Below are 115,343 nucleotides of genomic sequence, written 5' to 3'. Positions count from 1 at the left end.
TGGCCGCAAGGTAGGCAGTCCTTTTACGGACCTTGCCATCAAGATCATGGAGGAAAAGGCCTATGTGAAGCGGGACTATATGGCAAACTATAACGGACGCAGCAAGAACAAGAATTTTGTTTCGTCCACGTTTTTTATCAAGCATGAAGGAAAGGTCATTGGGCTTTTGTGCATCAACCGCAATATGGACGCTATGACAGAGCTTGACCTTGTCCTGCAAAAATTAAAGAAGGCCTATAATCTTGAGGGAGCCCTCGATGATACGGATGAATCCATGGATACGCCCGTCGGGGATATCCTGCCCCGCATGGTAGCAAGTGAAATGAGGGCCGTAGGGGTGCCGCCGGAACGGATGACGCGGGAGGAAAAAGGAACGGTCATCCGCAATCTCATGAACGCCGGTATCCACCAGATGAAGGGCGCTGTCGTCGAGATTGCCCGTCAGCTTCATTTGTCCGAACCGACAGTGTACCGCTATATCAAGCGGGAAAAGGGGGAGGACAAGTAAGGGCTTCTCCAAAAAAAACTGACCCATCCAGGATTTTTCTCCTAGACAGGCCAGTTTTTCTTTTTTTTAGAGGACCAACGTTGGAGCGGCGTAGACACGGGCCAGAAGATCCTGGTTCAGGGCGTAGAGGCTCTTGGGGTCGCTGCCGAAGAGCTTCATCTTTTTAATGATGTCATCGACGTTCTTTTCTTCTTCTCCTTGTTCTTTGACGAACCAGTTGAAGAACTGCATGGTCCGGTAATCATCTTCTTCATGGGCGGCCCCATAAATCTTATTGATGGATTTTGTGATAAATTGTTCGTGCTCAAGAGCGGCTGTGAGCGGACTCATGAGATTCTTATATTTTCCTTCCGGTTTATTGATGGTGCCAAATTCGACATGGACATTGTTGTTTTGCAGGTACGTTCTCATGAGCATGGCATGATCGCGCTCTTCCTGGGCCTGGATTTCAAACCAGTGGGCAAAGCCATCAAGACCCTGATCCGTGTAGAAATTGGCAAAGTCAAGGTAGAGGTAGGCGGAGTAAAATTCCAGGGTTACCTGTTCATTGATGAGTTTTGCAGTTTTCTTGTCAAGCATGCATATCGTCTCCCTTGTAAATGATTTCGCCCCTATTATAGCACGGGAAACGGGTAATGGCGCGGTTTGTCATTGACACGATGGAAAATGCTGGGTATAGTAAGGGTGTCAAGCACAATATTGTACCGCCGGGTACGCCGCCCTGTTCCAGTAGGCCTTGAAGGGATAGGGGGCGTACCCTTTTCCTCATTTTATTTGACGCATCAATTACGCTGATTCGATGCATGTCTAGTTTTGTTAGGTAAGGAGGAATTCCTGATGGACGAATTCATTTATAAAGCCCCTTATGAAGAAGAGGGCAAGCGGATCCTTGAAGTCAATATCCTGCCTGAAACGTACTGCAGCTTTAATTGCATTTATTGTCCCATTGACCGGAAAGAAGATCGGCATCAGACGGATGAAATCCAGGATTTGGGGGACGTAACAAAAGCGCTTGATGATTTGGGGCGCCGCATGGAGGAAGAGCGGATCGAGGAAGTCTTCCTGAATGGTCATGGGGAGAGCTTGCTTCATCAGGCCTTGCCCCGTATCATTGACTTCATTCATCAAAAAGGAGCTGCCGTGCGGCTTCTTTCAAATGGCTACCTCTTGCATCGGCCCGAGTACCAGGCTCTTGCCAATCGTTGTGAGGCCGTTATCGGCGAACTCAAGAATGCTGCGGATGCCAGTTTCCAAAAAAGTCAGCGGCCCCTTTCCGGTTATACCTTGGAGCAATATACTGCCAATATGAAAGCCTTCCGGGCGCAGTATCACGGCCGCTTCATCTTTGAAGTGACCATCGTAAAAGGCTATAATGACGATGAAAAAAGCGTGGCTTTTTTGGAACGCGTCGTAAAGGAGCTCCATCCCGACAACCTTGCCGTCATCCCCATTGATGAGCCCTTCCAAAAGGTCCTGGGTGTGGGGGAAGACCGATTGGAGGCAATCCGAAAAAGATTGGAAAAGGCGAGGGGATAAAACACAACGCTGGCTCCAAACCGTCCCTTCTTTGAAGGGGGCCGAATCCATTTACCCTGTGAACCATGTTTTTCGGCTTTTTGCTGGCACTTCAGTGGATATTTTCTGGTTTCAATTCCCCGCCTTACCCAAGGCGGATCGATGCTGCGCATCGAGTACTAAGGCAAAAGACTGAACATAGATCATTCCAGCTGCTATCGTGATTTCTACATTTCAAAAGCCCCCGTCTTATAATAAAAGCGAAGGGCCCAAAACCGAACCTACGTCTACGTCGGTTTTGGGCTTAACTTGCCGTTTTTTTCTTGCGGCCCTTTGCCTTAGTGTTTTCCCCTTGGAGACGGCGAAAGCCGTTCCGCCTGACCAAGCTGGCTTGGTGGGTAGTTGGATGAGGAGGGGCGGTTTGGCGCCGTGCGTTCCGGTCTTTTTCTCCGATTGTTTTTTGTAAAGTCGGTTCAGATGGATCCAGTTGCGAGGAGCCCCCGCTTCCCCATCAAATCAGGCCGATTTTGCCCTGAATTCACAGCATACACGAATCGCTATATCCGCGTGAACAAGATGCGTCGGCAACGACTCTTTTCAATTGTCGCCTTTTTTGGTAAAATGGGCGGGACTACTTTGCTACGAGACCAAAAAGGAGAGACCCATGAGTATACTTGATGTTGCCCATCTGTCCCACAGCTATGGCGGCCGGGAGATTTTTGAGGATGTTTCCTTCCGCCTTGAAAAGGGGGAGCACGTGGCCCTTGTCGGTGCCAACGGTGAGGGCAAGTCGACGTTTATGTCAATCATTACGGGAAAACTGTCCCCTGATGATGGCAAGATCACCTGGGCGCGGCGTACGAAGGTTGGATACATGGACCAGCACGCGGCCCTTGAGGCGGGAAAGACCATCCGCGAAACGCTGCGCACGGCCTTTCAGGATCTTGTCGATGAGGAAAAGGAAATGCTTGCCGCTTACGATAAGATGGCGTCGGCTTCACCGGACGAGCTGGAGCGCCTCATGGCGGATACGGCCGAAATCCAGGAACGGTTGGAGGCGGCTGATTACTACAACCTTGATACAAAAATCGAGGAAGTCGCGGCGGGCCTTGGACTGCGCGATATTGGCCTTGATCATAAGGTCGATGAGCTTTCGGGCGGTCAGCGCACGAAGGTGCTTCTTACAAAGCTCCTCCTTCAACATCCTGACATCCTGCTTCTTGACGAACCGACCAATTATCTGGATGCGGAACATATTGAGTGGCTTACGCGCTACCTGCAAAACTATGAGAATGCCTTTATTGTCATTTCCCATGATGTGCCATTTCTTAACGCCGTAACGAACGTCATTTGGCATGTCGATAACCTGGGTCTCACACGTTATACGGCAAACTATGAAAAATTTGAGGAAATGGTGGCCATCAAACGGCGCCAGTTGGATGCCGCTTATGAACGGCAGCAGGCAGAAATCAAAAAAGAACAGGACTTCATTGCCCGTAATAAGGCCCGTGTCGCGACGCGGGGGATGGCCAATAGCCGAATGAAGAAACTGGCCAAGATGGAAGTCCTTACAAAACGTGCCGAAAAACCCAAACCCCATTTCCAGTTCAAGGAAGACCGGGCGCCTTCTCGTTTTGTCCTTGTAGGCACAAACCTTGTCCTAGGGTATCACGATCCCCTGACAAAACAGGTGGACCTCAAGATCGAGCGGGGCGAAAAGATTGCCATCCGTGGGACGAACGGCCTTGGGAAATCGACCCTGTTAAAGACCTTGCTTGGCATGATTCCGCCCATTGCAGGAACCGTGGAACGAGGGGAATTTGTTTCCGTCGGCTATTTTGAGCAGGAAAGCGCAAAGGGCAACCAGAACACGGCCCTTGAGGAACTGTGGCAGGAATACCCGGGCATGGCCAATGCCGAAGTCCGTGCCGCCCTTGCCGCCTGCGGCCTCACCAATGATCATATTACGACCAAGATGACGGCCCTTTCGGGCGGTGAAGCGGCCAAGGTGCGGCTCTGCAAGATCATGCAGCAGCCGGCCAATCTGCTCGTCCTTGACGAACCGACAAATCACCTTGATGTGGAGGCCAAGGAAGAACTAAAGCGTGCCCTCAAGGACTATAAGGGAACCTTGATCCTTGTTTCCCACGAACCGGATTTTTATGAAGACTGGATTGACGAGGTCTGGAATATTGAAGGATGGTCGACAAAGATTGTCTAAATTGTATATAATGTAATACAAAGCAACGTGAGGCTGTGGAGTGTGAATGTGAATGCACCGCTCACTGCTCCGCAAAAATGGCAGCATGCCGTATTTTAGAGGGGAGTCAATATGCTTACACTGGATGAACTGTACAAAAAAATGCTCGCTCGTGCTGTGGAAGGAAAGGACGTTACGGACATCAAGGATGCCGATCCCAAGATGATCGAATGCCTGGCCCATCCGGAAGAAACCAGTCTTGTTTGGCGCGCCAAGGACTGCACTTGCTCTGAAGAGGAACAAGGCAGCTGCGCCCAGGTCTGCCACTGGGATGCCCTGCATCCAGGCAAGGACGGGATTTCCATTGATAATGATAAATGCGTAGGCTGTCAGGCCTGCGTCGACGCATGTAAACTGGACGCCTTAAAGACCAAGAAAGATATCATCCCCGTTGTGGAAGAACTCAAGAAAGCGGAAACACCGATTTACGCTCTTGTAGCGCCGGCTTTTTCCGGTCAGTTTGGTTCCAAGGTCACGGCTGGCCGCCTGCGCACGGCCTTAAAGATGTTGGGCTTTTCGGGGATGCTCGAAGTGGCTGTCTTTGCCGATATCCTGACGCTCAAGGAAGCACTGGAATTTAACAAGAACGTCAATAAAGAAGGGGACTTCCAGCTGACGAGCTGCTGCTGCCCTATGTGGATTGCCATGATCCGCCGTCTTTATCATGAACTGATGCCCAATGTACCGGGCTCCGTTTCTCCTATGATTGCTGGCGGCCGTACAGTCAAAGTGCTGCACCCCAATGCCAAGACGGTCTTTATTGGGCCCTGCATGGCTAAAAAAGCCGAAATCAAGGAGCCGGACCTTAAGGGGGCCATCGACTATGTCCTCACTTACGAGGAATTGCGGGACCTATTTACGACGACTGATATTGACCTTGAGCACTTGGAAGAAGATAATGTACCACACGCGTCTAGAGCGGGCATTCGGTATGCCTATGCTGGCGGTGTGGCAGAGGCTGTTGCCGCAACGGTAAAACGCCTTGATCCAAACCGCAAGATTGAAGTCAAAGTGCGCCGCGCCGACAGTGTGCCTGACTGTAAGGCCATGATCGATTCAATCCTGAAAGGGAACCGAGAAGGCAACTTCTTTGAAGGTATGGGCTGCCGCGGCGGCTGCGTCGGCGGACCGAAGGCCCTTGTTCCCAAGGAACAGGGAAAACTGAATGTTATGGCCTACAGCGATGAATCAACGTACAAAACGCCGGCCGAAAACCCCTATGTGATTGAACTCTTAAAACAGCTCGGTTTTGAAACAGTTGAAGAATTCCTCACAAAAAGCGACCTTTACGACCGTAAATTTGACTGAAATAAAAAAAGTTCCCTTTGGGCTGATGAGGCTCAAAGGGAACTTTTTTGTTTTCGTCAGAAGAACGATCCAGTATGCCGGGGCCCGTCAGCCAAACTTGCGGACGCGGAGCTTGATGCCGCAGGAGGCCGCGACCTTGCGGCTTTTTTCAATATCCTCGGGCGAAAGGACATCAACAACGGTCATGCGCGTATCGGGAATGCTCTTTTTGCAGGCTTTGGCAAAGTCCAGCATGGCCTTATAAGCACCGGTGAGGGTGGGCTTTGTTACACGGTTATATTCCTTTTCATCCGGTGCGTTGAGGCTGATGGAAACGGAATCAAGCAGCCCTGCCAGTTCTGGTACGATGTCGCGGCCGTTTTCTAGGCTGCCAAGACCGTTCGTATTGAGACGAAGGTTGAGCCCTGGATGGAGGCGGCGTACATAACGAGCCGTTTGTTCCAATAGGGGAAGGGCACAGGTCGGCTCTCCGTAGCCGCAGAAAACAAGTTCCTGAAAACCGGTAAAATCAAAGGCGTCAATGGCTTTTTTGACCTGGTTCCAGGTAGGGTTTACTTTGTGCCACAAGGTGGGCGCATCACCAATGCCGTCATGCTGGAAGCGGATACAAAAGGTACAGCGGCAGTTGCACTTGTTTGTGAGGTTGGCGTAGACACCGTCCTTATACGTGTAGAGAATTTGAGCCATGATGGGTCACACTCCTTTCCAAAGGAAGAAATAGGGCTGTCCTAACGCCGCTTTTATCAAGAAGGCTGGCTATGAACCCATAAAATAGGAGGCTGCCGCCAGATTGAAGGGCGCTCCCTATGATGGAGGTCAAAAGAGCGGTTTTGCTGCCAAAAATGAGCCCTTCTGCCAGATAATAGCCTATGGTGGAAATGATCCAGGAAAGAAAAGGGGCAATCTTGTTGCGGCGGCAAAGAAGCGTTGGGGCCTTTGACGTAAAGGGCAGGGTAATGAGCATTTTGATGATGATCGTTGCCGGTGCCCACATAGGAGCCGTCAATAGGTCCGCCAGGCCGCCGCCAATGGCGCCGGCAAGAAGAGCATAGGGCTGAGGCAGGAGGGACGCGGCCACATAGATGATTGCATCGCCAAAATGGAGATAGCCGCCATTTGGACCAACAGGGATGTGGCAGATATAGGCCGTAAAAAGACAAATAAGGGCGGCAAAGATTCCAGTCAGGGTAAGGAGCCGGAGCCGCGTTTCACGCATGGGCTGAATCATGACCATCCTCCTTTGAGGAACGTAAGAGAGGGAGAAAAGGCTCGTAATCAATGCCGGCGTTACCGGGGGTATGCTCTTTTTGTGCAGCAGTAATGCCTTTTGCAATGAACTGGCCTGCTTTATTGACGCTGGGGACGAGACCCTCTTTGTGCAGGCGTGCCGCAAGGAGTACGGCCGCGAAAAGATCGCCCGTTCCTGAATAGGAGCCGCCTAGATGAGGGAATATCACGGGGTGGCTGCTGCCTTTGGAAATGATAAGGTTGCAGATTTCCTTTCCGCTTTTTTCACCCTTTAGGGGAATGCCTGTAATGACAAGGTCTGTCTGGGAAAAGGCGGCAGCTTTTTGAGTAAGAATGGCGAAAAGGGCATCTTTATCTTCTTTTTCTCGGTTCATGATGGCATCCATTTCTGTACCTGTAAGAAGGCAGAACTCTGTAAGATTCGGCGTGAGGAAATCGGCCTTTTCCGCAAGGCTCCGCATGGCTTCGATGGAAGCGTCCGTAAAACCCTTATAGACGCGTCCTTGATCCCCTAGGACTGGGTCGCAGAGATAGGTCACGCCTGGATGGTGAAACGTGTCAACAAATTCAGCTGTCTGATAGGCTGCTTCAGGGGACGCAAGATAGCCTGAGAGAATCCCGGCAAAAGTGATCCCGAGCGCGTTCCAGTGGCGCCGATAGGCTTCCATGTGGGATGCCAAGGAAACCGAATGATATCCTTCATAGCCCGTTTGGGCTGTAAGTACGGCTGTGGGCAGGGGACAGGCTTCTATACCCATGGCGGCAAGAACGGCAATGTCCGCCGTAAGGGAGCAGCGACCCAGGCCGGAAAGATCGTTGATGACAGCTGCCCGCAGGTGCATGAAATCGTCTCCTTTTTGTTGTGTTTTGGGATGGCCCCGTAAGTCTGGGGTCTGTCATTGTTTTCTGTTATAACACAGGAAAAGAACCCTGAAAAGGAACGATTCGAAGAAAAATGAAGGCAAACCGTGAACCTATGGGCTAAGCGTAACATCTTTCTCGGTAGGGGATACATCATCCAGGCAAAATAACGGGAAGCTCCTTATTGTTAAGATTATGTTGTCCAGATACTGCTTATCAAAATAAAGGAAGGTCTCCCATGGAATAGAGTGATCTGTCATCAAAATAATAAGGGAGCTAAGAACGAAAGTGAGATGAATAAGACCTTCTGGGCCGTCCTCCTCAAGGCAGCAGGACCTCTTGCAGAGAACAGAGGGTTTTGCCGCCTTCGCGGCGATTTAAATAGAAATGGGGTTCCTCGTTTTTGCAATACAACTTCTTCCCTTTTAGCACCGCTGATTCCCGTTTGCGGGTTGCTGTACTTGGCGGTAACTTCCTGTGGCAGGACGTTCACTTCATCGGATTGCGCCATGCCTGGACACAAAAAAAGACCATCGCGGCGCGATGGTCTTGCTTTTTCAATTGGTGCCGAAGGCCGGACTCGAACCGGCACGCTTTGAGGGCGCTTGATTTTGAGTCAAGTGCGTCTGCCAATTCCGCCACTTCGGCACGGGTTTGGTGCAACGAAGATATTCTAGCATTGAAGCATCATTTTGTCAACGGATTTCCCCGTTTTGGTGTGCTGCAGTCAGAACGTAAATTCATAGGACGCGTCAATACGGACTGGCCCGCCGATGGTGATGCCTGTCAGTTTTCCGTCTTTCATGGCTGCCTTGATGGAAATGGGGCCGCCCGGTTCCTTGAGGATGAGGGCAAGCGATTTTTGATGACGCAGGCCTAGCGCTGCCGCCGCTGCCGCACTGCCGCTGCCGCAGCTGCGCTCCCAGTAGAGGGTCCCTGTTGCGGTCACAAACACAGCGGGAATCATGCGGGCCGACTTTTCTTCTACAAGGATGAGCCCATATGCATCGGGAAGCGGCCCAGTACTCACCTTGTTTTTAAGGGCAAGCCAGTAGTCCATAGGGGACAGGGCATCAAGTTCTTCCGTAAAATAGACATAGTGATCGATACCGGGAAGAACGACATGGATGAGGGAGACTTCTTTTTCGCCAACCCTCATTGCTTCTTCTGTTATGGATAGGGGCAGCGGCAGGTCAATTTCCGCGTCATAGGTGGGGGGAGTGCTGCCAAGCTTTTTGACGCGGGCTTCCATGGGGGCTTTTGCGCCGGAACAGGTTACTTCAAAGACCCCTTCTTCGCCATGGATGTGGGCCCAATAGGCGGCTGCGGAGCGGGAGGCATTGCCGCAGAATTCCCCGCCCATCATTTCAACGCGGACGGAGCGGCCGCTTCCTGATAGGCAGCCTGCCTGTTCGGCGTCAGGATCTGCTGAAAGCAAAGCATCATTGAGTTCCCGCCGATCATCCACAGGAACAGGAGAGAGCACGAAAAGCGTGATGTTGCCGCTGGGATCAAGTTTTACCACATTGAGGTTCATCATAAGCACTCCTTTATTGAAAAAAATCATAAGCTCCATGAATCATGATAAAACTATTATAACCTATTATTCTGATAATTTGGAAAAATTCTTTTACGATTTTAGAAAAAAGGAAATTTCATATAATGAACCGCAAAAATTTACAAGGACGGCACATTTATATGGTACAATAAAGATTACGACACAATAGAAAGGAAGAGAAAAGATTCGCATGAAAACAAAGAAATTCCTGGAAACCCTTCTTGCGGGCTTGACTTGTCTTTCATTCTGGTCCGGGACCGGAGAGGCGGCCGATGCACGCTGGGATGACGGGGTTCCCCGCTATACAGAGGCAAAGGTCATCATCCACGAGGATGGGCCTAACCTTCTTTTTTCGGATAGTCCGGAAATGGTTCAAAAATGCGGTGTCATGTACCGCGATACGGTCAAGGGCAAGTTCCGTCTTTTTTTCCACCATGTCAATGATACGGACAGCAGCAAGCGGCTTGCCATCGTCCTGCGCCGAACCGGGATTCGTCCGGCCCTCGTGCAGCTGGGAAGAAATGGCATTTCAGATCCTAACCGTGACTGGCTGGAAGCTGGAAAAGAGGCCCAGATCCGCTACTATGGCAAGCAAAAGGAAACAGATCCCTTGAGGATAAGCCGGATGACTGACTTGCTTGGGCTCCAAAAACCGACCATCATCCGTCCCCAGGAACTAGTGACGGGCATTGTCAACCTAGAGTCGGACCGGCCTGTAGAAGTTTCCGTCATGATGATTCCTGTAAAGACCGATCTGGGTCTTGCCCTTGACGCATATGGCATCCTGCCTCCTGATGAAGGGGATCATGTCCTGCGCGGGACCTTCCCTGCGTCCGATGTCCATGTTCGGCTTCAAGAGGCGTACCCATCGAATAAACTGGAAACCTGGGGCATCAAACTTGCTGACGACGTCCTCAATCCCTATGTGCGGGGAACAGACGCGACAACGGGTAAAAAGGTTGTCAATTATGGCAATTATGGGGTCATGTATGATGTCATCCTTCCGACCAAAGGAAAGCGGGACACGGTCCTGCGCTTTAATCCATATGGCGGACCTTATGCCGGCGCGGGCCTTCTTTCCATGAATGGCGAAGAGGCTAAGGAAATAAAGATTCCTGGACATGGACTGGCCTTTGGCTGGTCCCATGACGGTGAGACCATGGTTCTTGGAACCATTCCGGAAAACGGGGAGGCGACCTTGCATTTTTCACCGCCTGGATCTTCCAATCTGCCAATTCGCCTTTTTCTTTCTCCTAAATCCTAAGCCCTGATGAAAGTGCAAATGACGCTGAGATGGGCATTCATCATGATTACATTCCTTTTTAAAAATAATTCTTAAAAAGTTGTTGCTATTGTTTAGGATACGTGGTATACTCTAGTTGTTACCGAGAGAGGGTAATAAAAAAATACGGTATAAGGAGAGATCATCATGAAAGAATTAAAAGGTACGCAAACGGAAAAAAATCTTCAGGCTGCTTTTGCTGGTGAATCCCAGGCTTACAATAAGTATGGATATTATGCAAGTGTGGCTAAGAAAGAAGGCTACGAAAAGGTCGCTGCAAACTTCCTGGAAACCTCCAAGAACGAAAAAGAACATGCAAAGATCTGGTTCAAGGCCCTTCATGGCGGTTCCATTCCTGATACGGTAACGAACCTCAAAGATGCTGCTGCTGGCGAAAACTATGAATGGACCGATATGTATAAGGAATTTGCTGAAACGGCAGATAAGGAAGGTTTCCCTGAACTGGCCTTCAAATTCCGCGCTGTCGGTGCCATTGAAAAGCATCATGAAGAACGCTATAAGGCCCTCCTCCAAAAGGTAGAAGACGGCACCATGTTCAAACGCAGCGAAAAGACCGTTTGGATCTGCTCCAACTGCGGTCATATCGTAGAAGCCGAAGAAGCGCCTCAGGTTTGCCCGGTCTGCGCTCATCCGAGATCCTTCTTCATGGTTAACTGCGACTGCTTCTGATTCATCGGACTGGATGCAGGTGCACTAACTGGCGGAAGATTCCCTGTTCTTTCCTTCAGGAGAGGGCAGGGAATCTTTTTTATCCTTATGTTAACTTAAAGACAAATTGGGTTGACAGTGGGTGGATAGGTCCCTATAATGAACCTATCCGATATAAGGTTCAAGCGGACGCCCCATAGGGCAAACCCTTCCTTTCCCTCTAAACCAGGAGTCTTGAAGATGCATCCTTCGAGGCTTCTGGTTTTTTATGCATTTGTTGTTTGGACAACGGTTCTTTTTGCATGCGGGACGTATACTGGATCCATCAAGCGGAGGTCCCTTCTTGTCACGATGATGAAGGCCGCAGGTGACAATTCGCAGCATGATAAAGGAGTGTGTCTTATGGCAAAGAAAATTACAGATACGGTGACTTGGGTTGGGAAGGTTGACTGGGAACTGAATGAATTCCATGGTCATGAGTATTCGACGGAAAAGGGGTCCAGTTATAATGCTTATCTCATTAGGGATAAAAAAACAGTGCTCATGGATACGGTTTGGAAACCTTATGACGATGAGTTTGTAGAAAACCTAAAAAAGGAAATTGATCTTCACCAGATTGACTATATCGTCATGAACCATAATGAGAACGATCACAGCGGTGCCCTGCCGGCCCTGATGGCAGAAATTCCGGATACGCCGATTTACTGCACGAAGAAGGGAGAAGCCATCCTGCGCGGTCTTTATCATAAGGACTGGAATTTTGTCAATGTAAAGACGGGGGATACCTTGGATCTTGGGACCCATCAGCTGATTTTCATTGAAGCTCCCATGCTGCATTGGCCTGATACGATGTTCACTTATATGACGGGTGAGAATATCCTCTTTTCCAATGATGGTTTTGGCCAGCATTTTGCAAGTGAAGATCTTTTTAATGATCAAGCCGATCAGGCTGCCCTTTATGGTGAGGCCATGAAGTATTATGCTAATATCCTCAACCTTTACAGTCCCATGGTGACAAGAAAGATTGACGAGATTCTTGCCATGAATGTTCCTGTTTCCATGATTTGCCCAAGTCACGGCGTGATTTGGCGGAAAGACCCGCTATCCATCGTAAAGGCGTATCAGAAATGGGCCCAGGCTTATCAGGAAAATCAGGTGACCATCCTTTACGATACCATGTGGAACGCGACGCGGCGCATGGCAGAAAAGATTGCGGAAGGCATCAAAAAGGCTGATCCGACGATTGTAGTCAAACTCTTCAATACAGCCGTTGACGATAAGAATGATATGATAACGGAAGTCTTTAAATCAAAGGCCATCCTTGTTGGTTCACCAACAATCAATTATGGCTTCCTTTCTTCTATTGGAAGCATGATGGAAATGATCCGGGGCCTGAAGTTCAAAAATAAGAAAGCAGCTGCCTTCGGCAGTTACGGCTGGAGCGGCGATTCAGTGAAACAGATTTCGGAGCTTCTTGATTTAGCCGGGTTCACGGTTGTGAATGAAGGACTTAAGATGCTGTGGATGCCTGATGAAAAAGGCCTTGAAACCTGTGAACAATTTGGTGAGGATTTTGTAAAGAGCTTGAACGCATAAATCATCTATAGGCATTGATAAAAGGAAATCATGTCTGCCGCGTTAAAAAATAAGAAGCCTTGAAGCAGCGATAACCTTCAAGGCTTCTTGTTTTTTAGATCAAGGATGTTTCGAACGGTCTCATTTTTTAAGAACAAAGGAAGCAGCAGATTTCCTAAAATCGTGACGCTGATGATTTCTCCGAGGGCCACGTACCCCATGGTAGGAAGAAGGGGCAGGTCCGCCATGTAGTTGAGCTCAAACCCGATGAGAAGGCCGTTGGAAAAAACGGGCATCAAACTTGCCAGGAAGGCGGATCTGCAAAAGCGCATGAAATAAAGTCCCAGGAAGGTGGCCGAGGTGCCAATCAGCATATCCGTAATGCCGAAAGGACTTCCTACATTGGAAATAAGGCAGCCCAAAGTCAGGCCCGGAATAAGGCCTTTATCATAAAAGGCAAGGAGTGTCATGAATTCTGAGACCCGCACCTGGACCGCACCGTAGCTTACAGGTGCCAATCCCAAGGTCAGGGCTGCGTAGAGGGCTGCCACCATGGCTCCGCGATAGGCTTTCAAGCGGGTTTCCATCATGATAGGGCCTTTGCTTTCATTTCCAGGTAGTGGCGGGAATAATAGGGCCCGAGCTGGGACTCCCTATGATCATAGCCATAGGCCCGCTTTGAAATGGAAAGGATGGGCGGAGCCTGGATCCTTTTGGCAACGGAGAGGCCGCAAAAAAGGTTCCACCACCGTTCGAGATCGCTGATAAAGGAGGCCGCATCGGGAAAGAGCTTATGGGATAGGCCTTCTTCACAGCCGATGCGAGCATCCAGGGTGCTATCCAGATACCAAGCAAGGAACTCTTCCGGTGCCTGCTTTCCCCAGCTTTCGACGAAGGCGCGGAAAAGATAATCGTGGTAGGGATAGTGAAGGGGATCGCCGCCCGTACCGACGGTCTGTTTCTGAGAAAGTTCAGCACTCGGTTTGATCGTAAAGACTTCATCAGGAATAACATCCTTGTGGTAGACCTGTTCATTGAGATAGCGCCCCAGGGCATAGACTTGGTGCTTCCATAGGTCGCCAATGAGAGCCATGACACCGGCAATGTCTCCATAAAAGGTGGCATAGCCAACGGTCATTTCCGACTTATTGGAGTTGCAGGAAAAGCCGCCGCCCCAAAGGGAAGCCATGCCGGCAATAACGCGGGCTCCACGGTCACGGGCTTGGATATTTTCAAGGGCAAAGGACGATACGGAAAGGGTTTCGTCTTTTCCCGTGCCATAATCATGGATGGTTGCGGATTGCAACTGCTTTTCCGTGAGGGATACGGATTCTTCAATGGGAATCACGGCATAGTGGGTACCCAGGGCTTCTGCCATCTTTTGGGCAAGGCCCTTGGTGAGGCTCGAATTAAAGCGTGATGGCAGGTTGAGGAGAAGCACATTTTCCGGGCCCAGGATGTGCACATAAAAAGCAGCCGTTACCGCTGAATCAATCCCGCCTGAAAGACCGATGGTCATCTTACGGATGCCTAGCTGGTCCAGGAACTTTGAAGCTCCATAATAGAGGGAATGGTAGATTTCCTCGATTTCCGTCATCTTTGGATGGACCGTTCCGGTTGAGGAAAGGGCTCCTGTTTCGGTATCAAAACTGCCGGTAAGGAAGGCCTCCTCAAAGGAAGGCGCATCGCAGAGCACATTTCCTTCCTTTGTATAAAAGGTGCTGCAGCCGTCAAAGGTGAAGATGTTCTTCCCGTTATTCTGGATGCCTACGCTGTTGCAGTAAAGAAGCGGCAGACCGCAGTCCCTTGCTTGTTTTTTAAAGAGCTCCCCGCGTTTGCGGTTTTTCTGTAGGGTAAAGGGCGAACAGGAAATATTGATAAGAAGCTGTGCCCCGTTTTTAGTCAGGATCTGTGGAACATTGAAATCATAGTTTTCGGTCCAGCCGTCCTCGCAAATAAAGACACCGAGCTTCACTTCTTTCCCCCTGATGGTCACAGATACAGGCTGGATGAGGTCTTCCAGGGTTTTCCCCGGAAGATGGGGCAGGAGTTTTGCCAAGCTGTGGAAATACCGGCTGTCATCAAATTCCCGGTAGTCAGGCAGGGCCGTTTTGCTGATAAAAGCCTGAGACAGGCCACCCTTTTTGAGTTTTCCATCTTGGGCAATGAAGGCGGCATTATATTTGCGGGGCCGGCCATCTTCATTCACAGCCCTTTCATCAAGGGCAATATTGCCGAAAATGACGCAGATATCCTGCGTGGCTGCAATGAGATCCTTCCCGTAATCGCGGCAGTCACGCAAAAAAGCGCGCTGCTCCCAAAGGTCACCTAAGAGGTAGCCTGGAATCAGCTGTTCAGGAAAGATGAGAATATCGATGCTGGCACGCTTTGCTTCTTCAATGGTTTCGAGGGCCCGGCGCAGATTGATCTCGGGACGTCCGGGGCGCACTTCCACCTGTGCGCATGCAATCTTGATTTCCATAATGCGTCAACTCCTATCGGGGGACAGCCGCAACAGGTCGGCTGGGCTTTTTTCGTCCACTGTCTCCCTTCATGTTCCTTCCCATTATAGCAAAGGAAGGTCCCTGTTAAAAGCAAAAAAGCGGGGACGATGCCATCCTTTATGAATGAGGCCCTCAGATGGCCCTGGGCGTTCTTTGGAGCAGGAGCGGAAAAAAATGACTGTTACTCATCAGACACGATGCTTGCGCATCGAATTTGACTATGCTATGATACGAATACGAAAGCAGAAGTGGAGGGGACTATGTTATACGTAAGTACAAGAGGTAAAACAGATATGGTGAGCTCTGCCCACGCTATTTCCAGTGGGCTGGCCAAAGACGGCGGTCTTTTTGTGCCCCGGGATTTTCCTCCTGTGGCCCTTGCTGAGATCGATGCCATGAAGGGTAAGCCTTATGGCGACCGTGCCGTACAGATCCTTTCCCGGTACCTGACGGATTTTTCGGAGGAGGAACTTCGGGAATGTGTTTCAGCTGCTTACAGCAAAGAAAAGTTTGGCGGTTTTGCAGCGCCGCTTCATCTTCTCAAAAAGGATACTGATATTCTGGAACTATGGCATGGTCCAACGAGTGCCTTTAAGGATATGGCACTCCAGATCCTGCCTCATTTCCTTACGAGAGCCGTCCGCAAGACGGGCGAACAAAAAAAGAGCGTGATTCTCGTTGCGACAAGCGGCGATACGGGAAAAGCGGCTATGGCCGGATTCAGTGATGTGCCGGATACAGAAGTCATCGTCTTTTATCCCCATGGCGGGGTCAGCGATGCCCAGCGCCTGCAGATGACGACGCAGCGGGGGAATAATGTCCATGCTGTTGCGGTTGAAGGCAATTTTGATGATGCCCAGACTGGGGTCAAATTGCTTTTTGGCAAAGCGGAGCTTGCAGCTGAGCTGAAGGAGCAAGGCTGCGCTTTTTCTTCTGCAAATTCCATCAACTGGGGCCGCTTGGTGCCGCAGATCGTCTATTATTTCAGCGCCTATGCCGATGCTGTGGAAAAGGGACGTATCCAAAATGGTACGGAAATCGTCTTTTCTGTTCCCACGGGCAACTTCGGTGATATTCTTGCCGGCTACTATGCCAAGCTCATGGGCCTGCCAGTGAAGAAGTTCATCTGCGCGTCAAACAGCAACAATGTCCTGACCGATTTCATCAACACGGGGACCTATGACCGGAACCGCGAGTTTCATCGAACCATTTCCCCGTCCATGGACATCCTTGTTTCAAGTAACTTGGAACGGCTCCTTTATGAAAAGACCGAGCATAACTCTGAGAAAATCAACGAGTGGATGGATGCCCTCCAGGAAAAAGGCACCTATTCCATTGGACGTGATATCCAGGATGCCGTTGTCAGTGACTTCTTTGGGGCTTGGATCGATGAAATCGAAACCCAGGAAACAATTAGTGATGTCTTCAATAACTATGGCTATGTCCTTGATCCCCATTCAGCTGTTGCCTATAAGGCCCTGCAGAAGTATCGCCTCATGACCAGCGACGAGACGTACGGCATTGTCCTTTCAACGGCCAGCCCGTTCAAGTTCAGCGATGTGGTCCTGCGGGCCCTTTATCCTGATGACTATGAAGGCAAGGTCCTGACGGCTTTTGAGGCCATGGATGAGCTGAGCCAAAAGGCTCGAATCGACATTCCGCAGGGCCTCAAGGAACTGCGCGGCCTGCCGGAACGGGAAAGCGATATCGTGGCCCCGGGCGAAATGGAAAAGGAAGTCAAGAAGATTCTTGCCATTGACTAAGATAAGAACGATAAGAGACTGTGAAAAATGAACCATCATTTTTCGCAGTCTTTTTTGCCTGTTACAAAGTGCAGCTAAGTAGGGTGGGGCCGCCTCTTATTTTTTACTCGGAAGCACAAATCATCCCAATTCGATAGAGTTAGGGACCTTCTTTGCTTGGAAAAAGAGTCTTTTGAGAGCCAGGAAGGCATGGCGATTCGTAAGAAGTCCCGTACCACAATCCAAATTGTGAAGACGCCTGAAACAATCCCGCTGTCGGTCGGGCCGCTCCTAGGACTTTACGGATTGCAGAAGCCCCTGTTTCGCCTACGTCCATAAAGGAATTAAATAGTGGAGGCAAGAATTTGTGGGAAATTGGTATGTATTTTGCGCCGAGCCTGATACTGCCCCTATCTGTCCACACTGAATAGACAAATAATTCTAACAATGGATAGGCGATAATGACTATTAATTTGTAAATTTTGTAGCATTTTTACGAGGATTTTATGGTTTTGAGGCTTATTTTTTTAGCTGAAGTATGATATCATAGTGTCCATAGATTTTAAACATATGATGAAGGGGTATCAAATGGAAGTCACTCAAATTACGCAAATCAGACGGAAAGTCCTGACCATGCTCTCGAAGATGGCCTATGATGGGAATCTGCCAGACCATGTCTACGACATCCTCCAGATCGTCCAAGAGGATTCGCCGCGTCTGCGCTGCTGCGTTCACAAGGAACGGGCCGTTTTGAAGGAACGCATCAACGTAGCCTTAGGTCTTGATACGGACCTGAATATCATTGAAGCTGCCAAAAAGGCCGTTTCGGAACCGGTTGACCGCACGCAGCATGTCATTGCCGTCCTGCCGGAAGGCTGCTCGGCCTGCCCGGTGAATAAGTACATGATTACGGATGTCTGCCGCCGGTGTCTGACCCATCGCTGCATGAATGGCTGCCCGAAAAAGGCCATTTCCGTATATCAGGGCCGTGCCCATATTGATTATGATGTATGTGTTGAATGCGGCAACTGCAAACGGGCCTGCCCTTATGGCGCTGTCGTTGAAATCTCCCGTCCCTGTGAAAATGCCTGCAAGGTCCACGCCCTTCATATGGGGGCTGACAAAAAGGCGGAAATCGATAAAAATGTCTGTGTGGAATGCGGTGCCTGCCGTGGGGCTTGCCCCTTCGGCGCCATCGAGGAACGGAGCCACATTGTACAGCTTATCCAGGACCTCAAGGCTGAAAATCGCAGCGTCTATGCGCTTTTGGCGCCCTCTTTTGTCGGTCAGTTCGGGCTCAAGGTCTCTCCCGGTCAGATCAAAAAAGCCTGCCGCATGCTGGGCTTTACGCAAGTCAAGGAAGTTGCCGTTGGGGCAGATATGACGGTCATTTCAGAAGCTGAGGAATACGTGGAAAAGGTGGAGCACGGCGACCAGAAACTCTTGACAAGTTCCTGCTGCCCTGCTTTTGTGGCAACGGTCAAGCGTCATGCTCCGGCCCTTGCTGACTGCATCTCCGATACGGTTTCCCCGATGGTGGCCCGCAGCAAGGCTGTAAAACACAATGATCCTGGTGCCATCACGGTCTTTGTCGGTCCCTGCATTGCAAAGAAAGTCGAAGCCCGCGAGCATCCGGATGAAATCGATTATTCCCTGACTTTTGAGGAATTAAAGTGCATGATGGACAGCCAAGGAATCAACCCGGCTGAACTGGAAGCCGAGGACTTCCAGCCTGATTCTTCCGCTGATGGATGCAGCTTCCCTCAGGAAGCCGGCGTCAGTAAGGCCGTGAACGACTATACGGAAAAATTCCATGACATCACGGTAAACAGCCACTATTGCAATGGTCTGGAAGAATGTCTCAAAGCACTCAAGGATTACCAGGATGGCAAGCTTGACATCAAATATCTAGAAGGTATGGCCTGTGTCAAGGGCTGTCTCAATGGTCCGGGATCACTCACGGAACCGGGGCTTACGCGTGTTCTTCTCAAACGCTTTGCTGACACAACGAAGGTCAAATGTGCCGGCGACAACGATTTTGCCCAGAACGAAGTCAAGCATGTTGACATGGAACGCGTCTATTTGCGCAAATAAGCGCTTTGTGATAGAATAGGCGGGTAGTACACAGTTTTGTTGGGAGGAATTCAGTATGTCCGGACACTCCAAGTGGGCCAATATAAAGTTCAAAAAAGGAAAGGCCGACGCCTTGCGCGGCAAGATCAACACGAAAATCGGCCGTGAAATCACCATTGCTGTCAAGATGGGCGGCTCCGATCCAACGGGCAATATGCGCTTGAAGCTGGCCCTTTCCAAGGCCAAAGCCAATAACATCCCGAAAGAAAACATCAAGCGCGCCATCGCCAAAGGCGAAGGGACGACAGAAGGATCGAACTACGAAGAGATTACCTATGAAGGATACGGTCCTGCCGGCGTTGCCATTATGATCAGCGCTCTGACGGATAACCGCAATCGTACAGCTGCCGATGTGCGTCATGTCTTTTCCAAGGGCGGCAATATGGGTGAATCTGGTTGTGTAAGCTGGATGTTCAAGAACAAAGGCCTTTTCACCATCGAAAAGGAAGGCGCTCCGGCTGAGGACGAAGTGATGGAAATTGCGCTCGAAGCGGGTGCCGAGGACATGGAAACCAACGATGATACCTATGTCATTACGACCGCTCCGGAAGATTATGATGCTGTGGAACAGGCCCTTGCTGACCACAATATCAACGTTGCCATGAGCGAACTGTCCTTGATTCCTGACAATACCATTGCCGTTACCGGTGAGGATGCAGAAAAAGTACAGAAAATGATCGACAGCTTTGATGAACTCGACGATGTGCAGGATGTGTACACCAACGCAGATCTGCCTGACGAGGAATAAGCTTGGATTTGGGCCGGCCGTCTGGGACTACCAGGGCCGGCTTGTTTGTTATATAAGGAAATGGATTGTGATCAAGGAGGCCCCATGTTAGCACTCGGAATCGATCCGGGGACCGCGATCTGCGGTTACGGTCTGGTGAAATTGGAACGAAGCCGGCTCATTCCCATCCATTACGGATCCATCCTGACCGATAAGGATATGCTGCCGGAAAAACGGCTCCAGATCATCTATGAAGCCTTGACCGGCCTCATCAAGGAGTATAAGCCGGATTTCATGAGCGTAGAAAAGCTCTTTTTTAACCGCAATGTCACAACGGCCATTGCAGTTGGACAGGCCCGCGGCGTCATCGTCCTGTCAGCGGCCATGGCCGATCTGCCGGTTTATGAATATACACCGATCCAGATCAAACAGGCCATTACGGGCACGGGCCGGGCCGATAAGAAACAGGTGACCTATATGGTCATGAAGCTGCTCCACTTAACGGAAGAACCGAAACCGGATGATACAGCAGATGCCCTTGCGATTGCCATTACAGGCCTTAATTTTGTCCGCGAAAAAGATCTTATGGAGAAACTCAAATGATTGGATTTATCAAAGGACGCGTCGATACGATTGGAAGCAATTATGCATTCGTTGAAACCCAAGGTGTCGGCTACCGCATCTACATGAACACATCGGATTTGGGACGCATGGTCCTTGATGATAAGGTCAAGGTCTATACGTACCTTGCCGTCCGGGAAGATGCCCTGACCCTTTACGGCTTTCTTTCCCAGGAGGCCTATGGTCTTTTTACAAAGCTCATTACGGTAAGCGGCATTGGCCCGAAGGTGGCACAAGGAATCCTTTCCGCGTCAAAGGTGGACGATTTCCTGCTTGCCATCAAGAATCGGGATGTGAAATTCCTGACCAAGCTTCCAGGCATTGGAAAAAAGACGGCAGAACGCATGCTCTTAGAGCTAAAGGACCTGACGGGACCAGAAGGCCCGCTGCCCGAATCAAATGGAGGCTTCCTCGCTCCAGAAGGCCCAGCTTCTGCCCTGACGGAAACCATGGAGGCGCTTGCTTCCTTAGGGTACACCCAAAATGAAATCTCAGGCGTCATGAACCGCATCAAGGTGACGGCGGACATGTCAGCGGAGGACCTGCTCAAAAAGGCCCTCCAGGTCATGGCAAGGAGGGGATAAGCTGTGGAAGAAGATCAGCGCATCATTGCCGGCGGTGAGCAGGTTCAGGATGGCTGGCAGTACAGTCTCCGGCCGCGCAGGCTCCAGGAATATATTGGTCAGGAAAAGGTCAAAGAGAATATGACCGTCTTCATTCAGGCTGCCCTCAAACGCCGGGAAGCCTTGGATCATGTCCTGCTTTATGGACCGCCTGGCCTTGGCAAGACGACCCTTGCCAACATCATCGCAAACGAATTGGGCGTCAATATCCGGATTACCAGCGGACCTGCCTTGGAACGGCAGGGGGACCTAGCCGCTATTTTGACCAATCTGGACGAAAGCGAAGTGCTTTTTATCGATGAAATCCACCGCCTGCCCAAGACCGTGGAAGAAATTCTTTATTCGGCTATGGAAGACTACGCCCTTGATATCATCATCGGCAAGGGCCCTGCTGCCCGCAGTGTGCGCCTTGACCTGCCGCGCTTTACTCTCATTGGGGCGACAACGCGTATGGGAAGCGTGGCAGCTCCGCTGCGGGACCGCTTTGGTGTCATCTGCCATCTGGAATTTTACACGGCCGAGGAACTCCAGATCATTGTGGAACGGGCAGCGGAAATCCTGAACGTCAAGATTGACCATGAAGGAGCTTATGAAATCGGACGGCGCAGCAGGGGTACGCCCCGTGTAGCCAATCGCCTCCTGAAACGGGTCCGGGATTTTGCCGAAGTGGCCGGGGCGGACACGATTACCAAGGAAATCTGCAGGAAGACCATGGAGCGACTTGAAATCGACGACTTGGGCCTTGACCGCAGTGACCGGCGCCTGCTTACGAAGCTTGTCAAGGATTTTGGCGGCCGTCCTGTCGGTGTCGATACCCTGGCTGCTTCGTTAAATGAGGAATCAGAGACGTTAGAAGATGTCTACGAGCCTTACCTCATGCAGCTGGGCATGCTCCAGCGGACCCCTAAAGGCCGTCAGGCAACAGCGGCGGCATATCGTTATCTTGGAATTGCCTATCCGGAAGGAAGATGACCATGAATATCCTGCTTCATGCCTGCTGCGGTCCCTGTTCCTGCTATCCAACAAAGGAACTGACGGCTGAAGGGCATACCTTTACGATGTATTACTTCAATCCCAATATACACCCTTACAAAGAATTCAAGCGGCGCCTCAATACGCTTCGTGAATTTTGTGAGGCCCGTCATTATCCCCTCGTAGCGGATAAGAGCTATCCTCTGGAAGATACGCTTCGGGGCATGCTCAGTGAACCGACTGTGCGCTGTGCTTACTGCTATCGCGTGCGTCTTGAAATGGCCGCCCGCTACGCCAAGGAACATGGCTTCGATGCGTTTTCCACGACTCTTCTCGTAAGCCCTTACCAAAAGCATGACCTCATCCGCAGAACCGCCGAAGAAGCGGCTGCGCGGTTTGAGATTCCCTTCTATTATGAAGATTTTCGTACGGGGTATGAAGAAGGCGTTGAAATCAGTCTCGACCTTGATCTTTACCGTCAGCCGTATTGTGGCTGCATCTTTAGCGAACGGGATCGCTATGAGATTCGCAAGCGGAAGAAAAACATTCCCGAAATCATGGCAAAGGACGCGGGGCGATGAAGATGAAAAAGATCCTGACAGCTTTTTTCCTTGCCGTTATGCTGCTTTTTTCCCTAAGTGCCTCGGCCGCTTCCCTAGGTCCTAAGATCCGGGTTGGCCTGGTCGTGGACCAGTATTCGGCAGAACTGAGTTCTGCTGGAAAAATAACGGTCATTGATGGACGGGGAAAGAAGGTAACCCTGTCACCAGGGCGGCATTTCATCTCCGTCAAGGGCGGACGTTTTTATGCCGATAAGAAAAAGCTTTCTGGCGGCAATCTTTCTTTTGTGGCCCAAAATGCCAGTCAGCCCGTCCTTGTGAACCGGAAGAAATACCGCGGGGCCTTGACGGCGGTCATGACCCGTGAAAAAAAGCGCCTTACCATTGTCAACACGCTTCCCGTGGAGGAATATCTTTATGGGGTGGTGGCTAAGGAAGTCATTCCTTTGTGGCCTGATGAAGCCATCAAGGCCCAGGCCGTTGCTGCCCGCAGCTTTGCTCTCTACCATTTGGATCATCCCCAGTATGAAGGGTTTGATATCAAGGCGACGGACCAAGGACAGGTCTATGGCGGTATCGAAGCTGAGCATCCCAATACGACAAAACTCGTCAAGGCAACGCGCGGCGTGACGGCTGTTTATGACGGGGAGCCCATCCAAGCCTTTTTCCACAGTACGAGCGGCGGTTATACAGAAGCGGCCGTAAATGTCTGGGGAAAGGATATCCCTTATCTTCAGGCCGTCAAGGATGATGACAAGGATTCTCCCAACTACAGCTGGACCAAGAGCTTTACGGAGGCTCAGCTCGAACGGACGCTGAAACAGGGCGGCTATGACATTGGCAAGCTGCAGGGCATCCGTCTCCTGCCACTGGGAAAAGCGCCCATGAAGTGGTCCAGTGATCGCGGTACCAGCGGCCGGGTCAAACGGATGACCTTCAAGGGCAGCCGCCGTGACGTAACCCTCACGGGCAGCCAGGTGAGATCTTTATTGGGCCTTAACAGCACTCTTTTTGAGGTAACCATCGGAACGGATGAACCTGACTCCATCGATGTGTCCATCAAGAATGCCTATGGTTATGAAGTGGGCCGCAAGAAGATCCCCATCGACAAGAAGACTCGCCAAGGCATGGGAACGAAGGTTGGGGACCTGCGCTTATTTGCCGGGGTCAAGGACGAAAAGGTCTTTTTTGTCGGCGGCGGTTGGGGACACGGTGTGGGACTCAGCCAGTGGGGCGCCCGCGGTATGGCCCTTGAAAAGAGTGCCCGTCGGAAAAAGGATTATTATAAGACCATTCTCCGGCACTATTATCGGGGCATTTCCCTTGAAGAACGTTACTGAGCCTTACGGCCATGGATGAACCAACGCAAAAAAGCGTCTTCTTTTTGCCTATCATTTTTGACCGTCCAGCCCATTCCTGATACAATGGAGGCTGGACGGAACTATTTTCTGCCTGATTGATGAATCAAACAAACGGGGAGGCCCAGGGCCGAGCCATGAAGGAGTTAATATGGAAGTTACTGATTTTGATTATGATCTGCCCAAGGAGCTCATTGCGCAAACACCGATTGAACCAAGGGATGCTTCACGTCTGCTTGTCATGGATAAAAAGACAGGTGCATTGGAACACCGTCATTTTTATAACCTTCCTGAATACCTAAGACCGGGTGATGTCCTTGTCTTCAATGATACCCGCGTTATGCCGGCGCGTCTGCACGGGACAAAGACGACAGGCGCCCATGTTGAAGTCTTTTTGCTTACGCGAAAAAACAATACGGATTGGGAAGTCCTTGTGAAACCAGGGAAAAAACTCCAGGAAGGGGCGGAAATCATCTTCAGTGATGAACTTTCCTGCACCATCCTTGAAAAAACGGATTTTGGGGGCCGTGTTGCCCGTTTTCGCTTTGACGGTGTTTTTGAGGAAATCCTGGACCGCTTGGGAGAAACACCGCTGCCGCCATATATCCATGAAAAACTCAAGGATAAGGAACGCTACCAGACCGTGTATAACCGGGAGCTTGGAAGCGCCGCGGCGCCGACGGCGGGCCTTCACTTTACTAAGGAATTGATGCAAAAAATCAAGGAGATGGGCGTTGAAGAAGTTTTTGTGACCTTGAATGTTGGCCTTGGAACATTCCGCCCTGTCAGTGAGGAACGCATTGAGGACCATGAAATGCATAGTGAGTTCTATACGGTTTCCCCTGAAGCAGCCGCTGCCTTGAACCGGGCCAAGAAAGAGGGCCGGCGCATCATTGCCGTCGGCACGACGAGTGTCCGCACCTTGGAATCGGCGGGAGCAAGCGGCACCATGGTGCCCGGCGGCAACTGGACCAAGATTTTTATCTATCCGGGCTTTAAGTTCCATTTCGTCGATGCCCTTGTCACCAATTTCCACCTTCCCCAGAGTACGCTCATCATGCTGGTTTCGGCTCTTTCGAGTCGGGAGAACATCCTTCATGCCTATGGGGAAGCGGTGAAGGAAAAATATCGTTTCTTCAGTTTTGGCGACGCCATGTTCATCAAAGATTGATAAAGGAGTCTTTATGCACGCTGTTTACTTCGAACTCATCAAGGAAGATCCCCGGAGCGGTGCCCGCTTGGGCAAGCTTCATACGCCTCACGGTACCTTTGATACCCCGATGTTCATGCCCGTTGGGACCCAGGCAACAGTCAAGACGCTTACGCCGGAAGAACTTTACGACATGAAAAGCCAAGTCATCCTGTCCAATACCTACCACCTGTTCCTGCGGCCTGGGACGGAGCTTATCCGTAAGGCCGGCGGCATCCACCGCTTCATGAACTATGAACGAGGCATGCTGACGGACAGCGGCGGCTTCCAGGTCTTTAGCCTTGGTGCCATCCGTAAGATTACGGAAGACGGGGTGACCTTCCGTTCCCATATTGATGGATCCAAGCAGTTCCTGAGTCCGGAAGTGGCCATGAAGGCCCAGGAAGACATCGGGGCCGACATCATCATGGCCTTTGATGAATGTATTCCTTATCCGGCTGATTTTGACTATGCCAAAAAGTCGACGGAGCGAACGACACGCTGGGCAAAGCGCTGTCTTGCCGCAAAGACGCGGGATGACCAAGGCCTGTTTGGCATCGTTCAAGGCGGTATGTACCCAGAACTGCGCAAGTACAGTGCCGAAGCCTTGTCAGAACTTGACTTTGCCGGCATGGCTATTGGCGGTCTCAGTGTCGGCGAGCCCCACGAGCTGATGTATGACATCTTGGGCAAGACGACACAGTACCTGCCGAAAAACAAGGCCCGTTATTTGATGGGCGTTGGCACGCCGGACTGCCTCGTGGAAGGGGTGAACCTAGGCGTCGATATGTTTGACTGTGTCTATCCGACGCGGGTCGCGCGCAATGGAACGGCTATGGTCCGGTCGGGGCGGCTCGTCCTCAAAAATCTTGAATTCAGGGAGGACTTCCGACCTATTGAAGAAGGCTGTGACTGCTATACCTGCCGTCACTTCTCAAGAGCCTACATCCGGCACCTTTTTAAATCGGAAGAACTTCTTGCCATGCGCCTTTTATCTATACATAATCTGCGTTTTCTGTTAAAATTTGCAGAGGACATGCGCAGTGCCATTGCTAATGATACGTTCCCTGAATTTAGGGCGGCGTTCTTAGACCAATACCAAAGAACCAGTAGGAGGTAAGTAAAAGATGGAAAACGTTGTACAAATGGCTTGGCCTTTTATCCTTATGGGTGTGATTTTCTATTTCATGATCTACCGCCCGCAGAAGCGTGATCAGAAAAAGCGCGCCAATATGCTCGATTCCCTGAAAGTGGGCACGCGGATTGTCACCATTGGCGGCATCTTTGGCGAAATTGCCAAAATCAAGGATGACCGCATCCGCATCAAGGTCGCGGAAGACGTTGAAATCTGGATTCGCCGCGCTGCTGTCGGGACCGTTATCACTACGGAACTGCAGAAGGCTGCAAAAGAAGAAAAATCAGAAGCAAAAGCAGAAGAAAAAGTAGAAGAAACCAAAGCAGACGCTGCTGAAGAGGCGAAGGAAACGGCTGCTTCCGAGGCTTCCAAATAAGATGGATAAGCGCACAGTCCGTAAGGAAGTCGAAGAAAGACGCGCCAGGCTCAATCAGCGCGAACTGAATAAGTTCAATAAAGAAATCAACAGCCACATTTCTGTGAGCCGCTTATTTCTAGAAGGAAAGGTCATTATGGGGTATCTTGCCATGGCAGGAAAGGAAGTTTCCGTCGACCAGGCGATGCAGACAGCCCTTAATATGGGAAAGACAGTCTGTGTCCCCCAGATCTTGGACCTTGATGGCCATATGCAGGCTGTTCGCCTTGTAACCTTAAAGAAACTGGCAAAGGATATGTATGGCATCCGTACTCCGCAGGAGCCGGTCGAGGTCATCAGCCCTGAGGATATTGACCTTATCCTTGTTCCTGGTGCGGCCTTTACGGAACACGGCGACCGCTTGGGAAAGGGCAAAGGATTCTATGATCGTTTCCTGCCCCGCTGCACGAAAGGGGTTGCCATGGGTGTTGCCAATGAGGTCCAGGTCCTTCCAGAACTGCCGACTCAGGCCCATGACTTCAAAATCCGCTATCTTGTGACGGAAAAAGCACTTAGGGTGTGTAAATAAGCCTCATAACAGGGGAGGGACCGCGCTCAACCGGAGCCATGAAAGGGCCTTGTGCCTTTTTGTGGGTCCCTTGTCTTTTTTCTTGGATGCCAGGCATCCGCAAAAATTTGCAATCCATCAAGGAGGAACTTTATCTTGCAGCAGAAAAATCGGATCAAGCTGATTGTGTCAGTGTTGGCCATTATCATCTGCTTTGCGCTCCTAGTCAAGCCTTTGGCGCTTTCTGTCAAACAGGGCCTTGACCTTCAGGGAGGGACCCATGTTGTCCTTCAAGCCGAAGATACACCGGAAGCCAAAGTTGATGATGATGCCATGAACCGTTCCATCAGCATCATTGAGCGCCGTGTCAACGAACTCGGCCTCACGGAACCGGTCATCCAGCGTCAGGGCCGGGACCGGATCATTGTTGAGCTCCCGGGCGTCAAGGACCCGGAACAGGCCATTGCCATGCTTGGCAAAACGGCTATGCTTGAATTCAAGGACATGGAAGGCAATACGGTCCTGACTGGTAAGGACCTGAAAGATTCCAAGGCAAGTGCCGATCAGTCGGGCCGTCCTGTCGTTACCCTTCAGTTCAATGAGGAAGGAGCCAAGAAGTTTGCCGAACTGACCGCAAAGAATGTAGGCAACCAGATTGCCATCCTGCTGGATGGCAAGGTCCTGACAGCGCCTCGTGTCAGTGAACCGATTACGGGCGGAAATGCCCAGATTACGGGTTCCCAAAATGCCCAGGAAGCTGAACATCTGGCTATCTTGCTCCGCAGTGGATCCCTTCCCATCAAGCTCGAAGTGGTGGAAAACCGCACCGTCGGTCCGACCTTGGGCCAGGATTCCAAGGATAAGAGCGTCAAGGCATTTGCCATTGGGGTTGCTGGCGTCTTTATCTTCATGCTGCTCTTTTACCGCCTGTCTGGGTTCATTGCTGACGTTGTGCTGCTTCTTTATACGCTCCTCGTCCTTGCCGTCATGAAAGGCCTCAATGCCACCCTGACCCTTCCGGGAATCGCGGGGATCATTCTTTCCATTGGGATGGCGGTCGATGCCAACGTCCTTATCTTTGAACGCTTCAAGGAAGAACTGAAAGCGGGCAAGACCTTGCGCGCAGCCGTAAATGCCGGTTTTTCCCGTGCCTTTGTAACCATTATGGACTCCAATGTGACGACCATCATGGCCGCTGCCGTGCTGTTCTATCTTGGCACAGGCCCCATCCGTGGATTTGCCGTGACGTTGGCCTTAGGTGTCCTCATCAGTATGTTTACGGCCATTACGGTTACGAAGTTCATCTTGAACGCCTTGGTTGGCAGCCAATTTACGAAGAATCCTTTCTTCTATGGAGCCAGCCTTCCGAAAAAAGATAAGGAGGTGGAAAAATGAAGCACTTTTCCATTGTGAAAAAAGCGAAGGTCTTCTTTTCCATTTCCCTGATCTTCCTTTTGGTGGGCGTTGTGTCCATGCTCACAAGGGGCTTCAATCTCGGTATTGATTTCACGGGCGGCAGCATCATTGATGTGAAGTTCGAGAACCCTGTAACCGTAAGTGAGGTCCGTGATGTCCTTTCAGACCATAAGCTGGGCAGCAGTATCATCCAGTTGGGCAGTATGGATGGACAGCAAACCGAAGAAAGCCAGTCCGTCCTCATCCGTACGGGCATCATCAGTGATGACCAGCGCGTTGAGACCATGACGGACATGACTAATCGGCTGGGACCCAATGAGGTCCTGCGTGTGGAAAACGTCGGGGCCACGGTAGGCCGCGACCTTGTAAAATCGGCTATGGGCGCCGTTGCTCTCAGCTGGGTGCTCATGATCATCTACATCACGATCCGCTTTGAGCATAACTTTGCCTTTGCCGCCATTATCGCCCTTATCATCGACGTCATGGTCACGCTCAGTTGGTTCTCCCTTCTGCAGCTTGAAATGGATTCGTCCTTTGTGGCGGCGCTCCTTACGGTGGTTGGCTACTCCATTAACGGAACGATTGTTATTTTTGACCGGATCCGGGAAAACCTCCATACTCACCGCCGCAGCGAAAGCTTGGGGGATATGGTGGATAATTCAATCTGGCAGACGATGAACCGTTCCATCTATACGTCGGCGACGACCCTTTTTGCCGTCATTGCCATCTTCCTGTTTGGTGGGGAGACGATTCGGAACTTTTCTTTTGCTATGCTTGTTGGCTTTAGCAGTGGGTTCTATACGTCGACCTTCCTGGCTGGTCCCTTGTGGATCAAGCTGCGCAGCCGCGGCACTCACAAATAAATGAATCATAAAGCAGGGTATCGTTTCGTTTTTGGGGACGGTATCCTGTTTTCTTTTGAAAAGGCTCCTTTGAAGGGGAGGAGAAGGGACGTTTTGTCCATAGGGAATCCAGCAAGACCCTGTAAAAATTTTTTTCAAAAAAAGAAAAAAAGTACTTGCATAAAATGACCTCATGCTGTATTATATACGAGTAGTCACTTTTCAGTGACTGACGTGGTCCGCTAGCTCAGCTGGTAGAGCACCTGACTCTTAATCAGGGTGTCCAGAGTTCGATCCTCTGGCGGATCACCATTTTTTTTGGCCGGATGGTCAAGCGGTTAAGACACCGCCCTTTCACGGCGGTATCGGGGGTTCGATTCCCCCTCCGGTCACCAACTTTGATGGGCGCTTAGCTCAGCTGGGAGAGCGTCTGCCTTACAAGCAGAATGTCAGCAGTTCGATCCTGTTAGCGCCCACCAACTCCCGAGAATAAGACCTTTGGATGATTCCAGAGGTCTTTTTTGCTGCTTAAAAAAGGAATTTCCCGTATGTTGTAGAATATAGAGGTAAACGCCTCTGATAAAAGGAGGGATTCCTTATGTTTATGACGTTTCTTCTAATCGGCGTCGTCTTGCTCATGGTAGAAGCTGCAATTCCCGGATTTGGGATTTTTGGCGTGACCGGTCTTTTCTCCCTCTTGGCCGCTCTCTTTCTCTATCTTGGCGGTGGGGGACAGGCGCTTTTCATTGTCGGTGCCCTGCTTTTTTTGACCCTTGTCCTAGGCTATTGGTTCTTTCACAAAGGCCCGCACAGCCGCATTGGCCGCCGCATTACCTTAGGACTGCGCTTTACCGCCGATAAAGGCTATGAAGCCACTGAACGCCTACCCCAGATGGTGGGACAGACGGGAACGGCGGAAACGCCCCTGCGCCCATCCGGACGCGTCGCAATCCACGGGGAGCCTTATGATGCCATGACCCGCGGGGAATTCTATGAGGCCGGCACACCGGTCAAAGTCATTGCCGTCAGTTCACGGCAGCTCGTTGTTGAAAAGGAGGTCCCATGATTGCTTTATTGAGCAGTTCCTTCGTTGTCCTGATTCTTTTTGTCCTCATTGTCCTCTTTCTGCACTTTGTGCCCCTTGGTCTTTGGGTGTCCGCTCTTGCCGCCGGGGTCAACGTGGGAATCTTTACCCTTGTTGGGATGCGGCTGCGCCGTGTTGTGCCCTCAAAGATTGTCCTGCCCCTGGTGAAGGCCAATAAAGCCGGTCTTGATGTCAATGTGGATCAACTTGAAGCCCATTATCTTGCCGGTGGGGACGTGGACCGCGTTGTTGATGCCCTCATTGCAGCGGAACGGGCTGCCATCCCCCTTACCTTTGAACGGGCTGCCGCCATTGACCTAGCTGGACGCGACGTCCTGGAAGCCGTGCAGATGAGCGTCAATCCGAAAGTCATTGAAACCCCGTTGATTTCAGCCGTAGCCAAAAATGGGATTGAACTTAAGGTTCGGGCCCGTGTTACGGTTCGTGCCAATATTGACCGCCTTGTTGGCGGTGCCGGGGAATCGACCATCATTGCCCGAGTCGGAGAAGGCATTGTCACCACGGTAGGTTCCTCGGAAGAGCATACGGACGTCCTCGAAAACCCGGATCATATTTCCCGCACGGTCCTTAGCAAGGGACTTGATGCTGGCTCAGCTTTTGAAATCCTTTCCATTGATATTGCCGATGTTGATGTGGGACGCAATATTGGTGCCCAGCTCATGACAGACCAGGCCGAAGCCGATAAGAACATTGCCCAGGCAAAAGCGGAAGAACGGAGGGCTATGGCTGTGGCCAAGGAACAGGAAATGCGTGCCTATACGCAGGAAATGAAGGCCAAGGTCGTCGAAGCCCAGGCTGAAGTTCCGGCTGCCCTGGCGTCCGCCCTGCGTGAAGGACACCTGGGTGTCATGGACTATTACCGCATGAAGAACATCAATGCCGATACGGCCATGAGGGAGCAGATTGCAGGCGGTGAGCCCCTGCAGGGAGTGGATCATCCAAGTGAAGAGTAAGGAGGCCGCCGCATGGATCATTTCATTTTCTTTATCTTCCTCGCTTTTATCGTTTTTTCCAATGCACACCTCATTGCGCGAAAAAAGCGTCCTGTCCTCAAGGAAAAGCGGCCTCTGCGGATAAGGTCAAAAAAGCGGCCGCATGAAGCCCCCGTTCCTTGTGATGGAGCGGCGGCAGTCCTTGCGGAAAGTAAGGACCGCGGTCCCCTCAAAGAAAGCCTTGAGGAGCTAAAACCCAGCGTTCAGTTAGTCCCGAACCAGGAGGACCTGAGAGAAGCTCAAAAAGCCGTCCAGACAGCGCATAGGCGCCACAGCCGGCAGCAGAAACTGCGGGAAGGCATTCTATGGAGTGTCATTTTAGAGAAAAAATGGTAGAATAGATAGGACCTTTGCTTTTGCTGACGGGACTGCGGCACTGCTGCAGCCCCGTTTTCCTGTCACTTTGATGGGGCCCTGCCCCTTTCTTGAAAGGAACGTACCTATGAAAGACGTGATATTCTTTGATCTTGACGGAACCCTCACGAAATCGGAGGAGGGAATCATCCGCTGCGTCCAATATGCGCTCAGGGAACTAGGCATGCCGGTACCTGCGAAAAAGGACCTTTTTTATTTCATCGGACCGCCCCTTGTCGATTCTTTCCTGACCCTTCCTGGGTTTACCGAAGCCATGGCCCTTGAGGCGACAGCCCTGTACCGGAAACGCTACACTGCAATTGGCATCTTTGAAAATGAACTGTACCCAGGCATTACGGACCTATTGGAGGCGCTTGATGAGGCGGGGTTCCTGCTTGCTACGGCATCGGCCAAACCGGAAGTTTTTGTGCGTCACATTACCGATCATTTTGGCCTTACGCCTTATTTTCGGGAAATTGGCGGTGCTTCCTTCGATGCCTCCCGACGAACCAAAAGTGCAGTCATCGCAGAGGTCCTGAACCGGCTTGGCCTTCAAAAGACAAAGGAACGCGTCCTCATGGTGGGGGATACGGCCTATGATGTTGAAGGTGCCCGCAAGATAGGCATCGACTGTGTAGGGGTAACCTACGGCTACGGAAAGGAAACGGAGCTTGCCGCTGCTCATCCTCTTGGGCTTGCTGCTACGGTAGAGGCCCTCAAGGACGGTCTTTTGACCCATGCCTTTGGCTGATGACGGCAGGCTCCTGATTTGACCTTGCTTCCCACTTTTTCTATAATAAGGGGAATCATCATCCTAAAAGGAAGTGTCACTTTGGAAAATCTTGAAATCCCATCAGGGATCCTTGCCCTGATCCTTGTTCTTTTTATCTTTTTTTCGGCGTTTTTTTCAGCGGCGGAAACCGCGCTGACCGGAAGCAACAAACTGCGGCTCAAGAATATCGCCCGCACGGGTGATAAACGGGCGAGCATCGTGATGAAACTCCTTGACAGTTTTGACCGGACGCTCACGACCATCCTGATTGGCAATAATGTCGTCAACATTGCTGCGGCCTCCTTGGCTGCTGCCGTCTCAACAGCCTATATGGGAGCTTCGGGCCTTGCCCTTGCTACGGTGCTGACGACAGTCATCATCCTGATCTTTGGAGAAATCATTCCTAAAGACCTCGCTAAGGATCAACCTGAAAAATATGCCATGAAATCGGCGCGGCTCCTTTCCGTCCTCGTCCTCCTATTTATTCCCTTTACCTTTTTGTTCCGTATCGTCAAAAAGGCCATGGGACGCTATGCTTCCAAGATGCCCCCTCGTTCTGCTACGGAAGAGGAACTCATGCTCATGGTTGATGAAGTGGAAACAGGGGGCTTCATCAAGAAAGCGGACAGCCTGCGCATCAAGTCAGCCATTGAATTCAGTGATATCCGTGTTCGGGAGATCATGACGCCTCGTGTCGACATTGAAGCCATCGATATTTCTGAGGGGAACAAAGCGGCCCTTGCCATTTTTTCAACAAAAGGATTCTCCCGTCTTCCCGTTTTTAAGGACGACTACAGTGAAATCATCGGGGCCGTCCATGCCCGTGATTTTTACGCGTCCTATCTCAAAGATCCCGATTTTGACCTCAAGACCATCCTGAAGCCTGTGGTTTTTGTCCATACTTCGACAAAAATTGGCCTTGTCATTCAAAACTTGCAGAAGGCCAAGGTGGAAATGGCTATTGTTGTCGATAGTTATGGGACCATTGACGGCCTTGTGACAACCGAGGACATTGTTGAAGAATTGGTCGGTGAGATTTGGGATGAACATGACCGCATGACTTCATCTTTCCGCAAGATTGCCCAACATACGTATCTTGTTAACTGCGATTCCAATGGACAAAACGCGAACCTCTTTGATCTTTTCCGCTACCTGGACCTTGATAATGCTGTCTATGGCCTGGAAAATAATTCCATCAGCGGATGGGTCATTGAGCGTCTGGGCGAAATTCCCGAAAAAGGGGCTTCCTTTGACGAAAAGAATCTCCATGTAACGGTGACGAAGACGGATGCCCACCGCGTGAAGGAAATTGTTGTTGAAGTGCGTCCCATAAAAAATGAAGAAGATAGCTGAACCGTACCTGATCCAACTGATATGTTGGGCTTGCTTCTTCTAAAAAAGCTTTTTCAAAACCTTCCGTTACGTTGGGCGGAGGGTCTTTTTTGCCTCCCAAAAGGTCTTGGAATCATGTTTCTGACGCCTAGAACAGAGCTTTTTTCCTGACGGAGTCACAGCGCTGCTAAAATATTTTTCCCGTTTCAGGAAGGACATTGTGTTATAATAGAATGGCTATGGTATCTTCAAAACTTGTTTTTTCACGCCGAAGGACCCTTGCCCTTGAAATCGACCGGGACGGTCAGCTCATCGTGCGGGCCCCTTACGGGACGCCAAAAATATATATTGATCGTTTTGTAGCGGAAAAAAAGGAATGGATTGAGACGCACGCCGCGAGGATGCGCCGCCGCCGCGCCCGCTACGGAGCCCTTACTCTGAGGGAAGGGGAGACCCTTCCTATCTTGGGAAGGAACGTGACGCTTCGCATGACGGAAGAAAATGGCATTTCCTTCAAGGAAACAAGCGGGGAACTCTTTTTTCCTGTGACTGCGGCAAAGGTGGACCTGCAGCGCTATTTGTGCGGGCTTTTAAAGGAGTTTTTACAGCGCCTTGTCAGCCGTTACGCTGCCCTTATGCAGCTTCCCGCACCGCCCTTTTCTTTATCCAAGGCACGGACACGGTGGGGTTCATGCAGCAGCCGGGGACATCTGCGCTTTAATTGGCATCTTGTTTTTTGCACGCCGTCAGCGGTGGAGTATGTGGTTGTCCATGAATTGTGTCATCTTTTTTCCATGCATCATGACCGCGTCTTTTGGTCTTACGTAGAAAGCTATCTTCCTGACCGAAAAGTACGGGAAGGATGGCTCAAACAAAACCAGGGGGTTATGGAAATCTTATGAGTATCAACAAGCGGATTCTTTTGTGTCTTTTACTCCTGCTTCTTGTGGGTGGGGTATCCTTTCATCTCATTCATCAGAGCCCTAAATATATTGCCCAGAAAAAGGAAATTGAAAAACAGGAATCCCAACTTGTCCATGATAAGGATACAAAGCTGCCTTATACTTTTCTTAATAATGTCATTGCCCAGTCGGGGGCAACGAGCTCTGTCTATTATAAATCCCTCGATACGGGAGAGGTCTTCTATAACTTTTCGGGAAAGATGCCAGCTGGAGGACTCATCCGGCCTTACGTTGCAGCGGCGCTCCTGGATGCGGTGAAAGAAGGCAATCTGTCCCTTGATGAGACGGTCACCGTGTCAGCCAAGGCACTACGCGAAAAGAGCCCGGCTCTTTCCAAAATCAAGCCGGGGAGTAAGGTTTCCGTCCGCATCCTTTTGGAAGACATGATGCTCGATCAGGATGAAACCGCTCTTTATGAACTCGTGCGCCTTATCGGATGGGATGAAATCAATGCGTACCTTCTTAAAAAAGGGTATGCAGACACCATTTTGGGGAGCCCCGATCTTGTAAAAACGGAAGAAACGGCTGAGGACAAGGAAAAAAGTGAAACCATTTCCTATACCTCTGTCAATGATATGGTCACGCTCCTAACAAGGCTCTATGAAGGAACCTGTGTTTCCAAGGAACTGGATGCCTATCTGTTGGGACTCATGGAAAAACAGAATGATCGGCAGCTTTTAGGTGCCCTGCTTCCGAAGAAACTGCGCCTTGCCCAGGTCTCAACCAGTGAGGGCCGCGTCCAAAACGCAGGGGGCATCATTTATGCCAAGGAAAAATACATCCTTGTCATCATGACGGATAAAGCCCTTCGCAAGGATGAAACCATGAAGACCATCAATCAGATTTCTTCCATTATTTTCAATACGGTCAATGACAAAGAGGTGTTCAAGAAATGAAAAGAGATGTAGCGATCATTGGCGGCGGTCCTGCGGCAATTTATGCCGCTTATGAATTTGCCCTGAAATACCCCGATATAAAAGTGGTGATCCTTGAAGAAGGGCATGCCATTGATTTCCGCAACTGTCCCATCATTGCAGGAAAGACCGAACAGTGTGTCCGCTGCACGCCCTGCAGCATTATGCGCGGCTTTGGCGGGGCCGGCGCCTTTTCTGACGGCAAATATAACTTTACGACGGAATTTGGCGGCTGGCTGAGTGATTACCTGCCGAAAAAGACCGTCATGGAACTCATTGATTATGTCGATGAAATCAACTGCCGCCACGGCGCGCCGGGGGAAGTCTTTTCCACAAAGAACTGTCGCATTGGGAAAAAAGCGCTGGGCTATGACCTGCATCTGCTCAACGCGAAGGTCCGTCATTTGGGGACCGATAACAACCGCCTCCTGATGGGAAGCATCTACCGTTTCCTTTTGGCTCATGGCATTGAAATCAGCTGCGATACCCAGGTGGCCCATATTGAAAAAAAAGAGGATGGCTATCGCCTCCTCATCAAAGGGCAGGAAGAACCGGTGGACTGCACTTACCTCATTGGTGCTCCGGGCCGCGCCGGTGCCGAATGGTTCAGCAAGGAATGTGAACAGTTGGGACTTGACCTGACAAACAACCAAGTTGATGTCGGTGTCCGTGTCGAAGTGCCGGCTCAGGTCTTTGAAGATATCACAAATGAAGTCTATGAAGCCAAACTCGTATATACAACCAAGCAGTATGGCGACAGGGTCCGCACTTTCTGCATGAATCCCAATGGGTATGTCGTTGCAGAAAATACGGATGGAATCGTTACGGTCAACGGGCACTCCTTCAGTGATCCGGCCCGCAACAGCGGCAATACAAACTTTGCCCTTCTTGTGAGCAACAAGTTCACGGAACCTTTCAAGGAACCGCACCGCTACGGAAAACACATCGCTTCCCTGTCAAATATGCTGGGCGGCGGCGTCCTTGTCCAGCGCTTCGGGGATTTGGTCAAGGGCCGCCGAACCAATGCCCATCGTCTCAGCAAGAGTTTTCTTCGACCGACCTTGAACGCCGTGCCCGGCGATTTGAGCCTTGTCCTGCCAAAGCGGCATTTGGACAACATCATTGAAATGATTTACGCGCTCGATAAGGTTGCCCCAGGAACGGCCAATGATGATACGCTTCTTTACGGTGTAGAGGTCAAGTTTTATAGTTCCCGTCTGGAACTTGATGGCAACCTGGAAACCCAGCTGCCCAATTTCTTTGCCATCGGCGACGGCGCGGGCATTACTCGCGGCCTTTCCCAGGCGAGTGCATCCGGTGTCTACGCCGCCCGCGTGATTGGTGAGCGCGCAGCGCGGAAAGGATAAACCGTCATGCGAGCCATCCTCGACCAGCCGCTGTTTTTGGCGTATCTTGCTGTCATCAATGTGGCGGCCTTCTTCATCTACGCCTATGATAAGTACTGTGCCATCCATAATAAATGGCGCGTTCCCGAAAAGGTCCTGCTCCTTCTTGTCGTCTTTGGCGGCGGAATGGGGGCCTTTGGCGGGATGAAACGCTTTCGGCACAAGACGCAGCATATAAAGTTCCGCTTTGGTGTCCCTCTCATCATGTTGCTCCAAGTGGCGGGACTCATCTATCTGAAATAAGGAAAGTCCCGTACTTTTCTGCATCATCCGTTTGAGCTAGGGAAGGTGCTGCGCGATTTTGCGGCATCTTCCTGTTTTTTATTGATAAGGAGTCCCTTATGGATCAATTTGTCCATCTCCATACCCATACGCAGTTCAGCCTCCTTGATGGGGCCTGCCGGATTCCGGATCTTGTCAGTTATGCCAAGGAGCTGGGAATGCCGGCCCTTGCCATTACCGATCATGGTGTCATGTATGGTGCCATCGAATTCTATCAGGAATGCGTCAAGCAGGGAATCAAGCCCATTATTGGCTGCGAAGTCTATATTACAAGCGGTTCCCACACCGTAAAGAATATGGAGGCCCGCGGCAAGCTCTATCATCTGATCCTTCTTGCTGAGAATCGGACAGGGTACCAAAACCTCATGAAGCTTGTTTCCATTGGGCAGGTTGAAGGCTTTTACTATAAGCCGCGCATTGATAAACAGGACCTGCGCAAATATCATGAAGGCCTTATCTGCCTCAGTGCCTGTGTGGCCGGAGAAGTGGCCCGCCACATCGTGCGGGGCGAAAAGGAAACGGCGGAAAAGGTCATGCTTGAGTACCTTGACATCTTTGGAAGGGACCATTATTATCTCGAAATCCAAAATCATGGTCTGCCCGAGGAAAAGGCTGTGGCCGACGAACTCCATCACCTGGCCCGCAAATATAACGTGAAGCTTGTTGCTACAAATGACCTCCATTATGTCCATCAGGACGATGCCAAGGGTCAGGATATCCTCCTGTGTATCCAGACCAATGCCCGCTATCTTGACCCGCAGCGCATGCGCTTTAATAACGACTCCTATTATCTAAAGAGCCGAAGCGAAATGGAAGCTCTTTTCCCTGATGAGGCAGAGGCTCTTGACAATACTCTTGAAATCGCGGACCGCTGTGATCTCACCCTTGAATTTGGGCATCTTCTCCTTCCTGAATTCCCACTTCCCGAAGGGGAGACGAGTATGGATGCGTATCTGAAAAAGCTCTGCGTCAAAGGATTTCAAGAGCGCTATCCCAAGGATGATGGATCGGCTCAAAAGCGGATGGACTATGAACTTGGTATCATCCGTCAGATGGGCTATTCAGGTTACTTCCTTATTGTCTGGGACTTCATCAATTACTGCAGGACCCATGATATACCCGTTGGTCCGGGCCGTGGCAGTGCCGCCGGAAGCATTGTTGCGTACCTTACAGGCATTACGGACATCGATCCCTTGAAATATAACCTCATCTTTGAACGTTTTCTTAATCCGGAACGCGTGAGCATGCCGGATATTGATACGGATATCTGTTATGTGAAGCGCCATTTGGTGGTGGACTATCTGGCCCGTAAATACGGAGAAAGCCACGTGGCCCAGATTGTCACCTTTGGGACCCTGGCGGCCAAGGCGGCAATCAAGGATGTAGGCCGTTCGATGGAAGTTCCCTTGAACGTTGTCGGGCAGGTCAATAAACTTATTCCCAACACACCGGGGACAACCCTTAAAAGTGCCCTTGAAGGAAGCCGGGATCTCCAGCAGCTCGTCCAGAACGATCCCAGCATTGCCCAGCTCATGGACTTTGCCGGCCGTGTCGAAGGCATGCCGCGTCATACGTCGACCCATGCGGCCGGGGTTGTCATTACGCCGGGAGAACTGACCAATTATGTCCCGCTCCAGATTACCTCGACAAGCGATGATGACCATGAATATATCTGTACCCAGTATGACAAGGACTGTTCCGAGGCCTTAGGCCTTCTTAAAATGGACCTTTTGGGGCTCCGGACCCTCACTGTCATTGATGATACGGTGAAGATGATCGAAAAGAATCAGGGCATCAAGCTTGATATCCACCATATTGACCTCGAAGATCCCAAAACTTGTCAGATGCTCTGCGCAGGTGATACGGCGGCCGTCTTTCAGATGGAATCAGACGGGATGACCCGACTGATGAAGGAACTGGGACCGGAATCCATGGCCGATCTCATCCCTCTTGTGGCCCTTTATCGACCGGGTCCCTTAGGAAGCGGTATGGCGGAGGACTTCATTGCCGGCCGTCATGGAAAGCGCACGGCTAGGGTCCTGCATCCCCTTATGGAACCCATTGTAGCCGATACGTACGGCGTCATCCTTTATCAGGAACAGGTCATGCAGATTGTCTCCGTGCTCGGCGGTTTCAGCTTGGGCGAAGCCGATATCCTGCGCCGTGCCATGGGAAAAAAGAAGGCAAAGCTCCTTGACAGCATGAAGGAAAAATTCCTTGCCGGCGCGGCAAGGGAGCACCAGATCAGCCGTCAGCTGGGGGAAGAAATCTTTGCCCTGCTGCAGCACTTTGCTGGTTATGGCTTCAACAAATCCCATTCTGCTGCCTATGCCCTTGTGGCCTACCAGACAGCGTATCTTAAAGCCAATTATCCGGTGGAATATATGGCGGCCTTCCTTAACAGCGTGATCACGGTGGCGGAAAAAGTCAGCTGGTATATCAGTGTCTGCCGCGATATGGGCATCAAGGTCCTGCCGCCTGACATCAATTCCAGTGAAGCCGCTTTTTCCGTTGATGGCGATAATGTGCGCTTTGGCCTTGGCGCCATCAAGAGCGTCGGGGAAACGGCTGTAGCCGTTATCCTCAAGGAACGGGAAAGCCATGGGCCTTTCAAGGACTTTTTTGACTTCGCCAGCCGGGTAGACCTGACCAAGGTCAACAAGCGGGTCGTGGAAAACCTCATCAAGAGCGGTTCCATGGATACCTTTGGTTACCGTCGCCGGCAGCTTCTTGCCATCATGGACCGGGCGCTTGACGCGGCGGCCCAGGACCAGCATGACCGCATGACAGGGCAGCTTTCCCTGTTTGGCGGCGATACGCGGCAGAGCGCGGCGGCCATTCCCATCCCGGACCTGCCGGAAATCCCTAAGGACGAAGTCCTGCGTCTTGAAAAGGAACTCATCGGATTTTACGTCACGGGCCATCCCTTGGACGCGTTCCGCAAGGTCCTTTCGTCCATGACCGGTATTGCCCGTTGCACGGAGGAACACTATCATGACGGCGAACGCGTGACCGTTGGCGGCCTCATTACAGGTGTCCGCATCCGCTCAACGAAAAAGGGGGAGCGCATGGCGACCTTTATGCTGGAAGATTTGACTGGCAGCATCGGCGTCATTGCCTTTCCCCGTACGTATGGGGAGTGCCGCAGCCAGATTGAGGAAGATCAGCCTGTCGCCATTACAGGCATGCTGAAATTTGACGAAGAGACACCGCGCCTATTTGCCAATCGCATTGAACCTTTGCGGGAGCGTGAAAAGGAAATTCACCTTTTCATTGGCAAAGGGCGCAACACGCCCGATGTCCAAGCCCAGCTGGGCGCCATTTTCAGCGCCTTTCATGGGAAAAATCCTGTCTATCTTCATGTGGAAGAGACCCGGCAAGTGATCCGTACGCGGCCCCAGTTCTGGGTGGACGGGAAGGCACCGGGATTTACCGACGCCATCAAAAGGGTCCTAGGGGAGGATGGCCTCCGCTGAGTCATGACTTTTCATTATGGTCCCTGCGATTTTGACAGGGACCATTTTTATCCTTCTCTGGAATCTCCCGTTTCTGTTAGCGGAAGAGGTTCAATGGAAGGACCCTCTTCGGCCAATCAGGAATAGGGGGGGCTTTTCTTATAGGACAAAAGAAGAGGAAGAGGGAGAAAAATGAGTCTCCATGCCTCTTTTTCATTTCTTTCCTGTCGTTTAGAAGGAATACTTCATAAGTTAAATGTTATGTGTAACTTCAATGAGTTCAGTAAAATCAGAGCTTTTCTCTTTGCCGATTCTCACAAGATTGGGCAAAATAACCAAGATGTGCGTTACAAGTGGACAATGAATGCGGATATAAAACGTAAATTTTCTCAATTTTGTAAAGAAAATAAAAATAAAGACCATTCCTCCGCTCATAAGAGCCTTCTAACTTGCATGACGCTGGTCTCCGTGTTACAATAAAGCGGTATGGATTGAATATTTCAAGTTTTTAGGAGGTCGCTTTGTAATGAACATCTTTGTATGTGTTAAACAGGTACCGGATACCGCCGAAATGAAAATCGACCCGGTTACCAACAACCTCGTCAGAGACGGTGTCACCAATATCATGAACCCGTATGACCAGTATGCTTTGGAAACGGCTCTGGAAATCAAAGATTCCATGGGTGCCAAGGTTACGGTCATCACCATGGGACCGCCCCATGCTGAATCCGTCCTGAAGGATTGCCTTGCTGTCGGTGCTGATGAAGCTATCCTCGTCAGTGACAGAGCTTTCGGCGGCGCTGATACGCTTGCTACGAGTGCTGCCCTGGCTGAAACCATCAGACATCTTGGGATTCCTGATCTCATTATGTGCGGCCGTCAGGCTATTGATGGTGATACGGCACAGGTTGGTCCTGAAATTGCTGAACATCTGGATCTGCCGCAGGTTACGGCTGCCCTGAAAGTTCAGGTCAAAGATGATAAAGTCGTTGTTGACCGCGACAACGAAAATACGTCCATGACCCTGGCTATGAAGATGCCTTGCGTCGTTACGGTTATGCGCAGCCCTGAACTTCGTTTTGCCAGCATCAAAGGCAAGATGAAAGCCAGAAAGACCCAGGTTCCTGTTTACAGCGCTGACGATCTCCAAATCGACCACAGCATCATCGGTAAAGCCGGCTCCCCGACTCAGGTCATGAAGAGCTTCACTCCGAAAGTTACGCAGGTCCATGGCGAAATCTTCAACGATGAAGATCCTGCAATTGCTGTCGATAAGCTGGTCAACAAGCTGATCGCTGACAAGATTATTACGAAGTGAGGTAGGGATAACAATGGCTAAGAAAACCGGTAACGAAAAAGATTTATGGGTTTATTGCGAACATTACGAAGGTAAACCCGTTCATGTCGTATACGAACTGCTCGGCGAAGTTAGAAAAATGGCCGATAAGTGCCATCAGCGTGTTGGGGCTGTCCTCCTGATTGATGATCCGAAAGACATCCCTCAAGACCTGATCGCTCATGGCGCTGACGTTGTTTACGTTGTCCGTGATCCAAAGTTTGCTCATTATTCCACGGAACTTTACACCAACGCTTTCGCAGAATTGATTACTGAATATCGTCCTAACGCCATCCTTATCGGCGCTACGAATGATGGCCGTGACCTTGGTCCTCGCGTGGCTGCCCGTGAACGTACCGGTCTGTGTGCAGACTGCACCATTCTGGACGTCGAAGAAGACGGACTTGTTGAATGGACCCGTCCGGCTGCTGGCGGTAACATCATGGCCACGATCCTCTGCAAAGAAGACCGTCCTCAGATGGGGACCTGCCGTCCGAAGACCTTCAAGGCTCCGGAAGCTGATCCTTCCCATAAAGGTGAAGTTGTTGAATATACCCTGAAACATCAGATTGAAGACCGCGTTGAAGTCCTGAGAAGAGATCCGGTCGTCACCGAAGGTGAAATGGCCATCGATGATGCTCCGTTCGTCTGCTCCGGCGGCCGCGGCATGAAAGCCAAAGAAAATTTTGCCCTCCTGCAGGATCTGGCCCATGTGCTCGGCGGTGCAGTTGGCGGTTCCCGTGCTGCTGTCGATGAAGGTTTCATCGAACATCCTCGCCAAGTTGGCCAGTCTGGTAAGACCGTTACGCCGAAGATTTACTTCGCCTGCGGTATTTCCGGTTCTGTTCAGCACAAAGCAGGTATGAGTAAATCTGATACCATCGTCTGCATCAACAAGGATCCGGATGCTCCGATGTTTGAAATCTCCCGCTATGGTATCGTTGGCGATGCCCTGAAAGTCCTGCCTCTGCTCACCCAGAAGATCAAGGAATTCAAGGAATCCTAATTAGCGGCACTCCTATGAAGTTTCGTAAAGCCCGAGCCTTTTTGGCCCGGGCTTCTTGCGTTTTCTCTCGAAAAAAGAAGGTCAAGAGATTGCCCTTTTCTGGTCAAAGGGATTTGCCCCGCTACTTTCTTTGTAGTACAATGAAATGAGCCGGTTTCAGGAAATGTCACTTGCTGGATGGCTAAGGAGAAGGTCCTCATTCTTTACCTGGATTGGTTCCGTACCGATCCTGTTCTGGATGGAAAGTTCCCCTTCCTTGCGAGGGCAATCCATGCGCACCGCGGCTTGTGGGCTATACGATCTATTTCCTGGGATGACGGCTTTTTTACAGGGATGGATGAATACAACACCAAAGACTCTCCCCGGTGGGAAGAAAGGTCAAGATAAAGGAGTTCTTACCATGAAAAAAACGAAGATTATTTGTACTTTGGGTCCGGCAACGGACAGAAAAGAGATCCTTGTCAAGATGATTGAAAGCGGCATGGATTTGGCTCGTTTCAACTTTTCCCATGGATCCCATGAGGAATGTGCCAAACGATTGGCCCTTTTGAAGGAAGCCATTGCCGAAACAGGCCGTGTCATCGGTTTTATCGGCGATACAAAGGGACCGGAAATGCGCCTGGGCCTGTTTAAGGGGGACAAGGTGACACTGAAGGACGGGGACGCCTTTACACTGACTGCAGAAGCCTGCGAGGGCACAGCGGAAAAAGCCCATGTAAACTACAGCGGTCTTCCCCAAGAGGTGAAAAAAGGTGATACGATCCTTCTGAATGATGGGAAACTGACCCTTCGGGTAGAATCAACGACGGATACTGAAATCCATACAACGGTCACCAACGGCGGGGAGATTTCTTCCCGTAAGCGTGTCGCTGTGCCAGGGGCTATCTTGAAGCTGCCCTTTATGTCGGAAGCAGACGTGTCCGATATTACCTTTGCGGCAAATGCGGGAATGGATTATATTGCAGCCTCCTTTGTACGCAGCGCCGATGATGCCATGCAGATCCGGCGCCTTCTGGAGAGCCTCGGCTCCAATATGGGCATCATTGCCAAGATTGAAAACCAGGAAGGCGTCGATAACATCGATGAAATCCTGAAAGTTGTCGACGGTGTCATGGTCGCCCGTGGTGATTTGGGTGTCGAGATTCCTATGGAAGATGTTCCTGTTGTCCAAAAGCAGATCATCGCAAAATGCAATGCAGCTGGCAAACCTGCCGTCACGGCAACCCAAATGCTTGAGAGCATGATCACAAATTACCATGCCACGCGTGCTGAGGCAAGTGATGTGGCAAATGCCATCTATGACGGGACCGATGCCATCATGCTGAGCGGTGAAACCGCTTCCGGTGCCTATCCTGTCGAAGCCGTGGAAACCATGAGCCGGATTGCCAAACGGACGGAAGCTTCCCTTGACTATGTGAATGTCTTTAAACATAAAGGCATTGGGGCACAGGTCCAGATGACGGACGCTATTTCCCATGCCACGGTGCAGATTGCTCAGGAACTTGATGCCAACGTGATCCTGTCCATTACGGAATCTGGATACACGGCCCGCATGGTTGCCAAATATCGTCCCCACGCCATGGTAGTCGGTGTTTCCCCGAAAGAAGAGAGCCTGCGCCGCATGGCGCTTTATTGGGGCGTCGTTCCCCTTAAAGGCCTCAATAAACCCAATACGGATGCCCTCATTGACCTTGCCGTCAACGAAGCCAGAAATGCAGGTCTTGTCCGGAAAGGGGATTCGGTCATTGTCACGGCTGGTAAGAACGTGGGGAAAGTAGGAAGTACGAACCTTATTCAGGTTGTCAATGTCGGTGAAATTGTCGTCAAAGGGCAGGGCATTGGCCGTAAATCCGTTACGGGCGAAGTGGTCCGCGTGGAGCATCTCAGTGATGTCGATAAAATAAAAGAGGGTTCCATTCTTGTCTGTTCCGCCCTTGAAAACGAAATGGGCGCCAAAGCGGCCCAATCAGCGGGCATCATTGCTGAAGAAGGGGGCTTTACCTCGCCGGCGGCCATTGTGGGCATCAATTTCGGAATCCCTGTGATTGTTGGGGCCGCTGGAGCCATGAAGGAATTGGAAGATGGCGATGTGGTGACCCTTGACGTGGAGTCCGGTACGGTCTATGCCGGGAAAATCAACGTCAAATAAAAAGCGCATTGATGGATTAAAAAAACTTTACAAACAGCGTCACGGAGGCTTTTTTCCGTGGCGCTGTTTTGGTTATTCTTAAAAATACTAAGGCCCTTTCGTGAATTTAAAAAGAAGGCAATGGCCGCTTTTCCCGTTTTCTTGGAATCCAATCTGCTACAATAGAATTAAAATGGAGGAAGGTGAAGAATGTGGAAGGCTTTTGGCAGATGCTCTCCATCCAGATGTTGCTTTTTGTCTATATGGCCATTGGCTATGGACTGCGTAAAGGGAAAATCCTCAAAGCGGAGGCGCGGGATGCTTTTACGGAATTTGTCATCCTTGTTACCCTGCCGTGCATGATCTTTGAGTCCTTCCAGATTACCTTGACAGTTGAAACGCTGCAAAAAGGGCTCCTGAGCCTTTTTGTCGCCTCTTCTGTGGAAGTCCTTTCACTCATAATCAGCAACGTAGCCTTTCGGTTCTGTAAAAAAGATGAAATTCCTATCATGCGCTACGGGACGCTGGTCAGTAACTCCGGTTTTGCCGGTCTGCCGGTTATTGAAAATGGGTATGGGCTGGATGGTCTTTTTTATGCCAGCCTCTACATCATCCCTACAAGGATCCTCATGTGGAGTGCGGGCATCAGCCTTTTTACGACGGCACCGCGCTGGGAGCGTATAAAGAGGGTCCTATTCAACCCGGGCATCATTGCCGTAGAACTGGGGCTCCTGCGGATGCTCTTTGAACCCGACCTGCCGCTGGTTGCCGTGAGTGCAATCCACGCCTTGGGTGAATGCACGACGCCCCTTGCCATGATCATTGTGGGGATGATTTTGGCAGAGATTCCATTAAAGAACTTCCTATCGGGCAAGGCTTTGCTTCTATCCGCTATCCGTCAGCTTTTCATGCCGTTGGTGCTCCTTCTTAGCCTTCGCGGCCTTCACATCGATCCCCTTCTGACGGCGGTCGCAACCATCCTTACGGGAATGCCTATCGGGTCTACGACGGCCATCCTTGCTGCAAAATATGGGGCCAATGCGGAATTTGCTTCTGCCTGTGTCTTTACGTCAACCGTGACAAGTCTCGTGACGGTGCCCTTTTTGGCTCTTTTCCTCTAAAAAAGAACTCCCAACAAATCCATGATTGGAAGTTGCTGGGAGATTTTTTATGCCTTATTGGGTAAACGTGCCAGAAGGTTTCTTTTAAGGGGCGGGACGACGCGTTGCAAAAGACCGGCCGCAACATAGGAGACCGTGACAAGGAGCACGTAAAAGACGGGCATGGGGAATCTGTCAAAGGGAACGATGGCTCGATCGATCCAGTAGCTTAATTGGTCGAGAAAGAAGGGATGGATGAGGTAGATATAAAAGGAACGATCCGATATTTTTTCCAATAAAGGCAGTTTTCCTTCAGGATAGCGGTCCAGAATGGCACTGGCAAAGAGGATGAAGATGACTGTATAGGTCAGGCCCGGTGTGGAAAGCTGCTGCAGTGCATTCGTCGTATCCTCAAGGGGCATGTGATGGATGAGGATCCAGCGGTAGAAGATCAGCGTGTTGCAGCTTGCAGATAGCACAAAAGCCGCGCCCAAGACTTTTTTCCATTTTCTGATGAAGGTAAGGAAGGCCTCATAATGACGGGCAATGACGCCGCCCATCATAAAGACAAAGAGATAGAAGAAGGGAAAATAGTTCAGCCTGTATTGGAGCAGGTCATACAGAAGGGGCGTATCGACAACCCATTGGGGATAGGCCCAGAAGTGGGCACTGACCCGGTATAAGAAAAGCTCTAAGATAAACAGGATGGATAGGCTCAGATAAAGGCCCATGGCTTCCATCTTTTTCATGAGGCTTCTCCATAGGGGAAAGAGCAGATAGAACCACATGAGGATGACGAGAAAATAGATGTGATAATTTCCCAGTCCAAAAAAGAGGGTGAAAAGCACGTATTTGGGATGCCACATGGCAAGGTTTCGGGCCATGAGACTTGCGACACCCATATAAAAGAGGCTCGTCACTACATAGGGAATCCCGATGCTCTTGAATCTTTTCTTGATAAAGGACCTATACTCCAAGGGCTTTTCCAAGGGATGGGAATAAAAAAGTCCGTAGCCGGAGATAAAAAAGAAGGTGGGCACGCTGTAGCGGCTCAGCACTTCACACAAAAGGTAGAGCCAGTTCCATGGTGTACCGGACTGCATGACAAGGTCACCGACGTGGATGGCAACGACGCCCAGCATGGAAAGGGCGCGCAAATGGTCAAAGATAATGTTTCGTTTTTTCATAAAAGAGCTCCTCTAAACGGTGTTTCCTTAACTTATCAATTATAATATACCCAAAGGGAAAAGGCCATCGAAAAAATCAACTGGTCAGATGGACCTTGCCTTGCTACAATGAAAATAAGAAAGGAGGGATCCCTATGAACCATCATACGATGCAGGCTTTTGCGCGGGGGAGCCTTTTTTTGGCTTTCGCTCTTATGGTGCAGCAGCTGCGTATTTTGCTGCCTTTGCCGCCTTTTGTGATGACGCTCATCATCGGGAGCCTTGTCAATTTGTCCCTGGTCCTTGCGGGGCGCTTTACGGCGCCTGCCGTAATCTGGGCCATGAGTGCGGCCCTGCCTGCAGTGGCCTTTATGCAAGGTCATCTGGCCCTTCCCTTCATGATTCCTGTGGTCTTTTTCTCAAACGCGGCTTACGCTTTTTTCTGTAAAGAAGCGCAGCGTGCGCGCCTTCGTATCTTGATTGCCCCGCTTTTCAAGGCATCCTGTATGACAGCGGGGCTTTTTGCCGTGAGCTCCCTCTTTCAGGTCGGCCCTCAACTCGTCTGGCGGTTTCTTCTGTTCTATGGGAGCATGCAATGGGCGACCTCCTTTTTAGGCTGCCTCTTTTTCGAACTTGTGGCTCGGCGTCTTGCTGGAAAAGAAAGTGTATGAAATGGTACAATCATATGGCTTTTTGGAAAGGCCCGTTATATAATAGATTGATACGCTTTTAGATTTGCTGTGGGGGAGAACAAAATGCAAATTATCGTTGTCGGCTGCGGTAAGGTGGGACGAAATATCGTTACGCAGCTTATCAAGGAAAACAATAATGTGACCGTCATTGATACCAATGCGGACCTCATCCACCATATTTCGACCAACTACGACGTCATGGGTATCATAGGCAACGGCTCAAGTTTCAACGTCTTGCGGCAGGCCGATCTTAAGCATGCGGATATGCTTATTGCCGTGACGGAAAGCGATGAAGTCAATCTTTTGACCTGCGTCATTGCCAAACTCAATAATAGCGGCTGTCACACCATTGCCCGTGTGCGGAGCCCGCATTATTCGGAGGAAAGCCATTTCCTGCAAAAGGGCCTGAATCTTTCCATGACCATCAATCCGGAACTGGAAGCTGCCAAGGAAATGACGCGGCTCCTTAATTTTCCTACGGCAATTGATATCTTCAGCTTTGCCAAGGACCGAATCGATATGCTGCGCTTCCGCGTTCCCCAGCGGTCCATGCTCATTGGGATTTCCTTAAAGCAGTTGGCGCAGCTGACGACAAATAATCTGCTTATCTGCATCATTGAACGCAATAGTGAAATCATTGTTCCTAACGGGGATACAGTCATCATGAGCGGCGACATCCTGACCATCATGGCTATGCCCAGCGATGTCGAGGAATTTTTCCGCAAAATCGGTGTCAAGACAAACAAAGCGGAAAACGTCATGATTGTCGGCGGCGGAGCTACAAGCTATTATTTGGCCAAGCTTCTTTCCAGCCGCAATATCCACGTGACCATCATCGAAAAGGATATGAAACGCTGCGAAGAGCTTGTGGATGCCTTGCCCGATGTAACTGTCGATTGTGGGGATGGAACGGACCGCCAACTGCTTGATGAGGAACATCTGGAAAATATGGACGGCTTTGTGGCCTGCACGGGCATCGATGAAGTTAACGCCATCCTTTCCCTTTACGTCATGAACCGTGTGAAGAAAAAGGTTGTCACAAAGCTGAATCATGTCGATTTTGGGGAACTTTTGGATAACCTTCATCTGGACAGCGTCATCAATCCGAAGGAGATTACGGCCCAAAAGATTGTGCAGTATGTCCGGGCTGCCGGCAACAGCATGGAGTCCAATGTGGAAACCCTTTATCGCCTTATGAATGGGCGCGTCGAAGCCATGGAATTTTTCATTGATAAGGATTCCTTGGTGACCGGGCAGAAGCTCGTCGATATGAAAATCAAGGACGGTGTCATCATTGCTGGAATCCTGCGCGGCGGCAGGCTGATTATCCCAGGCGGTCAGGATGAATTCCGGATTGGGGATACGGTCATTGTCGTAACAACCCATATCGGGTTCCACGATATTTATAATATTTTAAAATAATGGGGTGAGGCCATGAATTATGCTGTGATTGGAAGGATCCTTTCCTGGGTCCTTCGTACGGAAGGCCTCTTAATGCTGCTTCCCTGCCTCATTGCCCTCATTTATGGGGAGTGGCAGGGCCTGGTCTATCTTGCCCTGGGAGTCGGGGCCATAGCGGCAGGCTGGCTCCTTTCCCGCAAAAAGATTGCCAATCCCGCCATCTATCAGCGCGAAGGCTTTGTGTCCGTTGGGCTTTCTTGGGTTGTCCTTTCCCTTTATGGAGCAATTCCCTTTGTCATTACCGGTGAGATTCCGGTTTTTCTTGATGCCCTTTTTGAGATTGTGTCAGGGTTTACGACGACAGGTTCTTCCATATTGGCCAATGTGGAGGCGCTCTCTCATACAAGCCTGTTTTGGCGGAGCTTTTCCCACTGGATTGGCGGGATGGGCGTCTTGGTCTTCATTCTCATGATGATCCCCTCAGGCAGCGGTGGTACGCAGATCAATCTCATGAAAGCGGAAAGCCCCGGTCCTGATGTATCAAAGTTCGTGCCCCGTGTAAAGAACACGGCCATCGTCCTTTACCGTATCTATCTTGGTATGACCCTTCTCATGATTGCCATCTTGGCTTTTTCTGGGATGAACTGGTTCCATAACCTGTGCATTACTTTTGGCACGGCGGGAACGGGGGGCTTCGGGGTCCTCAACAGCAGCTGCGCTGAGTATACGCCCTTTCAGCAGTGGATCATCACCATTTTTATGATTGCCTTTGGCGTCAATTTCAGTTTCTATTACTTGCTTCTGACAAAGAATTTCTATGAAGCCTTCCATCTGGAAGAAGTGGGGGCGTATCTTGCCATCATCCTTTGTGCCGGCCTTGCCATTACCTGGCAGATCGAACCGCGGTATGGCAATTTTGAGGAAGCCCTGCGCGTGGCCTATTTTCAAGTCGGCAGCATCATTACGACGACAGGGTTTTCAACGGTGGACTTTGACCTATGGCCAAGCTTTTCCAAAACCATCCTTGTCATGCTCATGATCATCGGAGCCTGTGCCGGATCAACAGGGGGCGGCGTCAAAGTCAGCCGCGTTGTCCTTGTCATGAAGAGTATCAAGCAGGAACTGCGCCAAATCATTCATCCCCATGGTGTACAGTGTGTCCGGATGGACAAGAAGACCGTGGACCGCAAGGTCCTCAGTTCCCTTTATGTCTATTTGACGAGTTATTTCTTTGTCTTTGGTCTTTCCGTGCTTGCCATCAGTCTCGAAAACTTTAGTTTTACGACCAACTTTACGGCTGTTGCGGCCACCCTCAACAATATCGGACCGGGACTTGCAGAAGTGGGTCCGAGCCGTAACTTTGGCGTATATGGAGACTTTTCCAAGTTGGTCCTGATCTTTGATATGCTCGCTGGCCGTTTGGAACTGCTCCCCATGCTGCTGCTTTTTTACCCACGGACTTGGTCCAGCAAATGCTAAGGAGCCTCATATGACAAATGAAGTGGAATACTGGACGGAGCGTCTTATAAAAGAAGTTGTCCTGCTGGGTCACCCTGCTGAATTTGGACGTCTGCTTGCTGCAAATTTGGGCTCTGAAAAAAGCATCCGCCGTTTGGCCCTTTATGTCGCGCACAATCAGCCGGCTTCGGCTGAGGACATTGCTGATGAAATGCTTGCCATCTGCGATGAACGAGACGCATGGCGCCGTAAAAAGGAAGCTGAATATTACAGCCAAAAAGTGAACGCGTGGTATAATCGAGACCGCAAAAAAGACCAGGACTGAGGGCCTGGTCTTTTTTCGGCTGTATGACGGAGCGCCCTACCTGTGGTATAATGAGCTGATAACAAAGAAAGGATGAAGCAAATGGATACTTGGCAGCAAGTCAGCATCAGTGTAACCCGTGAAGCCGTCGAAGCAACAGCCAATCTTTTTTGTGAAGCCGGCGCCCGTAACGGAGTTGAAATAGACGATCCCCTGCTCCTCAAGGAGCTCAAGGAACATACAACGTGGGAACTGTGTGACCTTCCCATGCCGGAAGAAACGGAGATTGTGACCGTTTCTGCCTATTATCTTGAAGATGAAGAACTGTCCGGACGCCTTTCCACCATTAAGGAAGGCTTGTCAGAGATAGAAAAGAGAATTGGCAGCTTCCAGATAGGTCAGCTCCGCTTCCGTAAGGTGAGTGAAAAAGATTGGGCCAATGAATGGAAGCAGTATTTCCATACGACGAAGATCGGCAGTCAGATTGTCATCAAACCCGATTGGGAAAGCTATACCCCGACGGCGGAAGAAAAAGTCATCGAACTTGATCCCGGTATGGCCTTTGGTACGGGAACGCATGCTACAACGCGGATGTGTATCGAACGCCTTGAGGAACTGGTCACGCCCAATATCGATGTGTATGACGTCGGTACAGGAAGCGGGATCCTTGCCATGACGGCCGCGCTTATGGGCGCCCGTTCCATTCATGCCATTGATATTGACGGCAAGGCTGTGGAAGTGGCCAAGGAAAATATTGCCAAAAATCACCTTTCCAACCGGATTACGGTCAAAAAGGGCAATCTCCTCGATGATGCCGATGAAAAGGCCGATCTCATTGTGGCAAACATTATTGCTGACATCATCATCACGCTCCTTCCCGATGCATTCAAAAAGCTCCGTCAAGGCGGGCTCTTCCTCGCCTCGGGCGTCATCAAGGAGCGCCTTTGCGATGTGGAAAAAGCGGCTCGGCAACATGGTTTTACTGTCCTTGATGTTAAAAACCGTGCTGGTTGGACCGCAATCACCATGAGAAAGGATGCCTGACGTGTACCGTTTCTTTTTAGGCAAACCCTTTGCCGATACCCTGGAAGTGACAGGCCAGGATGCCCATCACATGGGCCATGTCCTGCGCATGAAAGTAGGGGACGAGGTTCAAATCGTAAGCCTTGACCAGATTGCCGCCGTTATGAAAATTACGGCCTTTTCCAAAGATGCCGTCACCCTTGAAACAGTACGGATCCTTGAAGAAAACCACGAACCGACAGTGAGGGTCACCCTCTATCAGGGGCTTCCCAAGCAGGATAAGATGGAATGGATCATCCAAAAAGCCATTGAACTGGGTATTTCGGAGATCCAACCTGTCAGTATGGCTCATTGTGTCGTTCGCCTTGATGAGGGGAAAACTGCCAAAAAGCTGGAGCGCTGGCAAAAGATTGCTGAGGCAGCGGCCAAGCAAAGCAAGCGGGATATCGTCCCTGTTATCAAGGCCCCTCTGCCGGTAGCGCTCGCCCTGACTTCCTGTGAAGCGGACCTAAAGCTCATGGCCTACGAAGTCGAGGAAGAAGGCAGCCTGCGCAGGACTCTTCAGAAGACTCCTGATGCAAAATCTATTGCTCTTCTCATTGGGCCTGAAGGCGGTATTTCAGGGGATGAATTTGATCTTGCTGCTGCCCATGACTGGCAGTCTGTCAGCCTTGGACCACGCATCCTGCGCACGGAAACCGCGGCTCTTGCGGCCCTTGCGGCTATCCAATACGAAACCGGAAACCTGGGAGGTTAAGTGTGAAGCACAGCATCAGTTTTTATACTCTGGGCTGCAAAGTGAACCAGTCCGATACGGCTTCCATGGAAAAACTTTTCCGTGAAGCTGGCTATGAAATCGTTCCTTTTGGAGAAGCCAGTGATATTTGTCTCATCAATACCTGCGTCGTCACCAATATGGGGCAGGGGAAATCCCGGCGCATGATCCGCCGTACCATCAAACGTGATCCCAAACCGCTCATAGTCGTTACAGGGTGTTATCCCCAGACGGCGCCGGAAGAGGTTGCGGCCCTTGAGGGCGTGGACCTGCTTGTCGGCAACCGTGACCGGGCCCGCATCGTTGAGCTTGTGGAAGAGCGCCTCGGTGAGCGGGACGCGGCGCCCGTCAATGACGTCCTTGACCTGCCTGTAGGCAGTGAATTTGAAGATCTTGCGGCTTCTGTCGATGACAGCCGTGACCGGGCCTTCCTAAAGATTCAGGAAGGCTGTGATCAGTACTGCTCGTACTGCATCATCCCCTATGCAAGAGGTCATCTGCGTTCCCGACCGCTATCAAGTATCCGCCGCGAAGTGGAGCACCTTACAGAAGAAGGGTATAAGGAAGTCGTTCTCCTTGGTATCCATCTTGGCTGTTATGGTAAGGAGACGGCAAATGGCAATCGCCTCTTTGATGCCGTTAAAGCCGCTCTTTCTGTACCGGCCCTGTGCCGTCTGCGCTTAGGCTCCTTGGAATCGGTGGAAGTCCAGCCGGAGCTCCTTCGGCTCATGCAGGAAGATCCGCGTTTTTGCTGCCATCTTCATTTGCCTCTTCAATCTGGCTGCGATAAGATACTAAAGGCGATGAACCGGCCTTATGACACAGCCCGCTTCAAGGAGCTCATTGATAGGATCCGTGCAGCTGTTCCGGATGTAGCCATTACAACGGATATCATAGTCGGATTCCCGGGGGAGACGGAAGCTGACTTTGCCCAAACCCTGACCTTTGCTGAGGCCTGCGGCTTTGCCAATATCCATATCTTTCCTTATTCCAAACGCAAGGGAACGCCGGCAGCAGAACGGAAGGACCAGCTTTCCAATAAGGAAAAGGAAGACAGGGTCCATCGTTTGGAGGCAGTGGACCGCAAAGGAAATGAAATCTTCCGAAAGACCCTCATTGGGCGCCAGTACCCCGTCTTGTGGGAACAAATAGGCAGGAAAGGGCTTTGGGAAGGTCTCACACCCAATTATGTCCGGGTCTACCTTAAGTCCGAAGAAGACCTTACGGGAACCCTTACGACCGTTGCCGTAACCGGCCTTTTTGATGATGGCGTCCTTGCCGAACCCTGCTGACAGTCAGTGATGAAGGGGACGCACTCAAGCGTCGCCCGTCAAGAGAAAGAGGTGTTTTTTATGAGTGATTGTGTATTTTGTAAAATTGTTTCCGGTGAGATTCCAAGCCCCCGCGTCTATGAAGATGATGAAGTCATTGCCATCAATGACCTTAGTCCCATAGCACCAATCCATGTCCTCATCATTCCCAAGAAACACACGGAAAATATCGTTACGGCGCCGGTGGAACTGGTGGCTCATGTAAAGAAAATCCTGCCGGAAGTAACAAAAAAACTTGGAATTGCTGAAAAAGGCTTCCGTCTCATTGTCAATACAGGCGCCGAAGGCGGCCAAACAGTTCCTCATTTGCACTTCCATATCCTGGGCGGTAAAGAACTAGGTTGGCCGAAGCTCTAAAATCGTTGACAGGTACCCCTCTTTTACGGTATAATAACCGAGTGTTAATGTTAAATTACACTTCCCGAAAGAGATCGTGGAGGGAGGGATATAGATGACTGAGATCAGAGTTGGCAAAACTGAATCCATTGACAGTGCGCTTCGTCGTTTTAAGCGTGCGACTCAGAAGGCCGGCGTCCTCTCCGAAGTGAGAAAACGCGAACACTATGAGAAGCCCAGCGTAAAACGCAAAAAGAAGTCTGAAGCTGCCAGAAAACGCAAATCCAGATAATTCGTTTGGGGGCTTTAGTGATGTCTTTACGAGAACTCTTGCAGACGGATATGAAGACCGCCATGAAAGAACGGGAAAGCGGTAAGGAACGCCTTTCCGTCCTGCGTATGGTCTGGGCTGCTGTCCGGAACAAAGAGATTGATGAAAAGACCGAACTTACGGATGATGCCGTCATGGCCGTCTTGATGAAAGAAGTCAAGCAGCGCGAAGACACCATCAAGGAAATCAAGGATGCCAATCGTCCTGACCTTGTCGCTAAGAACGAAGAGGAAATCGAGATTCTTAAGAAGTATCTCCCCGAACCGCTCAGTGATGAGGAACTGAAAAAAGTGATTCAAGATGTCATTGCCACAACCGGCGCCAAGTCCATGAAGGACATGGGAAAGGTCATGGGCCGGGTACTTGCCCAGACCCAAGGCCGCGCAGCTGGTTCGCGCGTCAGTGCCCTCGTCAAGGAATTGCTCAAATAGTAAAAAACTCCGAATAGGTGAGCCTATTCGGAGTTTTTTGTTTTTCACCAGCCATTGGGAAAGTCCTCAAAATCATCGTAAGATTAGACAGGGAGAGCTTTTGTTTGTTCCCCATCTTCTTTTTTATTCTTTTTAACTTCCTAAGGGGATGTAGTGATGGTCATTCCGGCAGAAAATAAAAATCTTCCAACCAATGACCAGAGAGGAGAAAAATTCATAAAATTATGCTATAACTTGGTTCCTCACGCATTTTTGGGGGATGCCAAATCATACGTAGGTAAAGACAGGTACCGAATCAAGGTAAAAAAGTATCTGTCGTTCTTGTACCCATACGCATTTCGTTTGGCAACCGTGATTTTGTTGTTGCATCCTTCCAATCGGCCTGTGTTAATAGGGCATTTGGCGGGGGTTGCCAGACCGTCGATTCGCTTTTCCTTCAGCTTGGCGAATGGTGTCCCAATGGATGCCCGCTATCTTCTGCACGCCGGCAATCGTAAGGCCCTGGGAAAGCAGTGATTTAATCTACACAGCGGCCCGTTTGGTGATTCTCGTTCCAGGACATCTGTACGGATTGAGTTCCGTAATCGTTTCCTGACAGCAAGGGCACAGGAAGCGGTACCCCTCGAAAAGGACAGTGCGCCTGGCATTTGGCTGCATAGGCACCGTCCTTAGGCGGGTTCGGTACGTGCCATAGACATGCATCGGCTCTCCGCAGCAAGGGCAGAGGAAGTCGGTATGATGTTTCTGGCCGGTGACCACCCATGCCGTGGAATCATCCAAAGGATCTTCAGGGAAGAAAACAAGGTAATTGGGGTCTTGACAAAAAAGGTCTGCTTGAATAATGTACTAAATAGAGGATATCTCAATTCTCCTTTATTTTGGTTTGGTCACCTTATATTTTGGAGAATTTGATGTCCTTTTTCAATATCCATCTGTCTATGACTCCACAAATTTCCGTGAAGAACCTTGATAATATATGGTTATTTATGTATAATACAAATAAAGTGAAAATTATTTCTATTTAAAAGGAGTAAAAAATGAGATTGACAAAAATATTACTGCCTCTTTTTGTCGGATTTATCATTACAGCCCAAGGCTTTGCAGCTGAGCTCACTTCCATGCATAAAATTTTACCTGAATATCGTGAAAAAGCTGCAACCTTCCTCTTTCATATGGAAAATGAAGCAGATGTAGAAGCTTTTATGAAAGCTCCTGTTCAGTCCTTCCCCAATATAACTCCTGAAGTAATACATGCGGACAATGTTGAATTACGTATTTATCGTCCTAAAAATACAGAAAGCGGTACCGCCCTGCCTGTTATTTACTATTCTCACGGTGGTGGATATTTGTTGCGTGGCGCTTATAACAATATGCCTAAATACCAAATGATGGCTGACCGAATGAATGTTGCAGTAGTAACACCAAAATACAGAACTTCAATGGAAGCTTCGTTCCCTGCAGCACTTGAGGATGCGTACAAAGGCTTAAAATTTGTTAAGACTAGCGGTGCTAACTACGGCTTGAACACTGATAAAATTATAATCATGGGCGATAGTGCCGGTGGTGGATTAACGGCTGCTTTAGCTCTCTACAACCGCGATCACGATAATCTAAAGCTCAACGGACAAATTTTGATTTATCCTATGTTGGATAGCCGTACTGGCAGTAAGGATGACATTTATAATGCTCCGTACACAGGCCAAGTTTGCTGGGATCGCGAAACTAACGCGTTTGCATGGAAAAAATTGGCCGGTTACAAAAAGATTCCTAAAAAAATGCGTCAATATTATTCTCCTGCCTTTGCTAAAAACTTAAAAGACTTACCGCCAGCCATGATTTATGTTGGCGATTTAGATCTTTTTGTAAATGAAGACATCAGCTATGGCAATAAATTAATTTCTCAGGGGATTGATACGGAAATGCACGTAATCCCGGGCGTTTACCATGGTTTCGATGCAGCGGTTCCAAATGCTAAAGCAACTATTGATTTCTGGAATACTGTTGCTTACAAAGTTGATTGTTTTATGAACAGATAAATATAAATTAATGAAATTTTGGTTGGTATCTGCATGGGTGTTAAGGCATGCGTCAAAAATTATGGTCATTTTACTGGAGGGTATGAAGAAAAGTCTGTAAATAAGGTCTTCTATGATATATAGTAGCGTATGCTAATTGTATACGCTAATCTTACGGAATTAATCGATTTGGATACATAATAGACAGCTCGCCTCTGACCTTGCCCCAGTTTCTAATAGCCATAGTCCATTTCTTAGTGGCTTCAAACGTTGCAAGATATAACGTTTTTAGCAATGCCTGCGCACTCGGGAAAACGCTTCTCTGGCAATTCAAGCGGCGGTAGGATGAATTCAAACTCTCTATCGCATTCATGGTATAAAAGACCGTACGAACCTCTGTTGAAAATTTAAAAATTGGTGAGATGACATCCCAGTTGTCAAACCATCGCTTCATGGACGCCGGATAATAGGGCGTCCATTTTTTCGGTTCTTTGTCAAATTTTGGGGTGCTAAAGTGTCTATGCTCTCCTGAAGAGGACATGCACGAAAGATAGTGCGTGTCCTTTTTCGTTGCGTGTGTTAATGTACAAGATCCTATGACGAAAGCGCTCAAAATTGCGCAGACCAAATGAGATCCGTTTTACCACCTTGATTTTATTGTTGCAGCCTTCAGTAAAGCCGTTGGTGGTTCGTGCCGGAAGAATGACCATTATCCGCTTGGCTTCAGAGTCAGTGATGATGACCTGATACTTCTGACCCGCGGCATTTCCTTTAAATTCATCGATGGAAAGCACGCGGGGAAGGTGACTGGGACGAGGAATATGGACTTCATTAAAGACACGAATGACCTGGCTGGTGCTGACATGGCATCGTCTGGCCACTTCTTGGAAAGAAAGGTGTTGACGCAGCTCCTGGAGCATGACTTGTTGAAGCGAGGAAGAGGGTTGGAAATACGGAGAGGCAAAGGGGCCCTTCTCGTTAACTGTGTGACCACAGCTGCATCTATAGCGCCTCTGGCGATACAGGAGATGCAACTTTTTATGGAGAAGTGGGAAATGTTTAATGAGGCGCGTATAGCAGCCCTTTATGCGTCTTGTGGCGGCCTTACAATGAGGGCAGATGTGTTCTTGAGGCGGCAGCTGAACCGCTAAAACCAAGGCTGATTCCGTTTCCTTTAAATTTTGAATCCATTCCTCTTTAATTCCTGTTAATTTTTCGATATAATCTGGAGAAGGCATATGGATTCAACTCACTTTCTTTATTGTTTGATCACTTTATTGTAAGGGATTTGAGTGCATATGCCTTTTTTTTATTGAAAAAAAGTAGGCGCTGAGAGGACACGCATCTGGACGGTCACTTTAGCGCCCCAAAATAAATTATAGAACCAGATTAGACAGAGAGAGCTTTTGTTTGTTCCCAATCTTCTTTTTTATCCTTTTTAACTTCCTAAGGGGATGTAGTGCTGGTCATTCCGGTAGAAAATAAAAATCTTCCAACCAATGACCGGAGAGGAGAAAAATCCATAAATTTATGCTATAATTTTGCTATATTTTTGAATATTATAAAGGAGATGCGAATGATACTTCCAAAAAAAATAAAAAGACTCAGAACACGCTGTTTTCTGACACAGGAAGACTTTGCCAGAAAATTAGGCGTGGCATTTTCTACTGTAAATCGTTGGGAACAGGGTAAATCCAAACCAAACCTTGCTGCGATGAAGAATATAAAGGCCTTTTGCGAGGAAAACGATATCCCATATGCGGATATTGAAGACGCATGGCTAAACTATAAAGTTGGAGGAAAAAACAATGGTTGATACCAAGAAAGAACAGGAACGTGACGAACTCCACCGTGCCATATGGGCAATCGCAGATGAACTGCGTGGTGCTGTCGATGGTTGGGACTTTAAGAACTATGTCCTTGGCACAATGTTCTATCGCTATATATCAGAGAATCTGACAAGCTATATTAATAAGGGAGAAATCGAAGCCGGAAATACAGACTTTGATTTTGCTAAGCTGTCAGATGAAGATGCTGAAGTAGCAAGAGAAGGACTTGTAGAAGAAAAAGGATTCTTTATACTTCCGAGCGAACTCTTCGCTAATATAAAGAAGAAAAGTAATGCAGATATGGAATGGGCAAAAGCTCATTTGAATGAAAAGCTTGAGGCTGTATTCCGCCATATCGAGGAATCCTCACAAGGCAGTGAGGCAGAAAGTGACTTTGCCGGACTGTTTGCTGATTTTGATGTAAACAGCAATAAGCTCGGTTCTACTGTCGCTAAGAGAAATGAGAAACTCGTAAAGCTATTAAATGGTGTGGCTGATATGAACCTCGGTTCTGTACAAGACCATGATATCGATGCCTTTGGTGATGCCTATGAGTATCTGATGACCATGTATGCTTCTAATGCAGGTAAGTCCGGTGGTGAGTTCTTTACTCCTGCAGATGTGTCAGAACTTCTTACTCGCCTTGGCACTGTAGGTAAAAAAGAAGTCAATAAGGTATACGATCCAGCCTGTGGCAGCGGAAGTTTGCTCTTAAAATCTCTGAAAATTCTTGGTAAGGAAGGTGTGCGTAATGGTTTCTATGGACAGGAAATCAATATCACAACCTATAACCTTTGCCGTATCAATATGTTCCTGCACGATGTGGGATTCGATAAATTTGATGTTGCCTGTGAAGATACCTTGACATCTCCGCAGCACTGGGATGATGAGCCATTCGAACTGATTGTTTCAAATCCTCCGTATTCCATCAAATGGGCGGGCTCTGATGATGCAACGCTTATCAATGATCCGAGATTTGCTCCGGCAGGTGTCCTTGCACCAAAGAGCAAGGCTGACCTTGCCTTTATCATGCACAGCCTTTCTTGGCTTGCCAGTAATGGTACTGCTGCAATCGTATGCTTTCCTGGCATTATGTACCGTGGCGGAGCAGAAAAGAAAATCCGTCAGTATTTGGTGGATAACAACTTCATTGACTGTATTATTCAGCTTCCAAGCAATCTGTTCTTCGGAACCTCTATTGCCACCTGCATTATGGTAATGAAAAAGAATAAGACAGATAACCGTACTCTCTTCATCGATGCAAGCAATGAGTGTGTGAAGGTAACCAATAACAATAAGCTGACTCCTGAGAATATCGATAGAATCGTTGATATTTTTACAAAGCGTGAGGAAGTGGAACACATTGCTCACCTCGCTTCTTATGATGAAGTCAAAGAAAATGATTTCAACCTTTCTGTATCAACTTATGTTGAGGCTGAGGATACCAGAGAGAAAATCGATATTGTAAAGCTGAATGCAGAGATTAAAGAAATCGTATCTCGTGAGCAGGTTCTTCGTGATGAAATCGATAAGATCATCGCAGAAATCGAGGTGCGGTAAATGAGCAGATTAGATGAATTGATTCAGGAATTATGTCCTGATGGAGTTGAATACAAAACACTTGGAGAACTCGGAAAATTTTATGGAGGTATTACAGGAAAATCTAAAGATGATTTTACTGATGGAAATGCAAAATTCATTACATATAAAAATGTGTATTCTAATCCCGCACTGGATATAGATGTTGATGATAAAGTCAAAATTGGTGATGACGAAAATCAACGAACCTTAGAATATGGCGATATTATATTCACAGGATCTTCTGAAACACCAGATGAGTGCGGAATTTCATCTGTTCTTACACAACAGACTGATGAAAAATTATATTTGAATAGTTTTTGCTTTGTCTTTAGATTTGATGACACCTCAATAATGCTTCCCGATTTTTCAAAGCATTTATTTCGTTCAAGTGAACTAAGATACCAAATTGGTAAAACCGCAAACGGTGTTACGAGATTTAATGTATCAAAGAAACAGATGAGGCAAGTGAAGCTCCCTGTACCTCCGTTGGAGGTACAACGTGAAATAGTCCGTATATTGGACTCTTTCACGTTACTTACAGCCGAGCTTACAGCCGAGCTTACAGCTCGGAAGAGACAGTATGAATTTTATAGGGATGATTTACTCACATTTTCTAATAATGAAGTAGAATTCAAGTCATTTGGAGAGTTATTTGACGTAAGAAATGGTCTGAACAAAGGTAAAGAATTCTTCGGACACGGTTCTCCAATTATAAACTTCACGGATGTTTATAATAACAGATGGCTTGCAAAAGATTCATTTACAGGAACTGTTGAAGTTACTCCGGATGAAATCGAACGTTACAGTGCTAAAAAAGGTGATGTTTTCTTTACAAGAACTTCTGAAACAAAAGAAGATATCGGAATGACAAGTACTCTCATTGAGGATGTTGAGAATTGTGTATTCAGTGGATTTGTTCTAAGGGCACGCCCTAAGACAGACTTATTATTGCCAAAGTTCTGTGCTTATTATTTTTCAAGCACTGCAGTTAGAAATACTATTGTGAGATATGCATCGTTTACTACGAGAGCAACAACTACAGGAGAAAAATTATCTAAAATCCTTGTGCCAATTCTGTCAAAGGAGAAACAAGAAAAGATTGTTTATGTATTAGACAACTTCGATGCAATCTGCTCTGACCTTAACATTGGTCTTCCGGCTGAGATTGAAGCACGTCAAAAACAATACGAATATTATCGTGATGCACTGTTGACATACGCTGCAACAGGCAAGATAATCGCTCAGACAGACAGACAGACAGACAGACAAGCATAATTAAACTTATTCAGTTTGTCTATGGTTCTGTGAAAATTTCTTTGAAAAACATCAGTAAACATTGTAGTTCCGGCTCTACTCCTAAGAAAGGAAATAGTGCTTACTATAAGGGAGGTACAATTCCTTGGTTAAGAACACAGGATGTTAGATTCAATGAGATTTATGAGGCGACTGCTTTTATTACAGAACTTGCAGTGAAAGAAACATCTGCCAAATGGATACCAGAGAATTGTGTTATTGTTGCAATTTCAGGAGCATCTGCCGGAAGATGTGCGATAAACAAAATACCGCTTACCACGAATCAGCACTGCTTGAATATTGAAATAGATCCTAATATGGCTCTATATAAATATGTTTTCTATTGCGTATGCAGCCAGTATGAAGAATTGCTTTCGAGAAAAGAAGGTGCACGTGGTGACCTCAATGCATCTCGAATCCTTAGTTTGGAAATTCCACTTCCTTCTTTAAAGGAACAAGAACGCATTGTAGGTATCCTTGATAGATTTGATGCCCTCTGCAACGACTTGAGCAGTGGTCTGCCAGCTGAGATTGAGGCAAGGCAGAAACAATACGAGTACTATAGAGACAGGCTGCTCAATTTTGAGCCGATAACAAAATAACACGAAAGAGGTGATGCATGTGCCTTATTTTAATATTGTAGCCGAATCAAATGAGAATACGGTTGTTACAGAATATGAACCTGTGAAGGTTCGTGCTGACCAATATCAAAGTGAGGCTGCATTGGAGAAAGAATTTATCCGTATGCTTTGTGATCAAGGCTACGAATATCTTTCCATCCATACCGAAAAGGATTTGATTGCAAATCTTAGAACAAAGTTGGAGGAACTGAATAACTATAAGTTTACAGATACCGAATGGCATCAGTTCTTCCATTCTGCTGTAGCCAATCCTAATGAACATATCGTGGAAAAGACTCGTAAAATCCAAGAGGATAATGTGCAAGTCTTAAAACGTGATGATGGTTCATCCAAGAATATCACACTGATTGATAAGCAGAACATCTATAACAATCGTCTGCAGGTCATCAACCAGTATGTGCTTGGCAAGGAAGATGGTGCCTGTCTGCCGAACAGGCAGGCAAGCTATGACAATCGCTATGATGTCACTGTGCTTGTCAATGGTCTGCCCCTCGTACATATCGAGTTAAAACGCAGAGGGGTTGCCATCCGTGAGGCTTTCAATCAGATAAACAGATATCAGCGTGACAGTTTCTGGGCAGGCTGTGGTCTCTATGAGTACGTGCAGATATTCGTTATTTCCAACGGGACAAATACCAAGTATTACTCTAACAGCACACGCTTTAATGCCATCAAGGATGCCAATGCATCCAAGGGTAAGAAAGGTAAAACAAGTAACAGCTTTGAGTTTACATCATTCTGGGCAGATGCCAATAACAGAGTGATTCCGGATTTGATTGATTTTACAAAGACATTCTTTGCCAAGCATTCCATCCTCAATATTCTTACGAAGTACTGTATTTTTACTTCGGAAAATATACTGATGGTCATGCGTCCCTATCAGATTACAGCAACTGAGCGTATTATTAATCGCATTGAGATTGCAAATAACTATAAAAAATATGGTTCTATTGAAGGCGGCGGATACATTTGGCACACCACAGGTTCCGGTAAGACATTGACATCTTTTAAGACTGCAAGACAGGCTTCTTATCTGCCTTTTATCGATAAGGTACTGTTTGTTGTAGACCGTAAGGACTTGGACTACCAGACCATGAAGGAATATGACCGATTTGAAAAGGGTGCTGCCAACAGCAACACCTCTACGGCCATATTAAAGAAACAGCTGGAAAATCCAAATGCTCGAATCATTATCACAACGATTCAAAAGCTTGCTACTTTCATCAAGAAAAATCCGGGACACGAAGTATATCAAAAACATGTGGTAATTATCTTTGATGAATGCCACAGAAGTCAGTTTGGCGATATGCACACTGCCATTGTAAAGAACTTCAAGAAATATCATCTGTTTGGATTTACAGGTACACCGATATTTTCTGTGAATGCAGGACGTGCCAAGAACCCTGCGCTCTTTACCACAGCGCAGACTTTCGGTGATCAGCTCCACACATATACCATCGTTGATGCCATCAATGACAAGAATGTACTTCCATTCCGTGTGGATTACATCAAGACAATGGATGAAGAAGAAGACATTGATGATGAAATGGTATGGGATATCAATCGTGAAAAGGCTATGATGGCTCCACAGAGAATCAGCCTTGTAACAAAGTATATCCTTGAGCATTTTGATCAGAAGACATATCGTGGCGATAAGACCTATGTCTACAGTACTCTTATGAATGTTGCAGAGGTTGCGTCTGCCGACAGAGGTGCTGTGGAAGAAATCAAGCAGAAACAGCGTGTAAGTGGCTTTAACTCCATCTTTGCTGTTGCCTCTGTACCAATGGCAAAATTATATTATGAAGAATTCAAAAAGCAGATGGCAGCAGATCCTACTAAGAAACTGCGTATTGCTACTATCTTCAGCTATGGTGCTAATGAGGAAGAATCCGATGGTATCCTTGATGAGGAGAACTCTGAGGATACATCAGCGCTTGATAAGCCATCTCGTGACTTCTTGGAAGATGCCATCAAAGATTATAATGAAATGTTCCATACGAACTACGATACCTCAAGTGATAAGTTCCAGAATTATTATAAAGATGTATCCCTTCGCATGAAGAATAAAGAACTGGATTTGCTTATCGTAGTCAATATGTTTCTGACAGGCTTTGATGCTACCACACTGAACACATTGTGGGTGGATAAGAACCTTAAGATGCATGGACTGATTCAAGCTTTCTCAAGAACAAACAGAATCCTTAATTCTATCAAGACATTCGGTAATATCGTCTGCTTCAGAAATTTACAAAAGCGAGTAGACAGTGCGATATCCTTGTTCGGAGATAAGAATGCCGGAGGTATCGTTCTTCTGAACAGCTTTAAGGATTACTATTATGGTTATGAGTCTGTAGACGGAAAGCAAATGCTAGGTTATGCAGATATGATGGAGGAACTAAAAGAAAAGTTCCCACTGTCAGAACCACAGATTATTGGAGAACAGAATCAGAAAGACTTCATCTCCCTGTTTGGTGCAATCCTTCGTATGCGCAACCTGTTATCATCCTTCGATGAATTTGTAGGCAAAGGACTCATCACAGAGCGTGACCTGCAGGATTATCTCGGTAGATATCAAGACCTTCGTGATGAATGGAAACGCAGACGTGATCAAGGAGAAAGCACAGACATCATCGATGATATTGTCTTTGAAGTAGAACTCATCAAACAGATAGAGATAAATATCGACTATATCCTTATGCTCGTTAAAAAGTATCACGATACCCACTGTGAGGATAAGGAAGTGCTTATTACCATTCGTAAGGCGATTGATGCCAGTCCTGAGCTCCGTAGCAAGAAAGCACTCATTGAAACCTTTGTTGCAGGCATCAATGAAGTAGATGACATCATGGCTGAATGGCATGATTATGTTGCCCACAAGTGTGAAGAGGACTTAGAAAACATTATAAAAGAAGAAAGGCTAAAGCCGGAAGAAACTAGAAAATTCTTAGAGAATGCATTCCGTGATGGAGAAATCAAGACTGCCGGGACGGACATCGATAAGCTGATGCCACCTGTCTCACGATTTGGGGGTGGCAAACGTACTGAGAAAAAGCAAGGTATTATCAGCAAGCTCAAGACTTTCTTTGAAAAGTATTTTGGAATTGGAGGTTCTGCATCATTCACAGAAGAACAGAAGCCAATTACTTATAACACATCATCTGAACCGTCCTTAATGGTGGCCGAGGATCAAGTGCCTTATCATACAAAATAAGAAACTGACCGCACCGGAGCAATCAATACTCTAGTGTGGTCATTTTGCTTTTGAGTTCTGTTAGAAGGCTTTGCTTAGAAATTAATCGTTGTATTCCTTAATCTCTAATTGAGCTATCCAAATAGGGACTCTTCTTCTATCTGGCGGACGTTCTCTTTATATGCTCTACGGAACTGGAAGACCTTGCTTTTAAATATGAAGTCTTCCAGCAGGCGGGATGCGAAATCGCTTCCGTTTCCTGCAATACTGCGTTTGTCCATAAAGCCTGGCATGACGCATCAGAAAAGATTGCCAAGATCAAGTATCCAATGCTTGCTGACCTGGCCCATGTTCTTGCCAAGGATTTTGAAGTTCTTATACAAGAAGCTGGAATTGCCGAACGCGGCGCTTTTGTCGTAAATCCTGAAGGACGGGTTGTTTCCTATGAGGGGACGGTGTTAGAGCCCATTTAATTTAGCCAAATAGAGCCCATTAGAAAAAAACAATTTGGGCTCAATAGAAAAAGCCATTACATCATCTTTCGTTTCCTTCTACAATGAGATTGCCAATAACTCATGCAAAGAGAAATGAAGGATATATTATGTAATGACTTAGGTCATATTCTAGCCTATATCTTAGAGAAGATGAAGCAAGAGCAGGGTCATAAGTTTCATCTTGATTGTATCCCTTACCTGCAGCATCTGCCTCGATATCGTGACGGTCGCCCAGCATATTGCGGCACTTAGTTTAAAAATTATGGTCCGGATTCGTAATTTTTCCTATCATGGCAGCTGGAAGAATCGTTGTCACATCACGGGCGTTTTCTGCCTCATCATTGATGGGGGAAGGGATGTGCAGTTTGGAAAAAAGACCATGAAGGATCTCCTTGATCTCTTGGCATAAGAAAAGATCTGTTCCATCACGAAAAAAAGCTGAGGAAATGAATGTCATTTCCTCAGCTTTTAGGTAATAAAAAAGGAGCCTACCGCTCCTTTCGACCATCCAAATAAAAAGATGGTCGGGACGACAGGATTCGAACCTGCGGCCTCCTAGTCCCGAACCAGGCGCGCTACCAAACTGCGCTACGTCCCGAACAATCAACTTCTTGAGTATAATCGAAATTTATTCTTTTGTCAATTCTTTTTTCCCAAATTTTGGATGGACTGTCAAATCGATTTCAAAAGCCCGCTGCCAAGGAAACGCACTTTCAAAGGAAAGGTCCTGAAGGTAATAGGCGTCATGCTGATCCTGGTAAAAAGGTTCCTGACGCAGGGCCCAGACAAGGAGGGTTTTATAAAAGAAGAGTTCCCTTCCCAGATAATCTTGGGCGCCTGCGAGACTTTTCTCCGAAACAGGGACCTCGGGTGACCCATTTAGACCCGCAAGGACCGCCATGTGGGGCCGAATAACTTTTTGGTAGGCCCAGTCATCCAGGAAGCGGGCCGCATTGAAGGTGAGATTCTGCGCATAAAGACGGGGGAGCTCGTTTTGTGGCAGGTCATGGGCCCGCATGGAAACAATATTTCCCTGGGCAACGGCTGTACCAATGGCATTTGATGCCGTATTCCATCCTGAATAGGCAAGAAGGCGGCCAATGGGGACCTCCTCCTTGACAAGGGTAGGAAGCAGGCACTCACCGCCTGCAAAATGCATGGATAGATCAACGAGGGCCAGGGGTTTTTCCTTCATGAGTGTCTTTACCCGGTGGGCCACGGGACGGTAATTTTCCGTGCGGTCCGTGCCGCAGTGAATGAAGAGATAATAGTCGGCTTCTTCGTCACTGGCTGTTTCAACGGCGCCAGAAAGGGCAATCTTTTCTTCGGCGATTTCCTGCAAGGTCAATGGAACAAAGGGCAAGGTGTAATCTTTCATGGCGTCCGATCCATAAAGGACCTTGACACGCGGCCGGTGTCCGCTTTCCTGAAGATAGATGCGGCTTGCAGCAAGGGCCCCAAGCTCATCGGCGCCCTGACTTGTCATGATGGGCGGGTGGACATCGTAATTTTTTACATAACTTTTGACATTGAGCCGATTGTAATTGGGCAGCCCAAAAGGGTGGGCATCATCCTGCCCAATCACAAGATCCGTGACAGGATGCTTGGTGGAAAAGTCGATGAGCATCTGGTTAAATGTGTCATTATCCCGATAGAGTGTCATATATTTCCATTTGAGATCCATAGGGATTTCTTTCTTGACGCTTTCATAAAGGGGTTCATCATAGGGCAGGCCGCGGATCTTTTTATCCATATTGACGGCCCAGGTCATAAGATGCCATTGGTACCATCGGTCGGGAAGGACTTGGTCACTGATGAGCAGGCGGGGAATGACCGTGAAAAGGGAATATTCCTTTTGAGGATTCTTCTCCATGAGCGCTTCCAGGCGATCGAAAAATTGTGCTGTTGAAGCGGCATCGGCAGGAACAAGGCGGGAATGCAGGAGCCCGCCAAATAAGAGCAGGTCTGTAGATAGGAGGGCACCCCTGCGCCCAGGAAGATCCTTTTCAACATAGTCCCAGACCTGGGGAATATGGGCCGGCACTTCATACCAGTCCATCAGCTTATGGGGCGGTGCTGCAAAGTGGATGCCGGCAAGGGCCCCCAGTTCTTCTGTGAAGCGGCGGCACGGGGGCCGGTCATCAAGGGGAACAAAGGTCCAAGATTCAGAAATTGGCACCGGGGCCGGAGAAAAGGGCACGCCTTTTGGGGCCAAGGTGTGGTACAATACACATACTGCCGCTGCGGCGGCCCCACATAGGTAAAGGGGTCCTTTCTTCATGGCTGAGCTCCTTTCTTTTGACAATCAAATGAGTTTGCTATTTATTATATACGATGGGAGGCAATTTGTGTATGCGAATCATTACGGGACGGGCCCGAGGTATGAAACTGCTTCCACCCAAGGATTATGCCGTACGGCCCACGAGTGACCGTGTCAAGGAAGCACTCTTCAATATCATCAAGGACCGTATTGCCGGCGCTGTGGTTCTGGATGCCTTTGGCGGCACGGGAAACTTAGCGCTGGAAGCGTGGAGCAGGGGGGCAAGGAAAGTCGTCCTCTTTGATAAGAACCGCGAAAGCCTGCGGCTCATTCGTTTTAATGTAGAAAAGGCAAAGGCGGGGGCTGACGCCATTATCCGTCATACCGATGCCATCAAGGGCATTGCCGACGCCAAGGGTAATGGGGAAATCTATGATCTTGTTTTTTCCGACCCCCCTTATGATAAAGGACTCAATGAGGCCCTGTACAAGGCGCTCTGCCAACACGGCATCCTTCGCGACGGCGGTCTTTTGGTCCTTGAACATTCCCTCCTTGAAGATCCCCGGGAGTATGTGAAGGCGGGAACGGAAATCAGGACCGAAAAATATGGCGATACGAAAATCTCACTAATTGAGTGGAAATCTCTATAGGGATTTGATATAATGATGGTTAGAATTCGACTGTTATGGAGGACTTTTCATGCGCAGAGCAGTCTGTCCAGGAAGTTTTGATCCTGTGACCTTGGGACACTTGGATATTTTTGAACGAGCAAGCCATATGTTTGACGAAGTCATTATCAGTGTATTCGTCAATCCCACGAAGGACAAGGCCCTTTTTCCCATGGAGGAACGGGTTGCCCTCATTGAAAAAGCGACGGCTCACCTTCCCAATGTCAGGGTGACAAGTTTTTCGGGACTCCTCAATGAGTTCTGCAGGAAAGAAGAAGCCGCGTTCATTGTCCGGGGCCTTCGGGCGTTTTCCGATTTTGAATATGAATTCCAGCGGGCGCTTTTGATGAAGAAAATCGATCACAGTATTGAGACGGTCTTCATCATGACGGACGAAAGATATTCCTGCCTCAGTTCTTCCGGTGTCCGGGAGATGCTGTATTTCGGCGGCGATATCACGGGGTTTGTTCCCCCTTCGATCAAGGATGATATCATGAAGCGCGCACGATCGGCGCAGTGAAAAAAGAAAAGGAAGGAACGGATAACTATGGAACTGGATAATATCTTAGACGAATTGGATGATGTGCTGTCTTCTGCGGGATCGATTCCTGTTTTGAACTACAAGCTTGTCAAAGCAAGCGATGTGGATATGATCCTTGAAAAACTGCGCGGGGCTGTACCTCTTGAAATCAAACGGGCCCATGACCTGTTGGAAGAGCAAAAGGATATCAAGGAAAAGGCCCACGCGGAAGCTGACCAGATCATCGAGCAGGCCCGGGCTGAAGCCGACCGGATAGTCGACCTTGCCAAAGCCGAAGCCGATCGGCTTGTCCGTCAGGAAGAAGTCGTGAAAGCGGCGGAAGATAAGGCCAACAGCATCATTGCAACGACCCAGCAGTATGACCGCGATATGCGTGCTGCCGCAGATGCCTATGCGGATAAGCTCCACAGCGAATCCATGCAGTATGCCATGGATGTTTTCAACTATCTGGAAGAAAACCTCAACAAGACCTTGACGGCAGTCCGTGATAATGGTCAGGCCCTGCGCTCGTCCTATGAGTCAGACAACCAGATTGAATCGGGCGATCGGAAATAAACAAACAAAAAGGAACCACTGCGTTAGCGGTGGTTCCTTTTTGTTTGTTGACGAAAAGCAGGCATCGATTATTATAAATTGCTTGAACGTGCACATTAATAAGACATGCTCGTCATGAATGGGGCTGTCCAGGCCTTATTCCGCTGGAAAGGAGCCATCAAGCACGATACAGAGCCCGTTTATCGACCACCTTATGAAGCTGGAGTGTTTCTCAATGAAGCAACGATTGGCTGCAGTCATCATGCCAATCGTTCTGCTCCATGTAGTGGGGACAGCCTTTTTCCGCCGTCTTTTTGTCCCAGATCCAGGAAGATCTCTTGGAGGTACGATCCTATTATGGGAACAGGGTCAAACAGATTATTCTTGTAACCGGAGATGCTTTTGCCTTGCCTACCAGGGACCTTAAGGGCATAGGAGAACTGATTGCTTCTATTTTTCCTCGTATCGATACCATTTCCATGTATGCTTCTATCAGGAACATCAAGGACAAGATCGATGAAGAGCTTCTGATGCTCCGTGCCCTGAAGCTGAATGATTTCAACATTGGGGTTGAGTCTGGCAGTGAGGCTGCCCTTACTTTTTTAATAAAGGTTTTACCCTACATGAGGAAAAAGAGCAGCTTTTGCGCTTAAAACGCCTCGGCTGCTGCTATAGCATCAATTTGATGCTGGGGGCAGGCGACAGGGGAAGGGGGCTGGAAAGTGCCAGAGTTAACGCTCTTTTAGCGAACTTGGTCCAGTCGCGGCTGATTTTTGGCTCACCCCTTCATGTTGATCGGAGCAGTGCCTTGGGGCGCCTTATCCAGACGTGACAGTTTGCCGAAAACATCCTTGGCGAACAGATGGAAGAAAAGCTTGCCTTTTTGAAAGCACTGAATCTTCAGGATATAGAATTTTTTTGGCCTCCATATGTCAAATGTCCTTCCCATAAACAGGCAGTATCCCCGCGATGAAAAAGTACTTGTAAGGGAGCTCGATGGGCATTATGCCGCTTTCCCAGAAACCCTGAAGCAGGCGCATCCTGAACAGGGACGGGAAGGCCGCATTCTATTGTAACCCCTTATTAGCAGGCTGCAACAAATCACCGTGACAAAGGCTAGCCTTTGTATCAATTTGATGGACTTTTAACAAGGATACGGTCAGTCCTTGATGGGAGCCTCTTTATAATCACGGCCAGTAGCGATCCCTGTTGCCACAAGTTCCCAGAGTGAAGTGGCCGCAAGGTCAAGATCGAGTTTCCGCCTTGCTTCTTCGTTAAGGTGCCGGGCGGTATCTTTATTGACGAGCGAAAAAAGAGGGCGCGTTGCTGTTTCTTTCATCAGATAGAGAAGCTCTTTGCCTTGCCTTGAAAAAGCAAGGACACGCAGATAAGGGGCCTCGTCACTAAGCCCTGTGAAGGCCTTTGTTTCACCGGTACAAAGCAGCTGGAGCATGAGCCGCCGGATACGGGAACGGGAATAGCGTCTGCCGCTGCAGGCTGCCGCGATGGCATCAAAGGAACCTTTTCGGCGGGCTTTCAAAAGGGCTCTTTCAAGGCCTTCAGTGACTTCAATATGGCGGGAAAGATGCTCGGCATCGGTGCTTTCAAGGGCGTAAGCCATCAATAGATCAAGGCGCTGCTTATGGAAAAGGGGAGAAGGGAGGGAGGCCAGATGGGCCTCTTCCTCTTTAGCCTGAATCCCCATGGCTGCAAAAATGGCAGCTGAGGGTCCTTCTTCCTCAAGAAAATGACGCAGGGCAGCCGCGCTTGCCGCTTTTTCCGTAAGACTTTCTTCATTATAGGGAGTTCCCTCTCTCAGGATAGGAAGAAGTGCGGCCGAGGGGAAGACCTGCCTTGCCATTTTTGCATAGCTAAGGGCAAGAAGGTTGTTGGAGCCCTTAAAAAAGGAGGCGTAAGCGGGGTCTTTTTTTGTGTAGGCTAGGGCCATGCTCTCAGCATAGGAAGTTCCTGCTTTCAGGGCTTTTTCAAACGTTTCGCGATCCGGAGGTTCAGCAGCCAGCATGGTTAGTTTTGCTCGATCCGGATCTTCCATGCCAAAACAGATATGGGTGACGAGGCCTGTGTGGCGCATGACCGAAAGGGCTCCGGCGGCAAAATGATCAGCCGAGCGCAGGACACTTGCGGTGGGAAGTTCCAGAACGAGGTCGACCCCGCCGCGCAGGGCAAGGCGGGCCCGTTCCCATTTATCCCATAGGGCCAGTTCCCCACGCTGGGTGACGGAGCCGCTCATGACGGCAATGATGGGAACGTTACCCAAGGTCTTACGAATCACGTTGATTTGGTGGGCGTGCCCCTTGTGAAAAGGGTTGTATTCAGCCGTTATGGCGGCGACCGTTTGTAGTTCCATAAAATTCCTTCCTCAAATCGTTTTACAAGACGTCAATTCTTTGATATATTATTATAGTGCTGATTCAATCAGAAAAGAAACTGGTTTTTTGACCAGCAACAATCAGGAGGCTAGGGAATGAAGATTTTTGTTGTTAACTGTGGCAGTTCTTCCATTAAGTACCAGCTGATCAACATGGAAGATGAATCCGTCATCGCCAAAGGCCTGGTAGAACGTATCGGTATCGATGGTTCTGTCCTGACCCACACGCCGGCAGGCAAGGATAAGGTTCGCATGGAAAGCGAGATCCCCGATCATGTAGATGGGATCAAGAAAGTCCTTGCTGCCCTTGTTGACCCCAACCATGGTGTCATCAAATCCATGGATGAAATCGATGCCGTTGGTCACCGTGTTGTCCATGGCGGCGAAGTGTTCAGTGAATCCGTTCTCGTTACGGAAGAAAACTTGAAGCAGATTGAAGCCCTGAGTGACATGGCTCCGCTTCATCAGCCGCCTAATGTTGCTGGTATCCGCGCTTGCCAGAAACTGATGCCGAACACCCCGCAAGTGGCTGTCTTTGATACGGCTTTCCATCAGACCATGCCTCCTGTGGCCTTCATGTACGGCGTCAAATATGAAGAATACAAAAAGTACGGAATCCGTAAATACGGCTTCCATGGTACGAGCCATCGCTATGTAGCTGCCTGTGCCGCTGAGCTTCTCGGCAAGAAACCGGAAGATACCAAGATCATTACTTGCCATTTGGGCAATGGGTCTTCCATCACCGCTGTTGATGGCGGCAAATCCGTGGATACGTCCATGGGCTTCACGCCTCTTGATGGGGTCCTCATGGGCACCCGCTGCGGCTCCATCGATCCGGCAATCGTTCCAATCCTGATGCAGAAAAAGGGCCTGGACAATGCAGGAATGGACAAATATATGAACAAGGAATGCGGCGTTCTTGGCATCTCCGGCATTTCCAGCGACTTCCGTGACCTCGAAGATGCGGCCAATAAAGGGGACGAAAAAGCACAGCTTGCCCTTGATATGTTCTGCTATCAAGTCAAACGCTACATTGGTGCCTATGCAGCTGCCATGGGTGGCGTTGATGCCATTGTCTTCACGGCTGGCGTCGGCGAAAACGATATCGGAACCCGTGCCAAGGTCTGCAAAGGGCTTGAATTCCTCGGTGTTGAACTCGACGCTGAACGCAACAATGTTCGCGGCAAGGTTACGGAAATCAGCAAGGCTGACAGCAAAGTCAAAGTCTTCCTGATTCCGACGAATGAAGAACTCGTCATTGCCCGCGATACGAACCGCCTTTGCGGTAAATAAGGAATTCCCTCCTTTGTATTGACAAAGAAAGGGGACACCGTTATAATAAAGCGGTTGATACTATTATGATAAAGATCAATGTAGCAGAAATCAAAAAGCAGCTTATAGGTTCGGCATCCTATCATTATGAACTGGATCCGGAAGCCCTTGATCTCACGGAAGACGATGTTTCCCTTGAGGGTCAGGTGGTGGCGGACTTCACGCTCCATAATGGGGGAGAGATGATCCTTCTTGATGGAAGCCTTCACTTTTCTGTCAAAGGGGAATGCGGACGCTGTCTCAAACCTTTGGTGCAGCCCCTTGTTTCCACTTTGGAAGAACGGTACTATCCGGAAGGAACGGAGAACCTCCCCGATGATGCTTTCACTTATAAGTTTGATGTGGTTGATGTTACGGATGCTTTGAGGGAGTCCCTTCTGCTGACTGTTCCTGCACGTATGCTGTGCAAACCGGACTGCAAGGGAATCTGTCCGGTCTGTGGAGCTGATAGGAACGTGGCACCGTGCAATTGTGACACAAGAACCATCGATCCTCGATTACAGGCTCTCGAGGCATTGTTAGAGAAATAGGTTGAGTTTAGGAGGTGTTTCGTAATGGCAGTACCAAAGAGAAAAATGTCTAAAGCTCGTCGCGATTCCCGTCGCGCTAATTGGAAACTGACTGCTCCTGGCTTGGTTGAATGTCCGCAATGCCATGAGCAGATGCGTCCTCACCATGTATGCCCTGAATGCGGTTACTACGATGGTAAGGAAGTCGTCAAGACCGAAGAGGAATAAGACATCAAGAAAAAAGGCCATCGCTTTTGGGCGGTGGCCTTTTTCCCGTTTCAGCCTGATGTTGGAGCGCAGGAAGAGTCACGGCCTATTCTTGAGTGCCCTTTGTACAGGATCTTCATAGGCTTTTTGCTTGGCGCAGGGTCGTTTGGGGTAGAGCAGCGCCTTTGATGCCAAGCGCTTTTCGGGTAGGCTTTCCTCGTTTTGACGGCAGCACTTTTCAAGAGGGGAATGTCACCGTTCTTTCACCTTTTACTGGCCCTTTTTACTTGCTTTTTAGGCTCGTTATCTTTATAATGAGTGTAGCTGTTATGACTAGGTACTAAAAGTAGGTGTAAAGTAGGTGATGGAATGGGCTCAGCGCAAAGTAAAAAGGTGCGTCAGCAGCGCCTCGAAGCTGCTCTTATCAAGAATCCCTTCCTGACTGATGCCCACCTGGCGGAACAGTTTGAGGTCAGTATCCAGACCATTCGGCTTGATCGGCTGGCCCTTGGGATCCCAGAACTTCGGGAACGGACGCGCCATATGGCGGAAAATGCCCAGAAGAAGCTTCAGGCGATTACCAGTGAAGACATTGTGGGTGAACTCATCGACCTTGAAATTGGGGTGAGCGGCATTTCCATGATGACCGTCAATAAGGAAATGGTCCTGCAAAAAACCGGTGTATGCCGGGGACAATACATGTTTGCCCAGGCCAATTCCCTGGCTTTGGCCGTTATTGACGCACCGGCAGCCCTGACGGGCGTGGCCAATGTGAAATACAAGATTCCTGTTCTCAGCGGTGCTGTCCTTGTGGCGCGGGCCGAGGTTGTGAGAAAGCAGGAAGACAAATATACCATCTGGGTCAAGATCAGAAACAATCGGAAAGAGGTCTTTCGGGCCAAATTCCTGATTGTTTCCTTACCTGAAGAGAGGAACCAAGAAAATGAAAATCGCAGTTGATGTCATGGGAACCGATTACGGTCCTGCTGAAATCATCAAAGGCGTCCTTCAGGCTGTCAAGGAATATGGCTGCGATGCCGTCCTTGTCGGTGACGAGAACGTCATTAAGGCAGAACTTCGCAGGGAACACGAGGAAACCAATCCCCATGTGACCATCCACCATGCCAGTGAGGTCATTGAAATGAAGGATCACCCTGGCATCAGCGTCAAAAAGAAGCGGGATGCTTCCATCGTTGTTGCAACCGATCTTTTGCGTCAAAAAGAATGTGATGCCCTCGTTTCTTCGGGAAGTACTGGGGCAGCTGTTGCTTCTGCCCTGTTCGGTTTGGGCCGTATCAAGGGCATCGAACGGCCGGCTATTGCAACGGTTATTCCAAGTCTCACAGGGGCAACGGTCCTGTTGGATTCTGGTGCCAAGGTGGACGCAAAGCCGGAGCAGCTTGTCCAAAGTGCCATCATGGGATCGGTTTATGCTGAATCCCAGCTTGGTATCAAAAATCCCCGGGTCGGGCTCCTTAATATTGGGGAGGAAGAGACCAAGGGAAATGAGCAGTGCCTTGCAACGTATCCACTTCTTAAGGCCGATCCCCATATCCATTTCATCGGGAATGTGGAAGGCCGGGACATCAATAAAGGAACCGTCGATGTTGTTGTCTGTGACGGTTTTACGGGAAACGTTGTCTTAAAGACCATGGAGGGGCTTGGATCTGCTGTCTTGGAAATCATTCGTTCCGCAGTTAAAGGCAGCGGTTTCCTTTCCAAGCTTGGGGCCCTTCTTATGAAACCTGCCCTGACGGAAGTGAAGCGGAAAATGGATGCCTCCGAATATGGCGGTGCCCTGCTTCTTGGCGTACGTGCCCCCTTCATCATCTGCCATGGCAGTTCCAAAGCAAAAGCCATCAAGAACGCCGTGAGGGTAGCCATTGAACTGACAGAAAAGGATATTGTCGGAAAAATTGGTAGGGAAATCCTCCGGGACGAAGAAAGTGGGGAATTATAACTTATGTCAGGAATCAGTGTGGGTTTTTTGGGGATGGGTTCCTATGTCCCTGAAAAAATCATGACAAACTATGACCTGGAAAAATTGGTTGATACGAGCAATGAATGGATCGTGGAACGCACGGGTATCCGGCAGCGCCATATTGCCGCTCCGGAACAGGCAACCAGTGATCTTGCCTTTATCGCTGCCCAGCGCGCGCTGGATGATGCCAACTTGAAAGCGGAAGACTTGGACCTTATTGTAGTTGCTTCCGAGTCACCGGACATGAAGTTTCCTTCTGTGGCCTGCATGCTGCAGGACCGGTTGGGAGCCAGCCATGCCGCGGCCTTTGACCTGGGCGCGGGGTGCACGGGATTTGCCTATGCCTGCGGGATTGTCAGCCAGACCATTGCCTCCGGCCTTTATAAGCATGTGCTTGTTGTAGGAGCAGAAACCCTTTCCCGGATCCTTGACTTTACGGACCGCAATACGTGCATCCTCTTTGGTGATGGCGCCGGTGCGGCTATTCTGGGACCGGTAGAAGACGGTTACGGCATCCTTTCCGTAGATCTTGGGGCCGACGGCTCCGGTGGAAAATACCTGAATATGCCCGGCGGGGGATCGCGCCATCCAGCAAGCCACGAAACGGTGGATCACCATGAACACTTCATCCACATGAATGGAAAAGAAGTCTTTAAATTCGCTGTTCGCGTCCTCGGCCGCAGTGTCATGAAAGCCTTGGACAAAATTGGCATGACGAAAAATGATATCGACCTTCTGGTGCCGCACCAAGCCAACGTACGGATCATTGATTCTGCGGCCAAACGGCTTGACCTTCCGCTTAATAAAGTCATGGTCAACGTTGATCAGTATGCCAATACATCCGCCGCGTCCATTCCAATTGCCCTGTGTGACGCCCGTGACCAAGGCCGCTTGAAACGGGATGAAATTGTTGTCCTTGTCGGCTTTGGGGCTGGGCTCACGTATGGATCCCTTGTCATCAAATGGCAGAAAACAGAGGAGGCCAAAAAATGAGTAAGATTGCGTTCATGTTCCCTGGTCAGGGTTCCCAGAAAGTAGGGATGATGAAAGACCTTTATGATAATTACAGTGTCGTAAAGGACGTTTTCAAGGAAGCTGACGAAGCCCTTGGCTTTTCCATGACGGACCTTTGCTTCAAAGGCCCGGAAGAACAGCTGCGCCTGACCTATAATACACAGCCTGCAATTTTGACGTGCAGTGTCGCTGCGATGAAAGTCCTGGAAGAAAATGAAATTATTCCCTCCGTTGTAGCCGGTCATTCCTTGGGTGAATATTCTGCCCTTGTCTGTGCCGGTGCCATGAGCTTTGCCGATGCGGTCCGCACGGTCCGCAAGAGAGGCCAGTTCATGCAGGAAGCCGTCCCCGTTGGGGAAGGTGCCATGGCTGCCATCATTGGCCTTGATACAGATAAAATCAAGGAAATCTGTGCAGAAACGGCAAACATGACGAATCAGTGTGTCCAGGCAGTCAACTTCAACTGCCCTGGCCAGATTGTCATCGCTGGTGCGACGGAAGCTGTCCATAAAGCCTGTGACAGGCTGAAGGAAGCCGGTGCCAAACGCGCCATCCTCCTTCCTGTCAGTGCTCCCTTCCACAGCACGCTCATGCAGCCTGCTGCAGATCGTCTGAAGGAAGTCCTTGACAGCGTTGAGATCGTGGATGCCAAGATTCCCGTGGTGGCAAACGTCAATGCCAAGCCGGAAACAAAGGCGGATGAAATCCGCTCCCAGCTCGTCCTGCAGGCCGCAAGCCCTGTATTATGGGAAGATTCGGTCCGCCGTATGATGAATGACGGCGTCGATACCTTTGTGGAAGTTGGCCCTGGCAAAGTCCTCTGCGGCTTCATCAAGAAAGTGGACCGTTCCTATGCACCGCTCAATGTGGAAGACATGGAATCTTTGGAAAAATCGCTTGCTTATTTAAAGGAGGTTCGATAAAATGACGTTATTCGGCAAGGTAGCGCTTGTAACCGGCGGTTCTCGCGGCATTGGCCGTGCCATTGTCCTGACGCTGGCAAAAGCAGGGGCTGACGTGGCCATCAATTATGCCGGCAATACAGCCGCCGCTGAAGAAACCGCAGAAGCTGTCAAGGCAATGGGCCGCAAGGCCATTGTCCTTAAAGGGGATGTTGCCGATACAGCTGTCTGCGAAGACATGATCAAGCAGGCAGTCGCTGAATTGGGACGCCTCGATATCCTTGTCAACAACGCCGGAATCACCCGTGATGGGCTTCTGATGCGTATGAAGGAAGAAGATTGGGATGCCGTTATTGCAACGAATCTCAAGAGCATGTATAACTGTTCCAAAGCCGTTATGCGCACCATGATGAAGCAAAAGGCAGGCCGAATCATCAATATGGCCTCCGTGGTGGGCGAGACGGGCAATGCCGGTCAGGCCAACTATGCCGCTGCCAAAGCGGGCGTCATTGGCTTTACCAAGGCTCTTGCCAAGGAAGTGAGTTCTCGCGGCATTACAGCAAACGTCATTGCACCGGGCTTTATTGCTACGGACATGACGAAAGTCCTCGGAGAGTCCGTTCAGGAGGAAATGCTCAAGACCATTCCTCTGGGACGCCCTGGGGATCCGCAAGATGTTGCCAATGCAGTCTTATTCTTCGCCAGCGAAGAAGCTGCTTATATAACCGGCCAAGTTTTAAATGTGGACGGTGGCATGGTAATGTAGTATGATTGTATGAAGAAGGGGAAGGAGGTGAAAGGTATGAGCGAACAGAGCACTTTCGAAAAAGTAAAGGCAATCACCGTTGACCAGCTGAGCGTTGCTCCGGAAGACGTAAAGATGGACTCTACTTTCATCGATGACTTGGGAGCTGACTCTCTCGACATTGTTGAGCTGATCATGGCATTTGAAGAGGAATTCAACACGGAAATCCCCGATGATGTTGCTGAAAAGATCCGCACCGTAAGAGATGCAGTAGAACTCCTGGATAAAGCTGACAAATAATCGGATATCCATCCAGTCGGAAGGTCCCTTTTCGGGACTTTCCGAGCTTTATCCTATTTTTTATTGATTTGATTTCCATGATCCTGAAATGGGGGATTTTAGTTGAAATTGCCAGAACTGAAGATTGGTGAAAAAGTTGCCACTGTGCCGATTGTGCAGGGTGGTATGGCGATCCGTCTTTCAACGGCCCGCCTGGCAGCTTCAGTAGCCAATGAAGGCGGTGTAGGCCTCATTGCTGCTTCCGGCCTGCCGTTTGATGAACTGCGCAAAGAAATCCGCCTTGCCCGGAAACTTTCCAATGGCAAGGGTATGATTGGCATCAATGCTATGGTAGCCGCTCGTGAATTCAAGGGGCTCATTACTACGGCAGCACAGGAAAAAGTCGATTTGATAGTGGCCGGCGCCGGCTTTTCCCGAGATATGTTTTCCGTCGGCAAGGAATATGGGGTTCCCATTGTTCCAATTGTTTCCTATGCCAAACTTGCGAAAATTGCTGAACGCTTGGGCGCTTCCGCTATTGTTGTGGAAGGAACAGAGGCCGGTGGCCATCTGGGGACCCAACGTTCGATTAAAGATATTCTGCCGGAAATCCTTTCGGTTGTTAAGATCCCGGTCATTGCGGCCGGCGGCGCCATCACGGGCAGTGATGTAGCCGATCTCCTTCATATGGGTGCCAGCGGCGTCCAGATGGGGAGCCGTTTTGCTGCGAGCGAGGAATCCAATGGAGCACCTCAGCTTAAGGAATTTTACTTGAAGATGACCAAAGATGATGTGATCCAGATTGATAGTCCCGTGGGATTCAAGGGTCGCGCCGTCCTCAGTCCGTTTTCCAAGGCTGCCTTGGAAGGGCATCCGCCAAAGCCGCTTACTTGTGACAGCTGCCTCAAGCACTGTTCTCGAAGCTTCTGCATCATCAAGGCCCTGACACGGGCCCAGCAGGGAGATCTTGAAACAGGTCTCGTCTTTACGGGCGCCAATATGTGGAAAATCAAGGAAATATTACCTGTTCATGAAATTTTCAGGAGACTGAAAGAAGAATTAAGCAAATCTTACTAAGAGGTGATCCCTTTGAAACGAAGAGTCGTCGTAACAGGCGTCAGTGCCATTACCCCGATTGGTATCGGTAAAGACGAATTTTGGAAGAACCTGACGGCAGGTAAAAGCGGTATTGGCCGCATTACCCTGTTTGATCCGTCCCGTCTGAACTGTCAGATTGCTGGGGAAGTCAAGGACTTTGATTTCGGTCAGTATGGGGATAAGAAAGAAGCCAAGCGGATGGACCGCGTGACCCAGTTTGCCGTAGCCTGCGGCAACATGGCATTTGCTGATTCAGGGCTCAAGCTCGAGGACGAAAATCCCAAGCGCATCGGTGTCTGCGTTGGCTCCGGTATCGGCGGTATGCAGACTTTTGTTGATGTGGCCATGAAGTACGCTGAAAAGGGTCCAAGCCGCATCAGTCCTTTCTTCATCCCGATGGAAATCCCCAATATGCCGGCCGCCCAGATTGCCATTGCCCTTGGCCTTAAAGGACCGAATACGGCCATCGTTACGGCTTGCGCAACAGGGACCAACTGCATTGGTGATGCCCTGCGCACCATTCAATACGGTGATGCCGATGTCATGCTTGCCGGGGGCAGTGAGGCTGCCATTACTGAAATGGCCATCGCTGGCTTTGATAACATGAAGGCATTGTCCCGCAATAATGAGGAACCGGAAAAGGCATCTTGCCCCTTTGATAAAAAAAGAAGCGGTTTTGTTATGGGCGAAGGCGCGGGTGTCATTGTCCTTGAAGAATTGGAACACGCCAAAAAACGCGGTGCCCATATCTATGCCGAAGTCATCGGCTACGGCTATAACAGTGATGCCTATCACATCACGGCTCCGGATCCGAGCGGGGAGATGCCGGCAGAATGCATGCTTGCTGCCATTTCTGACGGCGGAATCACGCCGGACGATGTCAGCTATGTCAATGCCCATGGGACATCGACCCATCGCAATGACCTTAATGAAACGCTGGCCTGCAAAAAGATTTTTGGGGACCGTGCCAAACAGGTGCCCATCAGCTCCAATAAATCCATGACGGGTCATCTGCTTGGGGCTGCCGGCGGCATGGAAGCCGTTGCTTCCGTCCTCACTATTGAAACCGGCATCATTCCTCCGACCATCAATTACGAAGATCCGGATACAGAAGATGAAATGGATCTTGACTACGTCCCCAATGTTGCCCGCAAGGCAGATGTGGACGTTGTCCTTTCCAATAATTTCGGCTTTGGCGGCCATAATGCCTGTGTCGCCTTCCGGAAATACAAGGACTGACCTTACATGCGCAAGGAACGTAAAGAGGCCCTGGAAAGCTTCCTTGTCCGTCTGGGTGTCACGATGCAGGATCTGTCCCTCATGGATACGGCCCTGACCCATTCTTCCTATGCCTATGAGTGCAAGGAAAAAGTGGTTCCGGAGTTCAACCAGCGCCTTGAGTTTTTGGGTGATTCCGTTCTCAGCCTTGTTGTCAGTACCCATCTGTACCTTGCCTACCCGGAGATGGATGAAGGAGCGCTTTCCAAGTTTAGGGCATTCCTTGTTTGCGAAGAGACCTTGGCGGAACTGGCTCAAGACCTTGCCATTGGAGACTATCTCCTCCTTGGCCGAGGGGAATGTCACATGGGTGGCCGTTACAATCCTTCCATCCTGGCAGATGCCTTTGAATCCGTTATGGGAGCGTACTACCTTGATGCAGGATATGAAAAGGTGAGGGATCTCCTTACAAGGGTCCTCATCGACAAGATCCCGGAACTGACCGCGGATGGGATCGATCGGGACTATAAGACCCGCTTCCAGGAACTCATCCAGGCACAAGGACAGACGGATATCCATTATGAAGAAGCGGGCTTTGACGGACCGCCCCATAACCGGACCTTTTTCATGAAGGTCATTGTAGGGGAAAAAACCTATGGAACCGGTTCGGGAAGGACGAAGAAGCTTGCTGAGCAGCGCGCTGCCCGTGAGGCACTGCGCCTAGTAAAGAAAAAGCAGGGGTGACCCTGTAAGAAACCTGTCACAAGGAGATTCTCCTTATGGCGGGTTTTTCTTGTACGAGGAGAGGCTATGATCATTCCCCTTTTTGTTTCCTTTAAAGGCTGTCCCCATCGCTGCCTTTTCTGCAATCAGCCCATCATCAACGGTACTGCCTATCATGGCGTGGAAGATGTCAAGAGTCAGCTCAGGACTCTTGCCGGCTGGGTCAGAAAGGACCATCGCAATGAGCTTGCTTTTTATGGCGGTTCCTTCACAGCCCTTCCGTTGGCGGAACAGGAAGCCCTGCTGGAACTTGTCATGCCTTATCGTAAGGCTGGCTATTTTACGGACCTGCGCCTTTCCACCCGGCCTGATGCCATAAGTCCAGCCAGCTTAAGTCTGCTTAGAGACTACGGTGTCCGCACAGTTGAACTGGGCGTCCAGTCTCTTGACGATGTAACGTTGACGCTTCTTGACAGGGGACATGACGCGCACTGCGTCTATGAGGCCACGGCACAGCTTCAAGCAGCAGGCTTTGCTGTCATCCATCAGCTTATGGTCAATTTGCCTGGGGAAACGGAAGAAACCCTGAAAAAGACCCTTCGCGGTGTTACGGCCATGCATCCAGAGGGATGCCGTATCTATCCGCTCCTTGTGATTGAGGGAACCAAACTTGCCGATTGGTACCGCAAGGGGTGTTATACGCCCCTTGACCTTGCTGAAACGGTTCGCCGCTGCGCCTATCTTTACGAAGGGCTCACAGCAGCTGGCATCCCCGTCATCCGGATGGGGCTTCAGCCCGATGAGGATCTTAGGGCGCCGGGCAGGATTCTCGCCGGTCCCTTCCACCCCTCTTTTGGGGAACTCGTCCATTCCTATGTCTGGCAAAAAAAGATTGACGCCCTTATTGCAGAGCAGAAAAGCGGGAATTATAATATGGTTATTACGGTGCCAGACCGCCTTTCTTCTATTGTACGGGGTCAGCATCGTTCCAATATTCGGCACTGGGAAGCTTCCGGAAGGATCAAGGTCCAAGTGGAAGCTGGGTGCCAATTCGAGGTGACCTTCCATGACCAAAAAATGGTATGAAAATGATTCACTCCGCAAGGAGTGCAGCGCGACGGTTCTGTCGACAAAGGAAGTGGGGGACCATTTTGAAATCGTCCTCGATGGAACCGTGATCTTCCCCGAAGGGGGCGGGCAGCTTTCCGACCGGGGCTGGATTGATGATATTCCCGTCTATTACGCGGCTGAATCAGGAGATGACGTGCGCCATTTTACCCACAAGGCCCTGCCGGTGGGGAAAAAAGTGACCGTTCGCCTCGATTGGGATGTCAGGCTTGACCGCATGCAGCAGCACTGCGGAGAGCATATGTTGAGTTATGCTTTTTGGAAGACCTGCGGCGCCAATAATGTAGGGTTTCATATGAATGAAGAGAGCGTGTTCATTGACCTTGATAAGGAAGTAGACGAAAAAACCGTCAAAGAAGCGGAACTTTCAGCCAATGCCGCGGTTTGGGAAAATCATCCCATTACCCTTCATTATGTTCCTTACACGGAACTCGGAAAGTATGGCCTTCGTAAGAAAAACGATAAGCTGCGGGGCATCGTCCGCCTCGTCGATATCAAAGAGGGCGATACCTGTACCTGCTGCGGGACCCATCCGCCCTTTACGGGCATGGTGGGGCTCATCAAGGTCATCCGCTTCAGCCGCTATAAAGGCGGCAGCCGCATAGAGTTCCTCTGCGGCAAACGAGCCGTGGAAGCCATCCATGAACGCAGTCGCATCCTGGAAGAAACGAGCAATCTCCTTTCTGTCAAAAGTGAAGAAGTCCTGCCAGCTGTGGAAAAACTCCATCAGGAAGTCCTAGACCTCAAGGCTAGCCTGCGGGAAAGGACCCAGGACCTTTTCCAGGCTGAGCTGCCTGCCCTTTTGGAAAAGGCACCTCTTCTTGCGTCAGGTACACGTTTTGTCTTCGTCCTGACCGAAGGAACCCCAAGGGACGGGAAGAGCCTCATGAAACTATTGACAGGAAAGGAAAAGATCTTGGCGGCCCTTATCCTTAAAAATGGCGATAAGGTCATGTACCAATTTGCCGCGACAAAAGGGGCAGAAGAGCGCTGCCGTGACTTGTGTACCATGGCAGGAAACGTCTTTCATGGCCGCGGTGGGGGCAGCCCGACATCGAGCCAAGGCGGGGGTATAGCCGGGTCTGATTGGAAGGCACAGGCAAAGGCTCTTGAAAAGGCCATGCTGGAAGCGCTTAACAGCAAATAACAAAAAGCTTGCTTAATCAGACCTTGGTATGCTATAATGCTATCCGGTGCGCACAGCACCCCTAACAACACACGCAGCGTTTGACGTACCTGTCCTTTTTAGGAGATTCGGAAAATAGCTGCGGAGGAAAAAACAGGAGGAAATAAAAATGGCTATTGTATCGATGAAACAACTTCTTGAAGCAGGCGTACACTTCGGTCATCAGACTCGCCGCTGGAACCCTAAGATGGCTCCTTACATCTTCACGGAACGCAACGGAATCTATATCATTGACCTGCAGAAGACCGTCAAGAAAGTAGAAGAATGCTACAACTTCCTGCGTGAACTGGCGGCCCAGGGCGGTAAGGTTCTCTTCGTTGGAACGAAGAAACAGGCCCAGAGCGCAATCAAGGAAGAATCCACCCGTGCTGGCATGTTCTATGTCAACGAAAGATGGCTCGGCGGTATGCTGACCAACTTCAAGACCATCCAGACCCGTATCAAACGGCTCCATGAACTCGAAAAAATGGAAGAAGACGGCACCTTTGCCCTGCTTCCTAAGAAAGAAGTCATTGTGCTTCGTCATGAAATGGCGAAACTTGAAAAATACCTCGGCGGTATCAAGGAAATGAAGAAACTTCCGGATGCCATCTTTGTTATCGATCCCCGCAAGGAACACAACACGATCCTGGAAGCCCGCAAGCTCCATATCCCTGTTGTTGCCACGGTTGACACCAACTGCGATCCGGATGAAGTGGATTACCTGATGCCGGCTAACGACGACGCTATCCGTGCCGTCAGACTGCTCACCAGCAAAATGGCTGATGCAATCCTCGAAGGCAAGGCCAGTGCTGTCGACGAAGAAGTTGCTGAAGCAAAAGCAGAAGACGCTGCTGAATAATCATCAGCATTAGCAACATCACTTGAGGAGGAAAAACACATGGCAATTACTGCAAGTCAAGTCAAGGAACTGCGTGAACGCACCGGCGCTGGCATGATGGACTGCAAAAAAGCCCTGACCGCTACCGACGGCGATATGGATAAAGCCATCGACTACCTGAGAGAAAAAGGCCTGTCCAAGGCGGCTAAGAAAGCCAGCCGCGTTGCTGCTGAAGGTCTTGTTGATATCTATCTGGACGAAGCAAACAAAGTGGCTGCTCTCGTAGAAGTCAACTGCGAAACTGACTTTGTCGCCAACACCGATGATTACAAGAACCTTGTTCATTCCATTACCAAACATGTTGCCCTGACGAAACCGGCTGATATGCAGGCCCTGCTCGATTCCACTTTCACTGGTTCTGATAAGAAGGTCAGTGAAATCGTGACGGAAGCCATCGCTAAGATTGGTGAAAAAGTTGATATCCGCCGTTTCTCTGTCTATGAATATGGCAGCCATACCCTGGGTCACTATATCCATGGCGCAGGCAAGATTGGCGTCCTCGTTGAACTCGAAGGCGGCGATGAAGAACTGGCCAAACATGTTGCCATGCACATTGCAGCTGCTAACCCTGGCTACATGGATCGCACTGTTGTGCCGGCTGATGTTCTGGACCATGAAAAGGAAGTCCTTGCTGAACAGGCTCGCAACGAAGGCAAACCGGAAAAGATCATCGAAAAGATGGTCATGGGCCGCATCCAAAAATTCTATAAGGAAAACTGCTTGGTTGATCAGGAATTCGTCATGGATCCTGATAAGACCATCAGCGGTCTCCTGAAAGAAAAGAATGCCAAAGCCATTCGCTTTGTCCGCTATCAGCTTGGCGAAGGCATTGAAAAGAAGCAGGAAGATTTTGCTTCTGAAGTCCAGAGCTTCATTAAATAAGAAATAAAGTATGGAAAAGGAGGAGGCTGTACCGAAAATTGCGCCATGCGTTTTTTGGGCAGCTTCCTTTTTTGCGGCCTGAAATGGTGTAGGAGGCAGAATCCGTGACAAATTTGGATTCTGTCTTGCATGTACCCTTTTTTTTTCATATAATGAATGGAAGTGGATAAAGGGGGAAGTGCCCCCCTTTTGCTGAGAAGGAGCCCGCATCCATCCTTTGGGTTGGGATGCCTTCTTGCTTCTTCCAAATGATAGATGACTCATGGGAGGAATGTAAGCAGATGTCAGCAAAACGAAAATTCAAACGCGTCATTCTTAAACTCAGTGGAGAAGCCTTAGCAGGAGAAAAAGGCTATGGTATCGATCCTGTAACGGTAGACAGCATTGCCGGTCAGATCCAAGCCGTCCGTGAAAGCGGATTGGATGTCGCCATCGTCAACGGCGGCGGCAACATCTGGAGAGGTCTTTCAGGCAGCTCCAAGGGTATGGACCGCGCGACTGCTGACTATATGGGAATGCTCGCAACGGTCATCAACTCCTTGGCTCTCCAGGACGCCTTGGAAAACCGCGGCGTGCCGACTCGGGTACAAACGGCCATTGAAATGCGTCAAATTGCTGAACCCTACATTCGCCGCCGTGCTGTACGGCACCTTGAAAAGGGCCGTGTCGTGATCTTTGCGGCTGGAACGGGGAATCCTTATTTTTCAACGGATACGACGGCTGCCCTGCGCGCCGCTGAAATCGAAGCCGACGCTATCCTGATGGCTAAAAAAGGCGTCGATGGGGTTTATGACAGTGATCCGAAGAAGAACCCTGAGGCCAAGAAGTTCGATCATCTTGAATACCTTGAAGTCATCCAAAAGAATCTGGGTGTCATGGATTCCACGGCAATCAGTCTCTGCATGGATAATGATATTCCTATTGTTGTATTTAATATTGACCGCCCGGGCAACATTGCAAAGGTGGCCGCGGGAGAAGAAATTGGAACCGTAGTAGGAGGACTCTGATGGCTACGATTGAAGAACTGAAAGCGGACAGCGAAAGAAAGATGACAAGTGCCCTTAAGGCCCTGCATACGGAACTTGCTGCCATCCGCACGGGAAGAGCAACACCGTCCCTGCTAGATCAAGTCAAAGTAGATTATTACGGAACGGCGACCCCTGTCAACCAGCTTGCCAATGTTTCCGTTCCGGAACCCCGCATGATTGTGATCCAGCCTTGGGACAAGAGCCTGATGAAAGAAATTGAAAAGGCAATCATGACGAGCGACCTTGGTCTGAATCCCAATAATGATGGGACTGTCATTCGTCTGAGCCTGCCTATTTTAACCGAAGAAAGACGTAAGGAACTCGTCAAGGTTGTTCATAAAAAGGGTGAAAGTGCCCGTGTTGCCGTCCGCAACATCCGTCGTGAATACAATGATGCCGTGAAGAAACTGCTGAAAGGCAAGGAAATCACGGAAGATGATTCCAAGGATGCTATGGATGCTTCCCAAAAACTGACTGACCAGTATATGAAGCAAATCGATGACATCCTTGCGAAAAAGGAAAAGGAAGTCATGTCCATCTAATGGAATGTGAGATGATTGTTCCCGACCTGGTCGCCCGTCCCCTTGCAGAAGCCGTCTTGATGGCCAAAGAGGCGGGACTTTCGGTGACGCTTGTGAAGGCTGAACCGGCCTTCCATCGTGATACGCTAGTCTGGCGCGATGATTTTGCTTACGTGTTGAAGCAAATCAATGCGCTTGACCATAAAGTAACATTGATTATTGGTTGTCAATTTGAAGGGAGGTGTACACATAATGGCACACAAGATTGATCAAGATGCATGCATCGGTTGTGGTTCCTGCGCTGGTACCTGCCCGGTTGGTGCTATCTCTGAAGACAATGGCAAGTACAAGGTTGATGAAGCTAGCTGCATCGACTGCGACGCTTGCACCGGCGCTTGCCCGGTTGGCGCTATCGCTGCTGAATAAGCAGGAGGCGCGTTGCGCAGCTTGCAATGATGCAGGCTGCGCTAATTTTTTTATAGGGGAACGCTTATGTTAACTCATCTTTTTCGCTCCGAACCGTCCACTCCTTCGGCACAAACCCATCCTGCCAGTGAGGAACTGGACCTTAAAAAGATTCCCCGCCATGTTGCCATGATCATGGACGGTAATGGCCGCTGGGCCAAACGGCAGGGAAAACCGAGAACCTTTGGTCATACCTATGGGGCCAAAGCGCTGCGCGAAATTGTGCGCTATGCTGATTCCATCGGGATAGAGGCCCTCACAGCCTACGCGTTTTCCACGGAAAATTGGAAGCGCCCCGTGACGGAAGTCAGTTTCATCATGAAGCTCCTTGTTGAATATCTCACCAATGAGCTTGAAGAATTCAAGAAATACCAGGTCCGTATGCGTTTCATTGGCTCCCGCAAGGAGCTGCCCGACCTTGTCCTTAAGAAGATGGAAGAAGCCGAGCAGGAAACAAAGGACAATCAAGGAATTCTCTTAACCATCGCAATCAATTACGGCGGACAGGCGGAAATCCTTCACGCGGCAACGGAGATTGCCCGGCAGGTGAAGGCTGGTACGCTGCAGCCGGATGACATAACAAAGGCTCTATTTGAGGACCATCTCTATACACGGGGCATCCCTGCTCCGGATCTTTTGATCCGCACGGGCGGTGACCTCAGGGTGAGCAATTTCCTGCTCTGGCAGATTGCTTATTCGGAACTGTGGACGACAGACGTCTGCTGGCCCGATTTTACGCCGGAACGATTCAAGGAAGCGCTCCTCAGCTATCAAAAACGGGACCGCCGCTTCGGCGGCCTGACAAAGAAGGCGTAACTCATGGGACAACGAATCCGTACGGCACTCATTGCCATTCCAATTGCTCTCCTTTTGATCAAACTGGGAGGTCTGTTTTTTTCACTGGGGACTTTGTTGCTTGCTGCCGTAGCATATAAGGAATATCGGGATATGATTCACGCGGCAGGTTATGACCTTTATGGAAAGGCCGCCTTTTTAGGCATTGTGCTCCTTGTAGCAGCAGCTTCCCTTGTTTTTTTGGATAGCTCCTTATCCCATGCACTCCTTGTGCCTGTGACCATCCTTTTTTCCCTTCTGATCATGCTGGATGGTCTGTTTCATCATGGGGAGGGCCAGTTTCTTGAAAAAACTGCTTTGAGCACGCTTTCCCTGCTTTATATTGGGCTTCCTTTTGCCCATTTCATCTTTCTTCGCTCTCTGGGGGAAGGTCTCCTCTGGACAGTCATGGTAGGAACCTGGGCCAGTGATACGTTTGCCTATTTTGGCGGCAGAATGTGGGGAAAGACGCCGCTGGCACCGACGGTCAGCCCCAAAAAGACTCGGGAAGGCGCTCTTTGCGGTTTTTTGGGAACCCTTGCCGTTATCTATCTCATTGGGCATACCTATCTTGGCTATCAAAGCGTTCGTGTCCTCATCCTTGCGCTCTTGGTCGGTTTCTTTGCCCCTTTGGGCGATCTTGTGGAATCCATTATGAAGCGTTGCTGTAAGATCAAGGATTCAGGCACCTTCTTTCCCGGTCATGGCGGTGTTCTTGACCGCTGTGACAGCTTGATTTTTTCCATTCCAATTGCTTATTACTTCGTGGAGTTCTTCCTTTTTTGACGGAAGGATCCCCATCTATCGATAAGGAGACGCTATGAAAGGTCTATCCATCTTAGGGTCGACCGGGTCCATTGGAACCCAGACCCTTGAGGTTGTGGCGGCAAGCCCTGAAAGGCTCAGTGTTGCAGCCCTTGCTGCCCATACCAACGATGCGCTTTTGGAAGCGCAGATCCGGAAATTTCGGCCGCACGTGGCCGCCCTCAGCGATGAAAAGGCTGCCGCAAGGCTGCGGGCCCGCTATGACGGACCTACGGAAATCCTTTCCGGTGAAGAAGGCATCCTTGCCTGTGCGACGGTTGGAGAGGCGGACACAGTTCTTGGAGCCATGGTCGGTTATGCAGGCTTGAAGCCAATCCTTGCCGCCATTGCAGCCCATAAGAACATCGCCCTTGCCAATAAGGAAACCCTTGTTGCAGCCGGAAGCCTTGTCATGGACGCGGTTAAAAAAAATGGCGTGCGCCTGACCCCTGTCGACAGTGAGCACAGTGCCATCTTCCAATCCTTGGAAGGCAATGACCACAAGGCCTTGAAACGCATCCTGCTTACGGCTTCGGGAGGTCCTTTCCGTGGCAAGAAACGGGAAGAACTAAGGCACGTAACCGTCATGGAATGTATGAACCATCCCACTTGGAGCATGGGAACGAAGGTTACGCTTGATTCATCGACCCTTGCCAATAAGGGGCTTGAGGTCATCGAAGCCCATTGGCTCTTTGAGGCTTCCTATGATCAAATTGTGCCCATCATCCATCCCCAGAGCATTGTTCATTCCCTCGTGGAATATCAAGACGGGGCTGTCATTGCCCAGCTTGGCGCGCCCGATATGCGGCTGCCCATCCAGTATGCGCTCAGCTATCCAGAGCGCTGGCCCGTTTACTTTGAAACCTTGGACCTTCTTTCCTGTGGGCCCCTGACGTTCTTTGAACCGGACCGAGAGGTCTTCCGCGCCCTGCCCCTTGCCATTGAAGCCGGTAAGGCAGGCGGCATCATGCCGACAGTTTTCAATGCGGCAAACGAAGTGGCAGACGATGCCTTTATCAAAGGACAGATTCCTTTTCTTGCCATGGCCGACCTCATTGAGGCCGTCCTCAGCAAAGTGGAACCTGTTTCCCCATTATCCTATGAAACAATCGTGGAAGCAGATCGTAAAGCGCGGGAAGTGGCCCGCACCCTTCTGCCCTCCATGGGGGAGGTCTAAATGACGACCCTTCTTGCCGCGCTTATTGTCTTTGGCGTGCTCATCACAGTGCATGAACTGGGCCATTTTGCGGCGGCTAAACTTGTCGGGATGCAGGTCGATGAATTTGCCATTGGCTTTGGTCCCAAACTTTATCAAACCGAGGAAAAGGGCACGGTCTATACGCTGCGGGCCCTGCCGCTTGGGGGATTTAACCGTATTGCCGGCATGGAGCCCGGCGAGGAAAACGTGGAAAATGGCTTTCATACAAAACCCCTGTGGGCCCGAATGGTAGTCATCCTTGCCGGTGTCACCATGAACTTTCTCCTGCCGCTTTTGCTTTTCTTCGGAATCTTCTTTTTCCATGGGACAGAGACCCCGGTCAATGAACCCGTCTTGGGCCGCGTTATGGATCATCAGCCTGCCAGCGATGCCGGACTGATGAAGGGGGACCGGATCATTTCCATCAACGGAACGAAACTATCGGCCTGGACGGATGTGTCTACCCTGATCCAAGAAGCAGGCAGCAAGAAAAGCACGCTTGTCATCCAACGAGGAGGGAAGACCCTCGAAAAGACCCTGATTCCTCAATTTGATCAGGAAGCGGGACGCTATCTGATCGGGGTCATGCCTACTTTGGAAAAACGGCCTCTAGGTCTTTCGGAAAGTGTCCGTTACGCCGTATTGACGGAAGGCCGTATCATGAAGGGAATGGTGGATGGCCTGCGTCAGATCCTTACCGGCAAAGCGGGAGTCAATGTGGCAGGCCCGATTGGTGTGGCGCAAATGGCGGACAGTGTGGCCCAGGAAGGCATGATTCCCTTTTTGACCTTTATCGCCTTTTTGAGTCTGAACCTTGGTATTTTGAACCTCATTCCTATACCGGCCCTTGATGGGGGTCAGTTCCTCATCCTCGCTGTTGAGGGTATCCTTCGGCATCCCCTTCCTCCTAAGGCCAAGGAACGGGTTCAGCTCGTCGGTGTCGCTCTCATCCTGGGGCTCACGATTTATGCAACAATCAGTGATATCCTGCGCTAAGGAGATGTAATATGGAAAGAAGAAAAACGAGGGAAGTACAGGTCGGTTCTGTCACCATTGGCGGCGGCCATCCCGTCGTAGTCCAATCCATGACCAATACAAAGACGGAAGACGCGGCAGCCACCCTTGCCCAGATCCGTGACCTGCAAGAACTGGGCTGTGAAGTGATCCGCTGTGCGGTTCCTACCATGGAGGCTGCAGAGGCCCTTTCCGTCATTACCAAGGAAAGCCCCATTCCCGTCATTGCCGATATCCATTTTGATTATCGCTTGGCCCTTGCCGCTATTGATGCCGGAGTTTCGGCCCTGCGTCTCAATCCGGGCAATATTGGGGGACGGGACCGGGTAGAGGCCGTTGTCAAAAAGGCCAAGGAACGTCGTATTCCTATCCGCATTGGTGTCAATGCGGGCTCGCTTCCCAAGGACCTTTTGGAGGCCTACGGTCATCCTACGGCCCATGCTATGGCAGAAGCGGCTTGGCGGCACATCCGCATCCTTGAGGAGATGGATTTTCATGATATCGTCATTTCCTTGAAGGCCCATGATGTACCCCTTACGGTAGAGGCCTATCGAAAGATGGCGGCGGCCTGCGATTACCCCCTTCATGTAGGCATTACGGAAGCGGGAACCTATCATATGGGCATCGTCAAATCTGCCGTTGGCATTGGTACCCTCCTTGCTGAGGGTATTGGGGATACGGTCCGTGTATCCCTTACGGGGGATCCTCGCCCAGAAGTCGTAACTGCCTATGAAATTCTCAAGTCCTTGGGCCTCCGTACCTATGGGCCTACCCTTGTTTCCTGTCCAACTTGCGGCAGAACCTGTGTTCCCTTGGAAAAGCTTGCCTTGGAAGTGGAAAAACGACTCTCCGGTCTCCGCGATCCTTTGACCATTGCTGTCATGGGATGCGCTGTCAATGGTCCTGGTGAAGCCAGGGAAGCCGATGTGGGGATTGCCGGCGGAAAAGGGGAGGGTCTTTTATTCCGCAAAGGGGAGATCCTTCGCCGTGTCCCAGAAGATGAACTTGTCGATCAGCTGTTTGTTGAAATCCATAAAATCATTGAGGAAAGGAAGAACTCATAATGCTCGTTTCAAAACTCTATGCGCCGACCCTTCGTGAAGTGCCGGCAGAAGCTGTCCTTGAAAGCCACAAATTGATGCTGCGTGCTGGCTATATCCGTAAGATTGCTGGCGGGCTTTATACCTACCTTCCACTGGCGTGGAAAAGCATCAAGAAGATTGAACGCATCATCCGGGAGGAAATGGACGCCATCGATTCGCAGGAAATCATGATGCCGATTGTACAGCCTTCCGAAATCTGGAAGGAAAGCGGCCGTTGGGATGTCTATGGGGCGGAAATGTTCCGTGTGCGGGATCGCCACGGCCGAGAATTCTGCCTTGGCCCAACGCATGAAGAAATGATTACCACCCTCGTTAAGAATGAGCTCCATTCCTACCGTCAGCTGCCGACGAGCCTTTATCAGATCCAGAGCAAGTTCCGTGATGAAAAGCGGCCCCGCTTTGGCCTCATGAGAAGCCGCGAATTCATCATGAAGGATGCCTATACCTTCGATGCGGATGAAGCGGGCCTTGATGAGTCCTATCAGAAGATGTATGATGCCTACGCCCGCATCTTTGACCGCTGCGGGCTCAACTACCGACCGGTTGAAGCAGACCCCGGCGCCATTGGCGGCAATGGATCCCATGAATTCATGGGAATCGCGGCAAGCGGCGAAGCTGGCATTGTGTACTGTGATACGTGTGATTATGCAGCCGATGTGGAAAAGGCCGAATGTGAAGCCCTGCCCAGCCAAGAGGAAGCTCCGCGCGAGCTTCATACCATAGGTACCCCGGGCTGCAACACCATTGAAGCGGTCTGTGAGTATCTCCATGCACCGATTGAAAAGAGCGTCAAGGCCGTTGCTCTGACAAGCGATAAGGGCGGTCTGATCCTTTGTTTTGTCCGCGGCGACCATGAAGTGAACGAAATCAAGGTCACCAATGCGGTTGGGGCCAATGAAGTCATGATGGCTTCCGACGAGCAGATCCGGGCGGCAGGAACCGTTCCGGGCTTTATGGGCCCTATTGGCCTCGACCTTAATAAGTGCACCATCCTCATTGACGCCACGGTCATGAATATGCACAATGTCTGCTGTGGTGCCAATGAAGTGGATACCCATTATGTTGACGCCGAACCTTGTCGCGACTTTGTCTATACCAAGGTCCTTGACATCCGCACGGCCCATGAAGGGGACCAGTGCCCTCACTGCAAAGGGCATTTGAAAGAAGCCCGAGGCATTGAAGTGGGGCAGGTCTTCAAACTCTATACCAAATACTCCGAAGCCCTCCATGCCACGTTCCTTGACCCGGAAGGGAAGGAAAAGCCGTTTTACATGGGCTCCTATGGCATCGGTGTCGGCCGGACCCTGGCAGCTGTTATAGAACAGTACCATGATGCAAACGGAGCCATCATGCCCAAAAACATCGCCCCTTATGAAGTAATCGTTTTGCCTGTCAATGTAAAGGATGAAGAAAGCTTTGCCAAGGCAGGGGAAATCTATCAGGCCCTCAATGCCCAGGGAATCGATGCCATCCTTGATGACCGTGATGAACGGGCTGGTGTCAAATTCAAGGATGCCGACCTCATCGGTTATCCCGTCCGCGTCGTGGTTGGCCCCAAGACTTTGCAGCGGGGCGCCATGGAAGTCAAGGTTCGCTATACCGGTGAAATGTGCGATTTGCCCTTGGACGGGGATTACGTGTCCGCTTTGAAGGATATCCTTTCCAAGACGTTGTAAGCTGATCGTGAAGGAGGTTTGACCCATGTTTGACACTCAGTTCATGCATCTTGTGCTCCGGCTTCTCCTAACCGCTTTTCTCGGCGGGATCATTGGTCTGGAGCGCAGCGCCGGAGACCGTCCGGCAGGCCTTAGGACCCATGTGCTGGTGGCAACGGGGTCAGCCCTTTTGATGATTGTTTCCATTTATGGCATTGACGGTCATCCTCTGAACCGCGACCCGTCCCGGATTGCTTCCCAGGTTGTGACCGGTGTCGGCTTCTTAGGCGCCGGTACCATCCTGCATGAGGGACTTACGGTCAAGGGGCTTACAACCGCGGCCAGCGTCTGGATGGTTTCTGCCATTGGGCTTACCGTTGGCTGCGGTATGCTTGGTCTGGGGGTCGTGGCTACCATCGTGTCCCTCATTACCTTGATGGCCATTCGGGGAATCGAAAAAAAAGTCCTTCCTTCGGGACGCAATGTGAAAGTAAAGCTCGCCATCGTCTGTGAGAGCAATCCGGACAGTATGATGGATGTCATGGACTACTTTTCCCGTCATAACGTGAAGACCCGCGTCCTTGATATGGCAAGCCGGCCGGAAGAACAAACCTTACGGATCGTTGTCAATGCCAAGATCAGCAAATATGAAAATGCCAATGAAATCCTTGATGGACTCCTCCAACTGAGAGCCGTCAAAAAAATAAAGAATCTGTCAAATATGGAAGAATAGGAGGCATCATGCATTCTGAGAGTTATCGGATCATTCCGGACAGACATAACTTCCTTTCCTTCCTGCAAACGTTGGAACTGTCTCCGGAACAGAATGCCTGTATCAGGAAAATCCCGCTTGACTATGTTGAAATCAATGAGCGGACCAATACGTGGAAGATCTCCTATGGCGTAGAAACCAATCCTCTGGAAGAACAGAACCTCATGGCAGTGGCAAAGAAAATTGCCGCTGCCTGCTGCGTTGAGGAGGTCTCCTTCATCAATGAAAAGGCGAGGGATGTCTATCCTCCCTGTGAGGAAGATAAACCGAGGGATTCCGTGGACGCTGCTTTTTCTTTGCCCGAAATGCCGGAAATGGAAACCATTCCTCTTCCGGAAGAACCGCCGGAACTGCTGGACGAGAATGAAGAACCCATGGATGCGGCCGCGGAAATGACCTTTCAAAGCAAGGCCTATCAAAATGCCCTGCGCGCCCTGCAGCAGCAGGGCAATCAAAAAAGCGGCGGCAAGGATGTCGTCTATGGCCGTAAGATAACGAAAAAACCGCGGACCATGGATGAAATTGTCGAAGAGGAAAACGGCGTTGTCGTTGAAGGTGACGTTGTTGGCTTTGAAGAACGGGAACTGCGGACCAATGCTGTTATCCTCTCTATTTTGCTGCGCGATGAGACGAATGGACTCTTGGCCAAGATCCGGTTTGGGTCCTTTAAGGAAGAAAATGATTTGGTCAAGAACAAGAAGGAAGCAGAAGCTCTCCAGAAAAAGATTCCCAAGGGATCCCATGTCCTTATCCAGGGCAATGTGGAAGTGGACCGCTATGAAAACAGCGAACTGGTCATGACCATCGTCAAGGGCATCATGCTCCTGCCCAAAAAAGCACGGGAAGACAAGTCGGAAGTCAAGCGGATTGAGCTTCACTGCCATACCAAAATGAGCAAGATGGATGGCCTGACGCCTATTGAAGAACTTGTCGATACGGCGGCAAAATGGGGTCACAAGGCCCTTGCCATTACGGACCATGGTGTGGTCCAGGCTTATCCTTTTGCCTATGATGAGGCAGTGAAGTTCAAGGACTTCAAGCTGATTTTTGGGGTAGAAGGATACCTTTGCCACAGTAAGGAAGATAAGAAAAATTACCACATCATCCTGCTGGCAAAAAGCTTTGCTGGCCTGCGGAACCTATACCGCCTTGTGTCCCTTTCCCACTTGCAGTATTTTGGGGGAAAACCAAAGCGGCCCCGTATGACCAAGGGACTCATTGAGCAGTACCGCGACGACATCATCATTGGTTCAGCCTGTGCAGCCGGTGAAGTCTACCGCGCAATCCTTTCGGGAGCAAGCCACGAAGAGCTCCTTCAAATTGCCGATTTTTATGATTACCTTGAAATCCAGCCCTGCGGGAACAACCAGTACCTGCTCCGCGATGACCGTTATCCGGAAATCAATACTTGGGAAGACCTGCAGACCATCAATAAAAAGATTCTCGCCTTGGGGGATGAATTGGGAAAACTCGTCGTAGCCACTTGCGACGTCCACTTCCTCAATCCTGAGGATGCCATTGCCCGCCGCATCCTGCAGGCCGGTATGGGCTATCCTGATGAGGAGCAGCCGCCCTTGTATCTGCGGACAACGGAAGAGATGCTTGAAGAATTTTCCTATTTGGGGAAGGAACGGGCCTATGAGGTCGTTGTCGAAAATACCAATAAGATCAACGACATGATTGAAAAGTTCAAACCTGTCCCAGACCGAGATCAGCTCTATTCCCCGATGATTCCCGGGGCGAAGGAAAAAGTGGAATCCATGAGTTATGGCAGGGCCCATGAATGGTATGGACCAAAACTGCCTAAAATCGTGGAGGACCGCCTTAAACTCGAACTGTCATCCATTATTGGCAATGGCTTTTCCGTCTTGTATTACATTGCCCACCTGCTCGTCAAAAAATCCAATGACGACGGGTACATGGTAGGGTCCAGAGGCAGTGTAGGTTCTTCTTTTGTTGCAACCATGCTGAACATTACGGAAGTGAATCCCCTTCCGCCGCATTATCGCTGTCCTCATTGCTACCATACGGAGTGGTTTACCGATGGCAGTGTCGGCTCCGGTTTTGACCTTGCTGACAAGGCTTGCCCGGAATGCGGGACCATGATGGTCAAGGATGGCCACAATATCCCGTTTGCCGTCTTTCTGGGATTCCACGGGGATAAAGTTCCTGATATCGATCTGAACTTCTCCGGTGAATACCAGCCGCGGGCCCATAAATACACAGAAGACCTCTTTGGTCGGGATAATGTCTTCCGCGCCGGCACGCTGGGAACCATTGCCGATAAGACGGCTTATGGCTACATTAAGAAGTACTATGAAAACCGCAACGAACCCAAACGGACGGCTTTTATCGAAGGACTCATCCCAAAGCTTGTCGGTGTCAAAAGGACCACCGGTCAGCATCCGGCCGGGATCATGGTTGTGCCGCGCGATCTTGACGTCCATTATCTGACGCCTGTTTCCTACCCAGCTGACGATCCGACCTGCGGCACCATCACGACCCATTATGATTATCATTCCATCAATGACCGTATCGTTAAGCTTGATATCCTCGGCCACGATGATCCGACCATGATCCGTATGCTTGATAACATGCTGGGGGAGGGCTACTGCAAGAATATTCCTGTAGGCGACCCTGATACGATGGAGCTTTTCCTTAGTACCAAATCCATTGGTGTGTCCCCTGAAGACATCATGACCGACGTTGCGACCTACGGCGTCCCGGAATGTGGGACCCGCTTTGTACGGCAGATGATTTCTGACGTTAAGCCAAAGAATTTTTCCGACCTCCTGCGTATTTCCGGGTACTCCCACGGAACCGACGTATGGCTCAACAATGCTCAGGACCTGATCAAGAACGGGACGCCAACAGAAGATACCATCTCAACTCGTGACGATATCATGAACTGGCTCATCAATAAAGGCATGGAGCCCAGCATGGCTTTTGGCATCATGGAATGGGCCCGTAAAGGAAAAGCCCATAAACAGGGCTTCAAGGCCGAGCAGGAAGAAGCTTTCAAGAAAGCCAATATTCCTGAATTCTATATCAAGAGCTGCAAAACGCTGCAGTATCTTTTCCCTAAAGCCCATGCCGTAGCGTATGTCCTGTCGGCTTACCGCATTGCCTACTGTAAGGTCCATCATCCAAAGGAATTTTATTCGGCCTATTTTACGATCCGGGCCCCGAAGTTTGACTTTGTGGAAGTCCATAAAGGCATCAATTTCATGCGTTCCTTCATCAAGAATGTAGGACAGCAGGGAACAAAGGCTTCTGTCAACGACAAGGAAACGGCCACCTATATGGAACTGGCCGTGGAAATGCTCGCCCGGGGATTTGAATTTGAAGACGTGGACCTGTACCGTTCTGATGCTCATCAATTCATTGTAACCGATAAAGGTCTTTTGCCGCCCTTGGGTGCCATTGGCGGAATTGGCGGTGTCGCCGCTGAAAATATTGTAAAAGCCCGCAGCAAAGGCCCCTTCATTTCAAGGGAAGACTTGCGGAACCGGGCCAAGATCAGCAATACCGCTGTAGAAGTCCTGGCCGACCTGGGAGTCCTTGAAGGCCTGCCTGAGACGGATCAGATTGAACTTTTTTGAGGGATTTCCCCTGCAAGGAGCCGCTACGGCTTGCTGCAGGGGTTTTTCTTTTTGAGTAAAAAAGGGGGAAATTTTTTCCTCTTTTTGTCACATATACATGGTATAATATAGGAAATAATCAGAAAATATTTCCGCTAAGGAAGGTGACTATCATGAAGATCCGGTTCCTCGGTGCCGATAAGGTCGTAACAGGTTCCTGCCACATGCTTGAAGTGGGCAGCAAGAAAATCCTGCTTGACTGTGGCATGTTCCAAGGGCCCAAACTGATCCGCAGCCTCAATCGCAAACCATTTGCCTTTCACCCTGGTGAAATCGACGCGGTTGTACTCAGCCATGCCCATGTCGACCACAGCGGGCTTTTGCCCCGTCTCGTCAAGGAAGGCTTTAAAGGCCCCATTTACTGTACCCATGTAACAAAGGAGCTGTGCGAGATCCTCTTGCCGGACTGCGGCCATATCCAGGAACAGGATGCGGAGATCGAGACCCGTAAAGGACTGCGTAAAGGCAAAGAAGCCGTGACGCCCCTTTATACCGTGGACGACGCGTATCTGGCATTAAAACAGTTTGTCTGCCACGATTATGATGAAAATTTTGAAATTTGTGACGGGGTGACCATTCGCTTCCGTGTTGCCGGTCATATCCTAGGAAGTGCCCTCGTAAATGTCATTGTACGCGAAAACGGCAAGGAAACAAAGCTCATCTATACGGGCGATATTGGCCAGCCAAACGTGCCTATCCTTGATGATCCCCATCAGCTTTCCGGAGCGGATTTCATCATCACGGAATCCACTTATGGCAACCGGGTCCATGAAACGGCAGACCGCGAGGCAGAACTTCTCGAAATCATCAAGGATGCCCTTTCCCGCGGCGGCAACATCATCATTCCGGCCTTTGCCGTTGGCCGTACACAGGTCATGCTCTACTATTTCCAGAAACTCATGTCAAGCGGTAAGCTTCCAACTGTTCCCATTATGGTTGATAGCCCTATGGCCATTAAAGCAACCAAGGTCATGCTCTTCAATCCGGATGAGTATGATGAAGAGGCACGGTCCATCTATCAAAAACAGGGGGGACGCCTCATCGACATGCCCAACGTCCATTATACGGAAACACCGGAAGAATCGCGGGCCATCAATGACATGCCAAGCCCAATGATCATCATTTCTGCCAGCGGCATGGCTGACGCGGGCCGCGTGCTCCATCATTTGAAACACAACCTGTGGCGTAAGGATAGTTCCGTCATATTTGCCGGCTATCAGGCAGAAGGCAGTTTGGGACGGCAGCTCGTGGATGGTGCCAAGAAAGTCAAGATTATGGGCGAAGAAATCGTCGTCGGAGCCAAAATCTATAATATGACCGGCTTTTCGGCCCATGCGGATAAACATCAGATGATGGACCTTTATAAGGGCATGATTCGGCGCCCCAACGCATTCTTTGTGGTCCATGGTGAATACGATTCTGCAGCCACCTTTGCTGAATCGCTTCGGACGGAATTGGGAACAGCTGCCTATATCCCCAATTATGGCGATACGGCTGTCATCGATGGGACGCAGTGGCATATCATCCCGACGGAGGTTGTCCAGATGGAACCGGCTGTCCAGGAATTGAGCGACCTGATGCACAGCCTCGAAAAGACCTACTTGGTCTACAAGGGGCGGATCATGCAGAAAGTGGTCCACAATGTGGCTCTTGTCCCGGATATCAAGGGACGCCTCATGAAGATCAAGAAATACGTCGACGACATCATGAAAAATGTGTAAGCCGTCTTTTCGCCTAAAAAGCGCTTCCTTTACCTCTTTCCGTTGCCCGTGACTCTTTCTGAACGGCGGGAAATCAGGGAATAAGGATTTTCTGTTGACAGTATTCCTTTAAAAGAATATAATTGTTAAGTCGAATTTTGTAGTCTAAGGAGGATGCTTTCTATAAGCATCCTCTTGATTTATCTATCTGAATCAAGTGTAGAGGGGATAAGGCTTTTATGATTAGAAATGATTTGCGTAACATTGCCATCATCGCTCACGTTGACCATGGTAAGACGACTTTGGTCGATGCCATGCTGAAACAGAGCCATGTCTTCCGTGCCAATGAAAAGGTGCAGGAACGTGTCATGGACTCCAATGATCAGGAACGTGAACGCGGCATTACGATCCTTGCCAAGAACACGTCCGTCATGCATGAAGGCACCAAGATCAATATCTTGGATACGCCGGGCCACGCTGACTTCGGCGGCGAAGTGGAACGTGTGCTCAACATGGTAGACGGTGTATTACTGCTCGTAGATGCATATGAAGGCCCGATGCCCCAGACCAAATACGTGCTCCGTAAGGCTTTGGAACATCATCTGAAACCAGTTGTCGTCATCAACAAGATCGACCGTCCGGATCAGCGCGTGGATGAAGTTGTTGATGAGGTCCTTGACCTTTTCATTGAACTGAATGCCTCCGATGATCAGCTTGATTTCCCTGTTGTCTATTGCTCTGCCAAGAAGGGCATTGCGAAACTTTCCATGGATGATGACAGTGATAACCTCGATCCGCTCTTTAAGGTCATCATGGACACCATCCCGGCTCCTGATGTTGATGTGGACGGCCCGCTCCAGATGCTTGCCAATACCCTCGACTATGATGACTATGTCGGCCGCATCGTTGTCGGCCGTATTGTCCGCGGGACCATCAAGAATGGCCAGATGATCTGTCTTATGCACGACGATCAGCGGACCAATGAAAAAATTGGCCGTCTGTATACCTATGAAGGCCTGAAACGGGTCGAGACCCAGGAAGCCAAAGCCGGGGAAATCATTGCTCTCATAGGGCTGCAGGATGTTGAAATCGGCGATACCATTGCTGATTCGGAAAATCCGGAACAGCTCGCTGGCATCAAAGTTGACGAACCGACCCTGTCCATGACCTTTTCGGTCAACGACAGTCCTTTTGCCGGTCAGGAAGGGGATTTCATCACAAGCCGCCATATTCGTGAACGCCTGTATAAAGAAGTGGAAACAAACGTGTCCATGCGTGTTGAGGATACGGATTCCCCAGATACCTTCAAGGTTTCCGGCCGTGGTGAACTCCATCTGTCCGTCCTGATCGAAGCCATGCGCCGTGAAGGGTTTGAACTGCAGGTTGGTAAACCGAGTGTTATCATGCGCCGCGACGAAAACGGCAAGCTCCTGGAACCAATGGAAGCTCTGACCATTGACGTCCCGCAGGACTTCATGGGTCCTGTCATGGAAGGTCTGGGCATTCGTAAGGCCGAACTCCAGAACATGACGGAAATGTCCGGGTATCTGCGCATGGAATTCATCATTCCGGCCCGCGGCCTCATTGGCTTCCGCAGCCAGTTCCTCACCGATACCAAAGGCAACGGCATCATGAATCACGTCTTTGCCGGTTGGGGTGCCTATAAGGGGGATATCCCCGGCCGTACGCGCGGCAGCCTTGTTGCTTTTGAAGCTGGTGAAACGACCGCTTATGGCATTGATAAGTGCCAGGCTCGCGGCACTATGTATATCAATCCGGGTGAACAGGTCTATGAAGGCCAGATTGTTGGGGAAAACAGCCGTGAGGATGATATGGATGTCAATCCCTGCAAGAAGAAGCATGTTTCCAACATGCGTGCCGCTGGCAGTGATGATGCCGTCCGGCTCATTCCGCCGCAAACCTTCTCTTTGGAAGGCGCTTTGGAACATATCAACGAAGATGAAACGGTGGAAGTGACGCCTAAGAGCATTAGGATGAGAAAGAAGATCCTTTCCCGTTTGGAACGCGCCCGTCAAAGAGCCCGCAATGCAAAAGCTTAATCCATATATCCATATATCGAAAGGGTACCGCTTCGGTGGGCCCTTTCTTTTTTATGCTTATGAGGTATGGACCGTCATGCATAAGAAATAGTTTTCTTCCGCCTGATTTTACAGTATGATAGGAGCCAGTAAAACGAAAGGACAAGGTTTTTCCCCATGAAAAGAAGAAAATACGTACTGACGGCCGTCATGTTTCTCATAACTGCCTTGGTGATATGCTTCACATTGCCTCAGCTGGCAGAACCTCGCTTCCAAGTCGAAAATAAGATTCGTTCCCTTCTCCATCGCTATGATCTGACAAGCCGTGCTGATGCTTATGAAATCCGGCAGATCATGACCCAAGATCCTTCCACGAGTCGGACCTTGATGTGGCAGTCCCAGGATGAAGACAATAGAGCGCTTGCCGAAATCCGGAAAAAAGGGGAGAAGGCAAGCCAAGTTGTCCCGGCCACGTCTTCCGTCTTTACTGATAACGGAGTCACGCGTCATCTCCATACGGTCATGGTGACTGGCCTTACGCCCGGTACAAGCTATGAATACCGCGTTGGCAACGACCGGAAACGCAGCCCCTGGATGCCCCTTGAAACGCCGGCACAGGGCTCTTTTTCGGCGCTTATCTTTCCCGATTCCCAGTCCGCTGATTACAGCGGCTGGAAGGCCCTTGCTCAAAAGGCCTTTAAAGACCATCCTGACGTGTCCTTTTTTGTGAATATGGGGGACCTTGTGGATAACGGGGAGCATGCCTACCAGTGGGATGCCTGGTTTGATGCCCTTCAAGGCGTGATTGAACGGATCCCCGTGGCTCCCCTCCTCGGCAATCATGAGACCTATACCCTTGATTGGAAAGTGCGCCGACCTCTGGCTTATCTCCAGCTTTTTCAGCTGCCTGCAGGCGATGCCCGCTATGCCGGGGAATTTTATTCCTTTGATGTCGGGGAGGTCCATTTTACGGTCCTCAATACCCAGGACAGTGAACTCAAGGCGTGGGAACCGAATCTTCTTAAGGATGAGGCGGAATGGCTGCGGCGTGATCTGGCAGGAACAAAAAAGAAATGGAAAGTCGTTCTTATGCACCGTGATGTGCTGCAGTATGGATTTGCCTCAAGACCGACCCCGCGGGAGGAAGGTTTTTCTGATACAGGACGCTTTTTTATGCCCATTTTTGACGAGGCTCAAGTGGATGCCGTGCTTACGGCCCATCTCCATACCTTCCGGGACCGCGGGCATATCAAGGGGTTCCGCCGTGATGAAACAGGGCCCCTTTACCTTTTGACCGGGGTTGCCGGTGATGTGCAGTACCCGGGGCTATGGAAGCAGCATGCCCTTGACAAGATGGTGGCACCCCAACCGGAGGATAGGAATTATCTGCTTCTTCGGGCTTCAAATGAGGCCTTGGAGTTTATCTGTTATGACAAAAATGGACGAAAGATGCACGCCGTAACCGTTACAAAATAGCTGGAGGAAAGGAAAGCGCCGCGCTTTTCCTTATGCTGCCTTGAGGATAAATTGGCCTGACGGAGCGCTTAAAATATGGTAAAATAAAAAGATTAAAATAAGTTTTTGGGGGAAAGGAAATTTAGCCATGAAAAAGCAAATCATCACCGTCCTGGTCCTCGGCGCGATTGCAGCCATGCCCTTTTCGGCAGCGGTAAGCGCCGCGGAAAGTGCCCAGTGGCGGAAATATACAACCAGGGCCAAACAAAGAGCTGCCGAGGAAGCGGCTGCTAAGGAAGAAAAAGATAAAGAAGCGGCTCTTGCCCGTCAAAAAGCAGAAGAAGTCCTTTCCAACGAGCCTCTGTGGAAACGCTATACGAGCCGCGGCAAAGCGGCACGAGAAGCGCTTGCGGGAAAAGGCCTGACTGGAGAAGCCCTTGGAACTTCAACCGGAGAAGAGGCTGCACCTAAAAAGACCGTGCAGCCTGAAACATCGGCCCAATCCGTGGCGGGGAGAAAAGAAATGGCAGCCGTCCCAGCAAAGAAAATGGATGTGCCCCAAAAAATGGCGGATCCTATCGCGGAAAAGGCCAAAGCAAAATCTGTGGCGGAACAGGAAGAGCCTTCCTGGAAAAAGTATTTGAGACGGGCGGAAGAAAAAAATAAAATGAGGCAGGAATCTACGGAAGAAGCGGCAACATCCTCCCAAAAAGGAAACAAGCTTTCAACCCTTGAGGAAGAATCTCTTCCCACCGTGCCGAGTGACAAGGAGGCTGCCTGGGAACTGGCTGCCATGAACTCCCACTATGAAGTCTATTTTGATTCCCGTTCCCTAAGCTATGATAAAGAGACGGGCATACTGACGGTCTGGAACAAATGGGTCCGCCGGGGAGGCAACACGACCTTTCTTTATTCCCGTTACGATGTGAGACTCAAGACCTATATGGACCTGTACCGCGCGGATTACAGCCGCCGGCAGGGCACCATGATCAGCGAGTCCACCGTCCGTGACAGCGCTTGGACGCCCTTATCTCCTCATACGCTGGGGATGGAGTTATCCCAGGCCTTAAACGCGTATCTGCTCAACCAATAAGGCGGGAAGCCGAAGAGAGCGCACAGTTCCTTGCCTTTCCTTGGCGTACGTGTTATAATGAACGATAGAAAACTGAGGCAAACCTTGGAGAGTGGGTATTTATACCCGCTCTTTCGTTTACAAGGAGCAAAAGGAGCATGCTCCCAGTCGATTTTCCTTCTCCCTGGAAGTGGGGAGGGGGCAGCAAGGTGCGGACCGATGTTTTGCTCCAATATCCGGTGCTCTCCGGAATCATGAATGAAAAAGAAGCAGGTGCCAAATGGACAAAAAGAAAATCGTGGAACAGGTCAGCGAGCTCGCCCTTCCCATTTGTGAAGCGTGCGGCGTAGAACTTGTCGATGTGGAATATGTCCGGGAACGGGACTGGTATCTCCGGGTCTACATCGATAAAGAAGGGGGTATCGATATCGATGACTGCACGGCTGTAAGCGGTGACCTTGAAAAAGTATTGGATGAAAAAGACGTCATCAAGGAACAGTACTATCTGGAAGTCTCTTCCCCCGGGATTGACAGACCGCTTAAAAAGGACAGTGATTACGTCGATCACTATGGAAAAAAGATTGATGTATCCTTTTATGCCCCGTTTGAAGGCAAGAAGGTGCAGACCTATGAACTCGTCAGCCACGATGAAGCCCATTTGGTCGTGAAAAACTTCAAGAAACAGAAAGTGACCCTGGAGCGGTCGCTTATTTCATCTGTCAGACCACATTTGGATTTTTAAGGGAGGATTTTACAAGTGAATGCGGATTTTGTAAGAGCCATTGCGCAGCTGGCCAAGGAGAAGCATATTTCTCCGGACGTACTGTACAGTGCGGTGGAAGAGGCGCTCATCACAGCCTATAAGAAGAATTTCGGCTCCACTCAGAATGTCAGGGTTTCCATGAACAAGGAAAATGGGGAAATCCACGTCTATGCGCAGAAAAATATCGTAACGGAAGTGGAAAATCCCCTGACCGAAATCAGCCTTGACGAAGCGTTCAAGCTGAACCCGCGCTATCAGGCGGGGGACGTTGTGGAAGAAGAAGTGACGCCCAAGAACTTTGGCCGCATTGCTGCCCAAAATGCCAAACAAGTCATTGTCCAACGCATCCGCGAAGCAGAGCGAGGGATGGTCTACGAAAAGTATTCCGATCGGGAAAACGATATTGTTACCGGAACTATCCAGCGCATCGAGGGCCGCAACATCTTTGTCGATCTGGGCACGGCCGAGGGAACGCTCCTTCCCAACGAACAGATTCCGGGGGAAACCTATGAATACCATCAGCGGATCAAATGTTATGTGGTCGAAGTCAAAAAGACGACCAAGGGGCCGCAAATTATCCTGTCACGGACCCATCCTGGTCTTTTGAAACGTCTTTTTGAATTGGAAGTGGCGGAAATCCAGGATGGAACTGTCATCATTGACAGCGTTGCCCGTGAACCGGGGATGCGCAGCAAGATTGCGGTCCACAGCACCAATCCCAGTGTTGACCCTGTTGGTGCCTGCGTCGGTCCTAAGGGAATGCGTGTCCAGACCGTTGTTGATGAATTGGGCGGCGAAAAGATTGACATTGTCAAATACAGTGACAATCCGGAAGAATATGTCGCCAGCGCCCTTTCCCCATCGAAGGTCGTATCGGCAGCAGCCGATGCCGAACACAAGATTTGCCGTGTCGTCGTGCCTGACTTCCAGCTTTCCCTTGCTATTGGCAAGGAAGGCCAGAATGCTCGGCTTGCAGCTAAACTCACTGGCTGGAAAATCGACATCAAGAGTGAGACCCAGGCTCGTGAAAGTGCGGAAGCCGCAGCTGGTGAAGAAAACGGGGATGAAGCATGAAGGTCAAGAAGATCCCGCAGCGGAGCTGTATTGGCTGCGGCACCAAAAAGGACAAGAAGGATCTGATTCGCATCGTTCGGACACCGGATGGGGACATTGTCCTTGACCGGACCGGAAAAAAGGCGGGCCGCGGTGCCTATGTCTGTGATGATCCCAGCTGCATCCAAAAAGCCTTTGCTTCAAAGAGCTTGGAACGGGCTTTTGACATACCTGTATCCAAGGAATGCAAGGATGCCTTGTTAGAGGAACTGAAAAAATCATGAAGACCGATGAACAGCTCTATTTTGCTTTGGGCCTTGCCCAAAAGGCAGGAAAGACCGCATCTGGCGATATGGCCGTCAGCGAAGCCCTGAAAAAGGGAATGGGTTGCTATGCTGTCCTTGCCGAGGACGCAGCACCCCGGACGGTCGAAAAAGTGGTGGCTCTCTGCAAAGAGACCCATGTTCCTTTTACCAAACGTCTTACAGCCGCAAGGCTTGGCCAAGCCCTTGGGAAGGCCCCTCGCGCTGCTGTCGTGTTATTAGATAAGAACTTTATGAAAATGATGATATAGTCGTTTTACTGGAGGTGTGCGGATGACAAAATTTAGAATATATGAGATCGCCAAAGAAATCAATGTGGACAGCAAGGAAATCGTGTCTTTCCTGAAGGGCCGCAACATTGCTGTCAAGAGTAACCTGAGCTCCGTCGATGAAGGGGTCCGGCAAACGGTCCTCAAGGAAATGGGCCGCAAGGGAAATGGACCCAAAGCCTCGCAAAAGGTTCAGGCGCCTCAGCAATCTTCTGGCCAGCCGAAGGAACGAGTTGCTCCCAAGGCTGCTCCTGTTCATCCAGCGCAGCCTGCTCAGAAAGACCAGCAGCGGGAAGACCGCCGCAAGGAAGGCCACAATCAGCAGGGAAGCCAACATGGCGACCATAACGGTCATGGCGGGGAGAGCCGTCGCCCTGACAATCGGGACCGTCAAAACAGCGGCCGCATGAATCAGCAAAATGGTCAGCGCACTCAGCATAATGGAGCAAGCACTGCCCATAATGACCATAATGATCGCAGCCGCGGCAGCCAGCAGAACCATGGCAGAGCAAATGGGAATGGCCCCCGTCATAATGACAATCGGGATAACCGCGGCGGTACCAGCAATAACCGCCGCAGCCAGAACAATCCCCGCAATAACGGCGGCCGTCCGCAAAACAGCGGATTCAATATGAACAGCCCCCATGCCGGAAAGGATATGGGAAAAAGAAACCAGAACTTCGGACATAAGGAGAAAAAGGAAAAAATCAAGGGATCGTACGCAAGCCGCGATACACGCCCCTTACGCAGTGCAGATCATATGATGAAAAACCATAAACACAAAAACAACAACCAGGCCGCACCGAAAAAGCAGGCTGAAGTCGTTCGTCCGACGAGCATTGAAGTAGGCGAGAGCATCAGTGTCAAGGACTTTGCCAAACTTTTGTGCCGCGATGTCAATGAAGTCATCAAGAAGCTCTTCCTCTTAGGGAAGATGGTGACCATCAATCAGGAAATTGACCATGAAACGGCCGAGCTCGTAGGTATGGACTTCAACTGTGAAATCAAGGAACCGCCTCCTGAACAGGATCCGACGGAACTTCCGGAAGTCGAAGATGATCCGGCCAAACGCAAGCCCCGTCCCCCTGTTGTTACCGTCATGGGTCACGTTGACCATGGGAAGACGTCCCTTCTTGACGCTATCCGTAAGACCAATGTGACGGCCCGTGAAGCTGGCGGGATTACGCAGCACATCGGTGCCTACCGTGTTATTTGCCAAGGCAGGCCCATTGTCTTTTTGGATACGCCGGGCCATGAAGCCTTTACGGCCATGCGTGCCAGAGGGGCTCAGGTCACGGATATTGCTGTCCTTGTTGTTGCCGCGGACGACGGCGTCATGCCCCAGACACTGGAAGCCATCAACCATGCCAAGGCCGCCAATGTGCCTGTTATCGTTGCCATCAACAAAATCGATAAAGAAGGGGCCAACCCTGACTTTGTCATGCAGCAGCTGTCCGAACACGGTCTCATTCCGGAAGCTTGGGGCGGCGATACCATCATGGTTCCTGTTTCGGCCCGCCAGAAGACGGGGATTTCCGATATCCTTGAAATGATTCTCTTGGAAGCCGATATGCTCGAATTGAAAGCAAACCCCGACCTGCCCGCCCATGGTACCATCATTGAAGCTAAACTGGATAAGGGCCGTGGACCGGTGGCAACGGTCCTTGTTGACCGCGGGACGCTCCATATCGGTGATTCCATCCTTGCTGGAACAACTTATGGCAAAGTCCGTGCCATGGTCAACGACCGGGGTGAAAAAGTAAAGAAGGCCGGCCCTTCTACGCCGGTTGAGGTCCTGGGCCTCAACGATGTGCCAGAAGCCGGTGACTTCCTTGATGCAACGGATGAACATACGGCGCGCGTTGTTGCTGAAAAACGGCTGGATAAGCAAAAGATGGACGAGCAGAAGAAAGCCAAGGTTTCCCTTGATGATATCTTTAGCCGTATCCAGGAAGGGGAAATGAAGGACCTGAACATCGTTGTCAAAGCCGATGTCCAAGGAACCATCCAGGCCCTTGAACAGGCCCTTACGAATATCAAGAACACGGAAGTCAAGGTTGTGATTGTGCACTCCGGTGTCGGTACGATCAACGAATCGGACGTCATGCTCGCCAGTGCTTCCAATGCCCTCATCATTGGCTTCAACGTTCGTCCTGATGCCAATGCGCGCAAAGCTGCCGAGACCGAACAGGTCGATATCCGGACCTACCGCGTCATCTATGATGCCCTCAATGATGTTGAAGCGGCTATCAAGGGGATGCTGGCACCGAAGTTCCGGGAAAAGATCATTGGCCATGTTGAAATCCGTAAGGTTATTCCCATCAACAAGAACCTTATTGCCGGTGCTTATGTCAAGGACGGGAAGATTACGAGAAACGCCAAGATTCGCCTTGTCCGCGACGGAATCATTGTCCATGAAGGTGAACTTGATTCCCTGCGCCGCTTCAAAGATGATGTCAAGGAAGTTGCGGCCAGCTATGAATGCGGTCTCACCCTTGCCGACTATCGCGATATCAAGGAAGGCGACCAGCTCGAAGTCTACATCATGGAAGAAGTCGCAGCTGACTAAGGAGAAGTACTATGTCAAAATTACGGGCTGAAAAACTTCAGGCCCTGATCAAACAGGAATTGAGCAATATGCTGCTGCGTGAAGTCAAGGACCCGCGTGTAAAATTTGTTACCATTACGGGCGTTGAAGTCACAAATGAACTCAGCTATGCCAAGATCTATGTGAGCCTTTATGGCTCTGAAAAACAGCAGGAGGAGGCCTGGAAAGGCCTTCAGAGCTGCCTGGGATATTTCCGGACGGAAATTGCCAAACGCATCAAACTTCGGATGGCGCCCCATTTAAGCTTCCATAAGGATACGTCCATGGAATACTCGGCTCATATTGAGTCTATCCTGAAGGAAATCAAAGAGAAAGAAGACCATCATGAGTAAAAACGTGGGCTATCAGGAAACGTGGAATCTCATTATGACGGCTTCCCGCATTGCCATCGTCAGCCATATCGGCCCTGATGGGGATACGACGGGATCCGGGCTTGCCCTTGCTGAAGCACTCCGTCAAAAGGGAAAGACGGTGCACCTTCTTGTGGATGATGTCATTCCCCCGACCTATCGATTCATGCCCGGTGCGGATGGGTACCATCAGGTGGCGGAAGGGGAGACCATTCCCACGGATCTTACTGTTGTGGTTGATGCTAGCTCCAAGGACCGGATGGGGGCCAATGAAGCGGCCTTGTCATCTCCCATCCTCAACATCGATCACCATATTTCTAATACGCATTACGCCGACTACCTGCTCCTTGACCCAAAGGCAGCGGCAACCGGTGAGGTCATTTACCGGCTCTTTAAGGAAAATCACGTTCCCATCAATAAAAATATGGCCATCTGCCTTTATACGGCAATTGTCACGGACTGCGGCTTCTTTAAGTATGGAAATACGACGCCGGCGTGCATGATGGCTGCCGCAGAGCTTCTGCCTTATGGCGTCCATCCCGACGAGATTTCCGATATCCTGGAGATGAAATCAAGGGAGACCATCGAACTGCTGGCCAAGGTCCTGCCGACGCTGACCTTCTATGAAGGTGGAAAGATCAGCACCTTGGAAATCCATCATGACCTTTATCAAAAGGAGATTTCTACGGACAGCTTCATCTACTATCCCCGCTATATTGAAGGCGTGGAAGTGGCCGTGGTCTTCAAGGCTGTGGAAGAAGATGAGACGCGGGTCAGCATGCGTTCCCGTTCGGTCGATGTCAGTCAGATCGCCCTTTCCTTTGGCGGCGGTGGGCACGTGAAAGCTGCGGGATGTACCATCAAAGCGCCTCTTCCCGAAGCCAAAGAATCATTGATCAAGGCCCTTTCGAAGGCCCTGCAAGGAGCCTGACATGGACGGCATCTTCAATGTGCTGAAACCACCGGGGATGACCAGTCACGATGTTGTCGGCGCCATGCGGAAGATCCTCCAAATGAAAAAAATCGGTCATGCAGGGACCCTTGATCCCATGGCTGCCGGTGTCTTGCCTGTCTTTACTGGGCAGGCAACGCGCTTTTTGGAATATGCGGCCCATGACCGCAAGACCTACCGAGCGGAGCTGACCTTTGGCTTTCGTACCGATACGGGAGATTTGGAGGGAAAAGTCCTTGCGGAAAGTCCTGTTCGGGACCTTGATCTTGCTGAACTCAAGGAAACCCTCCAATCCTTTGTTGGGGAGGGCATGCAGGTTCCCCCCATGTATTCGGCAATCAGTGTGGGCGGCAAAAAGCTCTATAAACTAGCCCGACAGGGGATTGTAGTGGAACGGGAGCCTCGACCCATTACCATCCATGATCTATCCCTTTTGACTTATCGGAAAAAGACCCTGCTCTTTGAAGTCACTTGTTCCAAGGGAACCTTTATCCGGACCCTGTGTGAGGATATTGCTAAAAAGCTTGCCATGGAAGGAACCATGAGTTTTCTTTTACGCACAAAAGTGGGGGACTTCACCTTGGAAAACGCCCATACCTTGGAGGAAATCCAGCAGGACCCCTATGGGACCGCTCTTTCATTGGATGTGGTGCTGCGTCATTTTCCGCATCGTGAGGTCAATGACATCCAAGCCCGCCGCATTGCCCAAGGGGTCGCCACGACGGTTCGCGGCATTGAAGAAGGACAACTTTATGTCATCGAGCGCAACGGTCATGAGGTCATTGGCCTTGCCCGTGCTAAACAAGGACGGCTGTGTCCCCATAAAATCATCTACATTCCGGAGTGATGGCGTACCATGCAAATCATAACAACATTGGATGAACTGAATCAGGCGGTGCTGCCGCCCTCGGCAGCGGCACTGGGAACCTTTGACGGACTCCATAGAGGGCATCAGAAGGTCATCCATACGACCAGGGCCTATGCGAAGGAGCATGGACTTTCTTCCTTGGTCTTTACCTTCAGCAATCATCCCTTGGCTTTTTTGAAGCCGGAAAAGGAACCGCCCCGGCTTCTTTCCAATCCCGATAAGATCGCCCTTCTTGAGGAAATGGGAATTGATATTCTCTGTAACATTCCCTTCACCCGGGAATTGGCCGATCTTTCCGCAGATGGATTTCTCACGCTCCTTGAAGACAAGGGCGTACGGGCCGTTGGGATTGGGACCAATTTCAGCTTTGGCGCCGGCGGTACCGGGAACGTGGACTTTTTGAACAAAGTCCATGAAAAATATGAGCTCACCCTCTTGACCAGTCCTCTTTTGACCTTGGATGGCTGCGTGATTTCCAGTACGCAGATCAGACGGGCCATTGGGGAAGGACAGATCCATAAAGCCAATTTCATGTTGGGACGGCCCTACGTAATCCATGGAACCGTCGTCCATGGGGATAAACGGGGCCGTACCCTGGGGTTCCCCACGGCTAATATCAGCCTTATGAATGCAAAGATTGCCATTCCCCAATATGGTGTCTATGCTGGTCTTGTCAAGGCCAAAGGCGCATGGTACAAAGCCATGCTCAATGTGGGCAACAATCCCACCTTCGACACGGAGGACATCCGGTTGGAAGCCCATCTGTTCGGCTTTGACCGCAATCTTTATGGTGAGACCATCACCGTGAAGCTGATGGAAAAAATTCGTGATGAAATCCGTTTTTCCTCGGCAGAACAGCTGATCCGGCAAATGGAAAAGGATAAAAAAGCGACGCTGCTCATGGATTTTAGTTGCGGCGGCTTCTAAACTATGATATACTACCAACGTGCCCACAAGGGCGAGCCATGACGCTGCCATGCGATCTCCGACGCTGGCTGCAGTTATCGGCATGATCTGTATTGAGGAGGAATTTATTATGTTGACACCTGCAAGAAAAAAAGAACTGATCGAAACCTACCGCATCAACGAAGCTGACACGGGATCCCCGGAAGTCCAGATTGCCATTCTTTCTGAACGCATCAGCTATCTGACAGAACACCTGAAGAACAACAAGAAAGACCATCATTCCCGTCGTGGTCTTCTGAAAATGGTTGGTCAGCGCCGCGGTCTTCTGAATTACCTCATGAAGAAGGATATCGAAAGATACCGCTCCATCGTTGAAAGACTGGGTCTTCGCAAATAATTTCGTACCTGAACCTGAAGCGTCACTGCAAACGTCCGTTTGTGGTGACGTTTTTTTTGGTTCTATAATTTATTTTGGGGCGCTAAAGTGACCGTCCAGATGCGTGTCCT

The 115,343-nt window shown here is 49.9% G+C and carries 110 protein-coding genes, 5 tRNA genes and 4 pseudogenes (1 of these 119 running past the window's edge); 102 read left to right on the top strand and 17 right to left on the bottom strand.

Going from position 1 to position 115,343, the window contains the following annotated elements; all coding sequences use genetic code 11:
• Positions 1-508 carry the 3' portion of a transcriptional regulator gene (locus DW817_RS06705; protein WP_021737184.1) on the top strand. The gene continues 143 nt to the left of window position 1, outside the view, so the window shows 508 of its 651 coding nt (coding positions 144-651); its start codon lies off the left edge, out of view; it ends in the stop codon at positions 506-508.
• 66 nt (positions 509-574) lie between these two features.
• On the opposite strand, the gene DW817_RS06700 is transcribed toward DW817_RS06705, so the two are convergent.
• A complete protein-coding gene (locus DW817_RS06700; protein ID WP_120111676.1) occupies positions 575-1,087 on the bottom strand; it encodes a ferritin in 513 nt (170 codons plus the stop codon).
• A gap of 258 nt (positions 1,088-1,345) precedes the next feature.
• On the opposite strand from DW817_RS06700, the gene DW817_RS06695 reads away from it, so the two are divergent.
• The 3 genes from DW817_RS06695 (at position 1,346) to DW817_RS06685 (ending at position 5,591) form a co-directional block, all read left to right on the top strand.
• Complete coding sequence (locus DW817_RS06695; protein ID WP_120111672.1) at positions 1,346-2,044, top strand: radical SAM protein; 699 nt, start codon at positions 1,346-1,348, stop codon at positions 2,042-2,044.
• A 643-nt stretch (positions 2,045-2,687) separates the two neighbouring features.
• A complete protein-coding gene (locus DW817_RS06690) occupies positions 2,688-4,244 on the top strand; it encodes an ABC-F family ATP-binding cassette domain-containing protein (protein ID WP_120111668.1) in 1,557 nt (518 codons plus the stop codon).
• A 111-nt stretch (positions 4,245-4,355) separates the two neighbouring features.
• Positions 4,356-5,591 (top strand): [Fe-Fe] hydrogenase large subunit C-terminal domain-containing protein, encoded by a 1,236-nt coding sequence (locus tag DW817_RS06685; RefSeq protein WP_009015959.1) that lies wholly within the window; start codon positions 4,356-4,358, stop codon positions 5,589-5,591.
• Positions 5,592-5,678: 87 nt separating this feature from the next.
• On the opposite strand, the gene DW817_RS06680 is transcribed toward DW817_RS06685, so the two are convergent.
• The 5 genes from DW817_RS06680 to DW817_RS06660 form a co-directional block, all read right to left on the bottom strand.
• Positions 5,679-6,278: a TIGR04100 family radical SAM protein gene (locus DW817_RS06680; protein WP_021737197.1), complete on the bottom strand. Its 600-nt coding sequence runs from the start codon at positions 6,276-6,278 to the stop codon at positions 5,679-5,681.
• A complete protein-coding gene (locus DW817_RS06675) occupies positions 6,253-6,819 on the bottom strand; it encodes a TIGR04002 family protein (protein WP_120111665.1) in 567 nt (188 codons plus the stop codon). The genes DW817_RS06680 and DW817_RS06675 overlap by 26 nt, the downstream gene beginning before the upstream one ends.
• Entirely contained in the window at positions 6,800-7,681 is an 882-nt protein-coding gene (locus DW817_RS06670) for a bifunctional hydroxymethylpyrimidine kinase/phosphomethylpyrimidine kinase (protein ID WP_009015962.1), read from the bottom strand. The genes DW817_RS06675 and DW817_RS06670 overlap by 20 nt, the downstream gene beginning before the upstream one ends.
• A 581-nt stretch (positions 7,682-8,262) precedes the next feature.
• A tRNA-Leu gene (locus tag DW817_RS06665) sits at positions 8,263-8,348 on the bottom strand.
• 79 nt (positions 8,349-8,427) lie between these two features.
• A complete protein-coding gene (locus tag DW817_RS06660) occupies positions 8,428-9,240 on the bottom strand; it encodes a hypothetical protein (protein WP_243634086.1) in 813 nt (270 codons plus the stop codon).
• Positions 9,241-9,448: 208 nt separating this feature from the next.
• On the opposite strand from DW817_RS06660, the gene DW817_RS06655 reads away from it, so the two are divergent.
• The 3 genes from DW817_RS06655 to DW817_RS06645 all read left to right on the top strand — a co-directional run bounded on the left by DW817_RS06655 (position 9,449) and on the right by DW817_RS06645 (position 12,805).
• A complete protein-coding gene (locus tag DW817_RS06655) occupies positions 9,449-10,522 on the top strand; it encodes a hypothetical protein (RefSeq protein ID WP_021737173.1) in 1,074 nt (357 codons plus the stop codon).
• A 165-nt stretch (positions 10,523-10,687) separates the two neighbouring features.
• Positions 10,688-11,230 (top strand): rubrerythrin, encoded by a 543-nt coding sequence (gene rbr, locus DW817_RS06650; protein ID WP_009015965.1) that lies wholly within the window; start codon positions 10,688-10,690, stop codon positions 11,228-11,230.
• A 381-nt stretch (positions 11,231-11,611) separates the two neighbouring features.
• Positions 11,612-12,805 carry an anaerobic nitric oxide reductase flavorubredoxin gene (locus DW817_RS06645; protein WP_009015966.1) on the top strand — a complete coding sequence of 398 codons (1,194 nt, stop codon included), beginning with the start codon at positions 11,612-11,614 and terminating at the stop codon, positions 12,803-12,805.
• Between the two features lie 77 nt (positions 12,806-12,882).
• Here the strand turns inward: DW817_RS06645 and DW817_RS06640 are convergent, their stop codons facing one another.
• Positions 12,883-13,374, bottom strand: a complete 492-nt coding sequence (locus DW817_RS06640; protein ID WP_009015967.1) for a QueT transporter family protein — start codon at positions 13,372-13,374, stop codon at positions 12,883-12,885.
• Positions 13,371-15,266: an NAD(+) synthase gene (gene nadE / locus DW817_RS06635; RefSeq protein WP_021737177.1), complete on the bottom strand. Its 1,896-nt coding sequence runs from the start codon at positions 15,264-15,266 to the stop codon at positions 13,371-13,373. Before nadE ends, DW817_RS06640 begins: the two co-directional genes overlap by 4 nt.
• A gap of 282 nt (positions 15,267-15,548) precedes the next feature.
• Between nadE and thrC the strand changes: the two genes are divergently transcribed.
• The 31 genes from thrC to DW817_RS06470 all read left to right on the top strand — a co-directional run bounded on the left by thrC (position 15,549) and on the right by DW817_RS06470 (position 46,694).
• Entirely contained in the window at positions 15,549-17,051 is a 1,503-nt protein-coding gene (gene thrC, locus DW817_RS06630) for a threonine synthase (protein ID WP_035224612.1), read from the top strand.
• 567 nt (positions 17,052-17,618) lie between these two features.
• On the top strand, positions 17,619-19,124 hold the full coding sequence (locus DW817_RS06625; RefSeq protein WP_009016297.1) for a 4Fe-4S dicluster domain-containing protein: 1,506 nt from the start codon (positions 17,619-17,621) through the stop codon (positions 19,122-19,124).
• Positions 19,125-19,179: 55 nt separating this feature from the next.
• The gene (locus DW817_RS06620; RefSeq protein WP_009016298.1) at positions 19,180-19,911 is read left to right on the top strand and encodes a YebC/PmpR family DNA-binding transcriptional regulator; all 732 of its coding nucleotides are present in this window, start codon (positions 19,180-19,182) and stop codon (positions 19,909-19,911) included.
• An 84-nt stretch (positions 19,912-19,995) separates the two neighbouring features.
• The gene (gene ruvC / locus DW817_RS06615; protein ID WP_009016299.1) at positions 19,996-20,493 is read left to right on the top strand and encodes a crossover junction endodeoxyribonuclease RuvC; all 498 of its coding nucleotides are present in this window, start codon (positions 19,996-19,998) and stop codon (positions 20,491-20,493) included.
• Complete coding sequence (gene ruvA, locus DW817_RS06610; protein WP_009016300.1) at positions 20,490-21,095, top strand: Holliday junction branch migration protein RuvA; 606 nt, start codon at positions 20,490-20,492, stop codon at positions 21,093-21,095. The genes ruvC and ruvA overlap by 4 nt, the downstream gene beginning before the upstream one ends.
• A gap of 3 nt (positions 21,096-21,098) precedes the next feature.
• Positions 21,099-22,106, top strand: coding sequence for a Holliday junction branch migration DNA helicase RuvB (gene ruvB / locus DW817_RS06605; protein ID WP_009016301.1), 1,008 nt, complete (start codon positions 21,099-21,101; stop codon positions 22,104-22,106).
• 2 nt (positions 22,107-22,108) lie between these two features.
• Positions 22,109-22,687 carry an epoxyqueuosine reductase QueH gene (locus tag DW817_RS06600; protein WP_016459655.1) on the top strand — a complete coding sequence of 193 codons (579 nt, stop codon included), beginning with the start codon at positions 22,109-22,111 and terminating at the stop codon, positions 22,685-22,687.
• Positions 22,684-24,006, top strand: a complete 1,323-nt coding sequence (locus DW817_RS06595) for a SpoIID/LytB domain-containing protein (protein WP_120111658.1) — start codon at positions 22,684-22,686, stop codon at positions 24,004-24,006. Before DW817_RS06600 ends, DW817_RS06595 begins: the two co-directional genes overlap by 4 nt.
• Positions 24,007-24,175: 169 nt before the next feature.
• Positions 24,176-25,195: a tRNA preQ1(34) S-adenosylmethionine ribosyltransferase-isomerase QueA gene (gene queA / locus DW817_RS06590; protein WP_021737169.1), complete on the top strand. Its 1,020-nt coding sequence runs from the start codon at positions 24,176-24,178 to the stop codon at positions 25,193-25,195.
• Positions 25,196-25,208: 13 nt separating this feature from the next.
• Entirely contained in the window at positions 25,209-26,333 is a 1,125-nt protein-coding gene (gene tgt, locus DW817_RS06585; protein ID WP_009016305.1) for a tRNA guanosine(34) transglycosylase Tgt, read from the top strand.
• Positions 26,334-26,340: 7 nt separating this feature from the next.
• On the top strand, positions 26,341-26,724 hold the full coding sequence (gene yajC, locus DW817_RS06580; protein ID WP_009016306.1) for a preprotein translocase subunit YajC: 384 nt from the start codon (positions 26,341-26,343) through the stop codon (positions 26,722-26,724).
• Position 26,725: 1 nt separating this feature from the next.
• Positions 26,726-27,292, top strand: a complete 567-nt coding sequence (locus DW817_RS06575) for a 5-formyltetrahydrofolate cyclo-ligase (RefSeq protein ID WP_009016307.1) — start codon at positions 26,726-26,728, stop codon at positions 27,290-27,292.
• A 135-nt stretch (positions 27,293-27,427) separates the two neighbouring features.
• Positions 27,428-28,666: a protein translocase subunit SecD gene (secD, locus tag DW817_RS06570; protein WP_021737192.1), complete on the top strand. Its 1,239-nt coding sequence runs from the start codon at positions 27,428-27,430 to the stop codon at positions 28,664-28,666.
• Positions 28,663-29,550, top strand: a complete 888-nt coding sequence (gene secF, locus DW817_RS06565; RefSeq protein ID WP_014128298.1) for a protein translocase subunit SecF — start codon at positions 28,663-28,665, stop codon at positions 29,548-29,550. The genes secD and secF overlap by 4 nt, the downstream gene beginning before the upstream one ends.
• A 215-nt stretch (positions 29,551-29,765) precedes the next feature.
• A tRNA-Lys gene (locus DW817_RS06560) sits at positions 29,766-29,841 on the top strand.
• A gap of 8 nt (positions 29,842-29,849) precedes the next feature.
• Positions 29,850-29,924 (top strand) — tRNA-Glu (locus DW817_RS06555).
• A gap of 8 nt (positions 29,925-29,932) precedes the next feature.
• Positions 29,933-30,008: transfer RNA gene (locus DW817_RS06550), tRNA-Val, on the top strand.
• Between the two features lie 119 nt (positions 30,009-30,127).
• Complete coding sequence (locus DW817_RS06545) at positions 30,128-30,595, top strand: NfeD family protein (protein ID WP_021737194.1); 468 nt, start codon at positions 30,128-30,130, stop codon at positions 30,593-30,595.
• Positions 30,592-31,587, top strand: coding sequence for a flotillin-like protein FloA (gene floA, locus DW817_RS06540; protein ID WP_009015944.1), 996 nt, complete (start codon positions 30,592-30,594; stop codon positions 31,585-31,587). Before DW817_RS06545 ends, floA begins: the two co-directional genes overlap by 4 nt.
• Positions 31,588-31,599: 12 nt before the next feature.
• Positions 31,600-31,962, top strand: coding sequence for a hypothetical protein (locus DW817_RS06535; RefSeq protein WP_021737189.1), 363 nt, complete (start codon positions 31,600-31,602; stop codon positions 31,960-31,962).
• Between the two features lie 106 nt (positions 31,963-32,068).
• Positions 32,069-32,731, top strand: a complete 663-nt coding sequence (locus DW817_RS06530) for an HAD-IA family hydrolase (RefSeq protein ID WP_016459653.1) — start codon at positions 32,069-32,071, stop codon at positions 32,729-32,731.
• An 81-nt stretch (positions 32,732-32,812) separates the two neighbouring features.
• Positions 32,813-34,105, top strand: a complete 1,293-nt coding sequence (locus DW817_RS06525; protein WP_051296793.1) for an HlyC/CorC family transporter — start codon at positions 32,813-32,815, stop codon at positions 34,103-34,105.
• A 218-nt stretch (positions 34,106-34,323) separates the two neighbouring features.
• Positions 34,324-34,986, top strand: coding sequence for a M48 family metallopeptidase (locus DW817_RS06520; RefSeq protein WP_021737207.1), 663 nt, complete (start codon positions 34,324-34,326; stop codon positions 34,984-34,986).
• Positions 34,983-35,942, top strand: a complete 960-nt coding sequence (locus DW817_RS06515; RefSeq protein ID WP_021737204.1) for a serine hydrolase — start codon at positions 34,983-34,985, stop codon at positions 35,940-35,942. The genes DW817_RS06520 and DW817_RS06515 overlap by 4 nt, the downstream gene beginning before the upstream one ends.
• Positions 35,939-37,327, top strand: coding sequence for an NAD(P)/FAD-dependent oxidoreductase (locus tag DW817_RS06510; protein WP_021737203.1), 1,389 nt, complete (start codon positions 35,939-35,941; stop codon positions 37,325-37,327). Before DW817_RS06515 ends, DW817_RS06510 begins: the two co-directional genes overlap by 4 nt.
• 6 nt (positions 37,328-37,333) lie before the next feature.
• Entirely contained in the window at positions 37,334-37,609 is a 276-nt protein-coding gene (locus DW817_RS06505) for a DUF1294 domain-containing protein (protein WP_021737178.1), read from the top strand.
• Between the two features lie 98 nt (positions 37,610-37,707).
• The gene (locus tag DW817_RS06500; protein WP_021737186.1) at positions 37,708-41,124 is read left to right on the top strand and encodes a DNA polymerase III subunit alpha; all 3,417 of its coding nucleotides are present in this window, start codon (positions 37,708-37,710) and stop codon (positions 41,122-41,124) included.
• A 505-nt stretch (positions 41,125-41,629) separates the two neighbouring features.
• Positions 41,630-42,421: an electron transfer flavoprotein subunit beta/FixA family protein gene (locus DW817_RS06490; protein ID WP_016459649.1), complete on the top strand. Its 792-nt coding sequence runs from the start codon at positions 41,630-41,632 to the stop codon at positions 42,419-42,421.
• Positions 42,422-42,434: 13 nt separating this feature from the next.
• Complete coding sequence (locus DW817_RS06485; RefSeq protein WP_016459648.1) at positions 42,435-43,445, top strand: electron transfer flavoprotein subunit alpha/FixB family protein; 1,011 nt, start codon at positions 42,435-42,437, stop codon at positions 43,443-43,445.
• A 400-nt stretch (positions 43,446-43,845) separates the two neighbouring features.
• Positions 43,846-45,594 carry a pyruvate kinase gene (gene pyk / locus DW817_RS06475; protein WP_035224600.1) on the top strand — a complete coding sequence of 583 codons (1,749 nt, stop codon included), beginning with the start codon at positions 43,846-43,848 and terminating at the stop codon, positions 45,592-45,594.
• Positions 45,595-45,776: 182 nt separating this feature from the next.
• Complete coding sequence (locus DW817_RS06470) at positions 45,777-46,694, top strand: AEC family transporter (protein WP_051296792.1); 918 nt, start codon at positions 45,777-45,779, stop codon at positions 46,692-46,694.
• Positions 46,695-46,741: 47 nt separating this feature from the next.
• On the opposite strand, the gene DW817_RS06465 is transcribed toward DW817_RS06470, so the two are convergent.
• Entirely contained in the window at positions 46,742-47,860 is a 1,119-nt protein-coding gene (locus DW817_RS06465) for an acyltransferase (RefSeq protein WP_021737201.1), read from the bottom strand.
• 134 nt (positions 47,861-47,994) lie between these two features.
• On the opposite strand from DW817_RS06465, the gene DW817_RS06460 reads away from it, so the two are divergent.
• The 10 genes from DW817_RS06460 (at position 47,995) to DW817_RS06415 (ending at position 55,921) form a co-directional block, all read left to right on the top strand.
• Positions 47,995-48,510: a hypothetical protein gene (locus DW817_RS06460; RefSeq protein ID WP_021737171.1), complete on the top strand. Its 516-nt coding sequence runs from the start codon at positions 47,995-47,997 to the stop codon at positions 48,508-48,510.
• Between the two features lie 84 nt (positions 48,511-48,594).
• Positions 48,595-49,953, top strand: coding sequence for a Trk system potassium transporter TrkA (gene trkA, locus DW817_RS06455; RefSeq protein ID WP_014128740.1), 1,359 nt, complete (start codon positions 48,595-48,597; stop codon positions 49,951-49,953).
• 12 nt (positions 49,954-49,965) lie between these two features.
• The gene (locus tag DW817_RS06450) at positions 49,966-51,411 is read left to right on the top strand and encodes a TrkH family potassium uptake protein (protein WP_009015929.1); all 1,446 of its coding nucleotides are present in this window, start codon (positions 49,966-49,968) and stop codon (positions 51,409-51,411) included.
• Between the two features lie 10 nt (positions 51,412-51,421).
• Positions 51,422-51,715, top strand: coding sequence for a hypothetical protein (locus tag DW817_RS06445; protein WP_009015928.1), 294 nt, complete (start codon positions 51,422-51,424; stop codon positions 51,713-51,715).
• Positions 51,716-51,796: 81 nt separating this feature from the next.
• On the top strand, positions 51,797-52,738 hold the full coding sequence (gene prmA / locus DW817_RS06440; RefSeq protein ID WP_120111651.1) for a 50S ribosomal protein L11 methyltransferase: 942 nt from the start codon (positions 51,797-51,799) through the stop codon (positions 52,736-52,738).
• Entirely contained in the window at positions 52,731-53,474 is a 744-nt protein-coding gene (locus DW817_RS06435; RefSeq protein ID WP_009015926.1) for a 16S rRNA (uracil(1498)-N(3))-methyltransferase, read from the top strand. Before prmA ends, DW817_RS06435 begins: the two co-directional genes overlap by 8 nt.
• Before the next feature lie 2 nt (positions 53,475-53,476).
• Entirely contained in the window at positions 53,477-54,784 is a 1,308-nt protein-coding gene (gene mtaB / locus DW817_RS06430) for a tRNA (N(6)-L-threonylcarbamoyladenosine(37)-C(2))-methylthiotransferase MtaB (RefSeq protein ID WP_120111649.1), read from the top strand.
• 60 nt (positions 54,785-54,844) lie between these two features.
• Positions 54,845-55,180 carry a histidine triad nucleotide-binding protein gene (locus tag DW817_RS06425; protein ID WP_009015924.1) on the top strand — a complete coding sequence of 112 codons (336 nt, stop codon included), beginning with the start codon at positions 54,845-54,847 and terminating at the stop codon, positions 55,178-55,180.
• Between the two features lie 94 nt (positions 55,181-55,274).
• Positions 55,275-55,451: a 30S ribosomal protein S21 gene (gene rpsU, locus DW817_RS06420; RefSeq protein ID WP_009015923.1), complete on the top strand. Its 177-nt coding sequence runs from the start codon at positions 55,275-55,277 to the stop codon at positions 55,449-55,451.
• Between the two features lie 20 nt (positions 55,452-55,471).
• A complete protein-coding gene (locus DW817_RS06415; protein ID WP_016459436.1) occupies positions 55,472-55,921 on the top strand; it encodes a GatB/YqeY domain-containing protein in 450 nt (149 codons plus the stop codon).
• A 242-nt stretch (positions 55,922-56,163) separates the two neighbouring features.
• Here DW817_RS06415 and DW817_RS10625 read toward each other — a convergent pair whose 3' ends face one another.
• Positions 56,164-56,298, bottom strand: a complete 135-nt coding sequence (locus tag DW817_RS10625) for a transposase (protein ID WP_158306811.1) — start codon at positions 56,296-56,298, stop codon at positions 56,164-56,166.
• A 145-nt stretch (positions 56,299-56,443) separates the two neighbouring features.
• Positions 56,444-56,578, bottom strand: a complete 135-nt coding sequence (locus DW817_RS10950; RefSeq protein WP_014128735.1) for a hypothetical protein — start codon at positions 56,576-56,578, stop codon at positions 56,444-56,446.
• Between the two features lie 380 nt (positions 56,579-56,958).
• On the opposite strand from DW817_RS10950, the gene DW817_RS06405 reads away from it, so the two are divergent.
• Entirely contained in the window at positions 56,959-57,957 is a 999-nt protein-coding gene (locus tag DW817_RS06405; protein WP_009015921.1) for an alpha/beta hydrolase, read from the top strand.
• A gap of 151 nt (positions 57,958-58,108) precedes the next feature.
• On the opposite strand, the pseudogene DW817_RS11060 reads toward DW817_RS06405, so the two are convergent.
• From DW817_RS11060 to DW817_RS10855, 3 pseudogenes are all read right to left on the bottom strand, one after another.
• A pseudogene (locus DW817_RS11060) lies at positions 58,109-58,432 on the bottom strand (transposase); the annotation flags it as partial.
• Between the two features lie 22 nt (positions 58,433-58,454).
• Positions 58,455-58,622: pseudogene (locus DW817_RS11055) on the bottom strand (transposase); the annotation flags it as partial.
• Between the two features lie 150 nt (positions 58,623-58,772).
• Positions 58,773-59,174 (bottom strand): annotated as a pseudogene (locus DW817_RS10855) (transposase family protein); the annotation flags it as partial.
• A 221-nt stretch (positions 59,175-59,395) separates the two neighbouring features.
• On the opposite strand from DW817_RS10855, the gene DW817_RS06390 reads away from it, so the two are divergent.
• The 7 genes and pseudogenes from DW817_RS06390 (at position 59,396) to DW817_RS06360 (ending at position 67,376) form a co-directional block, all read left to right on the top strand.
• The gene (locus DW817_RS06390; RefSeq protein WP_207802110.1) at positions 59,396-59,752 is read left to right on the top strand and encodes a DNA-binding transcriptional regulator; all 357 of its coding nucleotides are present in this window, start codon (positions 59,396-59,398) and stop codon (positions 59,750-59,752) included.
• Positions 59,745-61,325, top strand: a complete 1,581-nt coding sequence (locus DW817_RS06385) for a type I restriction-modification system subunit M (protein WP_120111639.1) — start codon at positions 59,745-59,747, stop codon at positions 61,323-61,325. Before DW817_RS06390 ends, DW817_RS06385 begins: the two co-directional genes overlap by 8 nt.
• Positions 61,326-62,621: a restriction endonuclease subunit S gene (locus DW817_RS06380; protein WP_120111636.1), complete on the top strand. Its 1,296-nt coding sequence runs from the start codon at positions 61,326-61,328 to the stop codon at positions 62,619-62,621.
• A 41-nt stretch (positions 62,622-62,662) separates the two neighbouring features.
• A complete protein-coding gene (locus tag DW817_RS06375) occupies positions 62,663-63,241 on the top strand; it encodes a restriction endonuclease subunit S (protein ID WP_207802109.1) in 579 nt (192 codons plus the stop codon).
• A gap of 19 nt (positions 63,242-63,260) precedes the next feature.
• Positions 63,261-66,494, top strand: a complete 3,234-nt coding sequence (locus DW817_RS06370) for a type I restriction endonuclease subunit R (RefSeq protein ID WP_120111630.1) — start codon at positions 63,261-63,263, stop codon at positions 66,492-66,494.
• Positions 66,495-66,625: 131 nt separating this feature from the next.
• A pseudogene (locus DW817_RS06365) lies at positions 66,626-66,922 on the top strand (redoxin domain-containing protein); the annotation flags it as partial.
• Between the two features lie 226 nt (positions 66,923-67,148).
• Entirely contained in the window at positions 67,149-67,376 is a 228-nt protein-coding gene (locus DW817_RS06360) for a hypothetical protein (RefSeq protein WP_243634085.1), read from the top strand.
• A gap of 112 nt (positions 67,377-67,488) precedes the next feature.
• Here the strand turns inward: DW817_RS06360 and DW817_RS06355 are convergent.
• Together DW817_RS06355 and DW817_RS06350 are read right to left on the bottom strand one after the other, a co-directional pair.
• A tRNA-Pro gene (locus DW817_RS06355) sits at positions 67,489-67,565 on the bottom strand.
• 30 nt (positions 67,566-67,595) lie between these two features.
• Entirely contained in the window at positions 67,596-69,248 is a 1,653-nt protein-coding gene (locus tag DW817_RS06350) for a DUF4127 family protein (protein ID WP_120111622.1), read from the bottom strand.
• Positions 69,249-69,319: 71 nt separating this feature from the next.
• Here DW817_RS06350 and rsmD point away from each other — a divergent pair, with 71 nt between their 5' ends.
• From rsmD to DW817_RS10850, 4 genes are all read left to right on the top strand, one after another.
• The gene (gene rsmD / locus DW817_RS06345) at positions 69,320-69,877 is read left to right on the top strand and encodes a 16S rRNA (guanine(966)-N(2))-methyltransferase RsmD (protein ID WP_021736950.1); all 558 of its coding nucleotides are present in this window, start codon (positions 69,320-69,322) and stop codon (positions 69,875-69,877) included.
• Between the two features lie 49 nt (positions 69,878-69,926).
• On the top strand, positions 69,927-70,415 hold the full coding sequence (coaD, locus tag DW817_RS06340) for a pantetheine-phosphate adenylyltransferase (protein WP_009015772.1): 489 nt from the start codon (positions 69,927-69,929) through the stop codon (positions 70,413-70,415).
• A gap of 27 nt (positions 70,416-70,442) precedes the next feature.
• Positions 70,443-70,991 carry a hypothetical protein gene (locus DW817_RS06335; protein WP_009015771.1) on the top strand — a complete coding sequence of 183 codons (549 nt, stop codon included), beginning with the start codon at positions 70,443-70,445 and terminating at the stop codon, positions 70,989-70,991.
• 317 nt (positions 70,992-71,308) lie between these two features.
• Entirely contained in the window at positions 71,309-71,623 is a 315-nt protein-coding gene (locus DW817_RS10850; RefSeq protein ID WP_243634084.1) for a hypothetical protein, read from the top strand.
• Positions 71,624-72,129: 506 nt separating this feature from the next.
• On the opposite strand, the gene DW817_RS06325 is transcribed toward DW817_RS10850, so the two are convergent.
• Positions 72,130-73,338: a nucleotidyltransferase family protein gene (locus DW817_RS06325; protein ID WP_120111619.1), complete on the bottom strand. Its 1,209-nt coding sequence runs from the start codon at positions 73,336-73,338 to the stop codon at positions 72,130-72,132.
• A 117-nt stretch (positions 73,339-73,455) separates the two neighbouring features.
• On the opposite strand from DW817_RS06325, the gene DW817_RS06320 reads away from it, so the two are divergent.
• The 42 genes from DW817_RS06320 to rpsO all read left to right on the top strand — a co-directional run bounded on the left by DW817_RS06320 (position 73,456) and on the right by rpsO (position 115,233).
• Complete coding sequence (locus DW817_RS06320) at positions 73,456-74,652, top strand: acetate/propionate family kinase (RefSeq protein WP_009015768.1); 1,197 nt, start codon at positions 73,456-73,458, stop codon at positions 74,650-74,652.
• A gap of 65 nt (positions 74,653-74,717) precedes the next feature.
• On the top strand, positions 74,718-75,221 hold the full coding sequence (locus DW817_RS06315) for a DUF177 domain-containing protein (protein WP_120111616.1): 504 nt from the start codon (positions 74,718-74,720) through the stop codon (positions 75,219-75,221).
• A gap of 24 nt (positions 75,222-75,245) precedes the next feature.
• A complete protein-coding gene (gene rpmF, locus DW817_RS06310; RefSeq protein ID WP_016459444.1) occupies positions 75,246-75,428 on the top strand; it encodes a 50S ribosomal protein L32 in 183 nt (60 codons plus the stop codon).
• A gap of 348 nt (positions 75,429-75,776) precedes the next feature.
• Positions 75,777-76,367: a transcription factor FapR gene (gene fapR, locus DW817_RS06305; protein ID WP_009015766.1), complete on the top strand. Its 591-nt coding sequence runs from the start codon at positions 75,777-75,779 to the stop codon at positions 76,365-76,367.
• Complete coding sequence (plsX, locus tag DW817_RS06300; RefSeq protein ID WP_120111613.1) at positions 76,351-77,367, top strand: phosphate acyltransferase PlsX; 1,017 nt, start codon at positions 76,351-76,353, stop codon at positions 77,365-77,367. The genes fapR and plsX overlap by 17 nt, the downstream gene beginning before the upstream one ends.
• Positions 77,368-77,370: 3 nt before the next feature.
• Positions 77,371-78,381 (top strand): beta-ketoacyl-ACP synthase III, encoded by a 1,011-nt coding sequence (locus DW817_RS06295; protein WP_009015764.1) that lies wholly within the window; start codon positions 77,371-77,373, stop codon positions 78,379-78,381.
• Complete coding sequence (gene fabD, locus DW817_RS06290) at positions 78,378-79,325, top strand: ACP S-malonyltransferase (protein ID WP_009015763.1); 948 nt, start codon at positions 78,378-78,380, stop codon at positions 79,323-79,325. The genes DW817_RS06295 and fabD overlap by 4 nt, the downstream gene beginning before the upstream one ends.
• Before the next feature lies 1 nt (position 79,326).
• Positions 79,327-80,070 (top strand): 3-oxoacyl-ACP reductase FabG, encoded by a 744-nt coding sequence (fabG, locus tag DW817_RS06285; protein ID WP_009015762.1) that lies wholly within the window; start codon positions 79,327-79,329, stop codon positions 80,068-80,070.
• Between the two features lie 36 nt (positions 80,071-80,106).
• Positions 80,107-80,349 (top strand): acyl carrier protein, encoded by a 243-nt coding sequence (locus tag DW817_RS06280; RefSeq protein ID WP_016459446.1) that lies wholly within the window; start codon positions 80,107-80,109, stop codon positions 80,347-80,349.
• A 102-nt stretch (positions 80,350-80,451) separates the two neighbouring features.
• Positions 80,452-81,405 carry a nitronate monooxygenase family protein gene (locus DW817_RS06275; protein ID WP_009015760.1) on the top strand — a complete coding sequence of 318 codons (954 nt, stop codon included), beginning with the start codon at positions 80,452-80,454 and terminating at the stop codon, positions 81,403-81,405.
• Between the two features lie 12 nt (positions 81,406-81,417).
• Positions 81,418-82,665 (top strand): beta-ketoacyl-ACP synthase II, encoded by a 1,248-nt coding sequence (gene fabF / locus DW817_RS06270; RefSeq protein WP_009015759.1) that lies wholly within the window; start codon positions 81,418-81,420, stop codon positions 82,663-82,665.
• A gap of 6 nt (positions 82,666-82,671) precedes the next feature.
• Positions 82,672-83,388, top strand: a complete 717-nt coding sequence (gene rnc / locus DW817_RS06265; RefSeq protein WP_009015758.1) for a ribonuclease III — start codon at positions 82,672-82,674, stop codon at positions 83,386-83,388.
• A gap of 66 nt (positions 83,389-83,454) precedes the next feature.
• A complete protein-coding gene (locus tag DW817_RS06260; RefSeq protein WP_009015757.1) occupies positions 83,455-84,453 on the top strand; it encodes an elongator complex protein 3 in 999 nt (332 codons plus the stop codon).
• Positions 84,434-85,642, top strand: coding sequence for an alanyl-tRNA editing protein (locus tag DW817_RS06255; RefSeq protein ID WP_021736953.1), 1,209 nt, complete (start codon positions 84,434-84,436; stop codon positions 85,640-85,642). Before DW817_RS06260 ends, DW817_RS06255 begins: the two co-directional genes overlap by 20 nt.
• Before the next feature lie 148 nt (positions 85,643-85,790).
• On the top strand, positions 85,791-86,522 hold the full coding sequence (gene rpsB, locus DW817_RS06250; protein WP_120111611.1) for a 30S ribosomal protein S2: 732 nt from the start codon (positions 85,791-85,793) through the stop codon (positions 86,520-86,522).
• Positions 86,523-86,561: 39 nt separating this feature from the next.
• On the top strand, positions 86,562-87,443 hold the full coding sequence (gene tsf, locus DW817_RS06245; protein WP_009015754.1) for a translation elongation factor Ts: 882 nt from the start codon (positions 86,562-86,564) through the stop codon (positions 87,441-87,443).
• A 281-nt stretch (positions 87,444-87,724) separates the two neighbouring features.
• Entirely contained in the window at positions 87,725-88,450 is a 726-nt protein-coding gene (gene pyrH / locus DW817_RS06240) for a UMP kinase (RefSeq protein ID WP_009015753.1), read from the top strand.
• Positions 88,450-89,013 (top strand): ribosome recycling factor, encoded by a 564-nt coding sequence (gene frr, locus DW817_RS06235; RefSeq protein WP_009015752.1) that lies wholly within the window; start codon positions 88,450-88,452, stop codon positions 89,011-89,013. The genes pyrH and frr overlap by 1 nt, the downstream gene beginning before the upstream one ends.
• Positions 89,013-89,261 carry a hypothetical protein gene (locus tag DW817_RS06230; protein ID WP_009015751.1) on the top strand — a complete coding sequence of 83 codons (249 nt, stop codon included), beginning with the start codon at positions 89,013-89,015 and terminating at the stop codon, positions 89,259-89,261. Before frr ends, DW817_RS06230 begins: the two co-directional genes overlap by 1 nt.
• The gene (locus DW817_RS06225; protein WP_009015750.1) at positions 89,245-89,418 is read left to right on the top strand and encodes a 4Fe-4S binding protein; all 174 of its coding nucleotides are present in this window, start codon (positions 89,245-89,247) and stop codon (positions 89,416-89,418) included. The genes DW817_RS06230 and DW817_RS06225 overlap by 17 nt, the downstream gene beginning before the upstream one ends.
• 66 nt (positions 89,419-89,484) lie before the next feature.
• Complete coding sequence (locus DW817_RS06220) at positions 89,485-90,273, top strand: isoprenyl transferase (RefSeq protein WP_009015749.1); 789 nt, start codon at positions 89,485-89,487, stop codon at positions 90,271-90,273.
• Between the two features lie 3 nt (positions 90,274-90,276).
• The gene (locus DW817_RS06215; protein WP_009015748.1) at positions 90,277-91,077 is read left to right on the top strand and encodes a phosphatidate cytidylyltransferase; all 801 of its coding nucleotides are present in this window, start codon (positions 90,277-90,279) and stop codon (positions 91,075-91,077) included.
• A 34-nt stretch (positions 91,078-91,111) separates the two neighbouring features.
• Positions 91,112-92,272 carry a 1-deoxy-D-xylulose-5-phosphate reductoisomerase gene (locus tag DW817_RS06210; RefSeq protein ID WP_120111608.1) on the top strand — a complete coding sequence of 387 codons (1,161 nt, stop codon included), beginning with the start codon at positions 91,112-91,114 and terminating at the stop codon, positions 92,270-92,272.
• On the top strand, positions 92,273-93,289 hold the full coding sequence (rseP, locus tag DW817_RS06205; RefSeq protein WP_120111604.1) for an RIP metalloprotease RseP: 1,017 nt from the start codon (positions 92,273-92,275) through the stop codon (positions 93,287-93,289). It begins immediately after the preceding gene.
• Positions 93,290-93,300: 11 nt separating this feature from the next.
• On the top strand, positions 93,301-94,371 hold the full coding sequence (gene ispG, locus DW817_RS06200; protein WP_014128721.1) for a flavodoxin-dependent (E)-4-hydroxy-3-methylbut-2-enyl-diphosphate synthase: 1,071 nt from the start codon (positions 93,301-93,303) through the stop codon (positions 94,369-94,371).
• Complete coding sequence (locus DW817_RS06195) at positions 94,371-96,086, top strand: proline--tRNA ligase (protein WP_009015744.1); 1,716 nt, start codon at positions 94,371-94,373, stop codon at positions 96,084-96,086. Before ispG ends, DW817_RS06195 begins: the two co-directional genes overlap by 1 nt.
• A gap of 25 nt (positions 96,087-96,111) precedes the next feature.
• Positions 96,112-96,798, top strand: a complete 687-nt coding sequence (locus DW817_RS06190) for an MgtC/SapB family protein (RefSeq protein WP_016459447.1) — start codon at positions 96,112-96,114, stop codon at positions 96,796-96,798.
• A gap of 8 nt (positions 96,799-96,806) precedes the next feature.
• Entirely contained in the window at positions 96,807-100,439 is a 3,633-nt protein-coding gene (locus tag DW817_RS06185) for a PolC-type DNA polymerase III (protein WP_120111600.1), read from the top strand.
• 152 nt (positions 100,440-100,591) lie between these two features.
• Positions 100,592-102,199 carry an MBL fold metallo-hydrolase RNA specificity domain-containing protein gene (locus tag DW817_RS06180; protein WP_120111597.1) on the top strand — a complete coding sequence of 536 codons (1,608 nt, stop codon included), beginning with the start codon at positions 100,592-100,594 and terminating at the stop codon, positions 102,197-102,199.
• Positions 102,200-102,417: 218 nt separating this feature from the next.
• The gene (gene typA, locus DW817_RS06175; protein ID WP_009015245.1) at positions 102,418-104,238 is read left to right on the top strand and encodes a translational GTPase TypA; all 1,821 of its coding nucleotides are present in this window, start codon (positions 102,418-102,420) and stop codon (positions 104,236-104,238) included.
• Between the two features lie 156 nt (positions 104,239-104,394).
• Positions 104,395-105,693 carry a metallophosphoesterase family protein gene (locus tag DW817_RS06170; protein WP_120111593.1) on the top strand — a complete coding sequence of 433 codons (1,299 nt, stop codon included), beginning with the start codon at positions 104,395-104,397 and terminating at the stop codon, positions 105,691-105,693.
• A gap of 127 nt (positions 105,694-105,820) precedes the next feature.
• The gene (locus DW817_RS06165; protein ID WP_009015243.1) at positions 105,821-106,765 is read left to right on the top strand and encodes a hypothetical protein; all 945 of its coding nucleotides are present in this window, start codon (positions 105,821-105,823) and stop codon (positions 106,763-106,765) included.
• A 259-nt stretch (positions 106,766-107,024) separates the two neighbouring features.
• The gene (gene rimP / locus DW817_RS06160; RefSeq protein ID WP_009015242.1) at positions 107,025-107,486 is read left to right on the top strand and encodes a ribosome maturation factor RimP; all 462 of its coding nucleotides are present in this window, start codon (positions 107,025-107,027) and stop codon (positions 107,484-107,486) included.
• Between the two features lie 15 nt (positions 107,487-107,501).
• Positions 107,502-108,581 (top strand): transcription termination factor NusA, encoded by a 1,080-nt coding sequence (nusA, locus tag DW817_RS06155; protein WP_009015241.1) that lies wholly within the window; start codon positions 107,502-107,504, stop codon positions 108,579-108,581.
• The gene (gene rnpM, locus DW817_RS06150) at positions 108,578-108,844 is read left to right on the top strand and encodes an RNase P modulator RnpM (protein ID WP_014128714.1); all 267 of its coding nucleotides are present in this window, start codon (positions 108,578-108,580) and stop codon (positions 108,842-108,844) included. The genes nusA and rnpM overlap by 4 nt, the downstream gene beginning before the upstream one ends.
• A complete protein-coding gene (locus DW817_RS06145) occupies positions 108,841-109,134 on the top strand; it encodes a ribosomal L7Ae/L30e/S12e/Gadd45 family protein (protein WP_014128713.1) in 294 nt (97 codons plus the stop codon). The genes rnpM and DW817_RS06145 overlap by 4 nt, the downstream gene beginning before the upstream one ends.
• Before the next feature lie 22 nt (positions 109,135-109,156).
• A complete protein-coding gene (infB, locus tag DW817_RS06140; protein WP_021736960.1) occupies positions 109,157-111,721 on the top strand; it encodes a translation initiation factor IF-2 in 2,565 nt (854 codons plus the stop codon).
• An 11-nt stretch (positions 111,722-111,732) separates the two neighbouring features.
• Positions 111,733-112,092 carry a 30S ribosome-binding factor RbfA gene (rbfA, locus tag DW817_RS06135; protein ID WP_009015238.1) on the top strand — a complete coding sequence of 120 codons (360 nt, stop codon included), beginning with the start codon at positions 111,733-111,735 and terminating at the stop codon, positions 112,090-112,092.
• Positions 112,085-113,041: a bifunctional oligoribonuclease/PAP phosphatase NrnA gene (locus DW817_RS06130; RefSeq protein WP_120111589.1), complete on the top strand. Its 957-nt coding sequence runs from the start codon at positions 112,085-112,087 to the stop codon at positions 113,039-113,041. Before rbfA ends, DW817_RS06130 begins: the two co-directional genes overlap by 8 nt.
• A gap of 1 nt (position 113,042) precedes the next feature.
• The gene (gene truB / locus DW817_RS06125) at positions 113,043-113,909 is read left to right on the top strand and encodes a tRNA pseudouridine(55) synthase TruB (RefSeq protein WP_009015236.1); all 867 of its coding nucleotides are present in this window, start codon (positions 113,043-113,045) and stop codon (positions 113,907-113,909) included.
• A 9-nt stretch (positions 113,910-113,918) separates the two neighbouring features.
• A complete protein-coding gene (locus DW817_RS06120) occupies positions 113,919-114,857 on the top strand; it encodes a bifunctional riboflavin kinase/FAD synthetase (protein ID WP_021736973.1) in 939 nt (312 codons plus the stop codon).
• A 109-nt stretch (positions 114,858-114,966) separates the two neighbouring features.
• On the top strand, positions 114,967-115,233 hold the full coding sequence (rpsO, locus tag DW817_RS06115; protein WP_009015234.1) for a 30S ribosomal protein S15: 267 nt from the start codon (positions 114,967-114,969) through the stop codon (positions 115,231-115,233).
• The last annotated feature ends 110 nt before the right edge of the window (positions 115,234-115,343 follow it).

The organism is Acidaminococcus sp. AM33-14BH (assembly GCF_003603525.1).
GTDB lineage: Bacteria > Bacillota > Negativicutes > Acidaminococcales > Acidaminococcaceae > Acidaminococcus > Acidaminococcus intestini.
The sequence above is the reverse complement of the archived record's forward strand: the minus strand, read 5'-3'. Positions and strand labels throughout refer to the sequence as shown.

What these genes read in the sequence shown, in the direction of transcription:
- DW817_RS06600 (WP_016459655.1), top strand. Translation starts at nt 22,109, where the DNA reads ATGAATATCCTGCTTCATGCCTGCTGCGGTCCCTGTTCCTGCTATCCA.
- DW817_RS06260 (WP_009015757.1), top strand. Translation starts at nt 83,455, where the DNA reads ATGATCATTCCCCTTTTTGTTTCCTTTAAAGGCTGTCCCCATCGCTGC.
- rseP (WP_120111604.1), top strand. Translation starts at nt 92,273, where the DNA reads ATGACGACCCTTCTTGCCGCGCTTATTGTCTTTGGCGTGCTCATCACA.
- DW817_RS06530 (WP_016459653.1), top strand. Translation starts at nt 32,069, where the DNA reads ATGAAAGACGTGATATTCTTTGATCTTGACGGAACCCTCACGAAATCG.
- DW817_RS06215 (WP_009015748.1), top strand. Translation starts at nt 90,277, where the DNA reads ATGGGACAACGAATCCGTACGGCACTCATTGCCATTCCAATTGCTCTC.
- DW817_RS06510 (WP_021737203.1), top strand. Translation starts at nt 35,939, where the DNA reads ATGAAAAGAGATGTAGCGATCATTGGCGGCGGTCCTGCGGCAATTTAT.
- rpsB (WP_120111611.1), top strand. Translation starts at nt 85,791, where the DNA reads ATGGCTATTGTATCGATGAAACAACTTCTTGAAGCAGGCGTACACTTC.
- DW817_RS06280 (WP_016459446.1), top strand. Translation starts at nt 80,107, where the DNA reads ATGAGCGAACAGAGCACTTTCGAAAAAGTAAAGGCAATCACCGTTGAC.
- prmA (WP_120111651.1), top strand. Translation starts at nt 51,797, where the DNA reads ATGGATACTTGGCAGCAAGTCAGCATCAGTGTAACCCGTGAAGCCGTC.
- tgt (WP_009016305.1), top strand. Translation starts at nt 25,209, where the DNA reads ATGCACGCTGTTTACTTCGAACTCATCAAGGAAGATCCCCGGAGCGGT.
- DW817_RS06700 (WP_120111676.1), bottom strand. Translation starts at nt 1,087, where the DNA reads ATGCTTGACAAGAAAACTGCAAAACTCATCAATGAACAGGTAACCCTG.
- floA (WP_009015944.1), top strand. Translation starts at nt 30,592, where the DNA reads ATGATTGCTTTATTGAGCAGTTCCTTCGTTGTCCTGATTCTTTTTGTC.
- DW817_RS06295 (WP_009015764.1), top strand. Translation starts at nt 77,371, where the DNA reads ATGTCAGGAATCAGTGTGGGTTTTTTGGGGATGGGTTCCTATGTCCCT.
- DW817_RS06505 (WP_021737178.1), top strand. Translation starts at nt 37,334, where the DNA reads ATGCGAGCCATCCTCGACCAGCCGCTGTTTTTGGCGTATCTTGCTGTC.
- rbfA (WP_009015238.1), top strand. Translation starts at nt 111,733, where the DNA reads ATGTCAAAATTACGGGCTGAAAAACTTCAGGCCCTGATCAAACAGGAA.
- coaD (WP_009015772.1), top strand. Translation starts at nt 69,927, where the DNA reads ATGCGCAGAGCAGTCTGTCCAGGAAGTTTTGATCCTGTGACCTTGGGA.
- DW817_RS06120 (WP_021736973.1), top strand. Translation starts at nt 113,919, where the DNA reads ATGCAAATCATAACAACATTGGATGAACTGAATCAGGCGGTGCTGCCG.
- DW817_RS06170 (WP_120111593.1), top strand. Translation starts at nt 104,395, where the DNA reads ATGAAAAGAAGAAAATACGTACTGACGGCCGTCATGTTTCTCATAACT.
- pyk (WP_035224600.1), top strand. Translation starts at nt 43,846, where the DNA reads ATGAAAAAAACGAAGATTATTTGTACTTTGGGTCCGGCAACGGACAGA.
- DW817_RS06685 (WP_009015959.1), top strand. Translation starts at nt 4,356, where the DNA reads ATGCTTACACTGGATGAACTGTACAAAAAAATGCTCGCTCGTGCTGTG.
- DW817_RS06675 (WP_120111665.1), bottom strand. Translation starts at nt 6,819, where the DNA reads ATGATTCAGCCCATGCGTGAAACGCGGCTCCGGCTCCTTACCCTGACT.
- tsf (WP_009015754.1), top strand. Translation starts at nt 86,562, where the DNA reads ATGGCAATTACTGCAAGTCAAGTCAAGGAACTGCGTGAACGCACCGGC.
- DW817_RS06575 (WP_009016307.1), top strand. Translation starts at nt 26,726, where the DNA reads ATGGATAAGCGCACAGTCCGTAAGGAAGTCGAAGAAAGACGCGCCAGG.
- rbr (WP_009015965.1), top strand. Translation starts at nt 10,688, where the DNA reads ATGAAAGAATTAAAAGGTACGCAAACGGAAAAAAATCTTCAGGCTGCT.
- DW817_RS06460 (WP_021737171.1), top strand. Translation starts at nt 47,995, where the DNA reads ATGAACCATCATACGATGCAGGCTTTTGCGCGGGGGAGCCTTTTTTTG.
- rpsO (WP_009015234.1), top strand. Translation starts at nt 114,967, where the DNA reads ATGTTGACACCTGCAAGAAAAAAAGAACTGATCGAAACCTACCGCATC.
- frr (WP_009015752.1), top strand. Translation starts at nt 88,450, where the DNA reads ATGGCTACGATTGAAGAACTGAAAGCGGACAGCGAAAGAAAGATGACA.
- DW817_RS06220 (WP_009015749.1), top strand. Translation starts at nt 89,485, where the DNA reads ATGTTAACTCATCTTTTTCGCTCCGAACCGTCCACTCCTTCGGCACAA.
- DW817_RS06450 (WP_009015929.1), top strand. Translation starts at nt 49,966, where the DNA reads ATGAATTATGCTGTGATTGGAAGGATCCTTTCCTGGGTCCTTCGTACG.
- DW817_RS06405 (WP_009015921.1), top strand. Translation starts at nt 56,959, where the DNA reads ATGAGATTGACAAAAATATTACTGCCTCTTTTTGTCGGATTTATCATT.
- DW817_RS06435 (WP_009015926.1), top strand. Translation starts at nt 52,731, where the DNA reads ATGCCTGACGTGTACCGTTTCTTTTTAGGCAAACCCTTTGCCGATACC.
- DW817_RS06145 (WP_014128713.1), top strand. Translation starts at nt 108,841, where the DNA reads ATGAAGACCGATGAACAGCTCTATTTTGCTTTGGGCCTTGCCCAAAAG.
- DW817_RS06335 (WP_009015771.1), top strand. Translation starts at nt 70,443, where the DNA reads ATGGAACTGGATAATATCTTAGACGAATTGGATGATGTGCTGTCTTCT.
- trkA (WP_014128740.1), top strand. Translation starts at nt 48,595, where the DNA reads ATGCAAATTATCGTTGTCGGCTGCGGTAAGGTGGGACGAAATATCGTT.
- DW817_RS06545 (WP_021737194.1), top strand. Translation starts at nt 30,128, where the DNA reads ATGTTTATGACGTTTCTTCTAATCGGCGTCGTCTTGCTCATGGTAGAA.
- DW817_RS06255 (WP_021736953.1), top strand. Translation starts at nt 84,434, where the DNA reads ATGACCAAAAAATGGTATGAAAATGATTCACTCCGCAAGGAGTGCAGC.
- DW817_RS06670 (WP_009015962.1), bottom strand. Translation starts at nt 7,681, where the DNA reads ATGCACCTGCGGGCAGCTGTCATCAACGATCTTTCCGGCCTGGGTCGC.
- DW817_RS06465 (WP_021737201.1), bottom strand. Translation starts at nt 47,860, where the DNA reads ATGAAAAAACGAAACATTATCTTTGACCATTTGCGCGCCCTTTCCATG.
- DW817_RS06490 (WP_016459649.1), top strand. Translation starts at nt 41,630, where the DNA reads ATGAACATCTTTGTATGTGTTAAACAGGTACCGGATACCGCCGAAATG.
- DW817_RS06445 (WP_009015928.1), top strand. Translation starts at nt 51,422, where the DNA reads ATGACAAATGAAGTGGAATACTGGACGGAGCGTCTTATAAAAGAAGTT.
- DW817_RS06385 (WP_120111639.1), top strand. Translation starts at nt 59,745, where the DNA reads ATGGTTGATACCAAGAAAGAACAGGAACGTGACGAACTCCACCGTGCC.
- DW817_RS06230 (WP_009015751.1), top strand. Translation starts at nt 89,013, where the DNA reads ATGGAATGTGAGATGATTGTTCCCGACCTGGTCGCCCGTCCCCTTGCA.
- thrC (WP_035224612.1), top strand. Translation starts at nt 15,549, where the DNA reads ATGTTATACGTAAGTACAAGAGGTAAAACAGATATGGTGAGCTCTGCC.
- DW817_RS06695 (WP_120111672.1), top strand. Translation starts at nt 1,346, where the DNA reads ATGGACGAATTCATTTATAAAGCCCCTTATGAAGAAGAGGGCAAGCGG.
- DW817_RS06680 (WP_021737197.1), bottom strand. Translation starts at nt 6,278, where the DNA reads ATGGCTCAAATTCTCTACACGTATAAGGACGGTGTCTACGCCAACCTC.
- infB (WP_021736960.1), top strand. Translation starts at nt 109,157, where the DNA reads ATGACAAAATTTAGAATATATGAGATCGCCAAAGAAATCAATGTGGAC.
- truB (WP_009015236.1), top strand. Translation starts at nt 113,043, where the DNA reads ATGGACGGCATCTTCAATGTGCTGAAACCACCGGGGATGACCAGTCAC.
- rpsU (WP_009015923.1), top strand. Translation starts at nt 55,275, where the DNA reads ATGACTGAGATCAGAGTTGGCAAAACTGAATCCATTGACAGTGCGCTT.
- DW817_RS06180 (WP_120111597.1), top strand. Translation starts at nt 100,592, where the DNA reads ATGAAGATCCGGTTCCTCGGTGCCGATAAGGTCGTAACAGGTTCCTGC.
- rnc (WP_009015758.1), top strand. Translation starts at nt 82,672, where the DNA reads ATGCGCAAGGAACGTAAAGAGGCCCTGGAAAGCTTCCTTGTCCGTCTG.
- DW817_RS06640 (WP_009015967.1), bottom strand. Translation starts at nt 13,374, where the DNA reads ATGATGGAAACCCGCTTGAAAGCCTATCGCGGAGCCATGGTGGCAGCC.
- DW817_RS06210 (WP_120111608.1), top strand. Translation starts at nt 91,112, where the DNA reads ATGAAAGGTCTATCCATCTTAGGGTCGACCGGGTCCATTGGAACCCAG.
- DW817_RS06645 (WP_009015966.1), top strand. Translation starts at nt 11,612, where the DNA reads ATGGCAAAGAAAATTACAGATACGGTGACTTGGGTTGGGAAGGTTGAC.
- DW817_RS06520 (WP_021737207.1), top strand. Translation starts at nt 34,324, where the DNA reads ATGGTATCTTCAAAACTTGTTTTTTCACGCCGAAGGACCCTTGCCCTT.
- DW817_RS06195 (WP_009015744.1), top strand. Translation starts at nt 94,371, where the DNA reads ATGCTCGTTTCAAAACTCTATGCGCCGACCCTTCGTGAAGTGCCGGCA.
- rsmD (WP_021736950.1), top strand. Translation starts at nt 69,320, where the DNA reads ATGCGAATCATTACGGGACGGGCCCGAGGTATGAAACTGCTTCCACCC.
- DW817_RS06380 (WP_120111636.1), top strand. Translation starts at nt 61,326, where the DNA reads ATGAGCAGATTAGATGAATTGATTCAGGAATTATGTCCTGATGGAGTT.
- DW817_RS06655 (WP_021737173.1), top strand. Translation starts at nt 9,449, where the DNA reads ATGAAAACAAAGAAATTCCTGGAAACCCTTCTTGCGGGCTTGACTTGT.
- DW817_RS06535 (WP_021737189.1), top strand. Translation starts at nt 31,600, where the DNA reads ATGGATCATTTCATTTTCTTTATCTTCCTCGCTTTTATCGTTTTTTCC.
- DW817_RS06690 (WP_120111668.1), top strand. Translation starts at nt 2,688, where the DNA reads ATGAGTATACTTGATGTTGCCCATCTGTCCCACAGCTATGGCGGCCGG.
- fapR (WP_009015766.1), top strand. Translation starts at nt 75,777, where the DNA reads ATGGGCTCAGCGCAAAGTAAAAAGGTGCGTCAGCAGCGCCTCGAAGCT.
- pyrH (WP_009015753.1), top strand. Translation starts at nt 87,725, where the DNA reads ATGTCAGCAAAACGAAAATTCAAACGCGTCATTCTTAAACTCAGTGGA.
- DW817_RS06225 (WP_009015750.1), top strand. Translation starts at nt 89,245, where the DNA reads ATGGCACACAAGATTGATCAAGATGCATGCATCGGTTGTGGTTCCTGC.
- DW817_RS06625 (WP_009016297.1), top strand. Translation starts at nt 17,619, where the DNA reads ATGGAAGTCACTCAAATTACGCAAATCAGACGGAAAGTCCTGACCATG.
- DW817_RS06185 (WP_120111600.1), top strand. Translation starts at nt 96,807, where the DNA reads ATGCATTCTGAGAGTTATCGGATCATTCCGGACAGACATAACTTCCTT.
- DW817_RS06315 (WP_120111616.1), top strand. Translation starts at nt 74,718, where the DNA reads ATGATAAAGATCAATGTAGCAGAAATCAAAAAGCAGCTTATAGGTTCG.
- DW817_RS06415 (WP_016459436.1), top strand. Translation starts at nt 55,472, where the DNA reads ATGTCTTTACGAGAACTCTTGCAGACGGATATGAAGACCGCCATGAAA.
- rnpM (WP_014128714.1), top strand. Translation starts at nt 108,578, where the DNA reads ATGAAGGTCAAGAAGATCCCGCAGCGGAGCTGTATTGGCTGCGGCACC.
- fabG (WP_009015762.1), top strand. Translation starts at nt 79,327, where the DNA reads ATGACGTTATTCGGCAAGGTAGCGCTTGTAACCGGCGGTTCTCGCGGC.
- fabD (WP_009015763.1), top strand. Translation starts at nt 78,378, where the DNA reads ATGAGTAAGATTGCGTTCATGTTCCCTGGTCAGGGTTCCCAGAAAGTA.
- DW817_RS06130 (WP_120111589.1), top strand. Translation starts at nt 112,085, where the DNA reads ATGAGTAAAAACGTGGGCTATCAGGAAACGTGGAATCTCATTATGACG.
- yajC (WP_009016306.1), top strand. Translation starts at nt 26,341, where the DNA reads ATGGAAAACGTTGTACAAATGGCTTGGCCTTTTATCCTTATGGGTGTG.
- DW817_RS06485 (WP_016459648.1), top strand. Translation starts at nt 42,435, where the DNA reads ATGGCTAAGAAAACCGGTAACGAAAAAGATTTATGGGTTTATTGCGAA.
- DW817_RS06425 (WP_009015924.1), top strand. Translation starts at nt 54,845, where the DNA reads ATGAGTGATTGTGTATTTTGTAAAATTGTTTCCGGTGAGATTCCAAGC.
- plsX (WP_120111613.1), top strand. Translation starts at nt 76,351, where the DNA reads ATGAAAATCGCAGTTGATGTCATGGGAACCGATTACGGTCCTGCTGAA.
- DW817_RS06350 (WP_120111622.1), bottom strand. Translation starts at nt 69,248, where the DNA reads ATGAAGAAAGGACCCCTTTACCTATGTGGGGCCGCCGCAGCGGCAGTA.
- DW817_RS06190 (WP_016459447.1), top strand. Translation starts at nt 96,112, where the DNA reads ATGTTTGACACTCAGTTCATGCATCTTGTGCTCCGGCTTCTCCTAACC.
- DW817_RS06660 (WP_243634086.1), bottom strand. Translation starts at nt 9,240, where the DNA reads ATGATGAACCTCAATGTGGTAAAACTTGATCCCAGCGGCAACATCACG.
- DW817_RS06165 (WP_009015243.1), top strand. Translation starts at nt 105,821, where the DNA reads ATGAAAAAGCAAATCATCACCGTCCTGGTCCTCGGCGCGATTGCAGCC.
- DW817_RS06320 (WP_009015768.1), top strand. Translation starts at nt 73,456, where the DNA reads ATGAAGATTTTTGTTGTTAACTGTGGCAGTTCTTCCATTAAGTACCAG.
- DW817_RS06325 (WP_120111619.1), bottom strand. Translation starts at nt 73,338, where the DNA reads ATGGAACTACAAACGGTCGCCGCCATAACGGCTGAATACAACCCTTTT.
- rimP (WP_009015242.1), top strand. Translation starts at nt 107,025, where the DNA reads ATGGACAAAAAGAAAATCGTGGAACAGGTCAGCGAGCTCGCCCTTCCC.
- ruvA (WP_009016300.1), top strand. Translation starts at nt 20,490, where the DNA reads ATGATTGGATTTATCAAAGGACGCGTCGATACGATTGGAAGCAATTAT.
- typA (WP_009015245.1), top strand. Translation starts at nt 102,418, where the DNA reads ATGATTAGAAATGATTTGCGTAACATTGCCATCATCGCTCACGTTGAC.
- DW817_RS10950 (WP_014128735.1), bottom strand. Translation starts at nt 56,578, where the DNA reads ATGCAGCCAAATGCCAGGCGCACTGTCCTTTTCGAGGGGTACCGCTTC.
- ruvC (WP_009016299.1), top strand. Translation starts at nt 19,996, where the DNA reads ATGTTAGCACTCGGAATCGATCCGGGGACCGCGATCTGCGGTTACGGT.
- nadE (WP_021737177.1), bottom strand. Translation starts at nt 15,266, where the DNA reads ATGGAAATCAAGATTGCATGCGCACAGGTGGAAGTGCGCCCCGGACGT.
- queA (WP_021737169.1), top strand. Translation starts at nt 24,176, where the DNA reads ATGGAAGTTACTGATTTTGATTATGATCTGCCCAAGGAGCTCATTGCG.
- DW817_RS06515 (WP_021737204.1), top strand. Translation starts at nt 34,983, where the DNA reads ATGAGTATCAACAAGCGGATTCTTTTGTGTCTTTTACTCCTGCTTCTT.
- DW817_RS06620 (WP_009016298.1), top strand. Translation starts at nt 19,180, where the DNA reads ATGTCCGGACACTCCAAGTGGGCCAATATAAAGTTCAAAAAAGGAAAG.
- DW817_RS06500 (WP_021737186.1), top strand. Translation starts at nt 37,708, where the DNA reads ATGGATCAATTTGTCCATCTCCATACCCATACGCAGTTCAGCCTCCTT.
- secF (WP_014128298.1), top strand. Translation starts at nt 28,663, where the DNA reads ATGAAGCACTTTTCCATTGTGAAAAAAGCGAAGGTCTTCTTTTCCATT.
- rpmF (WP_016459444.1), top strand. Translation starts at nt 75,246, where the DNA reads ATGGCAGTACCAAAGAGAAAAATGTCTAAAGCTCGTCGCGATTCCCGT.
- ispG (WP_014128721.1), top strand. Translation starts at nt 93,301, where the DNA reads ATGGAAAGAAGAAAAACGAGGGAAGTACAGGTCGGTTCTGTCACCATT.
- DW817_RS06595 (WP_120111658.1), top strand. Translation starts at nt 22,684, where the DNA reads ATGAAGATGAAAAAGATCCTGACAGCTTTTTTCCTTGCCGTTATGCTG.